The organism is Mesorhizobium sp. M0898 (assembly GCF_040319695.1).
Taxonomy (GTDB): Bacteria; Pseudomonadota; Alphaproteobacteria; order Rhizobiales; family Rhizobiaceae; genus Mesorhizobium.
This window is the reverse complement of record NZ_JAMYOE010000005.1, coordinates 1-108,654: the sequence shown is the minus strand read 5'-3', so window position 1 is coordinate 108,654 and position 108,654 is coordinate 1. Positions and strand designations below refer to the sequence as shown.

122 protein-coding genes and 5 pseudogenes (1 of these 127 only partly in view) are annotated in these 108,654 nt (G+C 62.7%); 68 read left to right on the top strand and 59 right to left on the bottom strand.

Annotation, left to right across the window (positions count from 1 at the left end; translation table 11 throughout):
• Window positions 1-2,435 carry the 3' portion of an AfsR/SARP family transcriptional regulator gene (locus NKH90_RS09275; protein ID WP_352819042.1) on the top strand. 814 nt of this gene lie to the left of the window's left edge, so only the last 2,435 of its 3,249 coding nucleotides appear in the window; the start codon falls outside the window, past its left edge; its stop codon occupies window positions 2,433-2,435.
• 52 nt (window positions 2,436-2,487) lie between these two features.
• On the opposite strand, the gene NKH90_RS09270 is transcribed toward NKH90_RS09275, so the two are convergent.
• Entirely contained in the window at window positions 2,488-3,585 is a 1,098-nt protein-coding gene (locus tag NKH90_RS09270; RefSeq protein WP_352819039.1) for a lactonase family protein, read from the bottom strand.
• 190 nt (window positions 3,586-3,775) lie between these two features.
• On the opposite strand from NKH90_RS09270, the gene NKH90_RS09265 reads away from it, so the two are divergent.
• From NKH90_RS09265 to NKH90_RS09230, 8 genes are read left to right on the top strand one after another with little or no spacing between them, the layout of a single operon-like run.
• A complete protein-coding gene (locus tag NKH90_RS09265; protein WP_352768395.1) occupies window positions 3,776-4,327 on the top strand; it encodes a MaoC family dehydratase in 552 nt (183 codons plus the stop codon).
• A gap of 3 nt (window positions 4,328-4,330) precedes the next feature.
• A complete protein-coding gene (locus NKH90_RS09260; protein ID WP_352819034.1) occupies window positions 4,331-5,491 on the top strand; it encodes a CaiB/BaiF CoA transferase family protein in 1,161 nt (386 codons plus the stop codon).
• A 20-nt stretch (window positions 5,492-5,511) separates the two neighbouring features.
• Window positions 5,512-6,654: an extracellular solute-binding protein gene (locus NKH90_RS09255; protein ID WP_352819161.1), complete on the top strand. Its 1,143-nt coding sequence runs from the start codon at window positions 5,512-5,514 to the stop codon at window positions 6,652-6,654.
• 21 nt (window positions 6,655-6,675) lie between these two features.
• Window positions 6,676-7,863 carry an ABC transporter substrate-binding protein gene (locus NKH90_RS09250; RefSeq protein WP_352819031.1) on the top strand — a complete coding sequence of 396 codons (1,188 nt, stop codon included), beginning with the start codon at window positions 6,676-6,678 and terminating at the stop codon, window positions 7,861-7,863.
• A gap of 57 nt (window positions 7,864-7,920) precedes the next feature.
• Complete coding sequence (locus NKH90_RS09245) at window positions 7,921-8,658, top strand: ATP-binding cassette domain-containing protein (protein WP_352786782.1); 738 nt, start codon at window positions 7,921-7,923, stop codon at window positions 8,656-8,658.
• A complete protein-coding gene (locus NKH90_RS09240; RefSeq protein WP_352750168.1) occupies window positions 8,651-9,394 on the top strand; it encodes an ATP-binding cassette domain-containing protein in 744 nt (247 codons plus the stop codon). Before NKH90_RS09245 ends, NKH90_RS09240 begins: the two co-directional genes overlap by 8 nt.
• Window positions 9,391-10,341, top strand: a complete 951-nt coding sequence (locus NKH90_RS09235) for an ABC transporter permease (RefSeq protein WP_352819027.1) — start codon at window positions 9,391-9,393, stop codon at window positions 10,339-10,341. Before NKH90_RS09240 ends, NKH90_RS09235 begins: the two co-directional genes overlap by 4 nt.
• Window positions 10,342-10,346: 5 nt before the next feature.
• Window positions 10,347-11,312 carry an ABC transporter permease gene (locus tag NKH90_RS09230; RefSeq protein WP_352743909.1) on the top strand — a complete coding sequence of 322 codons (966 nt, stop codon included), beginning with the start codon at window positions 10,347-10,349 and terminating at the stop codon, window positions 11,310-11,312.
• 68 nt (window positions 11,313-11,380) lie between these two features.
• On the opposite strand, the gene NKH90_RS09225 is transcribed toward NKH90_RS09230, so the two are convergent.
• Both NKH90_RS09225 and NKH90_RS09220 read right to left on the bottom strand, forming a co-directional pair.
• Window positions 11,381-12,217 carry an amidohydrolase family protein gene (locus NKH90_RS09225; protein ID WP_352819024.1) on the bottom strand — a complete coding sequence of 279 codons (837 nt, stop codon included), beginning with the start codon at window positions 12,215-12,217 and terminating at the stop codon, window positions 11,381-11,383.
• A 65-nt stretch (window positions 12,218-12,282) separates the two neighbouring features.
• Window positions 12,283-13,071 carry an IclR family transcriptional regulator gene (locus NKH90_RS09220; RefSeq protein WP_352488516.1) on the bottom strand — a complete coding sequence of 263 codons (789 nt, stop codon included), beginning with the start codon at window positions 13,069-13,071 and terminating at the stop codon, window positions 12,283-12,285.
• 157 nt (window positions 13,072-13,228) lie between these two features.
• On the opposite strand from NKH90_RS09220, the gene NKH90_RS09215 reads away from it, so the two are divergent.
• The 8 genes from NKH90_RS09215 to NKH90_RS09180 all read left to right on the top strand — a co-directional run bounded on the left by NKH90_RS09215 (window position 13,229) and on the right by NKH90_RS09180 (window position 20,561).
• A complete protein-coding gene (locus tag NKH90_RS09215; protein WP_352819019.1) occupies window positions 13,229-14,548 on the top strand; it encodes an ABC transporter substrate-binding protein in 1,320 nt (439 codons plus the stop codon).
• Between the two features lie 142 nt (window positions 14,549-14,690).
• Complete coding sequence (locus tag NKH90_RS09210) at window positions 14,691-15,587, top strand: carbohydrate ABC transporter permease (protein ID WP_352488513.1); 897 nt, start codon at window positions 14,691-14,693, stop codon at window positions 15,585-15,587.
• 2 nt (window positions 15,588-15,589) lie between these two features.
• A complete protein-coding gene (locus NKH90_RS09205) occupies window positions 15,590-16,456 on the top strand; it encodes a carbohydrate ABC transporter permease (RefSeq protein ID WP_352451567.1) in 867 nt (288 codons plus the stop codon).
• A 1-nt stretch (window position 16,457) separates the two neighbouring features.
• Entirely contained in the window at window positions 16,458-17,555 is a 1,098-nt protein-coding gene (locus tag NKH90_RS09200; RefSeq protein WP_352472909.1) for an ABC transporter ATP-binding protein, read from the top strand.
• Between the two features lie 4 nt (window positions 17,556-17,559).
• Window positions 17,560-18,672 carry a mandelate racemase/muconate lactonizing enzyme family protein gene (locus NKH90_RS09195; protein WP_352819015.1) on the top strand — a complete coding sequence of 371 codons (1,113 nt, stop codon included), beginning with the start codon at window positions 17,560-17,562 and terminating at the stop codon, window positions 18,670-18,672.
• 9 nt (window positions 18,673-18,681) lie between these two features.
• A complete protein-coding gene (locus tag NKH90_RS09190; RefSeq protein ID WP_352502205.1) occupies window positions 18,682-19,011 on the top strand; it encodes an L-rhamnose mutarotase in 330 nt (109 codons plus the stop codon).
• Entirely contained in the window at window positions 19,004-20,080 is a 1,077-nt protein-coding gene (locus NKH90_RS09185) for a Gfo/Idh/MocA family protein (RefSeq protein ID WP_352819012.1), read from the top strand. Before NKH90_RS09190 ends, NKH90_RS09185 begins: the two co-directional genes overlap by 8 nt.
• A gap of 1 nt (window position 20,081) precedes the next feature.
• Window positions 20,082-20,561, top strand: coding sequence for a MaoC/PaaZ C-terminal domain-containing protein (locus tag NKH90_RS09180; protein ID WP_352819009.1), 480 nt, complete (start codon window positions 20,082-20,084; stop codon window positions 20,559-20,561).
• 213 nt (window positions 20,562-20,774) lie between these two features.
• On the opposite strand, the gene NKH90_RS09175 is transcribed toward NKH90_RS09180, so the two are convergent.
• From NKH90_RS09175 to NKH90_RS09135, 9 genes are all read right to left on the bottom strand, one after another.
• Entirely contained in the window at window positions 20,775-21,731 is a 957-nt protein-coding gene (locus NKH90_RS09175; RefSeq protein WP_352819006.1) for a C-terminal binding protein, read from the bottom strand.
• Window positions 21,732-21,743: 12 nt separating this feature from the next.
• The gene (locus tag NKH90_RS09170) at window positions 21,744-22,502 is read right to left on the bottom strand and encodes an HpcH/HpaI aldolase family protein (protein ID WP_352819003.1); all 759 of its coding nucleotides are present in this window, start codon (window positions 22,500-22,502) and stop codon (window positions 21,744-21,746) included.
• Window positions 22,503-22,544: 42 nt separating this feature from the next.
• Window positions 22,545-23,258, bottom strand: a complete 714-nt coding sequence (locus NKH90_RS09165) for a hypothetical protein (RefSeq protein WP_352819000.1) — start codon at window positions 23,256-23,258, stop codon at window positions 22,545-22,547.
• Between the two features lie 26 nt (window positions 23,259-23,284).
• Window positions 23,285-24,595, bottom strand: coding sequence for a TRAP transporter large permease (locus NKH90_RS09160; RefSeq protein WP_352818997.1), 1,311 nt, complete (start codon window positions 24,593-24,595; stop codon window positions 23,285-23,287).
• 3 nt (window positions 24,596-24,598) lie between these two features.
• Window positions 24,599-25,111, bottom strand: a complete 513-nt coding sequence (locus NKH90_RS09155) for a TRAP transporter small permease (protein ID WP_352818994.1) — start codon at window positions 25,109-25,111, stop codon at window positions 24,599-24,601.
• Between the two features lie 58 nt (window positions 25,112-25,169).
• A complete protein-coding gene (dctP, locus tag NKH90_RS09150) occupies window positions 25,170-26,147 on the bottom strand; it encodes a TRAP transporter substrate-binding protein DctP (protein ID WP_352818991.1) in 978 nt (325 codons plus the stop codon).
• Window positions 26,148-26,238: 91 nt separating this feature from the next.
• On the bottom strand, window positions 26,239-26,784 hold the full coding sequence (locus NKH90_RS09145) for a flavin reductase family protein (RefSeq protein WP_352818988.1): 546 nt from the start codon (window positions 26,782-26,784) through the stop codon (window positions 26,239-26,241).
• Entirely contained in the window at window positions 26,784-27,878 is a 1,095-nt protein-coding gene (locus NKH90_RS09140) for an LLM class flavin-dependent oxidoreductase (RefSeq protein ID WP_352455311.1), read from the bottom strand. Before NKH90_RS09140 ends, NKH90_RS09145 begins: the two co-directional genes overlap by 1 nt.
• Entirely contained in the window at window positions 27,878-28,594 is a 717-nt protein-coding gene (locus tag NKH90_RS09135; RefSeq protein WP_352502196.1) for a GntR family transcriptional regulator, read from the bottom strand. Before NKH90_RS09135 ends, NKH90_RS09140 begins: the two co-directional genes overlap by 1 nt.
• A 446-nt stretch (window positions 28,595-29,040) precedes the next feature.
• On the opposite strand from NKH90_RS09135, the gene NKH90_RS09130 reads away from it, so the two are divergent.
• Window positions 29,041-29,301, top strand: a complete 261-nt coding sequence (locus NKH90_RS09130; protein WP_352451554.1) for a hypothetical protein — start codon at window positions 29,041-29,043, stop codon at window positions 29,299-29,301.
• Between the two features lie 43 nt (window positions 29,302-29,344).
• Here NKH90_RS09130 and NKH90_RS09125 read toward each other — a convergent pair whose 3' ends face one another.
• The 5 genes from NKH90_RS09125 to NKH90_RS09105 all read right to left on the bottom strand — a co-directional run bounded on the left by NKH90_RS09125 (window position 29,345) and on the right by NKH90_RS09105 (window position 30,862).
• A complete protein-coding gene (locus NKH90_RS09125) occupies window positions 29,345-29,563 on the bottom strand; it encodes a hypothetical protein (protein ID WP_352575479.1) in 219 nt (72 codons plus the stop codon).
• Between the two features lie 3 nt (window positions 29,564-29,566).
• A complete protein-coding gene (locus NKH90_RS09120; protein ID WP_023676107.1) occupies window positions 29,567-29,746 on the bottom strand; it encodes a hypothetical protein in 180 nt (59 codons plus the stop codon).
• A 127-nt stretch (window positions 29,747-29,873) separates the two neighbouring features.
• Window positions 29,874-30,032 carry a hypothetical protein gene (locus NKH90_RS09115; RefSeq protein WP_023716639.1) on the bottom strand — a complete coding sequence of 53 codons (159 nt, stop codon included), beginning with the start codon at window positions 30,030-30,032 and terminating at the stop codon, window positions 29,874-29,876.
• A 148-nt stretch (window positions 30,033-30,180) separates the two neighbouring features.
• Window positions 30,181-30,618, bottom strand: a complete 438-nt coding sequence (locus NKH90_RS09110) for a GFA family protein (RefSeq protein ID WP_352818982.1) — start codon at window positions 30,616-30,618, stop codon at window positions 30,181-30,183.
• A 25-nt stretch (window positions 30,619-30,643) separates the two neighbouring features.
• Window positions 30,644-30,862, bottom strand: coding sequence for a hypothetical protein (locus tag NKH90_RS09105; RefSeq protein ID WP_352472892.1), 219 nt, complete (start codon window positions 30,860-30,862; stop codon window positions 30,644-30,646).
• Window positions 30,863-30,996: 134 nt separating this feature from the next.
• Between NKH90_RS09105 and NKH90_RS09100 the strand changes: the two genes are divergently transcribed.
• Complete coding sequence (locus NKH90_RS09100; RefSeq protein WP_352818979.1) at window positions 30,997-33,297, top strand: FdhF/YdeP family oxidoreductase; 2,301 nt, start codon at window positions 30,997-30,999, stop codon at window positions 33,295-33,297.
• Window positions 33,298-33,363: 66 nt separating this feature from the next.
• On the opposite strand, the gene NKH90_RS09095 is transcribed toward NKH90_RS09100, so the two are convergent.
• Together NKH90_RS09095 and NKH90_RS09090 are read right to left on the bottom strand one after the other, a co-directional pair.
• Window positions 33,364-33,711, bottom strand: a complete 348-nt coding sequence (locus NKH90_RS09095) for a response regulator (protein WP_352502221.1) — start codon at window positions 33,709-33,711, stop codon at window positions 33,364-33,366.
• 8 nt (window positions 33,712-33,719) lie between these two features.
• Window positions 33,720-36,824, bottom strand: coding sequence for a CheR family methyltransferase (locus NKH90_RS09090; protein ID WP_352818976.1), 3,105 nt, complete (start codon window positions 36,822-36,824; stop codon window positions 33,720-33,722).
• Window positions 36,825-36,990: 166 nt separating this feature from the next.
• On the opposite strand from NKH90_RS09090, the gene NKH90_RS09085 reads away from it, so the two are divergent.
• Window positions 36,991-37,188 (top strand): hypothetical protein, encoded by a 198-nt coding sequence (locus NKH90_RS09085; protein ID WP_352818973.1) that lies wholly within the window; start codon window positions 36,991-36,993, stop codon window positions 37,186-37,188.
• A gap of 1 nt (window position 37,189) precedes the next feature.
• Window positions 37,190-37,786, top strand: coding sequence for a response regulator (locus NKH90_RS09080; protein WP_352818969.1), 597 nt, complete (start codon window positions 37,190-37,192; stop codon window positions 37,784-37,786).
• A gap of 24 nt (window positions 37,787-37,810) precedes the next feature.
• On the opposite strand, the gene NKH90_RS09075 is transcribed toward NKH90_RS09080, so the two are convergent.
• Window positions 37,811-38,080: a hypothetical protein gene (locus NKH90_RS09075; protein WP_352818966.1), complete on the bottom strand. Its 270-nt coding sequence runs from the start codon at window positions 38,078-38,080 to the stop codon at window positions 37,811-37,813.
• A gap of 272 nt (window positions 38,081-38,352) precedes the next feature.
• On the opposite strand from NKH90_RS09075, the gene NKH90_RS09070 reads away from it, so the two are divergent.
• From NKH90_RS09070 to NKH90_RS09030, 9 genes are read left to right on the top strand one after another with little or no spacing between them, the layout of a single operon-like run.
• Window positions 38,353-39,459, top strand: a complete 1,107-nt coding sequence (locus tag NKH90_RS09070) for an NAD-dependent epimerase/dehydratase family protein (RefSeq protein ID WP_352818963.1) — start codon at window positions 38,353-38,355, stop codon at window positions 39,457-39,459.
• Window positions 39,456-40,532: an NAD-dependent epimerase/dehydratase family protein gene (locus NKH90_RS09065; RefSeq protein ID WP_352818960.1), complete on the top strand. Its 1,077-nt coding sequence runs from the start codon at window positions 39,456-39,458 to the stop codon at window positions 40,530-40,532. Before NKH90_RS09070 ends, NKH90_RS09065 begins: the two co-directional genes overlap by 4 nt.
• A complete protein-coding gene (locus NKH90_RS09060) occupies window positions 40,529-41,821 on the top strand; it encodes a TIGR04295 family B12-binding domain-containing radical SAM protein (RefSeq protein ID WP_352612125.1) in 1,293 nt (430 codons plus the stop codon). Before NKH90_RS09065 ends, NKH90_RS09060 begins: the two co-directional genes overlap by 4 nt.
• On the top strand, window positions 41,806-42,906 hold the full coding sequence (locus NKH90_RS09055; protein ID WP_352818956.1) for a glycosyltransferase family 4 protein: 1,101 nt from the start codon (window positions 41,806-41,808) through the stop codon (window positions 42,904-42,906). Before NKH90_RS09060 ends, NKH90_RS09055 begins: the two co-directional genes overlap by 16 nt.
• Window positions 42,907-42,908: 2 nt before the next feature.
• Entirely contained in the window at window positions 42,909-44,039 is a 1,131-nt protein-coding gene (locus NKH90_RS09050; protein WP_352818953.1) for a CgeB family protein, read from the top strand.
• The gene (locus NKH90_RS09045) at window positions 44,036-45,130 is read left to right on the top strand and encodes a CgeB family protein (RefSeq protein ID WP_352818950.1); all 1,095 of its coding nucleotides are present in this window, start codon (window positions 44,036-44,038) and stop codon (window positions 45,128-45,130) included. The genes NKH90_RS09050 and NKH90_RS09045 overlap by 4 nt, the downstream gene beginning before the upstream one ends.
• On the top strand, window positions 45,127-46,236 hold the full coding sequence (locus NKH90_RS09040; protein WP_352818947.1) for a CgeB family protein: 1,110 nt from the start codon (window positions 45,127-45,129) through the stop codon (window positions 46,234-46,236). The genes NKH90_RS09045 and NKH90_RS09040 overlap by 4 nt, the downstream gene beginning before the upstream one ends.
• Window positions 46,237-46,259: 23 nt before the next feature.
• On the top strand, window positions 46,260-47,306 hold the full coding sequence (locus NKH90_RS09035) for a UDP-glucuronic acid decarboxylase family protein (protein ID WP_352472879.1): 1,047 nt from the start codon (window positions 46,260-46,262) through the stop codon (window positions 47,304-47,306).
• 23 nt (window positions 47,307-47,329) lie between these two features.
• Window positions 47,330-47,614, top strand: a complete 285-nt coding sequence (locus tag NKH90_RS09030) for a hypothetical protein (protein ID WP_352818944.1) — start codon at window positions 47,330-47,332, stop codon at window positions 47,612-47,614.
• On the opposite strand, the gene NKH90_RS09025 is transcribed toward NKH90_RS09030, so the two are convergent.
• The gene (locus NKH90_RS09025; protein WP_352818941.1) at window positions 47,551-49,383 is read right to left on the bottom strand and encodes a hypothetical protein; all 1,833 of its coding nucleotides are present in this window, start codon (window positions 49,381-49,383) and stop codon (window positions 47,551-47,553) included. The genes NKH90_RS09030 and NKH90_RS09025 overlap by 64 nt on opposite strands.
• Before the next feature lie 152 nt (window positions 49,384-49,535).
• Here NKH90_RS09025 and NKH90_RS09020 point away from each other — a divergent pair, with 152 nt between their 5' ends.
• From NKH90_RS09020 to NKH90_RS08975, 10 genes and pseudogenes are all read left to right on the top strand, one after another.
• A complete protein-coding gene (locus NKH90_RS09020; RefSeq protein WP_352818938.1) occupies window positions 49,536-50,639 on the top strand; it encodes an inositol-3-phosphate synthase in 1,104 nt (367 codons plus the stop codon).
• On the top strand, window positions 50,636-51,232 hold the full coding sequence (locus NKH90_RS09015; protein WP_352488476.1) for a histidine phosphatase family protein: 597 nt from the start codon (window positions 50,636-50,638) through the stop codon (window positions 51,230-51,232). Before NKH90_RS09020 ends, NKH90_RS09015 begins: the two co-directional genes overlap by 4 nt.
• A gap of 14 nt (window positions 51,233-51,246) precedes the next feature.
• Window positions 51,247-52,350 (top strand): CgeB family protein, encoded by a 1,104-nt coding sequence (locus NKH90_RS09010; RefSeq protein ID WP_352818934.1) that lies wholly within the window; start codon window positions 51,247-51,249, stop codon window positions 52,348-52,350.
• The gene (locus NKH90_RS09005) at window positions 52,350-53,150 is read left to right on the top strand and encodes a nucleotidyltransferase family protein (protein ID WP_352768297.1); all 801 of its coding nucleotides are present in this window, start codon (window positions 52,350-52,352) and stop codon (window positions 53,148-53,150) included. Before NKH90_RS09010 ends, NKH90_RS09005 begins: the two co-directional genes overlap by 1 nt.
• Window positions 53,151-53,152: 2 nt before the next feature.
• The gene (locus NKH90_RS09000; RefSeq protein WP_352768295.1) at window positions 53,153-53,914 is read left to right on the top strand and encodes a TIGR04290 family methyltransferase; all 762 of its coding nucleotides are present in this window, start codon (window positions 53,153-53,155) and stop codon (window positions 53,912-53,914) included.
• Window positions 53,907-54,839, top strand: a complete 933-nt coding sequence (locus NKH90_RS08995) for a glycoside hydrolase 5 family protein (RefSeq protein WP_352818931.1) — start codon at window positions 53,907-53,909, stop codon at window positions 54,837-54,839. Before NKH90_RS09000 ends, NKH90_RS08995 begins: the two co-directional genes overlap by 8 nt.
• A 20-nt stretch (window positions 54,840-54,859) precedes the next feature.
• Window positions 54,860-55,924 carry a glycosyltransferase gene (locus tag NKH90_RS08990; protein ID WP_352818928.1) on the top strand — a complete coding sequence of 355 codons (1,065 nt, stop codon included), beginning with the start codon at window positions 54,860-54,862 and terminating at the stop codon, window positions 55,922-55,924.
• Between the two features lie 7 nt (window positions 55,925-55,931).
• Window positions 55,932-56,921 (top strand): GNAT family N-acetyltransferase, encoded by a 990-nt coding sequence (locus NKH90_RS08985; protein ID WP_352818925.1) that lies wholly within the window; start codon window positions 55,932-55,934, stop codon window positions 56,919-56,921.
• Window positions 56,918-57,682 (top strand): annotated as a pseudogene (locus NKH90_RS08980) (class I SAM-dependent methyltransferase); the annotation flags it as partial. The gene NKH90_RS08985 and the pseudogene NKH90_RS08980, both read left to right, overlap by 4 nt.
• Window positions 57,683-57,907: 225 nt before the next feature.
• Window positions 57,908-58,126 (top strand): hypothetical protein, encoded by a 219-nt coding sequence (locus NKH90_RS08975; protein ID WP_352819160.1) that lies wholly within the window; start codon window positions 57,908-57,910, stop codon window positions 58,124-58,126.
• A gap of 188 nt (window positions 58,127-58,314) precedes the next feature.
• Here the strand turns inward: NKH90_RS08975 and NKH90_RS08970 are convergent, their stop codons facing one another.
• Both NKH90_RS08970 and NKH90_RS08965 read right to left on the bottom strand, forming a co-directional pair.
• Entirely contained in the window at window positions 58,315-58,443 is a 129-nt protein-coding gene (locus NKH90_RS08970; protein WP_352502174.1) for a hypothetical protein, read from the bottom strand.
• 50 nt (window positions 58,444-58,493) lie between these two features.
• Window positions 58,494-59,057, bottom strand: coding sequence for a sigma-70 family RNA polymerase sigma factor (locus NKH90_RS08965; protein WP_352488584.1), 564 nt, complete (start codon window positions 59,055-59,057; stop codon window positions 58,494-58,496).
• 317 nt (window positions 59,058-59,374) lie between these two features.
• Here NKH90_RS08965 and NKH90_RS08960 point away from each other — a divergent pair, with 317 nt between their 5' ends.
• The 3 genes from NKH90_RS08960 to NKH90_RS08950 all read left to right on the top strand — a co-directional run bounded on the left by NKH90_RS08960 (window position 59,375) and on the right by NKH90_RS08950 (window position 60,425).
• Window positions 59,375-59,578 (top strand): hypothetical protein, encoded by a 204-nt coding sequence (locus NKH90_RS08960; protein WP_292657608.1) that lies wholly within the window; start codon window positions 59,375-59,377, stop codon window positions 59,576-59,578.
• A gap of 118 nt (window positions 59,579-59,696) precedes the next feature.
• Window positions 59,697-60,044, top strand: a complete 348-nt coding sequence (locus tag NKH90_RS08955; protein WP_352818920.1) for a DUF982 domain-containing protein — start codon at window positions 59,697-59,699, stop codon at window positions 60,042-60,044.
• A 33-nt stretch (window positions 60,045-60,077) separates the two neighbouring features.
• Complete coding sequence (locus tag NKH90_RS08950) at window positions 60,078-60,425, top strand: DUF982 domain-containing protein (RefSeq protein WP_352818916.1); 348 nt, start codon at window positions 60,078-60,080, stop codon at window positions 60,423-60,425.
• Here the strand turns inward: NKH90_RS08950 and NKH90_RS08945 are convergent.
• From NKH90_RS08945 to NKH90_RS08930, 4 genes are all read right to left on the bottom strand, one after another.
• Entirely contained in the window at window positions 60,413-60,910 is a 498-nt protein-coding gene (locus NKH90_RS08945; RefSeq protein WP_352818913.1) for a hypothetical protein, read from the bottom strand. The genes NKH90_RS08950 and NKH90_RS08945 overlap by 13 nt on opposite strands.
• An 81-nt stretch (window positions 60,911-60,991) precedes the next feature.
• Window positions 60,992-61,609 carry a LysE family translocator gene (locus tag NKH90_RS08940; RefSeq protein ID WP_352818910.1) on the bottom strand — a complete coding sequence of 206 codons (618 nt, stop codon included), beginning with the start codon at window positions 61,607-61,609 and terminating at the stop codon, window positions 60,992-60,994.
• Window positions 61,610-61,631: 22 nt separating this feature from the next.
• Window positions 61,632-61,817, bottom strand: a complete 186-nt coding sequence (locus NKH90_RS08935; RefSeq protein ID WP_352818907.1) for a hypothetical protein — start codon at window positions 61,815-61,817, stop codon at window positions 61,632-61,634.
• A gap of 84 nt (window positions 61,818-61,901) precedes the next feature.
• Entirely contained in the window at window positions 61,902-62,732 is an 831-nt protein-coding gene (locus NKH90_RS08930) for an SIR2 family NAD-dependent protein deacylase (RefSeq protein ID WP_502898808.1), read from the bottom strand.
• Between the two features lie 329 nt (window positions 62,733-63,061).
• Between NKH90_RS08930 and NKH90_RS08925 the strand changes: the two genes are divergently transcribed.
• From NKH90_RS08925 to NKH90_RS08885, 9 genes are read left to right on the top strand one after another with little or no spacing between them, the layout of a single operon-like run.
• On the top strand, window positions 63,062-64,855 hold the full coding sequence (locus NKH90_RS08925) for a methanol/ethanol family PQQ-dependent dehydrogenase (protein ID WP_352819158.1): 1,794 nt from the start codon (window positions 63,062-63,064) through the stop codon (window positions 64,853-64,855).
• A complete protein-coding gene (locus tag NKH90_RS08920; protein ID WP_352818902.1) occupies window positions 64,836-65,699 on the top strand; it encodes a substrate-binding domain-containing protein in 864 nt (287 codons plus the stop codon). Before NKH90_RS08925 ends, NKH90_RS08920 begins: the two co-directional genes overlap by 20 nt.
• A 1-nt stretch (window position 65,700) precedes the next feature.
• On the top strand, window positions 65,701-66,234 hold the full coding sequence (locus tag NKH90_RS08915) for a c-type cytochrome (protein WP_352818897.1): 534 nt from the start codon (window positions 65,701-65,703) through the stop codon (window positions 66,232-66,234).
• Complete coding sequence (gene coxB, locus NKH90_RS08910) at window positions 66,231-67,247, top strand: cytochrome c oxidase subunit II (protein WP_352818894.1); 1,017 nt, start codon at window positions 66,231-66,233, stop codon at window positions 67,245-67,247. Before NKH90_RS08915 ends, coxB begins: the two co-directional genes overlap by 4 nt.
• Entirely contained in the window at window positions 67,244-69,220 is a 1,977-nt protein-coding gene (ctaD, locus tag NKH90_RS08905; protein WP_352818891.1) for a cytochrome c oxidase subunit I, read from the top strand. Before coxB ends, ctaD begins: the two co-directional genes overlap by 4 nt.
• Window positions 69,217-69,822 carry a cytochrome c oxidase subunit 3 gene (locus NKH90_RS08900; protein WP_352818888.1) on the top strand — a complete coding sequence of 202 codons (606 nt, stop codon included), beginning with the start codon at window positions 69,217-69,219 and terminating at the stop codon, window positions 69,820-69,822. The genes ctaD and NKH90_RS08900 overlap by 4 nt, the downstream gene beginning before the upstream one ends.
• Window position 69,823: 1 nt before the next feature.
• Entirely contained in the window at window positions 69,824-70,165 is a 342-nt protein-coding gene (locus NKH90_RS08895) for a hypothetical protein (RefSeq protein WP_352457440.1), read from the top strand.
• On the top strand, window positions 70,162-71,046 hold the full coding sequence (locus tag NKH90_RS08890) for a cytochrome c oxidase assembly protein (RefSeq protein ID WP_352818885.1): 885 nt from the start codon (window positions 70,162-70,164) through the stop codon (window positions 71,044-71,046). The genes NKH90_RS08895 and NKH90_RS08890 overlap by 4 nt, the downstream gene beginning before the upstream one ends.
• A complete protein-coding gene (locus NKH90_RS08885) occupies window positions 71,027-71,596 on the top strand; it encodes a c-type cytochrome (RefSeq protein ID WP_352818882.1) in 570 nt (189 codons plus the stop codon). The genes NKH90_RS08890 and NKH90_RS08885 overlap by 20 nt, the downstream gene beginning before the upstream one ends.
• A 39-nt stretch (window positions 71,597-71,635) precedes the next feature.
• Here the strand turns inward: NKH90_RS08885 and NKH90_RS08880 are convergent, their stop codons facing one another.
• The 6 genes from NKH90_RS08880 to NKH90_RS08855 are packed head-to-tail and all read right to left on the bottom strand — an operon-like array spanning window position 71,636 to window position 75,745.
• Window positions 71,636-72,109 (bottom strand): DUF2269 family protein, encoded by a 474-nt coding sequence (locus NKH90_RS08880; RefSeq protein WP_352818879.1) that lies wholly within the window; start codon window positions 72,107-72,109, stop codon window positions 71,636-71,638.
• Window positions 72,109-73,395, bottom strand: a complete 1,287-nt coding sequence (locus tag NKH90_RS08875) for an SDR family oxidoreductase (RefSeq protein ID WP_352818876.1) — start codon at window positions 73,393-73,395, stop codon at window positions 72,109-72,111. The genes NKH90_RS08880 and NKH90_RS08875 overlap by 1 nt, the downstream gene beginning before the upstream one ends.
• A 34-nt stretch (window positions 73,396-73,429) precedes the next feature.
• The gene (locus NKH90_RS08870; protein ID WP_352612076.1) at window positions 73,430-73,768 is read right to left on the bottom strand and encodes a hypothetical protein; all 339 of its coding nucleotides are present in this window, start codon (window positions 73,766-73,768) and stop codon (window positions 73,430-73,432) included.
• The gene (locus NKH90_RS08865) at window positions 73,768-74,130 is read right to left on the bottom strand and encodes a hypothetical protein (RefSeq protein ID WP_352612074.1); all 363 of its coding nucleotides are present in this window, start codon (window positions 74,128-74,130) and stop codon (window positions 73,768-73,770) included. Before NKH90_RS08865 ends, NKH90_RS08870 begins: the two co-directional genes overlap by 1 nt.
• Window positions 74,130-75,350, bottom strand: coding sequence for an NRAMP family divalent metal transporter (locus NKH90_RS08860; protein ID WP_352818871.1), 1,221 nt, complete (start codon window positions 75,348-75,350; stop codon window positions 74,130-74,132). The genes NKH90_RS08865 and NKH90_RS08860 overlap by 1 nt, the downstream gene beginning before the upstream one ends.
• Window positions 75,347-75,745 (bottom strand): hypothetical protein, encoded by a 399-nt coding sequence (locus NKH90_RS08855; RefSeq protein ID WP_352612070.1) that lies wholly within the window; start codon window positions 75,743-75,745, stop codon window positions 75,347-75,349. The genes NKH90_RS08860 and NKH90_RS08855 overlap by 4 nt, the downstream gene beginning before the upstream one ends.
• Window positions 75,746-75,963: 218 nt before the next feature.
• Here NKH90_RS08855 and NKH90_RS08850 point away from each other — a divergent pair, with 218 nt between their 5' ends.
• Genes NKH90_RS08850 through NKH90_RS08840 form a run of 3 tightly spaced genes read left to right on the top strand, consistent with a single transcriptional unit; the run spans window position 75,964 to window position 76,510 of the window.
• Window positions 75,964-76,179: a DUF2934 domain-containing protein gene (locus NKH90_RS08850; RefSeq protein WP_023676165.1), complete on the top strand. Its 216-nt coding sequence runs from the start codon at window positions 75,964-75,966 to the stop codon at window positions 76,177-76,179.
• Window positions 76,180-76,184: 5 nt separating this feature from the next.
• Window positions 76,185-76,313: a hypothetical protein gene (locus tag NKH90_RS08845; RefSeq protein ID WP_280952094.1), complete on the top strand. Its 129-nt coding sequence runs from the start codon at window positions 76,185-76,187 to the stop codon at window positions 76,311-76,313.
• Window positions 76,314-76,321: 8 nt separating this feature from the next.
• Window positions 76,322-76,510, top strand: a complete 189-nt coding sequence (locus tag NKH90_RS08840; protein WP_352768241.1) for a hypothetical protein — start codon at window positions 76,322-76,324, stop codon at window positions 76,508-76,510.
• On the opposite strand, the gene NKH90_RS08835 is transcribed toward NKH90_RS08840, so the two are convergent.
• The 6 genes from NKH90_RS08835 to NKH90_RS08810 all read right to left on the bottom strand — a co-directional run bounded on the left by NKH90_RS08835 (window position 76,496) and on the right by NKH90_RS08810 (window position 82,242).
• Window positions 76,496-77,257, bottom strand: a complete 762-nt coding sequence (locus NKH90_RS08835) for a GntR family transcriptional regulator (protein ID WP_352818866.1) — start codon at window positions 77,255-77,257, stop codon at window positions 76,496-76,498. The genes NKH90_RS08840 and NKH90_RS08835 overlap by 15 nt on opposite strands.
• A 70-nt stretch (window positions 77,258-77,327) precedes the next feature.
• Entirely contained in the window at window positions 77,328-78,110 is a 783-nt protein-coding gene (locus tag NKH90_RS08830; RefSeq protein ID WP_352818863.1) for an SDR family NAD(P)-dependent oxidoreductase, read from the bottom strand.
• Window positions 78,111-78,208: 98 nt separating this feature from the next.
• Window positions 78,209-79,123: a PfkB family carbohydrate kinase gene (locus NKH90_RS08825; RefSeq protein ID WP_352818860.1), complete on the bottom strand. Its 915-nt coding sequence runs from the start codon at window positions 79,121-79,123 to the stop codon at window positions 78,209-78,211.
• Window positions 79,120-80,319: a mannonate dehydratase gene (uxuA, locus tag NKH90_RS08820; protein ID WP_352818857.1), complete on the bottom strand. Its 1,200-nt coding sequence runs from the start codon at window positions 80,317-80,319 to the stop codon at window positions 79,120-79,122. Before uxuA ends, NKH90_RS08825 begins: the two co-directional genes overlap by 4 nt.
• A 154-nt stretch (window positions 80,320-80,473) precedes the next feature.
• The gene (locus NKH90_RS08815) at window positions 80,474-81,133 is read right to left on the bottom strand and encodes a ThuA domain-containing protein (protein ID WP_352612058.1); all 660 of its coding nucleotides are present in this window, start codon (window positions 81,131-81,133) and stop codon (window positions 80,474-80,476) included.
• Window positions 81,134-81,144: 11 nt separating this feature from the next.
• Window positions 81,145-82,242, bottom strand: a complete 1,098-nt coding sequence (locus NKH90_RS08810) for a Gfo/Idh/MocA family protein (RefSeq protein ID WP_352768230.1) — start codon at window positions 82,240-82,242, stop codon at window positions 81,145-81,147.
• 265 nt (window positions 82,243-82,507) lie between these two features.
• Here NKH90_RS08810 and NKH90_RS08805 point away from each other — a divergent pair, with 265 nt between their 5' ends.
• Entirely contained in the window at window positions 82,508-83,416 is a 909-nt protein-coding gene (locus NKH90_RS08805) for a dihydrodipicolinate synthase family protein (protein WP_352818854.1), read from the top strand.
• Here the strand turns inward: NKH90_RS08805 and NKH90_RS08800 are convergent, their stop codons facing one another.
• The 6 genes from NKH90_RS08800 to NKH90_RS08775 form a co-directional block, all read right to left on the bottom strand.
• Entirely contained in the window at window positions 83,417-83,797 is a 381-nt protein-coding gene (locus NKH90_RS08800; protein ID WP_352612052.1) for a DUF1801 domain-containing protein, read from the bottom strand.
• A gap of 109 nt (window positions 83,798-83,906) precedes the next feature.
• Window positions 83,907-84,377 (bottom strand): DUF1801 domain-containing protein, encoded by a 471-nt coding sequence (locus NKH90_RS08795; RefSeq protein WP_352818849.1) that lies wholly within the window; start codon window positions 84,375-84,377, stop codon window positions 83,907-83,909.
• Window positions 84,378-84,381: 4 nt separating this feature from the next.
• Window positions 84,382-84,612 carry a hypothetical protein gene (locus tag NKH90_RS08790; protein WP_352612050.1) on the bottom strand — a complete coding sequence of 77 codons (231 nt, stop codon included), beginning with the start codon at window positions 84,610-84,612 and terminating at the stop codon, window positions 84,382-84,384.
• Between the two features lie 87 nt (window positions 84,613-84,699).
• Window positions 84,700-85,092, bottom strand: a complete 393-nt coding sequence (locus NKH90_RS08785) for a VOC family protein (RefSeq protein ID WP_352818845.1) — start codon at window positions 85,090-85,092, stop codon at window positions 84,700-84,702.
• A 71-nt stretch (window positions 85,093-85,163) separates the two neighbouring features.
• Window positions 85,164-85,574, bottom strand: a complete 411-nt coding sequence (locus tag NKH90_RS08780) for an SRPBCC family protein (RefSeq protein ID WP_352818842.1) — start codon at window positions 85,572-85,574, stop codon at window positions 85,164-85,166.
• Window positions 85,571-85,894: an ArsR/SmtB family transcription factor gene (locus NKH90_RS08775; protein WP_023716560.1), complete on the bottom strand. Its 324-nt coding sequence runs from the start codon at window positions 85,892-85,894 to the stop codon at window positions 85,571-85,573. Before NKH90_RS08775 ends, NKH90_RS08780 begins: the two co-directional genes overlap by 4 nt.
• Before the next feature lie 194 nt (window positions 85,895-86,088).
• Here NKH90_RS08775 and NKH90_RS08770 point away from each other — a divergent pair, with 194 nt between their 5' ends.
• Window positions 86,089-86,331: a type II toxin-antitoxin system Phd/YefM family antitoxin gene (locus tag NKH90_RS08770; RefSeq protein ID WP_352680916.1), complete on the top strand. Its 243-nt coding sequence runs from the start codon at window positions 86,089-86,091 to the stop codon at window positions 86,329-86,331.
• A complete protein-coding gene (locus NKH90_RS08765; protein WP_352680914.1) occupies window positions 86,328-86,756 on the top strand; it encodes a type II toxin-antitoxin system VapC family toxin in 429 nt (142 codons plus the stop codon). The genes NKH90_RS08770 and NKH90_RS08765 overlap by 4 nt, the downstream gene beginning before the upstream one ends.
• A 120-nt stretch (window positions 86,757-86,876) precedes the next feature.
• Here NKH90_RS08765 and NKH90_RS34805 read toward each other — a convergent pair whose 3' ends face one another.
• From NKH90_RS34805 to NKH90_RS08715, 10 genes are all read right to left on the bottom strand, one after another.
• Window positions 86,877-87,041, bottom strand: a complete 165-nt coding sequence (locus NKH90_RS34805) for a hypothetical protein (RefSeq protein ID WP_502898807.1) — start codon at window positions 87,039-87,041, stop codon at window positions 86,877-86,879.
• On the bottom strand, window positions 87,038-88,294 hold the full coding sequence (locus tag NKH90_RS08755) for an RNA polymerase sigma factor (RefSeq protein ID WP_352818839.1): 1,257 nt from the start codon (window positions 88,292-88,294) through the stop codon (window positions 87,038-87,040). Before NKH90_RS08755 ends, NKH90_RS34805 begins: the two co-directional genes overlap by 4 nt.
• 86 nt (window positions 88,295-88,380) lie before the next feature.
• Window positions 88,381-88,782, bottom strand: a complete 402-nt coding sequence (locus tag NKH90_RS08750) for a YciI family protein (protein WP_352451006.1) — start codon at window positions 88,780-88,782, stop codon at window positions 88,381-88,383.
• Between the two features lie 204 nt (window positions 88,783-88,986).
• Entirely contained in the window at window positions 88,987-89,769 is a 783-nt protein-coding gene (locus NKH90_RS08745) for an ABC transporter ATP-binding protein (protein WP_352451005.1), read from the bottom strand.
• Window positions 89,770-89,779: 10 nt separating this feature from the next.
• Window positions 89,780-90,577, bottom strand: a complete 798-nt coding sequence (locus NKH90_RS08740; RefSeq protein ID WP_352819157.1) for an ABC transporter permease — start codon at window positions 90,575-90,577, stop codon at window positions 89,780-89,782.
• Window positions 90,578-90,674: 97 nt separating this feature from the next.
• Entirely contained in the window at window positions 90,675-91,676 is a 1,002-nt protein-coding gene (locus tag NKH90_RS08735) for an ABC transporter substrate-binding protein (protein WP_502893732.1), read from the bottom strand.
• Window positions 91,677-91,901: 225 nt separating this feature from the next.
• Complete coding sequence (hutC, locus tag NKH90_RS08730; protein WP_352502138.1) at window positions 91,902-92,633, bottom strand: histidine utilization transcriptional repressor HutC; 732 nt, start codon at window positions 92,631-92,633, stop codon at window positions 91,902-91,904.
• A gap of 31 nt (window positions 92,634-92,664) precedes the next feature.
• The gene (locus tag NKH90_RS08725) at window positions 92,665-93,687 is read right to left on the bottom strand and encodes a zinc-dependent alcohol dehydrogenase (RefSeq protein WP_352819155.1); all 1,023 of its coding nucleotides are present in this window, start codon (window positions 93,685-93,687) and stop codon (window positions 92,665-92,667) included.
• A gap of 15 nt (window positions 93,688-93,702) precedes the next feature.
• Window positions 93,703-95,025, bottom strand: a complete 1,323-nt coding sequence (hisD, locus tag NKH90_RS08720) for a histidinol dehydrogenase (protein WP_352502137.1) — start codon at window positions 95,023-95,025, stop codon at window positions 93,703-93,705.
• 80 nt (window positions 95,026-95,105) lie between these two features.
• Window positions 95,106-95,879: an SDR family NAD(P)-dependent oxidoreductase gene (locus NKH90_RS08715; protein ID WP_352473450.1), complete on the bottom strand. Its 774-nt coding sequence runs from the start codon at window positions 95,877-95,879 to the stop codon at window positions 95,106-95,108.
• 221 nt (window positions 95,880-96,100) lie between these two features.
• Here NKH90_RS08715 and NKH90_RS08710 point away from each other — a divergent pair, with 221 nt between their 5' ends.
• Entirely contained in the window at window positions 96,101-98,140 is a 2,040-nt protein-coding gene (locus tag NKH90_RS08710; protein ID WP_352818835.1) for a N,N-dimethylformamidase beta subunit family domain-containing protein, read from the top strand.
• Window positions 98,023-98,391, top strand: a pseudogene (locus tag NKH90_RS08705) (hypothetical protein); the annotation flags it as partial. The gene NKH90_RS08710 and the pseudogene NKH90_RS08705, both read left to right, overlap by 118 nt.
• A gap of 1,190 nt (window positions 98,392-99,581) precedes the next feature.
• On the opposite strand, the pseudogene NKH90_RS08700 reads toward NKH90_RS08705, so the two are convergent.
• Window positions 99,582-100,475: pseudogene (locus NKH90_RS08700) on the bottom strand (NAD(P)/FAD-dependent oxidoreductase).
• Between NKH90_RS08700 and NKH90_RS08695 the strand changes: the two are divergent.
• Together NKH90_RS08695 and NKH90_RS08690 are read left to right on the top strand one after the other, a co-directional pair.
• A complete protein-coding gene (locus tag NKH90_RS08695; RefSeq protein WP_352818832.1) occupies window positions 100,474-100,662 on the top strand; it encodes a hypothetical protein in 189 nt (62 codons plus the stop codon). The pseudogene NKH90_RS08700 and the gene NKH90_RS08695 sit on opposite strands and share 2 nt — an antisense overlap.
• Window positions 100,663-100,763: 101 nt before the next feature.
• On the top strand, window positions 100,764-101,414 hold the full coding sequence (locus NKH90_RS08690; RefSeq protein ID WP_352818829.1) for a TetR/AcrR family transcriptional regulator: 651 nt from the start codon (window positions 100,764-100,766) through the stop codon (window positions 101,412-101,414).
• 649 nt (window positions 101,415-102,063) lie between these two features.
• Here NKH90_RS08690 and NKH90_RS34800 read toward each other — a convergent pair.
• From NKH90_RS34800 to NKH90_RS08670, 3 genes and pseudogenes are all read right to left on the bottom strand, one after another.
• Window positions 102,064-102,228, bottom strand: a pseudogene (locus NKH90_RS34800) (GMP synthase (glutamine-hydrolyzing)); the annotation flags it as partial.
• 260 nt (window positions 102,229-102,488) lie between these two features.
• Window positions 102,489-102,911 carry an NAD(P)H-dependent oxidoreductase gene (locus NKH90_RS08675; RefSeq protein ID WP_352819153.1) on the bottom strand — a complete coding sequence of 141 codons (423 nt, stop codon included), beginning with the start codon at window positions 102,909-102,911 and terminating at the stop codon, window positions 102,489-102,491.
• 507 nt (window positions 102,912-103,418) lie between these two features.
• The gene (locus NKH90_RS08670) at window positions 103,419-104,315 is read right to left on the bottom strand and encodes a LysR family transcriptional regulator (protein ID WP_352502130.1); all 897 of its coding nucleotides are present in this window, start codon (window positions 104,313-104,315) and stop codon (window positions 103,419-103,421) included.
• A gap of 276 nt (window positions 104,316-104,591) precedes the next feature.
• Between NKH90_RS08670 and NKH90_RS08665 the strand changes: the two genes are divergently transcribed.
• The 6 genes and pseudogenes from NKH90_RS08665 to NKH90_RS08640 form a co-directional block, all read left to right on the top strand.
• The gene (locus tag NKH90_RS08665) at window positions 104,592-105,326 is read left to right on the top strand and encodes an SDR family NAD(P)-dependent oxidoreductase (RefSeq protein ID WP_352473458.1); all 735 of its coding nucleotides are present in this window, start codon (window positions 104,592-104,594) and stop codon (window positions 105,324-105,326) included.
• Window positions 105,327-105,388: 62 nt separating this feature from the next.
• On the top strand, window positions 105,389-105,988 hold the full coding sequence (locus tag NKH90_RS08660; RefSeq protein ID WP_352818826.1) for an NADPH-dependent F420 reductase: 600 nt from the start codon (window positions 105,389-105,391) through the stop codon (window positions 105,986-105,988).
• Between the two features lie 3 nt (window positions 105,989-105,991).
• A complete protein-coding gene (locus NKH90_RS08655) occupies window positions 105,992-106,498 on the top strand; it encodes an SRPBCC domain-containing protein (protein WP_352450990.1) in 507 nt (168 codons plus the stop codon).
• A 34-nt stretch (window positions 106,499-106,532) separates the two neighbouring features.
• Window positions 106,533-107,345 (top strand): SDR family NAD(P)-dependent oxidoreductase, encoded by an 813-nt coding sequence (locus NKH90_RS08650; protein WP_352818823.1) that lies wholly within the window; start codon window positions 106,533-106,535, stop codon window positions 107,343-107,345.
• Window positions 107,346-107,348: 3 nt separating this feature from the next.
• Window positions 107,349-107,461 (top strand): annotated as a pseudogene (locus tag NKH90_RS08645) (alpha/beta fold hydrolase); the annotation flags it as partial.
• Between the two features lie 693 nt (window positions 107,462-108,154).
• Window positions 108,155-108,654 (top strand): transposase (locus NKH90_RS08640; RefSeq protein WP_352818820.1); only part of this gene is annotated, 500 nt, incomplete at its 3' end.

The following is a 108,654-nucleotide window of genomic DNA, read 5'->3' as shown; positions in this document are numbered from 1 at the left end:
TCGACCAGGACATGCTGCTGAAACTCAATCTGCTGCCCGAAATCAGCGCCGGGTTGGCTGACGAGATGATCGGGTCGGGCGAAGCAGGAAAGCTGCTCGACAGGCTTTACAGGCGACAGTTTCTGGTCACGCGCTCGGAAAACAACCGCGATATCTTTCACCTTCATGACCTCTTGCGCGACTTCCTCGAGCGTCGTTTCGCACAGCAAATTGCCAGGGAAGAGCAGCAATCGCTCCGGCGAAAGGCGGCGAAGGTCCTTGCGGGGGCGGGCCGTCATGACGAAGCCATACGCCTCGCCTTACAGGCCGACGACTGGGACCAAGCGAGCGACCTGCTGCTGAGCCGCGCAGAGGACTTGCTGGCGCAAGGGAGCCGCGCGACCTTCATCGAGTGGTGCGGCCGATTGCCGGAAACCATCATGAATGGCTGGCATTTCTATTGGCTGGGCGTGGCCCACATGCCCGACGACGCTGCGGCGGAGCGTTGGCTGTCCAAGGCGTGGCAAGCCTTTGGCGAGGCCGACGATCTGCGCGGCCTGTGCCTCACTGTGTCGCGGGCGGTGTTGGTCAAGACTGCCAGCTGGCGCACGTACGAAGGTCTGTCCATGTGGACGCGACGGGCGTTCGAGCTGATCGAACGCGGGCTTCCAGAACTACCTTCCGAGGAAGCGATGCTGGTACGCATTGGCATGATGCGGGCGCTGAACTTCGGCGACGACTGCTATCGCAGCAGCCCCGCCGGACAAGCACTCGAAACCGAACTCCTGGAGCGGTTGACCCGGAATCCCGAGCACGATCCGAGCGGATTGCGGCTGCTTGCCAGCGAAACGCTGATCGATCTTTCGGTATCGACCATGCGCGCCGATCTGTTCGCCAAGGCCGTCGACAGCGTCGTTGACGATTTGAGTGACAAGAGCGTGCTGCCTTGGATTCTCGGCATGTGGCTGGTCGCCTTTGGTGCGGAAAGTGGACGTTATTTTCCCTATAAGAGAAGGGATTTTCCCTATCCGTCGGCCGAAGCGGCGTTGCGGGCGGCGATCGCGATTGGCGAGCGCGAATCGCTGAGGGGCGTGGAGTTCGGGGGGCTCTATCATTTGCAAATGCAGATGAAGGTCCGCAACGATTTTGCCGAGTTCCACCAAGTGGTCGAGCGTTTGGCCGAGATCGCCGACAGCCGTTTCACCACGCAGGTCGCCGTCGTCGCCGATTGCCACGCCGCGCTCCATGCCAGGCAAGGCGATTTCACGGCCGCTTACCAGGATTGCGAGCGCTTCATGACTGCCATCGAGGCGGCCAACGAGCCGATGATCGAGCGCTGGCCGCACTACATCACGCAGTTCCAGGTGCTGCTGGCGGACAGGAAGCCGCGCGAAGCCGCCGTGCTTCTCAGCGATCTGCTGCCGCGGTTGGACGGCGGCGCCCACAAGCGAACCGAGATATGCATTCTGGCAGCGGCCGCATTGGAGAACCTGTGGAGCGACGATCCGCACTATGGCGACCGGCTGCAGGCCTTCCTGGAAGCGCTGCGCGACATCAGCTGGCCAATGGTGCTGCTCAACGTTCCGGAGTTGCTCGCCGAACTGCTTGGCGATGCGCTTGAGCGCGGCATCGAGCCCGAGTTCTGCCGGTCGTTGATCCGCGAACGCCGGCTCGAGCCGCCGCCCCGGCGGCCCGCCGCCTGGCCCTGGCCGCTCAGGGTCCACGTCCTCGGAGGCTTTCGGCTCGAACTCGATGCAAACCCTCTCGCGCTCGGCGCGAAGCCGCCGACGAAGGCCCTCGACATCCTGCGAGTGCTGGGGATCTCAAAGGAAAATACCTGCTCGCTGGAGACCATTCAGGACTGGCTGTGGCCCAACCTCGACGGCGACCAGGCGCGGGCGGCGTGCGACCAGGCGCTTCATCGGCTGCGCAAGCTGTTGGGACGGACCGACCTCATCGTCCAGCGCGAAGGCAAGCTTCGCCTTGCATCGGACAAGGTCTGGGTCGACCTCGCCGACTGGGAAGCACGGCTCAAGACTGTCGCAAAGGTCAATGCGGAGGGATTGCGGCCAGACGCGGAGGCGCTCTTCCATGCATTCCCGGGCCCGTTGTTGTTGCACGAGCGAACCGCTTCCTGGTCGCTCCCGGCTTTCGAGCGCGTGCGTCGCGAACTGATCGATCTTGGGCTGCGGCTCGGCCAGCGGCTGGCGGGGACCGACCAAGCCGACAAAGCACGGGCGATATATCTAGCGGTATTGGACTTCTATCCGGATGCCGGACCGATCTGCAAAGCGCTGATAAAGGAGCAACTGTGCCGCAATGATTTCGAAGGCGCAGTTGACGAATATGGGCGCTACGAGCGCGCATTGCGTGCTGCCGGTGACGTAGCGGCCGCAGACATACGCGCGCTGGTGGCTCCCTATCTCGCGCGACGGGCGTCCCGACACTCGTATTGAAACGACACGTTCTTATGGCCATGGTACTGGCGGAATTTTCACCCGCCAGCGCTCAACGCACGATCCTCACGCACATCGGCGTGCCAATATCGATGGATCGGCCGGTGTCGGTCAGCCGGCCGGTTGCGGCATCACGGGCGAAAATCGAGATGCGGTCGGCATTCTGGTTGGCCGAGAACAGATGGCCGCCCGGGGGCGTCAGTGCCAGATTGCGCGGCGTGGCACCGCCGCAAGGCGTATAGTCGACAAGGGCAATCCTGCCGGTTTGCTGGTCGACCGAAAACACGACGATGCTGTCATGACCGCGGTTGGAGCCATAGAGGAAGCGGCCGTCAGGCGAGATCTGGATGTCGGCGCAGTGATTGCCGTCGCGCGCCTCTGGCGGCACGGCCGGCTTGCTGTCGATCACCGTAAGCTTGCCTGATGCTTCGTCCAGCGCCAGCGAGACAACCGTCGAATCCAGCTCGTTCATGACGAACACGAAGCGACCGCCCGGATGCAGTGCGAGATGGCGCGGACCTGCGCCTGGCGCAAGCGCCGACTCGGCGAGCTTCGTCAGGTTGCCGTCTGAGCCGATGCGATAGGACACCAGCCGGTCGATGCCGAGGTCAGCGACGATCGCCATGCCGCCGGCAACCGTCTCGGTTACGCTATGGGCATGCGGCCGCTCCTGGCGGGCAGGATCTGGTCCGGTCCCGCTATGGACAACGCTCGACAACGGCGCTGTCAGGCCGCCATTCTCACCCAACCCATAGACCACGACCGAGCGATCGGGGCCGCCCTCGCCCATGCCGTAATTGGCGACCAGCAGCTTGGTCCGGTCGCGCGTGATGGTGTTGTGCGCCGTGATGCTGCCCAGCGTCGGCTGCTTGTTGATGTAGGACAGCGTGGCGGTCTGCCTGTCGAAACGGTAGGCCGAGACCACCCCTTCGCGCCAGGTGAACACTTCTGAGTTGGCATAGATGTGGGAGCCGTCCGGCGTCACCGACAGGAAGGTGGGATTGTCGATGTCTCCCGTCTCGGCCAGTTTCTTCGTCTGCAGCGTCCCTTCGTCGAAACTGTAGACACCCAGCCCGATGCCGCGCGCGCCCTGAAAATACGGGGCGTCGCGATTGAGGCTGCCGACGAAAATCAGACAGGCATTCTGCATCACTTCCTCCCTTGTTCCGCCGGCATTGGCCCCAACGGAGCAGGCAAAATTTCGCCTGTTCACGCTTGCAACACAACCCCATATGTGAAAATACTATTCACAAAAGAAGATTGACGGGAGGATCGATCATGCATTTCGCTGGTCTGCGGCGCGCCCTGATGGACGATTCCCGCTCCCAGAGGAAGTCGTCATGAGCGGTTTCGCGCCAACCGTGGGCGTGGCATCGACACACCCCGCCAACATGCCTAGGGATCACGCCGACCTTCCCGTCTGGAACGCGGAGAACTGGTTCTACGAAGACTGGCCGGTCGGCCAGAAGATCCGCTCGCTGCGCCGGACCATTGCCGAGGGCGACAGCCATCTGTTCAACACGCTGGTGCTCGACATCCATCCATACGTGCAGGACCAGATGTTCGCCGAGACGCAAGGCATTTTCGGCAAGCGGCTGGTGGCAGGGGCCTTCGTGTTCTCGGCCGGGCTCGGTCTCGTCGCCACCAATTGCGTCAACGCCTTTTCGTATGGCTACGACAAATTGCGCTTCATCAAGCCGGTGTTCATAGGCGACACGATCTATTCAATCCGCTCCAACCTCGACAAGAAGCCAAAATACAAGGAAATGGGGCTGATCCGCGCCAGCTATGAAGTCTTCAAGGGTGAAGGCGAGCTCGTGCTTTATTGCGAGCACCTGCAGACGGTGAAGTACCGCAATCCGGCCGATTTCGCCGGCAAGACGGAGAAATAGGCAATGGCTGCCATTGCCGAACTGCCGCTGACCGGGCTCGTCGTTGTCGATATGAGCCAGTTCTTGTCCGGGCCTTACTGCTCGCTGCGGCTGCTCGACCTCGGCGCTCGGGTCATCAAGATCGAACGGCCTGACGGCGGCGACCTGTCGCGCCGGCTCTATCTCAGCGACACCGAGATCGGCGGCGATTCCACCATTTTCCATGCCATCAACCGCGCCAAGGAAAGCTTTGCCATCGACTTGAAGGACGAGGCCGACCTTGCGGCGCTGCGCGGCCTGCTGGCCAGGGCCGACGTGCTGATCCAGAATTTCAGGCCCGGCGTCATCGAACGCCTGGGCTTCGATTACGAGGCGGTGCGCAAGATCAATCCGCGCCTGGTCTATGCCTCGATCAGCGGCTATGGCGAGGAAGGCCCGTGGGTCAAGCGGCCGGGGCAGGATCTGCTGGCGCAGGCCCGCTCCGGCGTGATGTGGCTGAACGGCGACGAGGACCAGGGGCCGGTGCCCTTCGGCCTGGCGATCGCCGACATGCTGGCGGGTTCCGCCGCCGCGCAAGGCATCCTCGCCGCACTGGTGCGGCGCGGCGTGACCGGCAAGGGCAGCCATGTCGAGACCAGCCTGCTCGAAGCGCTGGTCGACTTCCAGTTCGAGGTGCTGACCACGCATCTCAATGACGGGCGCCGGCTGCCGCGGCGGTCGAGCTTCCGCAGCGCGCACGCCTATCTCTCGGCGCCCTACGGCGTCTATCCGGCCAAGGACGGCTATCTGGCGATCGCCATGACGCCGATCTCGAAACTCGCCGATCTCCTCGGGCTCGAGGAGCTTGCGCCCTATCGCGACCAGCCGTCGACCTGGTTCACCGCCCGCGACGAGATCAAGGCGATCATCGCGCAAAAGATCGCAACGAAGACGGTCGACGAATGGCTTGCCGTTCTCGAGCCTGCCGACATCTGGTGCGCCAAGGTTTTGACCTGGCCGGAAATGATGGCCAGCGAAGGCTTCCAGGTCCTCGACATGCTGCAGACGGTGACGCGCGAGGATGACGTTTCGATCCTCACCACGCGCTCGCCGCTCAGGGTAGACGGCATCCGCGCGAAGGTCGAGCGGGCCGCGCCGCGCATCGGCGAGCACAGCGCAAAAATCCGCGCGGAGTTCGGGCTGTGAGCGACGTCACGCTCAAAGGCATGACCTGGAGCCATCCGCGCGGCTATGACCCGATGGTCGCCTGTTCGAGACTGTGGAAGCAACAAACAGGCATCGCCGTTGAATGGGACAAGCGCTCGCTGCAGGATTTCGAATCCTTCCCGGTCGAGGAACTGGCCCGTGCCTACGACCTGATCGTCGTCGACCATCCGCATGTCGGCCAGATCACCGCCGAGAATTGCCTGGCGCCGCTCGATGTCGCCGGCCGGGAAGCCGAACGCGCGGCACTTGCGGCGGGCAGTGTCGGCCGATCCTTTCCGAGCTACAACTGGCAAGGCCGGCAGTGGGCGTTTCCGATCGACGCGGCCAGCCAGGTGCAGGCATGGCGGCCCGACATGCTTTCGGCTGCGCCGGCGAGCTGGGCCGATGCCCTCGATCTGGCGCGGCAAGGCCACGTGCTGTTGCCGCTGAGGCCGCCGCATTCGCTGATGGTGTTCTACACGCTTGCCGGCAATCTCGGCCGGCCCGCCGGTGAAGGCCCTGGCGACCACGTGGATCCGGCAGCGGGCAAGCAGGTCTTCGAGATGATGCGCGAGATCGCAGCCCTCGTCGACCCGGCCTGTCTTGGCATGGATCCGATCGCCGTTCTGGAGCAAATGGCCGGATCCGGCTCGCGGATCGCCTGCGCGCCGCTGATCTATGGCTATGTCTCCTATGCCATCGCCGGGTTTCGACCCAACCGCCTGGCTTTCGCGGATATCCCGGCCGCTGGCAATGCCGGCCCCAAAGGCTCGGCGCTCGGCGGGACCGGCATCGCCGTGTCGGCCTTCTCGAAGGCCGGACAGGAAGCAATCGACTTCGCCTACTGGATCGCTAGCGGTGACGTGCAGCGCGGCCCTTACGCCTCGGCCGGCGGCCAGCCCGGCCATGCGGCAGCTTGGGCGGATGCCGCCGTCAACGCCGCCGCCGGCAATTTCTACAAGGACACGCGGGCTACGCTCGAAGGTGCCTGGGTGAGGCCGCGGCACGACGGCTATATGGCGTTCCAGCAGGCGGCGTCCGATCGCATCAATCTCGGCCTGAGCGAAAGGCACAATGCCGCTCACGTCGTTGCCGATCTCAATCGCCTGTTTCGGGAGAGCCTTTCGACGCAGGTGTCCGGCGTTGCCGGCGGAGGAGCCTGAAACAACCGAACGGAGGAGAACATGAACAGCCTGATCCGCGGCCTTATGGCCGCAACCGCACTTGCATCGGTCACGACCATAGCCTGCGCTCAAGACGTTTCGGGCGTGATTGCTGGATTGCCGACCGAACTGAAGGCACAATATGACGGCGCGCCGCAAAAGGTGCTGCCGTCGGCCTGGGATAATTTCACGCCGCCGTCAAAGCCGTGGAAATGGTGCCACTCCGAGTCCTACCAGGGCAATCCGTGGCGCGTCACCGTGACCAAGGAGTTGAAGCGGCTGGTCGACGGCCTGATCGCCGACGGCACCGTGGCGAGCTTCGAGGTGTCGGATTCCAACAACGACGCCAGTCAGCAGATCAACCAGATCCGCGCCTTCATCGACAAGAAATGCTCGATCATCACCTCGATCCCCGGCTCGGCGACGGCGCTGGACGATGCCATCGATGCCGCAGCCAAAGCCGGCATCCCCTTCATCACGGCAGCTGGGTCGGTGACCAGCCCGAATTCGATCAATGTCGATTCCAACTATGCGCGCTGGGGCTACGACATGATGACCGCGATCGGCAAAGCAATGCCGGACGGCGGCAGCGTGCTTCTGGTCGAAGGCATTGCCGGTCACCCGATCGTCGTGCAGGAGCGCCAGGGCGGCGACAAGGCGCTGGCCGAAAATTCAAAGCTCAAGGTCTCGCGCAGCGTCAACGGCAACTGGACGGCCAACGTCACCAAGACAGCGGTGCTGCAGGCAATCGCCACCAATCCGGCGCCGATCGATGCAGTGTGGACGACGGGCAGCGAAAGCCGCGTCGTCGCCGAGGCCTTTGCCGAGGCCGGCCGCCCTGCCCCGCTGATCACCGGCTCGATCACCGGCGATGCGCTCGGCTACTGGAAGGCCAATCCCGACAAATACCGGTTCGAAGGCCATGCGGTTCTGCCGCACTGGACGGCCGAGACGCTGTTTCGTGTCGGGGCGCGCATGCTGGATGGGCGGAAGCCGAAGCTCAACACGCTGCTGATCCCGATTCCGCCGGTGCACAATGCCGACCTCGGCGCCTGGTACAAGGACTGCATGACGCCGGACGCCGTCTCGATCTTCCCGGTCCCGCCGAAGGATCCGATGCCGGAGGAATGGCTCGATGCCTACTTCGCCAATCCGGCACCGACCAAGGGCTGGGATTATTCGAAGGTGCCGGACGCCTGCGCCAAGTAGCATTTATGAGGGCCGGCTCCGCACCAGCGGTGCCGGCTTTCTCGATCAGGATTGCTCATGCTGGAAGTCCAGGCCATCTCGAAACGCTACGGCGAAACGATTGCGCTGGCCAATGCCTCCATCGCATTCCGCGCCGGCACGATCCACACCATCCTGGGCGAGAACGGTTCGGGCAAGAGCACCCTGGTCAAGCTGCTGTCGGGGATCGTCCAGCCGGACAGCGGCGCGATCCTGCTCGACGGAGCGCCCTTTACCGGCCTCTCGCCGGCGGCGTTCCAGACCGCCGGGTTGGCCACCGTGTTCCAGGAAGTGCTGATCGCGCCTGACCGTTCGGTGACCGACAACATCCTGCTCGGCCTCGACGGCTTGCTGACGCGCACCGTGCCGCGCGCCGAGCGGCGGCAGCGCGCACAAGCGGTGCTGAAGCGCTTCGCGGTGACCGAGATCCCGCTCGACCAGTTGGCGGGGCAATTGCCGCTTGCGGTTCAGCAATTGGTAGTGCTCGCCCGCGCCGTGGTGCGCAACCCGCGCATTCTCATCCTTGACGAGGTTACAGCGGCGCTCGACTTTGCCGATCGCGAGGCGGTCTTTGCCATGATGCGCAAGCTTGCCTCCGAAGGCTGCCTGATCCTGTTCATCACCCATCGCATGGACGAGGTGATGTCGCTTTCGGACCGGATTTCCGTGCTGCGCGGCGGCAGCGTGGTGACGACTGAGGAACGCGGCACGTCCACCGCATCCGAACTTCTCAGAGCGATGGCGCCACGCACGGCGGCGGAGCTGGCGCATGGCTGATCGCGCCAGCCTTTCGGTGCGTGGCCTGGTGATCGCGCCGGGCGCAAGCCCCATGACGCAAACCATTGCGCCGGGCGAGATCGTCGGCCTTGCCGGCCTCGACGGCCACGGACAGGAGCGGTTCCTGAAAGTGCTGGCCGGCCTGGAACGCCCGGCCGGCGGCGAGGTGACCGTCGAGGCGCCAACCGGAGCGCGCGCGATCACCAATTTCCGCAAGGCGGTCGCCGGCGGCATCGCCTATTTGCCGCGCGACCGGCGCACCACCGGCATTTTTCCGACCCAATCGGTGCTCGACAATTTTGCCGTCTCGACGCTGTCGCGCGATATGCGTTTCGGCCTGCTCAGCTTCGCCGCGCGGCGGCAGCGCTATGAGAGCTACCGGGACAGACTGTCGATCATCGCGCCACGGCCGGACGCCCCGATCACCACGCTTTCCGGCGGCAATCAGCAGAAGGTGCTGCTGGCCCGCGCATTGGCGCTGGAACCGGCGATCCTGCTCCTCAACGACCCTACCCGCGGCGTCGACGTGGCAACGCGCCACGTCCTTTATGACGTGTTCCGCAGGCTTGCGGCGGACGGCATGGCGCTGGTCATCCTATCGAGCGAGATCGAGGAGATCCTGCTGCTTTGCCATCGCGTGCTGGTGTTCCGCGAACAGCAGGTGGCGGCTGAAATCACCGGAGACGAGATGAAAAGCGATACGGTGATCGCCGCCATGTTCGGGCGCGCGGCATGAGCGGGTTGCGGCGCATGGCGGCGCGATGGCGCGGCGCCGGCTTTGCGGCAGTGCTGTTAGTGATCCTGATCGCGGTCAATCTGCTGCTCAATCCGGCGCGCTTCCATCCTGCCGCCTGGGGCGCGCTGATCGGGCTCGCCGCGCCGCTGATCGGCGCAGCGCTCGCCTCGGCTCCAGTGATCCTCGCCGGGCGCGGTGGCATCGACATTTCCGTCGGGCCATTGATGGGCTTCGTCAATGCGATGGTGATCCAGCTGCTGTTTCTCAGGCTTGGCATGTCTTCGCCGATGTTCATCGTGCCGGCGGCGCTGTTGATCGGCGCGATCGTCGGCGCCGCCAACGGCTTTCTGGCGACCATCGTCCGCATCCAGCCGATCGTTGCGACGCTCGGCACCTATCTGATCCTCACCGGCATGACGCTGACCGTCCTGCCGGCGCCGGTCGGGCCGGCGCCGGGCTGGCTGAAGGCAATGGCCGGACCCTGGTCGGCGCTGCCGCTGGCGCTGATCTTGCTGTTCTGGTGGCTGGTGCGACAGACGCCTTATTACGACCAGCTGATGGCGGTGGGCAGCGACGACCGCGCCGCCTACACGGCCGGCATTCCGGTGACGAAAGTGCGTTTCATCGCCTATGTCATGACCGGCATACTTGCCGCCTGTGCCGGCCTGATGCTGACCGCGCTGATCGGTTCGGCCGACCCTAATATCGGGCCAACCTACACGCTGATCGCGATTGCCGCGGTGGCGCTCGGCGGCGTCAGCCTTGCCGGCGGGCGCGGCGGGCTCGCCGGCGCCGCCATCGGCGCTGTCGACATCTTCCTGCTGCAGAGCGTGCTGACCGCCTTCAACGTCTCCACCTATGTGCTGCAGATCGCCTATGGCGCGATCCTGGTTGTGGCCGTCATCATGACGGCGCTGCAGGAGCGGCTCTCGGGAGGGAAAGGCTGAGAAGCATGCGCCAGACCTGGTTCCAATCCACCAATGCGCGTGTCGCCGGTGCCTTTGCCGTCGCTGTCGCCTTGCATCTCCTTGGCACCTTGCTCATCCCGGGCTACTCCCAGCCGTTCGCCATCCGGGCGCTGCTGGTGATCGCCTCGCTGCTGGCGGTGGCATCGATCGGCCAGACCCTCGTCGTAATCCTGGGCGGTATCGATCTGTCGATCCCCTTCATCATCGGCTTTGCCAATGTCGTTGCCGCACAGCTCTACGGCGTCGGCTGGAATTTTGCCCTTGTCTGCGCAGTCGTCGTCGCGCTCGCCATACTGATCGGGGCGCTGAACGGCCTGATCTCACGTGGGCTCGATATCCACCCGCTGATCGTCACGCTCGGCACTGGCATGATCGTGCAAGGTGCCGTCCTGTTGTGGACCGGTGGCTTTCCATCCGGATCGGCGCCTGCCGCGGTTTCCGCCTTCGTTTCGATCGGCGGTTCGGTCGGACCGCTGCCGGTGCCGGGGCTGGTGCCATGCGTCGCGGTGCTGACCTTGCTGGTGGCGCTGGTGCTGGCGCGCACGCCATACGGCCGCCGTCTCTACGCCCTAGGCAGCAATCCAGGTGCTGCGCCGCTGGCGCTGATCGATCCGGTCCGCATGTGGACCGTGACCTATGCCGCGAGCGCCTTCTTCGCCGCCGCGGCCGGCGTGCTGCTGCTCGGCTTCACCGGCTCTGCCTATGGCGATGTCGGCCAGCCCTATCTGTTCCAGACGATCGCGGCAGTGGTGGTCGGCGGCGCCGCCCTTGTCGGCGGCCGCGGCAGCTATTTCGGCACCATTGCCGGCGTGCTGGTGCTGACGGAGATCAACACACTGCTGATCGGCCTCGGCTTCCGGCCCTCGACCGTGCAGGCGGCACTTGGCCTGGTCATCGTGCTCCTGGTTTCGCTCTACGGTCGCGAGCGGCACGTGTCGGCGACGATCTGAGGCCACCTATTCGTTTTAGCCGCATTTGTGCGACGCCAAGTGATTCCATCACTTGGCTGCAAAATGCTCTACAAACTCCACAGCCGCTTGGCGTTGCCGGACAGCAGTTGTTGCCTTTCATCGGCGCTGGTGCCGGCAAGCAGCGCGTGCGTCGCCGCCACCCAGGTGGCAAGCCCGCCGCCGAGCGTGCAGACCGGCCAGTCGCTGCCCCAGACAACGCGATCCCAGCCGAAGCATTCGATGGTGTGCTCGACATAGGGAAGCAGCGTTTCGACAGTCCAGGATCCGGCATCCGCATAGGCGACCACACCGGAAATTTTGCCGACGACGTTCGGGCGCCGCGCGATCTCCGCCATGTGCTCGCGCCAGGGGTGCTCGGCACCGCCCTTGATGTCGGGCACGCCGCAATGGTCGAGCACGAACTGCACATCCGGCGCGAGGTCGGCGAGTGCCGTCGCCTTGGGGATCTGGTGCGGCAGAACGACAAGGTCGAAGGTCAGGCCGCTGCCGGCAAGCCGCTTGATGTTTTCACGAAACAGCGCGCCCTCCGAAAGCTCGTCCGGCATGACGTGCAGCACGCGGCGAAAGCCTTTGACGAAAGGATCGGCGCGCTGGCGCTCGAGATAGGCGGCAAAGCCGGGCTCTTCCGGACGGCAGGAGGCGATTGCCCCGCGTAGCAAGCTGTTCTTCTGCTGCGACAGCGCTTTGACACGGCTGGTTTCAGCCTCGATATCGGCTGGATCGACATCGACCTCCATATGCAATGCGCCCTCGATGCCGGCACGGCGGGCCTGGACTGCATATTCGACGTAGGAGAAATCGCGGTTGAGCGCCGGCACGCCGGCCAGCCAGGGATAGCGCAGCGCGGACTGGTCGATCAGGTGCAGATGGGTGTCGAAGATCATGGCGGCGCTCCTCCCTGGCGACTTCGAGATCATCTCACGGAGAAATTCTTCATTCAAATAAGAATTCATCGCGATTGCTTGACGGTCGATCCCGCCAGTTGCGACAGCTTTTCGGTCGCTGCCAGCAGCAGCTCTATCGTCCTGGTGATGTCGGGCGCCTTGGGTGCGTTGACCAGGGTTATGTAGGGGATCGACAGTGCGGCGATGGCCTTGCCATCCGAGCCGAGAACGGGCGTCGACAGATTGAACACGCCGGCCGTCTGCATCGACGCCATCATCTCGTAGCCGCGTTCCCTGATCTGGTCGAGGCGGGCGAAGAATTCCGGCGACTGCGGCGGCTTGTCGGTACTGCGCAGATGTTCTGAGATCATCATCTGCCGCTCTTCCGGCGGGCGGAACGCCAGCAATACATGGCCGGACCCGGTGTCGAACAGGCTGATATGCGAGCCGACGCGGATGGAGATGCCCCAGTAATCCGGCGCCTCCTGCTGTGCGATCACCACCGCGGAACCGCGGTCGAAGACGACCAGCTGATTTGCCTGCTGTGTGGTTTCGGCCAGTTCGCGCATCAGCGGCGTCGCGTAGGAAGCCAGCCGGCGCACCGGCGCGTGCAGCTGCGCCAGGCCAAACAGCTTGAGCGTCAGCGAGTAACGGTCGCCATCCGGCCGCGTGACATAGCCGCGCCGCACCAGCCGATCCAGCATGCGATAGAACTCGTTCGGGCTGCGGTCGAGTTTCTTGGCGATTTCCGCCTGCGTCAGGCCGCCGTCGACGCCGGCCAGCAGCTCGAGAATGTCGAGCCCCTTGTCCAACGCCGGGGCTCGATAGCGCTCGTCTTCCTCGTCCTCTGCCATTGGGCTTCTCCAGTGAATTTCATATTTCATATACGCATAACGGTTGCTTCCGGAAGAACTTTCGGCTTGACGATCTTATAAATATTTTGTTTGTATATGAATGAACCTGCCGATCGACCTCACTACGCGATCGACGCAGACTCTTGGGAGGATACCAATGACGAAACTGTTTTGCGGCCTGTCGGCCGGCGTAACGCTGCTCGCACTTGGTGCGAGTGCTGCCCTTGCTGCCGACCTGCCCGGTAAATTCGACGGCGTCACCATCGACGCCAAGCTGATCGGCGGCCAGCAATATGAAGGGCTGTACGCGCGCATCGGCGAATGGGAAAAACTGACCGGCGCCAAGGTCAACGTGATCTCGAAGAAAAACCACTTCGAGCTCGACAAGGAGATCAAGTCGGACATCGCCTCCGGCAGCATCAACTGGTGCGTCGGGTCGAACCACTCGTCCTTCGCGCCGCAATATCCTGATATCTACACCGATCTCAACAAGCTGCTGCCGAAGGAGGAGATCGACGCCTTCGTGCCGTCGACGATCAAGGCCTCCACGCTCGAGGGCAAGCTGGTCATGCTGCCGCGCGCGCAGTTCGACGTCTCGGCGCTCTATTACCAGAAGAGCCTCTACCAGGACGAAGCCAAGAAGGCCGCCTACAAGGCCAAATACGGCAAGGATCTGACACCGCCCGACACCTGGGACGAGGTCGCCCAGCAGGCGGAATTCTTCGCCAGCCCGCCCGATTTCTATGGTACCCAGTTCGCCGGCAAGGAAGAGGCGATCAACGGCCGCTTTTACGAGATGCTCATCGCCGACGGCGGCGAATACCTCGACAAGGATGGCAAGCCGGCCTTCAACTCGGAAGCCGGCGTGCACGCGCTCGACTGGTTCGCCAATCTCTACAAGGCCAAGGCGGTGCCGGCCGGCACCACCAACTATCTGTGGGACGATCTCGGCCAAGGCTTTGCCTCGGGCACCGTCGCAATCAACCTCGACTGGCCGGGCTGGGCAGGCTTCTTCAACGATCCGAAGTCGTCGAAGGTCGCCGGCAATGTCGGCGTGAAGGTGGCGCCGAAGGGATCGGCCGGCATTCGCACCGGCTGGTCGGGGCACCACGGATTTTCGGTCACCGAAAACTGCGCCAGCAAGGAAGCCGCGGCATCGCTGGTCTGGTTCCTGACCAATGAGGACAGCCAGAAGCTCGAGGCGGCAAGCGGCCCACTGCCGACCCGCACGGCGGTGTGGGACTGGGACATCCAGCAGGCGGCCAATGATCCTTACAAGAAGGAAGTGTTGGCGGCTTTCCAGGAAGAGGCAAAGCACGCTTTTGCCGTGCCGCAGACACCTGAATGGATCGAAATCTCCAACGCCGTCTATCCCGAATTGCAGGCCGCCATCCTTGGCGACAAGACCTCCAAGCAGGCGCTGGACGACGCTGCCGCCAAGGCCACGCAAATCCTCGAGGACGCCGGCAAGCTTTGACCATTCTCCCAAGGGGGCGCCGCGCTCATCGAAGAGCGGCGTCCCCGAACTTTTTGCGAACCATGCGCAACACGCTTTGTCTTGATCCCAGCTCGCCGATGGCGGCCTTCGGTGTCCGGGCACCAACCAGAACCGGATCGCCATGAAAGGCTGGAGACCTTCGCCGCCATTGCTGCTCCTGCTGCCGGCGGTGATCGTTCTGGCGGCGGTGGTGGTGGTGCCGCTGCTGCTTTCGCTCTATTCCAGCTTCACGCCGTTCCGGCTGACCAGGCCGGAGACGTTCTGGGTCTTCATCGGCGCGCGCAACTACGTCGCCATCCTGACCAGCCGCGCTTTCTGGGTCGCCTTTGCCCGCACCGTGGTGCTGCTGACCGTGGCGCTCAACCTGGAAATGCTGATCGGGCTCGGGCTGGCGCTGCTGGTGGAGAAGGCATCGCGCGGCCAACGGATCCTGCGCACCATCATGATGTTTCCGATGATGTTTTCGCCGATCCTCGTCGGCTTCCAGTTCAAATTCATGTTCAACGACAATATCGGCCTGGTGAACAATGCCCTGCAGGGGCTCGGCCTGACCGACCGCGCCATCCCGTGGCTGATCGACGGCAATCTCGCCTTCATCGCCATCCTGATCGCCGAGATCTGGTCGTCGACCTCGGTGTTCGCGATCCTGATCCTGGCCGGGCTGCTGGCGATGCCGCGCGAACCGGTCGAGGCGGCCCGCGTCGACGGCTGCACGCCGTGGCAGACATTCCGCTATGTCACCTGGCCGTTCATCATGCCGTTTGCCTTTATCGCCATGACCATCCGCTCACTCGACGTCGCGCGCGCCTATGACATTGTAAAGATCATGACCGACGGCGGTCCCGCCGGCCGCACCGAACTGGTCTGGACGCTGGTCGCCCGCACCGCCTACAGCGACGCCAGGATGGGAATGGCCAATGCCATGGCCTATTTCTCGATCCTGCTGTCGATCCTGTTCACCGTCTATTTCTACCGCAAGCTCGCCGCGGCGCGCACGCAGATCGCGGCGGAGTGGTGAGGATGGACCAGAACAGCCTGCATCGCGTCGGCAACAAAGCGCTCGGAATCGTTCACGGCATCGGACTGTTCCTGGCCATGCTGGTCATCTGCCTGCCCGGCATCTGGATCGTGCTGTCGTCGCTGCGGCCGACCGTCGAAATCATGGCCAAGCCGCCGGTGTGGATCCCGCAGCAACTCTCGCTCGACGCCTACATCGCCATGTTCAGCGGCGTCGGCCAGGGCGGCATTCCGGTGCTCGACTACTTCCGCAATTCGCTGATCATCTCGGTGACCTCGACGGTGATCGCCATCGTCATCGGCATGGCCGGCGGCTACGCCTTTGCGCGCTACCGCTTTCGCGCCAAATCGGCGATGTTCCTCGGCCTGATGCTGACGCGCACGGTGCCCGGCATCGCACTGTCGCTGCCGCTGTTCTTCGTCTTTGCGCGGCTCGGCATCATCGACACGCATTTCGGGCTGATCCTGGTCTATGTCGCGCTTAACGTGCCGTTCACCGTCTGGCTGATCGACGGCTTTTTCCGCCAGGTGCCGAAAGATCTCGCCGAAGCCGCGCAGATCGACGGCTGCACGCGCTGGCAGGCCTTCTGGCAGGTCGAGTTTCCACTCGCCGGGCCCGGCATCGCCTCGGCCGGCATCTTTGCCTTCCTCACTTCATGGAACGAGTTCGCGCTCGCCTCGCAGCTGACGCGCTCGATCAACTCCAAGACCCTGCCGGTCGGCCTGCTCGACTATACAGCCGAATTCACCATCGACTGGCGCGGCATGTGCGCGCTCGCCGTGGTCATGGTCATACCGGCGCTCACGCTTACCTTCATCGTCCAGAAACACCTCGTCGGCGGCCTCACTTCCGGCGCGGTGAAAGGCTGACATGGCAACTGTATCGCTCAAGAACCTCACCAAAAGCTACGGCCCGGTGGCGGTGGTGCACGGCATCGATCTCGAGGTCGCCGACCGCGAGTTCATCGCGCTGGTCGGGCCGTCCGGCTGCGGCAAGTCGACAACCCTGCGCATGATCGCCGGCCTCGAGGCGATCAGCGACGGGATCATCGAGATCGGCGGCCGCATGGTCAACGACCTGCCGCCGCGCTCGCGCAACATCTCGATGGTGTTCCAGTCATACGCGCTCTATCCGCATATGACGGTGCGCGAAAACCTCGGCTTCTCGCTCAAGATAGCGGGCGCCGCGAAAGAAGAAATGGACCGTCGCGTCGCCGAAGCGTCCGGCATTCTCGGCCTCGACCAATTGCTCGACCGCCGGCCGTCGCAGCTGTCCGGCGGACAGCGCCAGCGCGTCGCCATGGGCCGCGCCATCGTGCGCGATCCCGACGTCTTCCTGTTCGACGAGCCGCTTTCCAATCTCGACGCCAAGCTTCGGACGCAGATGCGCACCGAGATCAAGAAACTGCATGCCAAGGTCAAGTCGACGGTGATCTACGTCACCCATGACCAGGTCGAAGCGATGACATTGGCGGACCGTATCGTCATCATGCGTGACGGTTTCATCGAGCAGGTCGGCACACCCGACGAGGTCTTCCGCCGGCCCCAGACACGCTTCGTCGCGGGCTTCATCGGCTCGCCGCCGATGAATCTGCATGAGGCGGTTGTCGACGACGGACAGTTGCTGTTCGCCAGCGGCGAGAGGCTGCCTTTGCCCAGCCAGTTCAAGGCCAATATCGAGGCCGGCGACAAAGTCGTGTTCGGCCTCAGGCCCGACGACATTTATCCGACCGGGCATGGCATCAGCTCCGGCGAAGACGTCGACGTCCACCAGCTGGAGTTGCCGGTGACCGTCACCGAGCCGCTCGGCAACGAGACGCTGGTGTTCGCCGAATTCAACGGCAGCGACTGGGTATCGCGGATGCTCAATCCAAAGCCGCTGAAAGCCGGCGACCGGGTCAAGATGAGCCTGGACCTGTCGCAGGCCCATCTGTTTTCTGCTGAAACGGGCAAGACATTGCGAGGTTAAAACCATGGCAAAGATCGAGAAAATCGAACTGCGGATGGTCGACCTGGTGCCGAAGGTCAAGCGCACCGATGCCATCCAGAGTTTTGTCAGCCAGGAAACACCGATCGTCACCATCACCGACGCCGACGGCGCGGTCGGCACCGGCTACAGCTACACGATCGGCACCGGCGGCTCCTCGGTGATGCGGCTGCTGGCCGACCACCTTGCGCCGCGGCTGATCGGCCGCGACGCCGACATGATCGAGGCGATCTGGCACGAGCTGGAGTTCGCCACCCATGCCACGACGATCGGCGCGATCACGGCAATCGCGCTGGCGGCCATCGACACTGCGCTTTGGGACCTGCGGGCCAAGAAACAGAGGCTGCCGCTGTGGAAGCTGGCCGGCGGCGCCAAGGACCGCTGCCCGCTCTACACGACCGAAGGCGGCTGGCTGCATATCGAAACCGAGGCGCTGGTCGTGGATGCGCTGGCCGCCAAGGGCAAGGGGTTTCGCGGCTCGAAGGTCAAGATCGGCAAGCCGCACGGCTCCGAGGATCTTGTCCGGCTGACGGCGGTGCGCCGGGCGGTTGGAGACTCCTACGAAATCATGACCGACTGCAACCAGGGCTTCTCGGTCGACGAGGCAGTCCGCCGGGCCGAGCGCTTGCGTGAACTCGATCTCGCCTGGATAGAGGAACCGTTGCCGGCCGACGACATAGACGGCCATATCCGCCTGTCGAATGCGACGTCGACGCCGATCGCCGTCGGCGAGTCGCTCTACTCGATCCGGCATTTCCGCGAATATATGCAGAAGGGCGCATGCTCGATCGTGCAGGTCGATGTCGGTCGCATCGGCGGCATCACGCCGTGGCTGAAGGTGGCGCATGCAGCCGAGGCGTTCGACATCCCGGTCTGCCCGCATTTCCTGATGGAACTGCATGTCAGCCTGACGTGCGCCGTTCAGAACGGCAGATATGTCGAGTATATTCCGCAGCTCGACGAGCTGACTGGGAAGAAGATGCGCATCGAGGACGGGCACGCATTGGCGCCGGACGAACCCGGCATTGGTATCGACTGGGACTGGGATGCGATCAAGGCGAAGAGCATCGCGGAATTCACCACGACGATAGAAAAATAGGAGGCGGACATGCAGCGAATGGGAATGGTGCTCGGCCTCAAGCCGGAGAAAGTCGCCGAGTATGTGCGGCTTCACGCTGCCGTGTGGCCGGACGTCCTCAAGATGATTTCCGCCTGCAACATCAAGAATTATTCGATTTATCTGAGGGAGCCGGAGCACCTTTTGTTCAGCACCTTCGAGTACCACGGCACCGACTATGCCGCCGACATGGCGAAGATGGCCGCCGATCCCACGACGCAGGAATGGTGGGCGCTCTGCATGCCATGCCAGGAGCCGCTGCCGACCCGCAAGGACGGCGAGTGGTGGGCGTCGATGGACGAAGTCTTCCATTATGACTGATGACATTTTCGATCCTGCCTCGCTTTCCCAGGCCTGGGCACAGCCGTCAAAGCCCAGGCCGATCGTGATTTTCGGCGCCGGCTCGATCGTCGGCGATGCGCATTTCCCGGCCTATGGGAAAGCCGGCTTCCCGGTTGCCGGGCTGTTCGACCCCGACCTGGCCAAGGCGGAAAAACTGGCGCAGAGATGGGGCGTCACCGCTTACCGGTCGGTCGAGGAAGCTGCGTCAATCAAGGACGCCGTCTTCGATCTGGCGACGCCCCCGGCTCACCACGCCGGCGTGCTCAGGGCGTTGCCCGACAATGCCGTGGCCTTGATCCAGAAGCCGATGGGCAGCAATCTCGCCGAGGCGACCGAGATCCTAGAAATCTGCCGCTCCAAAGACCTGAAGGCGGCGGTGAATTTCCAGCTTCGCTTCGCGCCGATGATGCTGGCACTCAAGGATGCGATCACCAAGGGCTGGCTGGGCGAAGTGGTCGATTTCGATGCATGGCTGGCGCTGGCGACACCCTGGCAGCTCTGGGAATTCCTGTTGCAGGCGCCGCGCGTCGAGATCGCCATGCATTCGATCCATTATCTCGACCTGATCCGACAATTGCTCGGCGACCCCAAGGGGGTTCACGCCAAGACGCTCGGCCATCCCGGCCACAAGGTTGCGCAAACGCGCACCAGCGCGATTCTCGACTATGGCGACACGGTGCGCTGTGCACTGTCGATCAACCACGATCACAAATTCGGTCGAAAACACCAGGCCTGCGAATTCCGCATCTGCGGCACCGAAGGCGCCGCTTACCTCAAACTGGGCGTCAACCTCGACTATCCGCGCGGCGAGCCGGACATTCTCGAAATCTACCCCAAAGGCGGCACGGACTGGATTGCGGTTCCACTCGTCGGCGCATGGTTTCCGGACGCCTTTGCCGGCCGCATGGCCAATGTCCAGCGCTACGCGTCGGGCGAGGACGCCGAGCTTGTCAGTTCCGTCGAGGACGGCTGGAACACCATGGCGCTGGTCGAAGCCGCCTACCGATCGAGCGCGGCGCCGGCAACACCGATAGCGGCGAGGCCCTGACATGGAGCAGACAGTCTATTTCGAGGACTACCGGATCGGGTCGTCGCGCATGACCAGCGGGCGCACCATCACCGAGACCGACTTCGTCGTCCATGCCGGCCATACCGGTGATTTCTTTCCCCACCACATGGACGCCGAGTTCATGAAGGCGACGCCGTTCGGGCAGCGCATCGCCCACGGCACGCTGGTGTTTTCGGTCGGCGTCGGGCTGACGGCCAGCGTCGTCAACCCGGTTGCCTTCTCCTATGGCTACGACCGGCTGCGCTTCATCAAGCCGGTGTTCATCGGCGATACGATCAGGACCCGCACCACCATCTCGGCTAAGGAAGACGACCCGAAGCGACCCGATTCAGGCCGGGTCGTCGAGCGCTGCGAGGTGATCAACCAGCATGGCGACGTGGTGCTGGTCGCCGATCACATCTACATCGTCGAGCGTCGCGACAAGCCGAGCAGAGCCTCGACAGATGACGCTGAAACCTAAAGACAAAAAAACCGCCTTGCGGCGGGTCCTCGGTGAATCATCACCATACGCAAATTAGTAGCATAGCTGCCGGCACAAAGCAAGAACAAAATGTGGCAAACCGGATAAATCGCGACAGGTTGCGCTGCCCCTTATCGCCCTGCGAACCCCGACTTGCAGGACTTGGGTTCCGCGGAGCAGGCGGATAGAGGTGGTGCCGACATCGGGAATTGGTCATATCCGGTTGACCGGATATACAGGCTTGCCGCCGCGCAGGACTGATGCGACATCGGCAAACACCTTGTTGCGAACCTCCGCGTAAGACTGGGTCGAGTAGTGCGCCGCGTGTGGACTGACCAGGACGGTGTCCAGCGCCAGCAGCGGATTGTCGGGCGAAGGCGGCTCCCGCTCGAACGTGTCGATGCCGGCGCCTGCCAGATGGCCGCGCCGGATCGCGTCCGCCAATGCAACCTCGTCGACCAGGCCGCCGCGGGCCACGTTGATGAGTATCGCCCCTTTCTTCATCCGCGACAGGGCTTGCGCCGACATGATGTTTCTGGTCTCCGGTGTCGCTGGAACGTGCAGCGAGACGATGTCGGCCCTGGCCAGCAGCTCGTCCAAGCCGACCGGTTCGGCACCACCGGCCGCGATGTGCTCGGCCGGCATATGCGGGTCGTAGGCGATGATGTGGTAGCCGAAGACCCGCGCCCGCTCGGCAGTCAGTCGCCCGATCTGGCCGAAGCCGATCAGGCCGAGGATCTGCCTGTCGGGCCGTGTGATGCCGGCGCCATCGGTCATTGCAGCCCAGCGGCCGGCGCGCACCGCGCTGTCGAACTGCTTCAGCCTGCGCGTCAAGGCCAGGATCAGGGCCATGGCGTGGGTGCTGACTTCAACCAGATTGGCGTCCGGCACGTAGGTTACCTGAACACCGGCACGGCTGGCAGCCTCGACGTCGATCGAATCGAGCCCTACGCCGAACCGCCCGATGACCTTGAGCCTCTTCAGTTCCGCCAAAACGCGAGCCGTGATCGGCTCCCGCAATACCATCAATGCGTCGGCGTCGCGGCAGTGTTCGATCAGGGCATCTTCCGTGAGCAGCGTCTTCTCGACAAATTCGACGTTCAAGCCGTCGAGGTAGCGCAGCTGCTCCTCCTCGACTGACAGCACACCGTCGGTCTTGATGATCTTCATGGCAAACTCTTGCTATGAGGCGCTGCGCGCCGAGGCGACGCCGGCGGCAAGGCCGGCCCCGAGAAACATCGTGTCGCTGGCCAGCATGTAGAAGCTGATGCCGTGCCGCGACCATTTGCCGACATCATCCGCCGAAGGGCGAAAGATGCCGACGGCCTTGCGGGCCGTGCGCGCCGCGGCCGCGATCCTCATAATCGCTGCATTGAGCTTGTCCTGGCCGGCCGGCCCCATGGCGTCGATCGAAACCGACAGGTCGCCGGGACCGATGAAGATCACGTCGACGCCGTCGACCTGGACGATGTCGTCGATGTTGGCGAGCCCTTCGGCCGTCTCGACCTGGATGGCGACCGTCAGGACATCGTTGGCCGAGTTGAGGTAGTCCGGAATCCTGTAGCCATAACCGGCGGCGCGGCCCGGGCCGACACCGCGGGCGCCGACCGGCGGGTACCGGCAGGCCATGACCGCCACGCGCGCTTGCTCGGCCGTGGAGACGCGGGGTACCAGGACACCCGACGCGCCGGCGTCGAGCGCGGCGGCCATCCACTCCGGCGTGTGGCCGGGAACGCGCACCATCGCGGGAACCTTGTGGACATCGGCGGCGCGGATCAGATCCTCGAGCCGTTCGCGGCCGATCTGCGAATGCTCCCAGTCGATGCACAGGAAATCGACCCCGCTGGCGGCGGCCACTTCGACCGCCACAGGGTGCGGGATGGCGCAGAAGGTGCCGATGAGGCGATCGAGAGAGATACATTTCTTGCGAAAGTCGTACATGAAATCTCCAGAAATTTTCGGCGTCGGCAAAAACCTGTTTGCCTATGTGGCCCTTGACGAAGGATGCACGGCTTCCGTCGACATCGGAAAATGCCGGCTGCCGCCTGAAAACGGCGGGAAGGTCTTGTAGTCGGCGCGCATCTCCAGCCGCGCCGGCGATTGCAGCGCGTGCGTCAATGCAGCGGGACTGTCGAACATGACGCGATTGCGCTGCATATGGTCGATCCGCGGCCAGGGCAGCGAACCGCACCAATCCAGTCGCGACAGAACCTCGATGTGGCGAATGCCGGGGAAGCCCCGCATCAATTGCGGATGATGCGTCACATAGTGGTAGAGCCAGGCATTCATGTCTTCGGCCGGCCCGGGATAGTGGACAAGATAGCTGCAGGGCAGCCCGGACGTCTTGACGCCAGCGTCGTCGACGGGAAACGGACGCACGCACATTGCCTGTTGCGTCGGCCTCGAACCGGCGATGCTCGACAGCATACCAGGTGCGGCAAGCGCCTGCAGATGGCCGGACGGCGCCAGCGCCGCCTCCATGCCCGCCAGTTCGTCGAAATAGAGCTGGAAGCCAAAGACCGGCGGTGGACCATCGTTGTTGAACATGTCCGTCGCCACTTCGGGCAGATAGATGTTTGCAAGCGCAAGGCCCGGCGTCGATGCAATCACACGCCGCACGGCGTCAACGTCTTCACCGGCGATGGCCAAATTTGCCTCGCGGTCATCATGGAAGAAAGCAAGATAGGCAAAGCGCATGTGGACACCTGCTGGATCGAGTTCGACTAGATCAAATTCGGAAGAAAGAGAGCGATCTGCGGAAAGAGGACAATCAGCAGGATCAGCAGAAGCGTCAGCGCGATGTAAGGCGCCGCAGCCATGGCAACCGTCTTGAGCGATGTGCCTTTCGGCGCAACGCCGATCATGATGAACAGCAGCAGACCAAACGGCGGCGTGGTGAAGCCGACCTCGTAGGCGAGCAGCAGGATCAGCCCGAACCATACCGGCTCGTAGCCGAATTGCTGGGCGATCGGCAGGAAGATCGGCAGCGTGATCAGCATCATCGAGACCTGATCCATGAACATGCCGAGCAGCAGGATGACGAGCACCATCATGAGCAGCATGGGATACGGTCCAAGATCGTAGCCGACGATGAACTGGATAAAGCCGTTGGAGGCGCCGGAGAAGGCGAATATCTGCGAGAACGTCGTCGAAGCCGAGATGATCAGGAAGGTCATGCCGGTGACCTTCATCGCATCGTCCAGCGACTTCCAGACAACCGACCAGCTGAACCGTCGGTAGACAACCAACAAGGCGAAGACGGCGGCACAGCCGAGGCCTGCCGACTCGGTCGGGGTCGCTATTCCAAGGATGATCGTGCCGACCACCATGAACACGATGACGCTCATCGGAATGATGTTGACGGCGACCGCCCTCACCTTCTCGGCCGCGGGAACGGCGGGTACCGGATAGTGCGGAGCGGCGTCCGGATCGATCTTTGTCTGCGCGAAGATCAGCGCCGCATACATGACAACGAGCAGCAGTCCAGGCAGAGCCCCCGCGATGAGCAGCGCGCCGACGTCGATCTGGGCCAGCGAGCCGAGCAAGACGGCCAGCGAGGATGGCGGGATGATGACGGCAAGGCTTCCGGCGCCAAGCACCGGGCCGTAGGCCATATGCGGCTTGTAGCCTCGCTTCAGCATCTCGGGCACCATCAGCGAGCCCATCATGCCGGTATTGGCGAGGCTCGAGCCCGACAGCGCGGAAAAGATCGTGCCGGCGGCCAGCACGACATAGGCGAGGCGTCCGCGCAGATTGCCGATGCACAGGTCGAGCGCGTAGATGACCTTCTCGCCGAGGCCGGAGCGGAAGAACAGGCTGCCCATGACGAGAAACATCGGCAGCGGGGCAAGCGCGTAGGTCGAGACAGCGTCGGAGAAGTTGGCGACCATCTGCGTCACGCCGATCGAGCCGCCGAAGAACAGATACAGCCCGATCACATTGGTGACGAAGAACGCGAAGGCGACCGGCAGCCCAAGGCCCATCAACACCAGGATGGTGCCAACGAGCACGGCGAATGGAAACAGCCAGGCCACCGGTCAGAGCCCTTCCATTTCCAGCGGATCGAGCGTGTACAGCGTGTCACGGCCGAGCAGATATCTGAGCCATTCCAGCGCCGAGAGATAGAAGGCGAGCATGATGGGCAGAAAGACCAGCCATTTCGGCATATCGAAGCTGCGCGTTTCATATTCGCCGCCCGCAACGGCACTTGTCAGCGAAGACAGAGCGACGCTGCCGAGGTAGAGGCTGACGCCGATGCAGGCGAGATAGACCAGCTTTTCAAGCACCGCCCGTGCCCGCACCGGCAGCGCCTGGCGCAGGAACTCGACGAAGACATGGCCCTTGCTGTGGACCAGCCATGGCATCGGCAGAAATGCCGCGTAAAGCAGGCCGTATTCCGTCGCCGACACCGCCCAGGCAAGCGGCCTCAGGCCCAGATTGCGGACGCACACATCAGCAACCACCGCGACGATGATGAGGCCAAGCACCACTTTTGCCGCCGCCGCCAACGCAAGGCTCAGCTTCCCAATCGTTGCAAACAATCTGTCCATGCGCGACGACCCTCATGTCCACCTTGATGAAGGGGCGCACCAGCGCCCTCGGCTCGGGCTACTGGAAGAATTTCTTCAACTGATCGATGTTGGTGGGATCGCGTTTGGCCATTCTCGCCCAGCTCGCCTGCGTGGCAGCCGCCAGGAATTTGTCGCGGCCGGCGCCGGTCAAGCTGACAATCTTCTGCCCGCCGGCGATCATCGCCTGTGCCTGTTTTTCGGACTCGGCAAGGTTGGCGTCATAGCTCGCGCGCTCGTATTCGACGGCCGTGTCGGCCAGCAGCTTCTGCGCCTCGGGTGACAGCGTGTCCCATTTCGCCTTGTTGATCGAGATCAGCACATCGGTTTTGAAGAATTGCGGGTCGACACGGTATTTGGTGAATTTGTCCCAGCCGAACGACGCATAACCAAATACCGTGTAGGCGTTGGCATTGACGACGCCGCGCTCGAGCGAGGTGTAGACATCCCCCGGCGCCTGCACGATCACCGTCGCGCCTAGCGATTCGAGGAAATCGCGGTAGAGCGGCGAGGAACGGATTTTCAGGCCGCCCCAGTCGATGCTGCCTTCGCTATTGAGCTTGGGTTCGTCGACGGTGAAGACGTTGAAGCTCGAGCCCGCGTCGACATGCGCCAGCAGATGGGCATTGGCCTTCTTCTCGAAAATCCCGCTGATGAAGTCCCAGCCGCCATTGTCGCGGACCTCCCACGGCGTCTTCGTCGATGCGGAGAAAACCTCGCCTTCGGGCACGAGCTCCAGGAACTGCCCTGCCGGTGTGTCGATCACGTCGATCAGGCCGCTCCTGAGCGCCGCGCCCTGCTGGATCGGCGGAATGACCTCCGGCCCGCCACGCACGTTGATCTGGACCACGCCCTTGCCCTTTTCGTTCACTTTCTGAACGAACTTCAGGAAGCTCTGGGCGTAGCCGTTCTGCGTCGGTGTAAAATGCACGGCGTTGAGGACGACCTCTTCGGCCGCGGCGCTACCCGCCACACCCGACATGAGTGCAGCCAGAACAAGGGATTTCCAAATGCGCATTGCCATACTCCCTTTGATAGTTCGTCCATGATCCGGCCCATGATCGGGTCGATCTAAAATTGCAATCGCCGCGCCGCCGCGTGAACGGCGGTTAGTTGGCATCATCTCCTAATGTCAGGAACCGCCCATGCGCGTAGAAGACCGGCGATCGATGAGCGCGGTCCAGCGCAACGCCCGAGACGATGCCGATGACGATCATGTGCGATGCCCGCACGATGATTTCGGCCACCCGGCATTCGAATATTGCCCGTGCGCCGACGAGCAAGGGCGCGCCGGTTTCGCCACGCACCCATGATCCGGACGAGAACCGCGCGGCGCCCTTGGCTTTGGTCATGCCGCCAAAGGCACGTACAACGTTCTCCTGGTCGCCGGCGGGAAGATTGACCGAAAACGGCGAGCCTTCGCGAATGGCCGAGGCAAAGGTGCTGCCGCGGTTGACGCAGGCCAGCAGGGAAGGCGGCTCGGCGCTGAACGAACAGAGGGCCGTCGCCGTGATACCGCAAAAACCGATCTCGTCATGTTCCGACGCGAGGATGGCGACCGAGCCCGCCACGGCCCGCATAGCCTGCTTGAAGGCGCGCGGATTGATGGCGTCGTGCCCATCCACCCACGGCGTCGGAATGGCGGCCGCCGGCATCAATTTACTCGAAGCCCGGCCTGGCGCATCAGCGGCAGCACGCGGTCGCAGAAGAATGGCAATTCGTAGGTGTAGTTGACGAATGTGAGGGCGGCGCCGGAATAACCCTGGTCCATGATCTCGGTGAGGTCGTCGACGATCTTTTCCGGCGTGCCGATGAGTGGGAAGGTTCCGGCACCGCCGGCGAACCTTTGCCGATATTCGGTGAAAGCCTTCGCATCGTGCGAGTTCGCGAATTCCTTCTTCTTGCGCATGTGCTCGTCGACCGCACCCTCGTCCGCGCATTCCAGCGCGTAGTGCCGGTAGTAATCCTCGGCTTCCTGCTGGGTCTCCCGGCAGACGACGTGACAAACCGTATAGACGCCGACTTCGCGCCCGACTTCGGCCGCGCGGTTGGTGATGTCGACCACATGCGCACGGCCGTCGGCAATTTCGGAAAAGGTCGAAAACAGATAATCGCAGTGGCGCGCTGCGTAGTTGCGCCCCGGCGCGCCGAAGGCGGCGTTCATGGTCACCGGTCGCGGCGCCTGCAGGCTTGGCGGCCGGCTGACGACGCCCTTCAGATCATAGAACTCGCCGCTGAAGTCGAACGGCTCCCTCGATTGATAGGCACGCACGATGATGTTGATCCATTCCTCGGCCTGATCGTAGGTCCGCTCGCCGACCGTCTGCCCGAACATGGCGAACTCATCCGGGTTCCAGCCGCAGACGATGTTCAAGCCGGCACGCCCGTTGGAGATGTGGTCGACCGTCGCCAGCGCTTTTGCAGCCTGCAGCGGATGAACCAGCGGCACATGCACCGTCATGAACAGGCCGATGTTTTCCGTGGCGACAGCAAGGCCCGCCGCCCAGGTGAACGTCTCGAACGACCATTCCCGCACATGCGTCAAACCGCCGAAGCCGCGCCAGCGGGCGATCGGCAGCAGAAACTCGAGGCCGGCGCGATCGGCGATGCAGGCGGAGTTTAGGTTGTCTTCCCAGCGGGCACGCCAGCGCTCGGGAACGGTGGTCATTGCCAGGCCGCCATCGGCATTCATTGAAAAGACGCCGAGCTTGAACCTGTTCGGCCCTTTCAGCGGGTGCTGCTTCCTGATCATGCTTTCCCCTGCCGCGACATGCCCTCACCTTCACCGTTGGAGTTTTGAAACGGTGGGCTAAGCTTCGTGAAACGCTCCTCGGCGTTCTGAATGAAGTGGGTCATGCGGTCGTAAGCGGCGACGGCGTCGCGCTTGACGAATGCCTCATAGATTGCGCGCATGCCGGCAACGATGACGGCCTGCGTCGGCTGGTGCGACAGCGTCCTTAAGCGGACGACGAGCACATGGTCGGCGAACCTTGCAATCGTTTGGGAAAGGCGCTCGTTCTCGACGGCGCCGAGCCAACAATTCCTGAATGCCGAATTGGCCTGGAAAAAGCGGTCGGCATCGCCGGCGGCGGCCGCAGCCTCGGCCTCCCGAAGCGCGGCTGCCAGCGTCTTGAGGCCAGCGGCGTCAAGTGTCCGTGCGGCGTGCGCGGCGGCCCGTGGCTCAAGCAGGCGGCGGACCTCGAAGATGTCGGCGACATCCGTCGCGGTAAGCGTGGGCAGGGTGAAGCCGCGTGTCGTGCCGACGAGATAGCCCTCATGCACCAACTGCATCAAGGCGTCGCGGACAGGCATTCTGGAAATGCCGAGCTGGGCGGCTATATCGACATCGACGAGCTTCTGGCCAGGCGCCAATTCGCCATGCTGTATCGTCAGCCGGATTTGTTGATAGACCTGGGCACGCAGATTGCCATCGCCAACCCGTTTGAGCTCTATCGTTTCCGTCATCCACGCCTTCCCATGCGAAGATTTCGTATATTGTTTGAGGCTGTGTTCTCGCAGTCGTGCCGTTTGAAATGCAGCCGCGTGTCGGCAGAAATCCACCTATCAGCCATGTTCCCGGCTCAAGTGGAGCATAGGCTGGATCACCTGGCAAGATGTTTTAAGTTTATAATGTATACTGTTTGAGTTCGCCGTCCGGAGGGCAAAGGGTCACGCCATCCGTGCGGTCGCGCCGCGCGACGGCGGGGAGAGCCAGCGATCCGCGCGGTTCGGTAAAAAGCGTACAGACGTTTTTCCGTGACACATCGAAGTTGACGGATTTAACTAAAATTACTTGCGATCTGCGCGCGCCGGCACGCCCACCCCGATCCCTCGCCGGTACGCATTACTGGATCGCCCGCCGTATCGAAAGGTGCGGCGGGCTTTTCGTTTCGTTTGGCGGGGAGGCGCTTATGCGAGACTTGCCCAGGAATATCGACGCCGACGTCGTGATCGAAATCAGCAAGCTGCTCGACGACCGGGCGAAGTCCGTGCCGGTGCCGGTGCACAAGCTGGCGGCGATGATCCGGCTGGGCGTCGAGACCCGTCTGACCGATCACTCCATCGAGGAGCTGATCGTGGAAATGGCCGCGACGCGGGGGCTTCCGATGCTGTTCGACTTGCCGGTGGTCGACAACGTCGTGCCGTTTGCCTTGGCGCGCCGTCCCCGCTGACACTTCGCTCGAACCTCACCGATCCTCGCGTCGCCGCCCGACTTCACTTGTCCTGATGCGCGGGCCGAGTGTCGCCTTTCTTTTCGGGGTCGTGGGTATGGTGGCTGTCGCGTTCGCCGCCGCCGCCGGAGACCTTGCTGTGGCTGCGACGGTCGGAGTCGGCCGGCGGCTTTTCGATGCTCAGCGGCTTCTTGGCGTTTTCGTGCGCGGCGCCGGGACCGCCCTGGCGGATGCTGGCAGGAGTCTTCTTCGACGTGGACATGACCTAGCGATCCTGGACGTTGCCTTGATGGGTGGTGTTGACCTTCGTATTGCCTTGCTGGCCCTGCTTGTCGGGATCCGGAACGGCTGATTGCGGTCCCTGTTCGGCTGCTACCGATTTTTTGTCACCGGCGCCCTTTGGGCTCAGATTCTTCGGCGGCACAGGGGGAGGTTTTGTGCTCATGGCGTTTCTCCTTCCGTCACCCAAACAAGCGGCTCGGGAGAAAGGTTCCCGAGGGTCCGACACTAACGGTGATTGCCGCAACGAGCCGGGTCCACAGGCCGTGGCTTGGGGCCGGCGGGATCCAGGATTATTTCTTGATGATGTTTCCGTTGTTCAGATCGAAGGCCTGGGCACCGAACGCCTGCCTGAAGAAATCCTCCTGCAGATCGCCCCATTCGCCAAGATAGGCGCCGCAATTGCTGCAATAGATCGGCGTCGAATCCTTCGGGTTGTCGGGAATTTCCATCAGGATCGTCCCGCACGCCTTGCAATCGAGCTTGTCATCCAAACGGCGGCCCATTGGCCTATAATTGCGCGTTTTCGGCCGCGCGCCAATTGTCGTATTCGTACGAAACTGCGAACGGTACGTTTTCCACCTGCAAGCGGGCAGCAGGCTAGCGGTCCGCCGGATTTCCGAAAGCGGGATCGCGCCGCCTCGAATACCTTCCCACCCGCGGCAGCTCGTCTGGAAAGTCGACCCAGGGAAGCCTCATGTCCCAATATGCGTGGGCCTGCGGCGGAAACCGTTCGGGGTGGTCGAGAAAGCCGATCGACAGATAGAGTTCGTCGGGCAGGCCCTGGTCGACATAGCCGATCGATGTTCCGCAATCCGCACAGAAGGACCGGAGCACGCCGGGCGTTTTCGAAAAGGTCTTCGGCGTGCCGGTGAGCAATGTGAATTCGGAAGGCCGATAGCCGACCCACACCGTTAGCGGGCTTCCTATCGCCTTGCGGCAATCGTCATCGTGATCGGAGCAAACCCAGAACGGCTCGCCGCGCATCTCCGCCGTTATGGCGCCGCAAAAACAGGACCCCGTTTCAGTTCGTGGCATTGCCTGCCTTCATTGCTGACCTCACTCATTGCTGGCCTGGCATTTCGGTATTTTCCTTGGGGTTCTTCTTGATGCCGGCGGCAGGCGAGGTATCGGCCGGAGCATTGCCACCCTGGTTCTGCTCAGGGGCTCTTTTGAGCGGCGAAGTTCGCCAGCCCATATCGCCGTACAAAAAGCCGATGAGAAAGCCGACGATGATGATGGCCGAAATCACCATCGCAATTAACGCGTTACGTCGCTCCATTTCGCGCGGCTCCTTTCTTCGGGCCGAACAAACGATGGCGGAAATGGTTCCGGCGAGACGGTACGGACCCGGCCCGGAACATTCAGCCTTACGGCGGGTTCTTATGCATGCTCTTCTTACAGGGAGTGGCTCGCATGAAACCCGCCGTAACCGATCGCATCGAAACCAAGAAATACGACCACCCGACAGGCGGCTGGGGATCGCTCAAATCCCTGGTCCGCAAGGCGCGCGGCGAAGGCCTGCTGTTGTCCGGGATATGGAGCACGCTGCTCAAGCAGAACAAGGTCGACGGCTATATGTGCGTGTCTTGCTCATGGGCAAAGCCAGCCCAGCCGAGGCCTTTCGAATTCTGTGAAAACGGCGCCAAGGCGACGATGTGGGACCAGACCAAGCTGCGCTGCGAACCGGCTTTCTTCGCCGAGCATTCGGTGACGGAACTGCTCGATTGGCCGGACCACGATCTTGAGAAGCAGGGCAGGCTTACCGAGCCCATGCGCTACAATGCCGCCACCGACCGTTACGAGCCGGTTTCCTGGGACGATGCATTCCGCGACATCGCTGCCGAACTGCGGCGGCTCGATCCCAAATCGGTGGTGTTCTACACGTCCGGCCGGGCCTCGCTCGAGGCCTCGTTCGTGTACCAGCTTTTTGCGCGGATCTATGGCTCTTCGAACCTGCCCGATTCGTCCAACATGTGTCACGAATCGACCTCGGTCGGCTTGCCGGAATCGATCGGTTCGCCGGTCGGGACCGTGCAGCTCGAAGACTTTGCGAAATGCGACATGATGTTCTTCTTCGGGCACAACACCGGGGTGACGGCGCCGCGCCTGCTGCATCCGCTGCAGGAGGCACGTCAACGCAACGTGCCCGTCTTCACTTTCAATCCCTTGCCCGAGCGGGGACTGAAGCGCTTCAAGAATCCGCAAAACCCCCTCGACATGCTGTCGCCCGGACCGGGTACCAAAATGTCCAGCGACTACTTCCAGGTTCGTTCGGGCGGCGATATCGCCGCGATGACGGGTATCGCCAAGGCGTTGCTGGCGCTCGACGACGACGCCCGCGAAAGCGGCAGGACGCGTGTCCTCGACACGGCTTTCATCGCCGAACACACGCATGGCTTCGCCGAATTCGAAGCCTTCCTGCGCAAAACCCAGTGGAGCGATATCGTCGCGCGATCCGGCATTGCGCAGACCGACCTGGAGCATGTCGCCGAGGTCTACAGCCATGCCAACGCGGTGATCGGCAATTACGGCATGGGCTTGACCCAGCATCGGCACGGCACCGAGAACGTCCAGATGCTGTGCAACCTTTTGATGCTGCGCGGCAATATCGGAAAACCCGGCGCCGGCATTTCGCCGCTGCGCGGCCATTCCAATGTCCAGGGGCAGCGCACCGTCGGCATATCGGAAAAACCCGAGCTCGTCCCGCTCGACAAGTTCGCCGAATTCTACGCCTTTGAACCGCCGCGCGAAAAAGGTCTCGATACGGTCGAAACCTGCGAAGGCGTCATCGACGGATCGGTCAAGGGCTTCGTCGGGCTCGGCGGCAATTTCGTGCGGGCCGTGCCGGAAACCGGCCTGGTCGAGAAAGCCTGGCGTGGGCTCGACCTGCATGTCGAGATCGCGACCAAGCTCAACCGCAGTCACCTGATCGCCGGCCGGGCAACCTATTTGCTGCCTTGCCTGTCACGGCTGGAAAGAGACCATCAGGCAAGCGGCGACCAAAGGGTGTCGGTAGAGGATTCCACCGCCTGTATCCACGGCTCGTTCGGATCGCGACCTCCGGCTTCGCCGCATCTGCTTTCAGAGCCCAGGATCGTCGCCGAACTCGCCAAGGCCACGGTGCCGGGCAGGAGTTCGATCCCATGGGATGAGTGGGTTGGGGATTATTCCCGCATCCGCGACGAAATCGAGCGCTGCTACCCCCAACATTTCCGCGACTTCAACGAGCGTTTCCTGACGCCCGGCGGCTTCCATCGCGACATCAAGGCGAGCAAGCGGGTGTGGGAGACGCCGAACAAGAAGGCCAATTTCAAGCTGCCAAGTGGCCTTGAAACCGATCCCGACATCGATGTCGCCGGCGATGATGTGCTGACACTGATCACGGTGCGCTCCAACGACCAGTTCAACACCACCGTCTACGGCTACAACGACCGGCTGCGCGGCATCAGCGGCACACGTATGGTGCTGTTGATGAATGAAAAGGATATCCAGCGCCTCGGTTTGAGCGCGGGACAGGAGGTCGATCTCGAAGCCAACGCGCGGGACGGTGTGGAGCGCCGCGTGCACGGACTGCGCATCACGCCTTACTCGGTGCCGGAGGGAAATTGCGCCGGTTACTACCCCGAGCTCAACCCGCTGGTTCCTTTGTGGCACAGAGCCGAGAGGGCTCATGTTCCGGCGGTCAAATCGGTACCGGTGCGGATATTGCCATAGGCGTTCGTCGTTCGCGGCAGGCACGCACCACGCCGATGTGACCTGGCGCCACTTTCAATCGCGACCTCAGCCGGCTCGCGCGAGTTCATCCACGGCATTCAGGATCGCACTCTGGCTCGCCGGCTTCTGCACCATCCTGCAAGCGCGGAACCCGGCTGGAATTTCGCGTTCGCCAAAGCCTGAGAGGAAGGCGAACGGAACACCGCGCGTCCGTAACGCTTCCGCGATCGGATAGCTGGTCTCGTCGTTCAACTGGATATCCAGCAACGCGGCGTCGATCCCGCCTTCGCCAACGAGCCGGAGTGCCGCCGTTACCGACGAAACAGGTCCAACCACCTGATGGCCGGCTTTGCGCAGGTAAGCCGCCGCGTCGTCGGCGATCAGCCATTCGTCCTCGACGATCAGCACACGCATCTTTCCGGTCACGACGAGCCCTCACGGGTCAGAGGGAATGCGATTTCCGCCTCCAAACCATTTGAGTGGAAAGTTGTTTCAACCTTTCCGCCCAGCCGGTAGCCGATTTCTCCGCGCAGAAGGGTAAGGCCGAAGCCGCTGTCGGTTGGCTCCTTGATGCGGGGGCCGCCCTTCTCGCGCCAAGTGAGCCTGAAGGTTCCGTCCGCCACCGACCATTTCACGACTATCCGCCCGGCAGGTTTCGAAAGTGCGCCATATTTCGCGGCATTCGTCGCAAGTTCATGGATTGCCATGCCGAAGGAAAGCCCTTGTACCGGCTTGAGGCTCACCCGTTTGCCATGGAGTTCGAACCGTTCGGCCCCGAAGGGATCGAGTTCCTGGCGCAGCAGTTCCTCGACGGAAGCTTCGGTCCAGCTTTCTCGCGAGAGCAGACTATATGCTCGTGACATCGCCTGCAGGCGGCCGATCAAGGCGTCGGCGAACTCGTCTTTCGACGCCGAGTTTTCACGGGTCCGGTTGGTGATGCTGGCGACGACCGCCAGCATGTTCTTGACGCGATGGTTCAGCTCCGAGATGAGCACCTGCTGACGCTCTTCCGCCTGCGCCAGCGTCGTCACGTCGATCATGGTCACGACCACGCCTTGGACGCCGCCGCTCTTGTCCCGATAAGGGTTGATGCGAACCAGGTGAAACCGGCCGTTGTCATCGCGCGCAAGGTGATGGTTCAGGGTCTCTCCCGTCTCGAACACCGCCTGGATGTGCCGCTTCAACTCGGGGTAATCGAGTAGGCTCGAAAGATCGGTCAGCGGGCGGCCGACATCGGACGGACGCAAGTTGAAGAACGATGACGCGGCGGGAGTGAAGGTCCGCACCACAAGGTTGCGGTCGAGGAAGATGGTGGCGATTTCCGTGCTTTCGAACAAGTTTCTGAGATCGCTGTTGGCGCGATCGAGTTCCTCTATCTTGCCGGTCAGCTCCGCGTTGATGGTGTTTAGCTCTTCATTGAGCGACTGCATCTCCTCCTTCGAGGCCTCAAGCTCCTCATTGGTCGACTGCGCCTCTTCATTGACGGAGACGAGTTCCTCGTTCGAAGATTTTACTTCCTCCAGCGCGGTTTCGTATTCCTCGATAGTCGATTGCAGCCGCTCGCGTGTGTCGCGCAACTCCCGCTCGAGATCGGCCGCGTCGTCGGTGCCGCGGCTTTCGTGTGCCGGCTCGGAGCGGATCTGGGACTGTCCCACCGGATTGAACAGGACGAGGTAGAGGGGCTCGCCATTACCGCGTTCCGTGTATGGCTCGACCGTCAATGTAATGAACTGAAGCTGTCCGTCGTCTTCCTCGACCGCTATGTTCTCCCGCACGACCGTGCGGCGCGTCGTGGCTGCTTCCCGCAATGCGGCGCGCAGTTCCAGTCTCAGCCCGTGGCGGGCCTGGGTCAGCAACTGCCGGCTCGGGGCGCCTTGCGGCGCTTCCAGATATTTGCCCGTCCGCGCCGAATAGTAGACGATGTCGCCATCGCCATTGACCAGAACGTGAGGCGGGGCGAACCGCTCCAGCACCTGAGCCTCGATCGCCTGGCGCAGTGAATGGCTGGCCGCATCCTTCTTCGAGCCGCCGCGTCCGACCGGAAGGGCACCCGTGCGGCCATTGCCGATCAGGACCGGCGGCCGCGGCGTGGCATGTTCCCGCGCCTGGAATATCCGCTGCTTCTTGTCGACCGTGGCGAACAGGTCACCGTGCTGACCGATGGTTTCCGAGGTCCCGAGGAACAGATAGCCGCCCGGGCGCAGCGCGTAGTGGAAGATCGGGATGACCCGGTTCTGGATCTGCGGGCCGAAATAGATCAGCAGGTTGCGACACGAAATCATGTCGATGCGCGAGAAGGGAGGGTCGCGGATAATGCTGTGCGGCGAAAAGATGCACAGTTCGCGCACCTCCTTGCCGAGCACATAGCTCTCGCCGTCACTGTGGAAAAAGCGTTGCCTGCGCTCGGGCGAAAGCCCGTGCAGCAGCGCTTCTGGATAACGTGCCGCACGCGCCACCGCGAGCGCCGGCTCATCGATGTCGGTCGCGAATATCTGGACGCGCGGCGGCGCCGAAAGCTTCTCCATGCGCTCGCGCATCAGCATGCCGATCGAGAACACCTCCTCGCCGGTGGCGCAGCCGGGCACCCACACACGCACCGCATCGGAGGCGTTCTTGCCTTCGAAAATCTGCGGTATGATCTTGTCCTCCAGCAATTTGAACGCGTCGGCGTCGCGAAAAAAGCTGGTGACGTTGATGAGGAGGTCGCGAAACAGCTTCGCCACCTCGTCCGGATCCCTTTTCAGCCGTTCTGTGTAGGTGGTGATCGACTGCAGCTGCGTTATCTGCATGCGCCGCTTTACGCGACGCAGGAACGTCTTGGCCTTGTAGCCGGAAAAGTCGTGACCGGAATGGCTGCGCAAAATGGCGTAGATTTCATCGCGGGCTCGATCCATCTCGGCCTTGTGTTCGTCGTCTGCTTCGGTCAGGCCGTTCAGCACGTCGAAACCGCGGACAAACGCCTGAAGCTTTGCACCGATCTGCTCGGCGGGCGCCGCTATGTCGATCAGGCCGCTCGAAATCGCGCTCTGCGGCATGGCTGGATTGCGCGGGCCGGAACCGTTGGAGGCCTGGGCAATGGTCAGCCCGCCATGCTCCTTGATTGCCCTGGCGCCGAGCGTGCCGTCCGAATCGCCACCCGACAAGATAATGCCGACGGCATACTCGCCCTGGTCCTCGGCCAATGCGCTGAAGAAGATGTCGATCGGCTTGCGCTCGCGGCTGAACGTGTTCGGCCGGCGCAGCGAAAGCGCGCCCTTACGGATGGTGAGGACGACGTTTTGCGGCATCACATAGACCTGGTCGGGTTGGACCGCTGCCCCCTCCTCGGCCACCAAGACCGGCATTTCGGTATAACGTCGGATGACCTCGTGCAGCAGGCTTTCCCGCTCCGGGCTGAGGTGCGTGACGACGACGAACGCCATGCCGGTGCCGCCGGTCATTCCCTTGAACAGGCCCTCCATCGCCGGAATGCCGCCGGCCGATGCACCGACGCCGACTATGGGAAACCTTCCATTCTGGGATGCCACGCCAAGCCCCTGGTAACAGCCGCGAACACAAAGCCGTCAAATCGGGCCTCAGACCCTAATCACGCCTCAGACTAAGACCGGGCCGAGCCTGAGGCCAGTAAATAGTCCAGTAACGGAACAAAGCACCGCGGCTGGGCATTAACATTTGACTTCGGAGGCGGTTCCAATGGCAAGACGACCACCTGAAATAAAGCCGGCCAAGCGAATCCTGTTGCCCTCGCCGGATCTGACCAAGTTCCCGGTATCTGAAAACATCCCGCCTCGCCTGCTCGCGCTCGCGGAACGATTGCAAGAGGTCCTGGCCCGCCATTTTGCGGAAGTCCGCGCCGACAGCCCTAAATCCCGCAGGAAGAAGGAACAATGAGGTGCGCGACCTGCAAGGCTTGCATATCCTGATCGTCGAGGACGAATGGATGCTGGCGGGCGATCTTGCACGTTACTTCAGCAAGATGGGCGCCGTGGTGCTTGGCCCGGTGGCGACGGTCGAACAGGCATCAAAACATACGGACGAGGCGGAGGCCGCGATCCTGGACGTCAATCTCAACGGACGACGGGTATTCCCGATCGCCGACGAGTTGATGCGCCGTGGCGTGCCGTTCGTGTTTTTCAGCGGCGACGAAGACATCGTTATTCCTGAGCGCCTTCGCTATGCCAGCAGCCTCCGAAAATCCTCGAACGGCCAGGCTGTCTTCGATGCTCTCTTCCCAGCCGAGACGTCGGCATCGAAAGGAGGCCGATTGTCGGAGCCCTCGGACGACGTATTTTCGCTGCTGCCCAAGCTCAGGCTCGCGGCGCGCCTGCTGCTGGGAGATGTGGAGGCCTCCGACCGGCTGGTCGAGCGAACGCTCGAACAGGCCATCGGCGAAATCGACAAGAGACGATCCGGCTCCTCCACGGAGGACTGGCTCAACGGCATCATGCGAAACATCGTCAGGGCACGCGGGCCAAACCTGCTGCACTGACCGTGGCCGCTGTTTGCCGCGATCCTACTTCCGGCTGCGTTCGACGAATTTGTTGAAGCGGCTGGTCTTTCCGCCGCTGGTCTCATCCTGGTAGAGGAAGGCCAGTTCGTTCTCATCGAAGATCCTGAAGAACTCGTCCCATTCGACAGGCTCGAACGTCTCTTCAGGCTCGCCGAAGTCGATGCGCAGTATGCCTCCCTCGCCCTTGGTGCGCACCACCGCCGGTCGCCCGTCGCGGTTCTCGGCCCAACGGCGGATTTCGTCGTGATCGGTGGTCGTCTTGGATTCAGACATCGCAATCTCCCTTCGATTCCACCGCAGGCCGCGAGATCTCACGCGTTGCTCCGGTCTGCCCTCACACAACCAGCAGATGCATTGCTGCCCGGCATGTGCGCGCGGTTGGTTGATTATGGCTCCTAACACCAAGCGCGCTTCGATGTTCCCGTGCCCAGCCCAAGGCGGGGTCGCTTTCGGAGCGCAGCGTTCCGGGAACTTTGTTGAAGCAAGGGAACAAACCTTTCGCCCGGAAGTTTGGGGCGGCAAAGCCATTCGTATGAGGAGTTGTCGTGAAACGTATACTGGTCACGGGAGGCTGCGGTTTTATCGGCCGCCACGTCGCCCAGGAACTCGTTGAACATGGCTATGGGGTTTCAATTCTCGATGCGCTGCTGGACCAGGTGCATGGTGGCGAGGCAATCAGCCTGCCGCCAGGCGCCAAGCTGATCAAAGGCGACGTTCGCGATCGCGACGCCATCTCAGAGGCGGTCGACGATGTCGACGCGATCATTCACCTGGCGGCTGAAGTGGGCGTCGGCCAGTCCATGTACGAGATCGCCCGCTATGTCGGCGCCAACGACCTCGGCACCGCCACGTTGCTGGAAGCGCTGATCAAACGCCCGATCGAACGGATCGTCGTTGCTTCGTCGATGAGCGTCTATGGCGAGGGTCTCTATGCGACGCCGGACGGCCGGCGCATCGACAATGCAAGACGGCAGCCGGACGATATCCGCAGCGGCCAATGGAATCCCCTGTCCCCGGAAGGTGAAGTCCTGTCGCCGCTGCCGACCGACGAACAGAAACCGGTCGATCTCGCCTCAATTTACGCGCTGACGAAATACGCCCAGGAACGCGCCGTACTGATCTTCGGCGAAGCCTATGGGGTCGATGCGGTGGCGCTGCGCCTGTTCAATGTCTTCGGCGCCGGACAGGCGCTCTCGAACCCGTATACCGGCGTCCTGGCGAACTTCGCCGCGCGCATCGCCAACGGCCAGCGGCCGCTGATCTTCGAGGACGGCGAACAGCAGCGCGATTTCGTGCATGTACGCGACGTCGCCCGCGCCTTCCGGCTGGCGCTGGAACAGCCGCAGGCACGCAGCCACGTCATCAACATCGGCAGCGGGCGAGCCTACGCGGTCAGCGACGTCGCCCGGCTGCTCGCCGAAGCGATGGGCGTGCCTGGCCGCCAGCCGGAAATCCTCGGCAAGGCACGCTCCGGCGATATCCGCAATTGCTTTGCCGACATCTCCAAGGCGCGCGAACTGCTCGGCTTCCAGCCGCAGTACCGGCTGGAGCATTCGCTCGGCGATTTCGTCGCCTGGGTGCGCAACACGGTCGCCATCGATCGCAGCGCCGAGATGAAGCGGGAACTCGAAGCGCGAGGGCTGGTATCATGAGACCGGAGTCACCCGATTTTCGCGAAATGCCCATCGCCATTATCGGCGGCAGCGGCTTCATCGGCTCCAACCTCGCCGACAGCCTGTTGTCGGATGGCGAGCCGGTGCTGGTCATCGACAACCTGAGCCGTCCCGGCGTCGAGCAGAACCTGGAATGGCTGACGCAAAAGCACGGCAGCCGCCTGACCATCGAAATCGCCGATATCCGCGACGCCGAGGCGCTCGCGCCGCTGGTGGCGCGTTCAAAGGCGGTTTTCCACTTTGCAGCGCAGACCGCCGTCACCACGAGCCTGGTTCGACCGGACGAGGATTTCGACGTCAACCTGCGCGGGACGTTCAACGTCCTGGAAGCCGCTCGCCGCAGCGGCAAGCGCACCCCCGTCGTTTTCGCCAGCACCAACAAGGTCTATGGCCGCCTCGCCGATCTCGCCATGCGCGAAGAGGACGGCAGATACGCGCCTCGCGACGCGGCCATCCATGCGCACGGCATCGACGAGACGCGCGGCCTCGATTTCTGCACGCCCTATGGCTGCTCCAAGGGCGCGGCGGACCAGTATGTCCTCGACTACGCCAAGTCATACGACCTGCCGACGGCGGTGCTGCGCATGAGCTGCATCTATGGACCGCGCCAGTTCGGGACGGAGGATCAGGGCTGGGTCGCCCACTTCCTGCTTAGCGCCTTCTCCGACCGGCCGATCACCATCTATGGCGACGGCAAGCAGGTGCGCGACATCCTACACGTTGCCGATGCGGTCGCGGCCTATCGCGCCGTGCTCGACCGGATCAAGGAAGTCAGCGGCCAGGCATTCAATCTCGGCGGCGGACCACAAAACGCCGTCAGCCTGCGCATGCTGCTGAAGGAGATTCGCGACATAACGAAACGGGACGTTTCGATACGTTACGACCGCGAACGCACCGGCGACCAACCGTTCTTCGTCGCCGACACACGCGCGATCGAGGCGCTGGGATGGAAAGCGCACGTCCCGTGGCAAAATGGCATCCGCGACCTCGCCGACTGGCTGCAGCGTCATCGCCTCGACCCGCATCCCGAACCGGCGAGGTACGTGGCATGAAGGTCGCCCTGGTCAATCCGTCCTGGACGTACCAGGACAGCATCTATTTCGGCTGCCGCCAGCCGCATCTGCCGCTCGAACTCGGCTATTCGAAAGCGCTGCTCGAAGCCACCGGCCACGAGGTGCTGATACTGGACGGGCAGATCCAGAAGCTCGACAACGCCGCGCTCGCCGATCGCGTCGCCGCATTCGAGCCTGGCATGACCGTCGTCAGCACCGCGCCGACCTACCTGTTCTGGCGCTGCGCACCGCCCGAGTTGCGCGTGCCGGCCGATTTCCTCAATCATCTTGCCGGGCGCGGCGGTCGCACCGTCGCCGTCGGGCCGCATGGCTCGGCGACGCCGACGCCGACTTTGCGCAAGCTTGGCGTCGACATCGTCGTGCGCGGCGAATGCGAGGAAGTGGTCGCGGAACTTGCCCGGCGCGACGACTGGACTGCGGTGCCGTCCACCGCCCATTTCGAGGATGGAGAACTGGTCTCGAACGGCGGCGTGCATGCGAGCTCGTTCATCGATCACCCGCCGCTCGAATGGCCATCGGACTGGATTGCCGCGCATTCGCACCACCATCACCGCTTCGACGACAACCAGGTCGGCTTTGGCGCGGAGGTCGAGGCGTCACGCGGCTGCCCGTATAATTGCAGCTTCTGCGCCAAGATCGATTTCCGCGATGCCTATCGCCGCCGGAACCACGAAGCAGTGATCGCCGAGATCGACCGGCTGATCGCACAGGGTGTCGGCTACATCTACTTCATCGACGAGATCTTCCTGCCGCAAAAGGCATTGCTGGAGGCGCTGGTCGATCGCGATGTGAAGTTCGGCGTGCAGACCCGTATCGACCTCTGGAAGCCGGAATTGCTGAAGCTGCTCGGTGCCGCCGGCTGCGTCTCGATCGAGGCGGGCCTGGAAAGCCTGACTGTGGAAGGCCGCGCCATGCTGGCAAAACGCTGCCGTTTGGGCACCGAGGAGCTGGCCGCGTTGCTGGTCGACGCAAGGCGCCACGTGCCGTTCGTCCAAGCCAATCTGATCGGCGTGGTCGAGGACGATCCCGCGCTCGTCGATTATTGGCGAAAGCACCTGATCGACAACGGCGTTTGGGCCAACGAACCGGTGCCGCTCTACCCTTATCCGAGTTCGCCCAGCTATCGCGAACTTTGGGGCGAGCCGGACGATCTCGCCTGGGAGCGCGCGCATGAACATTACCTCGCATCCTTCCGAACGTTCAGCGACATCCAGGAGAAGCGTCCGCGTCCGCTGGCTGAATTGGAGGCCACATGTTGCGGACACTGAGCCCGCCGCGTCGCATACTGATGACCGTCGATGCCGTCGGTGGCGTCTGGCGCTATGCGCTCGATCTGGCCAGGCAACTGGTCGCCGGCGGCGACAGCGTCGTGCTTGCCGGGCTTGGTCCGGAACCGTCCAGGCAGCAGGCGGAGGAGGCCCGGTCATTCGCGGCGCTGACATGGCTCAACACGCCGCCCGACTGGATGACCCGCAACGAGCACGACCTCGACACATTACAGCAGGAGCTGCACCCGCTCATACGTGACTACGCCGTCGAAATCGTCCATCTCAACGCGCCGACGCAGGCCGCGGGGCTCGATGTGCCCTGCCCGGTCGTGACGGTGTCGCATTCCTGCGTGGTGACATGGTTCCACGCCGTCAAAGGACAGGCGGCGGATGGCGAATGGGCCTGGCAGAAGGACCGCAACCGGCGCGGTTTCGACAAAGCAGGCATTGTTGTTGCACCCAGCCGCAGCCATGCCGACATGCTCGAAACCTGCTACGGGCCGATCGCGCGCCTGAGCGTCGTCGGCAACGGGGCGCGGCCCGGCGCGAAGAGCGAAAGACGGGAATCGGTGGTTTTCGCCGCCGCGCGCTGGTGGGACGAAGGAAAGAATGCGGCGGTGCTGGACCAGGCCGCCTCCCTGACGCAATGGCCGGTCTTCGTCGCCGGCTCCTTGCAAGGCCCGGACGGCCAGCATGTTGGCTTCAGTCACGCCGTTCCCGTCGGACCGGTGCCACATGAGGAAGTGCGCTCGCTGATGGCGCGGGCAGGCATTTTCGTATCGCCGTCGCTCTACGAACCGTTCGGCCTGGCCACGCTGGAAGCCGCGATGTCGAAGACGCCTTTGGTGCTCGCGGATATCTCGACCTATCGCGAATTGTGGGACGGGGCGGCCATGTTCTTCGACGCGCGCGATCCGGGCGATCTCGCCAGATGCGTCAACAGCCTTTGCAGCGACGCGCAGCGCCGGCGAGAGCTCGGTGAAGCAGCGGCTCGCCGAAGCCGCAGATTTTCATTGGCAAGACAGGCGACCGCCATGCGCGGCGTCTACGACAAGGCGGCCCTGGCCACCATGGCGGATAATTGATTATGCGATTTTTATTCTACACCCATTCGATCGTGTCCGACTGGAACCACGGCAACGCACATTTCCTGCGCGGCATCATGCGTGAGCTGGTCGCGCGCGGGCACCAGGCTATCGCGCTGGAGCCCGCCGACGGCTGGAGCCGGTCGAACCTGCTGGCCGAGAAAGGGTCCTTCGCAATCGAGCGATTCCGGAAGGACTTTCCCGAGTTGATGCCGGTGACCTACGATGCCGCTTTCGACCACGAAGCCTGGATCTCCGACGCCGATGTGGTGATCGTGCATGAGTGGACCGAGCCGGACCTTGTTGCGCGGCTGGGCAGGGCGAAAGCAACTGGCGGGCGTTTCACGCTGCTGTTCCACGACACGCACCATCGCGCTATCTCGGCTACGCAAGCGATTTCCGCCTTGCGGCTTGAACATTACGACGGCGTGCTCGCCTTCGGCGAGGCGCTGCGGGAAAGCTATCTTCGCGCCGGATGGGGCAAGCGGGTCTTCACCTGGCATGAAGCAGCCGATGACCACCTGTTCCAGCCGCATCCTGAAATCGAGCGTAGTTCCGACCTTATCTGGATCGGCAATTGGGGCGACGACGAGCGCAGTGGCGAAATCAGGGAGTTCCTGGTCGGCCCGGTGCGTGAACTCGGCCTGAGCGGAACCGTCCACGGCGTTCGCTATCCGCGGGAGGCGCTCGCCGACCTTGCGGCCGCCGGCCTGCGCTGCGAAGGCTGGATCGCCAATGCCGACGTGCCGAAGGCGTTCGCGGCGAACCGCATCACGGTTCACATCCCGCGGCGTCCATACCGCGAAAGCCTGCCCGGCATCCCGACCATCCGCATGTTCGAGGCGCTCGCCTGCGGCATCCCGCTGGTTTCGGCGCCGTGGTCCGATGTCGAACGCCTGTTCAGGCCAGGCGTAGATTTTCTGTTTGCAAACAACGGTTCCGAGATGCGGCGTCATCTTCGCGCCGTGCTGCACGACGCGGATCTCGCCGCCTCTCTGGCGACGTCGGGCCTCGAGACCATCGGCTTGCGGCACACATGCCGGCACCGGGCGGATGAGCTGTTCGGCGTGCTCGCCGAATGCGGGCACCGCCAAGCCGCCGACACGATCCTTGCAAAGGAGGCCGCCGAATGAAGATCGCATTTTACGGGTCGAGCCTGCTGTCGTCCTATTGGAACGGCGCGGCCACCTATTACCGCGGACTGCTCAAGGCCCTGGCAAGGCTCGGCTACGACATCACCTTCTACGAGCCGGACGTCTACGATCGCCAGAAGAACCGCGATATCGAGGCGCCGGACTGGTGTGCCGTCGTCGTCTACGAGGCCACTCCGCATGCCATGATGCAGGTGGCGGCGCGAGCGGCGGAGGCAGATATCGTCGTCAAGGCGAGCGGCGTCGGTTTCGCCGACGACGCGCTGTTGCGGGCGGTGCTCGGTCACGCCCGTGCCGATGCGCTCACCGTATTCTGGGATGTCGATGCGCCGGCGACGCTTGGCCAGTTGCGCGACGAGCCCGACCATCCGCTGCATCGCGCGCTGCAGGAAATCGACCTCGTGCTGACCTATGGCGGCGGCGACCCGGTGGTCTGGGCCTATCGGGCAATGGGGGCGGCCGAATGCGTGCCGATCTACAACGCGCTCGATCCGGAAACGCATCATCCGGTCGGCAAGGATATGCGCTTTGCCTGCGATCTCGCCTTTCTCGGCAACCGGCTGCCGGACCGCGAGGCGCGCGTCGAGGCCTTCTTCCTCGACCCGGCCGGCCGCTCCGCCGATCAGCACTTCCTGCTCGGCGGATCGGGCTGGGGCGACAAGCAGATGCCCGCCAATGTCCGATGGCTCGGCCATGTCGGCACGCGTGACCACAATGCATTGAACGTCACGGCCAAGGCGGTGCTGAACATCAGCCGCGACAGCATGGCGGCCAATGGCTTTTCACCTGCGACGCGCGTTTTCGAGGCGGCGGGCGCCGGCGCATGCCTCATCACCGACGCCTGGCTCGGCGTGGACCTGTTCCTGAAACCCGGAGAGGAAATCCTGGTCGCGCGCGATGGCGAGGACGTCGCCGAGATCATGCAAAGCCTTAGTGCCGGACGGGCCAAGGCGATCGGGACATCGGCGCTTCGGCGCGTGCTTGGCGACCATACCTATACGACACGTGCCGTTTTGGCCGACGCCATCTTCAGGCGCCATTTCGAGCGTCCGACCGTGGAGGCGGCCGAATGACAAAGCCGCTCGACATCGTCTTTCTTGGCCTGTCGCTCTCCTCATCCTGGGGAAACGGCCACGCCACCACTTTTCGGGGGCTGCTTAAAGGTCTCCACGAACTCGGCCACCGCGTCACTTTTCTCGAACGCGACGTGCCGTGGTACGCAAATCACCGGGATCTGCGCGATCCCGATTTCTGCGCCTTGCGCTATTATGAAACGATCGATGATCTTCGCCGCAATTTTGCGCGCTGCCTGCGCGATGCCGATATCGTGGTCGTCGGCTCCTTCGTTCCCGAAGGCCCTGAAATCATCGACGTCGTGGCATCGCTGTGCACGGGTCAGTTCTGTTTCTACGACATCGACACGCCGATCACGCTGGCAAAGCTTTCGACCGATGATTGCGAGTACATTGCCAGGCGGCAGGTCCCGTATTTCGACGTCTATTTCTCCTTCACCGGCGGGCCGACGCTTGCCCGTCTGACGGCGGAATTCGGCGCGAGGCGGGCCGAGCCGCTCTACTGCTCCGTCGACCCTGAACGGCATCACGGAACCGGTGATCCAATCCGCTGGGATCTCGGCTATCTCGGCACCTACAGCCCCGACCGCCAGGCGACGCTGGAGACGCTGCTGTTCGAACCGGCGCGTCGCATGCCGGAGCGCCGCTTCGTCGTGGCAGGCTCGCAATATCCGCGCGAAATCGCCTGGCCGGACAATGTGGATCGCATCGAACACCTGCCGCCGGCAGATCACGCCGCCTTTTACAGCCGCCAACGCTACACGTTGAACGTCACGCGCAGTTCCATGATCGCGGCCGGATGGTCGCCCAGCGTGCGCCTCTTCGAGGCAGCCGCCTGCGGTACGGCGATCATCAGCGATAGCTGGGCCGGACTGGACAGCCTGTTTCCAGAGCGGACGATCCACACGGCTCGCAGGACCGAGGACGTAGTCGGTATCCTGTCCGGGGAATCCAACGGCGCCCGGCTTGCCATGGCCAGGCAGGCGCGCGTGCTCATCCTCGCAGCTCACACAAGCATCGCAAGAGCCCGCGAATTCGTTTCGCTGCTGGCGCAGGCCAAATCGCCACGTTCTGTTCTCGATCTGGACGTCGAGAGCGCAGCATGATCCGCAGACGGGAGAAGATAGAGATGCAGCTATCAAGAAAGGCGCAACGGACCAAAACCGTGCTTGTCGCCGGCGGCGCAGGTTTCCTCGGTTCGCATCTTTGCGAGACAATGTTCCAGGCCGGCTGGCGCGTGATCTGCGTCGACAATTTCCTTACCGGCCGCATGGAGAACATAGCATCGATCGCCGATCGTCCGGATTTTCGGCTGATCAAGCAAGACATTTGCCGACCGTTAGAGCTTGGCGAACCGGTTGACCGCATCTTCAACATGGCGTGCGCGGCCTCGCCGCCGCGTTACCAGGCCGACCCCGTCCATACGACGCGGACTTGCGTCATCGGAACGCTCAATCTGCTGGAGCTCGCTGCCCGCAATGGCGCCCGGTTCCTGCAGGCGTCCACCAGCGAAATTTACGGCGATCCCGAACAGCATCCGCAGAAGGAAGACTATGTCGGCCACGTGAACTGCATCGGGCCCCGCGCCTGCTATGACGAAGGCAAGCGCACCGCCGAAACCTTATGCTTCGATTATTTGAGAATGGGAAAGGCCGATATCCGTGTCGCGCGCATCTTCAACACCTATGGTCCCAGGATGGACCCTGCGGACGGACGGATCGTTTCCAATCTGATCATGCAGGCACTCGAGAGACGGCCGCTGACGATATTCGGCGACGGGCTGCAGACCAGGTCGTTCTGCTACGTTTCCGATCTGGTCGACGGCTTGATCCGGCTGATGGAGGTCGATCCCAATCCACGCCAGCCGGTTAATCTGGGCAATCCGGGGGAGTTCACCATCCTGCAACTGGCGAGCCTGGTGAGAGGCATGACCGCAACCAAATCGGGCCTGAAATTCCTGCCGCTGCCGCAAGACGATCCTCGTCGTCGGCAACCCGACATTTCCCGCGCAAGAAAGCTTCTCGGCTGGTCGCCAAAAGTGCCGCTCAGGCAGGGTTTGATGCACACGATCGGCTATTTTGCCGAGCTTGAGACGGCGCAGATGATCGACAGAAGACGTCGAATTGCCGCCACCGTGCGTTCTGCATCAGGCCGGCTGCAAAACCTGCCGGCCTGAGGCGAGGAGCGTCTGGCCGCTGTATGATCGCGCGGTCGTTTCGGATTTGGTCACTTTTTTCTCGTCGCGGGAACAACCCGTCCAGCTTCTGGTTCTGCCAAGGTACCGGCATGGAGACGACTGTGCATCCGAAGCGATCCGCCAAAGACATCGAACAAATGGCCGCAAAGGAGACGGCTGCCTTCCTGCGGCGCGCCTCTATCACCTATCTGGAATGTTGTGTGAGCCTGATGATGACGCATCTTCAGCGCGAGGAGGTAGCCGCCATCCTCGAAAAGGAAGCGGATATGCTGCGCCGGCTGGATTGATCGGGCTCGAAGGGCGGCAGGTCGCCTTGGCTTTCCAGGAAACGAAGCAGCGCGGCAGCGTAACGTCTTGCCGCGGCCGCCAGCCGGATCTGTTCCCGATCATCGCCCGATCGCTCAGCCATGCTCCACAAGCCAAGCTGGAAGGCGAGATAGCAGGGCTCGTAGTAGTGGACCAGTTTGGCATCGACGGGACGAGACGTAGTCGCCTCGACAGCTTTGTACAGTGCCGCAGTCGCCGCGTCGGAGAGGCTGTACTCGACACGGGCGCCGGCAATGTCCCAGGCGATGTCCTGGCAGCCGATCAGATCGTGCGATCGGCAATGGTCGAGGGCGTCCGTCTTGATCAGCGTTCCGCCGCGCGAAAGGATGAACTCCCACGGATGAAGCCGCCCGTCGATTTCGACCCGCTGCATGGTCTTTGGTGGAGCCTGTTTCGAGAACCAGTTCCGCAGCTCCGCCGCGCGGCTTTCGCCCAAAGCCTCGCTTGTATTCCGCACGGCCATGTCGGCAAGCGCCTTCAGCGAGGCGCCCGGTTCGGAGGCGGGCAGATTGGCTGCGCGCCAGGACAGATAGCGCGCGAGATGAGCGACCATTTTTTGTTTCGAATGCCTTGCCCGCTCCAGCGTTGCACCGTCGCTCCAGCGTTCGACGAGAAAGCCATGGCACAGCCCGGCAATTTCCGGGCCAAAGCCTGCGTCATGCAGCCTCCTGGCAGTCTCGGCCTTGTGCATTCCGATTTCACCGAGGCCGACGAATTTGACCGACCATTTTTCCCGGCCCGCAGAAGCAAGAAACTTTCGCCGCTCGAAGCGGCGGTGGACGGGTGGCCAATGATCCTGCGAGCCATAATGCAAGCGACGCCACTCTCCGGCGGATATTTCCATCAGGCTGACCGCTGTGCGGCCGATCGTCCTGGCCACCCAATCCCGCAGCGCCGGCAGAGCGGATCCCGCGGGGAAAGTCCGTTCGAAATCCGCTGTGTGTTGTTGGCAAACCGTCCATGCCTCACGGATGTCCGCCGATGCCTCGGCCCCCGGCCCACCCGAATGGCTGGGGAACAGATGGATGCGCCCGGCATCGATATCCAGCGCTTGCAGCCATGCGACGACGGCGTGAAACGAGCTGCCGGACAGGCCCGGGCCCTCATCGACGATGGCAAAGCGGGCCGACGGCTTCGCCATCCAGCTACCGATCAACTCCGGATCGGCGGCAAGGCGCCTGCGAAACGGATGACCGGTCGGACGGACGCTGACGGGTGCCGGTGCGCCGATGGCTGCAGCCACCATCGCTGCAAGCCCCAGGCCGATGCTGCGGATGCCGATTACGCATGTGTTCGCATCGAGACCCGACTGCCGCGCGGCGACCAAATAGCTTTCCGGATAGAGCGCGTAATGCGCGTAGCCCTCGGCCGTGCCGATGAGGATTTCGCCGTCGCAATCGAGTTCGGCCAGCATTCGCGGCACGTCGGCATCGATCGGGCCGTCGACGGCGAATCCGGCCCTCCACGATCTGCCCACGTCCCGGGCCAAGCCGACCAGGAGATTTGCGCCCACGATCCGCTGTCGAGAATACCTGTCGATGCCGTTGGCCTCGAATTCAGCATCGGCAAGGCCCTGGACCAATTCCGAGGTCTTGATGAACAGGCCGACCAGGGCTGCGTGGCGTTCGATCCCGCTGGGCATGTCCGCAATGTGCCCGGCCGCTTCGCAGGCCGAGCTGCGAACATGTCGCGCGCTCTCAATTCGCTTGTGGTCGCCATAGACGATCATTGTCCCGTCCCGGTTGGCCTCACTGCACAACTCGGCGAGCGCTACTTTGATCCACCATCGGTTGCACGATTTTTGCAGCCGGCAAGGAACAATCAGCGAGGCAGGCGGTTTGGCACGAAGAACTTACCTTCAACAGCATAGGCAGCGGTTTCGTGGGATCGAAGAAAGTTCGGATCGGAATAGTCGGCGTCGGCAACTGCGCCTCCTCCCTTGTTCAGGGCATCACCTATTACCGCGACGCAAGAAGCAATGAGCCCATACCCGGGCTGATGCATGCCGATCTTGGCGGCTATCATGTCAAGGACATCGAGGTGGTCTGCGCTTTCGACGTCGCCAAGGGCAAGGTCGGACGCGATGTGGCCGACGCGATCTACAGCGCGCCGAACAATACTTTCCGCTTTGCCAATGTAGCGCCTACCGGCGCCCGCGTCGAACGCGGACCGACGCTGGATGGCATCGGCAAATATCTGCGTGACGAGATCGTGGAGGCCGACGAACCCGTCGCCAACATCAGCAAGATCCTCGCCGAAAGCGGCGCCGAAGTCCTGGTGTCATATCTGCCTGTCGGTTCGGAGGAGGCAACGCGCTTTTATGCCGAGTGCGCGCTCGAGGCGGGCTGTGCCTTCGTCAACTGCATACCCGTCTTCATCGCCTCGCGGCCGGAGTGGCGCCGGCGCTTCGAGCAGCACGGCCTGCCGCTGATCGGCGACGACATCAAGAGCCAGGTCGGTGCGACGATCGTCCACCGGCTGCTCGCCAACCTGTTCCGCGAGCGCGGCGTGCGCATCGATCGCACCTACCAGCTCAATTTCGGCGGCAACACCGACTTCCTCAACATGCTTGAGCGCGAGCGGCTGGAATCGAAGAAGATCTCAAAGACGCAATCCGTCACCAGCCAGATCGACGTTCCCCTGGAGCCCGGCAACATTCACGTCGGGCCGAGCGACCATGTCCCGTGGCTGACCGACCGCAAGTGGGCCTATATCCGGGTCGAAGGCACGACCTTTGGCGGCGTACCGCTCAATGCCGAGCTCAAGCTGGAAGTGTGGGATTCGCCCAATTCGGCCGGCGTCGTCATCGATGCGGTGCGTTGCGCCAAGCTGGCGCTCGACCGCGGTATCGCGGGCGCGCTGACCGGTCCCTGCAGCTATTTCATGAAATCGCCGCCCGAGCAGTTCACCGACGCGGAAGCGCGCCAGCGCACGCTCTCTTTTATCGCTGGCAAGGACGAGCCGATGCTCGATGCCGCGGAATGACGACGACGTTTTTTCTGGTGCGCCACGCCGCGCACGACAATGTCGGCTGTTATCTTGCCGGAAGGATGGCCGGCGTTTGCCTCGGCGAAGCCGGCAAGGCACAGGCCTCGCATCTGGCAGACCGCATGGCACGTGAGGCGATAGCGGCAATCTTCTGCAGCCCGCGCGAACGCACGCAGGAAACGGCCAATCCGATCGCGCTCGCCTGCAATGCCGGTGAAATCGCGATCCGCGAGGAGATCGATGAGATCGACTTCGGCACCTGGTCGGGAAAGACCTTCGAGGAGCTGAACCAGGATGCCAACTGGCGGGTGTGGAACGACCAGCGTCAGCAGGCGAGAACACCGAGCGGCGACACCATGCTGGACGTGCAGCAACGCGTCGTCTCATTGATCGAGCAGGTCCGCGGCACCTACCAGAACCAGGGCGTCGCGCTGGTCAGCCATGCCGACGTCATCAAGGCCGCCGTGTGCAAGGTGCTCGGCCTGTCGCTGGGAAACTGCTTTCGCTTCGATATCGACCCAGCCTCGATCACCACGGTTGTTTGGGGGGACTGGGGGTCGAAGCTGATCAGACTCAACGAAGCTGCCTGACGAGGAATTGCCGGATGCGCATGGCTATTTTCGGTCTTACCGTGACATCGTCGTGGGGCAATGGGCACGCCACGCTGTGGCGCGGATTGATCCGGGCGATGGCCGGGCTGGGCTGGTCCATCACCTTCTTCGAACGCAACACTCCCTATTATGCCGGGACACGCGACCTCGATCAGTTGGATGGCGGCAGCATTGTCCTTTATCCGGACTGGCAGGACATCCAGAGCGTTGCCGAGCAGGCGATGAGTGAGGCCGATGTCGTCATCGTCACCTCCTATTGCCCCGATGCCGTGAGCGCGTCGCGCCTTGCCCACCAGGCCTGCCGCGGACTGAAGGTGTTCTACGATCTGGACACGCCGGTGACGCTGGCGCGGATCGAACAAGGTGAGCCTCCGGCCTATTTCGGGCCGGAAGGGCTTCGCGATTTCGATCTCGTGCTGAGCTACACGGGAGGAACCGCGATCGACGCATTGAGGTCGATGCTGGGTGCGCGCCGCGTCATGCCGCTCTACGGCCATGTCGATCCAGAGCGACACCGGCCCGCCCCGCCCAGGCCGGAGTTTGCCGGCGACCTTTCCTATCTCGGGACCTATGCGGCAGACCGCCAGGCCGGGGTCGAGAGGCTGCTGGTCAGTCCGGCTGCGCGCCTGCCGGAGCGCCGTTTCATCATTGGCGGCGCACAATATCCGCAGGAATTCCCGTGGAGCGACAATATTTTCTTCGTCCGTCACCTGCCGCCCGCCGACCACCCCGCCTTCTTTTCATCATCACGGCTGACTCTGAATGTGACCCGCGAGGCGATGGCAGAAAGGGGCTGGTGCCCATCCGGCCGGCTGTTCGAAGCCGCCGCTTGCGGTGCCGCGATGGTGAGCGACACATGGCCGGGACTGGAGGCCTTTTTCCGGCCCGGCGAAGAGATCGTCGTGGCGAACAGCACCGACGACGTGGTCGCCGCGCTCGACCTGTCCGACGCCGAGCTTGACGCCATCCGCCGCCGAGCGCGCGAGCGGGTGCTGGAGGAACACACCTCGGCACGGCGCGCGAAGGAATTCGACCGCATCCTGTCCGATGCACTGCACGGCTCCACGCATGGCGAGCCGTTGAAGGAGGCAGTTTGATGTTGGGCATCGTGCCCGCAGCCGGACGGGGAAGCCGCATCCAGCCGCTCGGCTTTTCGAAGGAGCTTCTGCCGGTCGGCAGCCGCATCGACGGCAACACCGAGCGGCCTTGCGCGGTCAGCGAATACCTGGTGCGCCGCATGGTGCGCGCGGGGGCCGACAAGATCTGCTTCGTCATCGGCTCGGGTAAGTCGGATATCCTCGAATATTATTCTGCCGGCTATGCCGACGCGACTGCGCTGTTTGTGGTGCAGCCCTCTCCGGTCGGCCTTTGCGACGCCATCTTCCGTGCCGCACCGCTCGTCACAGCCGATGAGACCGTTCTGGTCGGGTTGCCCGATACGATCTGGTTTCCCGAAGACGGCTTCCTGGCCCTCCCGGACGACGGCCTGTCCTTCCTGCTGTTTCCGGTGGACCAGCCGGAGTTCTTCGACGCCGTCGTTGTCGACCAGGACAGCCGGGTGAAGCAAATCCAGGTCAAACAGCAGAATGCCGCGTCGAACTGGATCTGGGGTGCGTTCAAGATGCCCGGCCGCACCCTTCACCAGCTCGCCGCGCTGTGGCGGGAACGGGACCGGTGCGACGAATATATCGGCACGCTGGTCAATGCCTATCTCGCCGCCGGAGGCGATGCCTGCGGCATCAAGGCTGGCACCGCCTATGTCGACGTCGGCACCTTCAACGGCTACCGCACCGCACTTCGCCTGCTTGAAAGCGCCGCCGGTACCAGGGACGATCAAGTCGACATTACGCTGGCCAGCCACCAGCACGTCCCTGTCCTCGCAGGCGAAAGAGGCTAGCCATGCTGCATTCCGATGCCGAAATCCGCCGCCGTATCGATGCGCTCGGCCCATGGTTCCACAATATGGAACTGGCCGGCATCGAAACCGCTCCCGACCATTTCCTTGGCAACTACCCGCTGATCAAATGGCGCAAATTCGCCGACGCGATTCCCGCCGATCTTTCCGGCAAGGCGGTGCTCGACATAGGCTGCAATGCGGGTTTCTATTCGATCGAGATGAAACGCCGCGGCGCCGGCCGCGTGCTTGGCATCGATTTCGATGAGGCTTACCTGGCGCAGGCGCGCTTTGCCGCCGAGGTAGCAGACTGCGACATCGAATTCCGGCAGCTCTCGGTCTACGACGTTGGCGCCCTGCATGAGCGGTTCGACATCGTACTGTTCATGGGCGTGCTCTACCATTTGCGCCATCCCTTGCTCGCACTCGATCTGATCCGGGAGCACGTCGCCCGGGACCTGATGATCTTCCAGTCGATGCAGCGCGGCAGCACCAACGTGCCGGCGCTCGAGCAGAATTATCATTTCTGGACCCACGACCTATTCGACCGGCCGGAGTTCCCAAAGCTGCATTTCATCGAGCATCGCTATGCCGACGACCCGACCAACTGGTGGATTCCCAATCGCGCCTGCACCGAAGCCATGCTGCGCAGCGCCGGCTTCGAGATCGTGCTGCAACCGGAGCAGGAGGTCTATTTCTGCCGCACCGGCGACGTGCCGGCCGGCGGCGCCGCCGTCTACCCGTCGAAAGGACAGATAAATGATTGAAGCCGCCATGATCTGGAACGAGCCCAACAACAAATCCCACTGGGATCCCGAGCTCGACCCCGACTGGAGTCGCTTCGCCGCTACGGCAATCCTGGCCGCCGACGCGATCGCGTTGGAGAATCCGGCCTTGACCAAGGTCCTTGGCGGCATCTCGCCGATCGATGCCGGCTTCATGACACGGATGAAGGAATTCGGCGTGCTCAATCATGTCGACGCGGTCGCCGTGCACGGCTTTCCGCTCGACTGGAACCTCTGGCAGATCCACGAATGGCCGCAAAAGATCGGCGAGATTTCGGCTGTCACCGATCTTCCGGTATGGGTCAGCGAGGTCGGCGTGTCGACCTTCGGCGCCGAGGAGGTACAGGTCTGGGGCCTGCGCCGGACCGCGGAATTGCTGATCGGCAAGGCACCGCGCATCCAATGGTACAGCCTCTACGACCTGCCGCGCGAGTGGGAAGCGACGACGCGCCATCGCGAGGCGGAAGGCTCGTCTTACTACCGCCATTTCTACATGGGCTTGCTCCGCCAGGACGGCACGCCAAAGCCCGCGCTCGAGGAGTTCCTGCACCACACGCCGGCAATGGGACTGGTGCAGTGGTTCCATTTCGAAGATCACCGGCTGGACGATGCCGTTGCCTGGATGAAACGCCTCGGCGTCACCAATCTGCGCACCGGGCTTTCCTGGGCCGACAGCTTCAGGCCGAACGCACTTGACTGGTTCGACCGGCAGATGGAAGCTTTGGCCGACTTCGACGTGACGGTTACTTTCTGCTTCACGCCGGAACACCGCGGAATGATGCCGCACCACAGCAGTCCGCCGCTGGTGCCGGAGGAATTCGCCGACTTCTGCGCGGCAATGACGCGCCGATATGCCGGCAGCATCGCTGCCCCTTCGGTCGGCAGGCTGCGCGCCTCCGCAGCGTGAGGAGCTTCGGCTCTCCAGCCATGACGCTCACCGTCCTCAACGTCGCCTATCCCCTCGCCCCGGTCGGGCCGGATGCGGTCGGTGGTGCCGAGCAGGTGCTGTCGATGCTCGACCAGGCGCTCGTACAGGCCGGACACCGCTCGATCGTGATCGGCTGCCAGGGCTCGAGCGCTGCGGGTGTCCTCATCGAGACGCCGGCCGAACCGGGCGTGCTCGATGAAGCGGCCAAGCGCCGGGCGCAGCGTGCTCATTGCGCCGCAATTGCTACCGCACGGGCTCGCTGGCGAATCGACGTGGTCCATTTGCACGGTATCGATTTCGATGCCTATCTGCCGGGCGACGGGCCGACATTGGTGACCCTGCATTTGCCGCTCGACTGGTATCCGGCCGACGCCCTCAATCCGGCGCGGGAGGATCTGTGGCTGCATGCGGTATCGGCGGCTCAGCAAAGAACCGCACCGCCGGGAGCCAGGCTGATTGGGCCGATTCCCAACGGAGTGGACGTCGACGCGCTGAGCGAGCCGCAGGCCAAACACGACTTTGCGCTCGTGCTCAGCCGCGTCTGCCCGGAAAAGGGCATCCATCTGGCGCTCGAGGCAGCCAAGAAGGCCAGCGTGCCGCTGGTCATCGGTGGCAAGGTCTACCCCTATGAAACTCACACAACGTATTTTCGCGACGAGGTCGAACGCCGGCTGGACGACCGGCGCCGCTTCCTTGGTCCGCTCGGCTTTGTCGCCAAGCGGCGCCTGCTGAATACAGCCCGCTGCCTAGTCATCCCGAGCCTTGCCGCGGAGACCAGTTCGCTCGTCGCAATGGAGGCGCTCGCCTGCGGCACCCCCGTGGTGGCCTTCCCGAATGGCGCACTGCCGGATGTGGTCGAGCACGGCAAGACCGGGTATCTGGTCGGGGATGTCGACGAGATGGCCGAAGCCATCGCTGCCGCACCCAGCCTGGACCCCGAGACCTGCCGAGCCGAGGCGCGGCGGCGCTTTTCACTCGACCGCATGGTTTCCTCCTACATGGACGCCTATCGGGCGCTGGCACGGCTCGGCACAGACAGCGGGCAGCTCGCGACGGCGAGGTGAGCAGGACATGCTCCGCAGTGAGATCATCGACGATCCGGCGGACCTCGAAGCCCTCGAGCCGCACTGGTGGGAACTTTGGTCGCGCAGTCCCTCGGCGACGCCGTTCCAGTCTCCCGCATGGTTGCTGCCATGGTGGCGGACATTTGCTCCCGGCGAGCTAGCGACGGTCGCCGTCTGGCGTGGCGACGATCTGGTCGGCCTGGCGCCACTCTATCTGGAACGCCACGACGCCGGCGCGCGATTGCTTCCGCTCGGCATTTCGTTGAGCGACTATCTGGATGTCCTTTGTCTTCCCGAGATGGCCGAACCGGTCGGCGCAGTCATCGGTGGCGCCGTTCTTTCCGTCGGCTGGTCACAGTGGATCTTGCAGGATCTGCCTCGCGGCGGCGCCGGCCTTGCCATCAGGCATGCCGCGCTCGAATCGTGCCAACCCGTCGGTCACGCCGCTTGCCCGGTGCTCGCCCTCGCCGGCGACCAGACGCTTCAAGGCTGCGTTCCGGCACGGCGGAGGCGACAATTGCGGCGCGCCCACAGGGCCGCGTCGAGACGCGGCAGTGTCTCCATCGAACCCGCTCTGTCCGATCCGCAGACATTCTTGGACCACCTGATCCGCCTTCACCGCGCGCGCTGGGCCGGACACGGCGACGGGGTTCTGTCCGATTCCCGCGTTGAAGCATTCCACCGTCAGGCGCTGCCGCAGCTGGTCGCACAGGTGCTTGCCCGATGCTGGCTTATCACGATCGGTAACGCGATCGTGGGCGCCTATTACGGGTTCCATCATCGTGGCCGCGCTTGCGCTTATCTCGGTGGCTTCGATCCGGCCTATGCCGAGGAAAGTCCCGGCGCGCTGCTCATCGGCCAGGCGATAAGGCAGGCGATCTGCGAAGGCGCGGAAGAGTTCGATTTTCTGCGCGGACAAGAGGCCTACAAGTACAGCTGGGGCGCCGTAGACCGGTGGACGATGCGCAAGATCTGGACGCGGAGCAAAGGGCGATGAGCGCGACGCAGCCGGAATCTCGGCGGTCGATATCAGCAAGGCGGGTGCTGGAGGATTGCATGGCAGACGGTACCGGCGTCGAAGCCGTCATCGCCAGGCTGGCTCTCCGTCTCGAGACAGGAATCGATGCTGCAGAATTGGCGAAGATTGCGCAAAACACGCACTCGGCTGACCCGCGAAACACGGCAAAACTGCAACGGATTGCCGACCTGCTTCGGCGCAGGCCCGAGATCTTCGCCACGCTGCGCAAAACAGGTGGTGCCGTTCGGCACGAGCGTGGCGAGGACGAGACCGACGATGCGGTCGTCAAGCGGCTGGCGGCCGGGTTTGACGCGGCGGCGGCGATCTCCCCGGCGGCGAGCGTCCAGCTGTCATCGCTGGGCAATGAGGAAAAGCTCTCTGCCGCTACGGCTGAGATCGTTGCATGGCTGGAGAGGCGAGGCTTTACCGGTACCGACTACGACATACTGGATATCGGCTGTGGTATCGGTCGCTTCGAAAGCGCGCTCTCCGCTCTATCGCACCGGCTCGTCGGCAGCGATATATCCCCAGCGATGATCTCGATCGCCCGCCGGCGATGCGCCGGGCTCGGCAATGTAGAATTCCGCCCTGCGCGCGGTTTCGATCTTGCCGATTTTTGCGATGCCAGCTTCGACCGCGTGCTGGCCGTCGACAGCTTTCCCTATCTGGTGCTGGCCGGCCTTGCGGAGCGACATTTCGTGGAAATCGCGCGCGTGCTGAAGAGGCCGGGGATGGCCGCGCTTTTGAATTATTCATATCGCGGCTCGCCGGCGCTGGATCGCGCCGATGTCCATAACTTCGCCAACGCAAATGGCATGCAAGTCCTCGTCGACGGCGAAAAGCCGTTCCGGCACTGGGACGGCGATGCCTTCCTGCTTACCATTTCCGGCGGAACATTGCGGCCCAACGATGGTTCGGATGCCGAACGGGAAAAGCCGCTATTCGACGGTATGAAGGAGGACAAGATGGCGTCCGGAAGCAAGAAGCACATCGGTCGCGGCAGTCACGGCAAAGGCACTGGCGCTGGCGCGATGACCGATCTTCCCAAGGACAAGATCGGAGAGAACGCCGTTCTGTCCAACAGAGACAAGAAGCAGCACACCAAGGAGCGTGGGCTCGACGGCAATCGGGTCAAGTCCGAGCAGTACCAGGATCATTCGGCGGATCGGCGGCCTGAAGACTGATCGTTGCGGCGGCATATGGCTTGCAGCCGGCGAGCAATTGAAACGCAGCGAGAGGCCAACCGCTGACGAAGCTGTGCAAGGACCGAAGCCGGTCGCATGGATGGCCTGCAAATTCTTGCAAACTCGCACTGTTGCCACCAGAGTGAGGTGAAGGGACCAACATTTGCCAAGAGAACGCGATGTCTCGCTCAAGGGAAGATTCTGTCAGCACGCGTGCCGATCTGACGATAGACCGGGAAATCGCTTCCTTGCTTGCGGCCATCGAACAGGAAAGGGTTCCTGACCGGCTGACCAAACTTGCGATCGAGTTGCAGCATGCGCTTGTCGAAAGGCGCTTGCGCGAGACCAGCAACTAACGTGACGTGTATTAGCGGCGCCTCTCGGCTTCGAAGTCCAGTTGTCCTTCGGACAGATAGCTGCGCCTTTCCATCAGGGTTTGCGAGGAACTTTCGCCAAGGTATTCCAGCACGCCGGCGCGTGCCCTGTTGAGCCGGCTCTTCACGGTTCCCACCGCGCAACCGCATATTTCGGCCGTTTCCTCATAGCTGACGCCCAGAACGCCTATCAACATCAGAACCTCGCGCTGGTGCTCAGGAAGGCTCTGGATGGCCTGGTGGACCTCCTTGCCCTGTACGGACCATTCCTGCGTCGCTTCCGAGATCGGCCGCAGCGAAGCGCAGTCGAGCAGGCCGGGCGCTTCCCTCACCGCGGCCCTGACACGCGTGTAGTAGGTGTTGCGCATGATCGTGAAGAGCCATGACTTCATGCGCGTTCCAGCTTCGAACTTGTCAATGTTGGCCAAGCCCTTGGTCAGCGTCTCCTGGACCAGGTCGTCGGCATCATCGGGGGTGCGGCAGAAGGTGCGGGCGAAAGCCCTCAAAGCGGGTATGAGGTCGACGATGGAAACTTCTTCGGTTTCGCGAGTCGCCAAGGCGTAGGCTGCAGGTGGCAATGGTCCAGCTCCCGTCCAGAATGAGTTCGTGAGCGCAGACCAGTTAAATGCATTGGGCGAAAGATCGTTCCGGTTGGCGAAAGCACCCGGCTCCAGAAACCGGAGAGGACTTGGCTGAGCAATCCCGGCCGACGGCGATATTTTTGACGGAACAACCATCGGGATCGCGGAGTTCAAAATCAAGGTCGTCCGACAAATTCGGGCGCCGACATTTGGCGCGTCGAAATGCGATCTCGCAGCGAGCCTTGGCTGCGACCTCAAGGGCGGCCCGCCACCTCAAGAAACAGGAGGAGTCCATGACAGGAAACAAGCACGCCAAAGGCAAAACGCCGGCCGATAGCGATCTTGCCAACGATCCCGGCATCGGCAGTTCCAGGGGCACGATCAAGGAGGGCGACCGGCTCGATCAGGGCAACAATACGTTCGAAGGCGATGTCGAGAACGACACCACGCCGCAAGGCGGTATCAATCCCCGGCAGAAGATGCGGACCAACAAGTGACCGGCTGCGCACGATCGAACAAACCTGCTGCAACCCGTGCAGCAATCCCGCGTTAAAGAGCATGAGCCTCGTGTCCGCCCCGGACGTTGATGCGACAGGCTCTTTCGCGGAGACACAGATGACAAAAAAATCGTTTGGCCGCCCCGTTCCAATTCTCGTCGGCCTTGGTTTCCCTCGCCATGTCGAGAATATCTGGCAGGCCTATGACGTCTTAAACGAATGGCCGAGCCGCGGTCCGGCGCACAAGGCGGCGTTCGACGCCTGTCGCGCCGGGCTGGCTGACGAGGTCGACGTCGAGGCGGTGCGCGCGGCGTTCGATACATTCGCCCGCAAGGCGGGCATTCTGGCCTACGATATCGCAGCCGAAACACCAGCACGCCCCACAACAGCTGCGAAGGCCCACGACGCTTGGCTGAAACGCCCATCGGACGGCCGTGTAGACCCTGAAGACGCCCAGCTTGCTTGAAGCGACCACCTTGGTTGAACCGGGAGGAATACGGTGCTGAGAACAGAGTTCGATACCCCTGTTTGCATCTATTTCGGCAAGCCTGGGCGATCGCGATTGGTCAGTTCCGTTTTCGAAGCAGTACATTGCCTGAAAAGCGAGAAATGGCCGGCGCGCAATGCTCCGCTGGCGCAGGCGGCCGCTGATGTATTGAATCGCGCCCGGACCGGTGAAATTACGGCCGCCAAAGCGCGGCAAGCATTTGTCGACGCCGCTTGGGAGGCGAACATTCTTGCCGAAGGCGAGCCGCATGACGCGCGTGGCCTGACAGCCTTCATGTCGGACAGCGGGTGCACGCTGCTTCCCGGCAGTTCCGTCCAAAGCTTGGTTTATCGCGAATGATTGGCGTTCTCGGCCTTTTTCTCCCGCTGCTGCCTGAGGACCTCGTCGGTTCCGACCAGCTTCTTCGATCCGCCGGGAATCGCGGTGGACACAACAGCCGGTGGGTCGCTTGCCGGGAAAGAATCCTCCAGACCCGCCTGCAACTGGTCTTCCAGCGTTTGCGGCTCTTCCGAGCGGCCAGGGGTCCTTCGGGTGTCTACATTCTCCAGCGGCTGTGTCATGTCCGGTGAAGACCTGACTTCTCGAATCCAGCCATAGAGCTGTTCGATGGCAAATTCCTTCATTGTGTCGAAATCGGCCTTTTCGTCACGCGATGCCTCGATTTGGTCAACCATGGTCTTCTCGAACCGTTCGAGGCTCTCGCTTCCACACGCTCGGCAGAGACGCACCAGCGCCTCGCGCAGTATGAGGGGCGCAAAGTGCGCTGTCGCCTCGAGCCTGAGCTGCTGCAAACGCTCCGGGGTAGCGGCTTGGAACTTCGACATGCTCGACCTCTCGCCTTGTGGAGCATGTCAACGAAAATTGTCGGCGGATGTTCCATCGGCGGCCGCTGCATCGCTCGATCCTCAGCGGTGCGCGCCACCACCGACTGCCATGCGGATACCGAGACAGACGACGAAGCAGCCTGCCACGCGCTGCTGCCAGAGCCTTACCTTCGGTCGTCTCATGATCCAGGCCCCGAGCGTACCGGAAGCGAGCGCATATGTGCCCAGCACGAGCACACCGGTTATTTTTTGGCTGCCGCCGAGCAGCAGCAATTGCAGTGTGACCGATCCGCGCGCGGGATCGACGAACTGTGGAAGGAATGCCACCATGAAGGTTATCGGCCAGGGATTTATCAGATTGGCGATCATTCCTTCGCGTGCGGCCACAAGCGGCCCGACACTGCGGGGCTCCTCGACGGCGACGCCGGCCGACGGCAGCAGCACCAGACGCGATCCAAGCCAAACGAGATAGGCTGCGCCCATCCATCGAAGCATGGCAAAGGCAAGGGGCGATGCCTGGAGCAGCGACGATATGCCGAGGGCAAGGAGCGGCAGCTGGACCATACCGGCGCCGAGGGTCATTCCCAGGACGGTGAACAGGGCAACATCACGGCCCTGCCCGATGCCGCGCGAAATCACCAGCAGACTGTCGGGCCCCGGCGGCATCGGCATCAGGATGACCGTTCCGAGAAAAGCCAACCACGAAGCGGGATCCACGCCGCTACTTCGCCCCGGTTTCGTAAGATGCCTTCGCGCTGTCCTTCAACCGGCCGGCATCTCGCATCATCTTGAGTGCTTCGCCCCTCGTCAGGCCGCACCTGCGGGCAAAAAAATCGATCTCATAGGCCAACTCGGCCGACAGGCCCTCTTTGGCATGCACTCTGCGCTTGTGTTTGCCTCCGCTCATACAGGCTTGATCCCGTGAGACTTAGCCTCCCCAACTCACATTGGGCCAACCGGTTCCCCACTGCTTCGTCGCTGCGCAGGCTTTTCAGGCGCCGTCGGGCCGGCCCACCCTATCCTTGAGTTCGTTCAGGAACGCGAGCAGCGCGTCCTCAGGATCGTCGGCCTCTTCGGTCAGCATATCGATGCCCCAGCGGCCGAGGACAGCCTCCTGGACGATGCTCGGCTGCGACATGAAGATGAAGGATTTCGGGCGATTCTTGTCATAGCCGGAGCGGCGCCAGGTCTGCCAAAGCCGGTGCAGCAGCAGACGGATGTTCATGTCGGACATGCTGTAGCCGATGAACAGGATGGTGCGCCCCAGCGCGTCGGCCCGAAATTTCACGTCGAGCGGCGAATCGAACGAAAGCCGGTCGAAATAGTCGGTCTCCGCCAGGACCAAAGATTTGTCGTCGTCGAAATCGCCGTGGAATTTGATGATCTGCGTCACCTCGCCAGTGGCCTTGGGCAAATCCTTCGCATTGGCCACTTTCACAAAGGGCCGGCTATGGATCTCGAAGGCAACTTCGAGGTTGCGATCATAATTGGTGGTGTAGATGATCGGAAAATCGAGCGATACGATGAGCTTGTGGATTGCCGACCGCTGCACTTCTTCCCGCGAGACGCTCCACTCACGATCCATCCAACTGCGCAAAGGGCCGAGGCTCCCCTGCTTGAGCCGGTAGTATTCGGCAAGCGCCTGATAGCTGGCCTCCGGCGCACCGATCGTATCCTCGTCCAGACCGAGCTCTTTTTGCATGTGTTCGATGAGCTTTTGCCAGGACGGCAAGCCGACGCTCATCGACACCCCGGCTCCAACGAACAAGATCGCTCGCCGCTCTTTTACCGATTGAGCCAGTTGCTCGACTGCAGACAGCATTCGACACAACTGCGAAAAGCGCCGCTCCGTTCCAGCCGAACCCGGACCACCGGGAATAGATTTACTTCCGACTTGAGCGCTAACATTCGGATCGGCTGTCCCAAGCGCCCGGCCGCCGACTTTGGCCAACCGAATCCGACATTTATTTCGTTGCATTTGGCACTTCTGCGCCGCTCACGCGTTGGAGAGTGTTCAACAAACACGGCGCAGCGGCAGCTAATGGAGCTCTGCGCCAATGTCGGCAAACTCGACAGCCAATGAGGCAAGCGCGACTGGTGGCGGCGAAAAATAGGGTGCTTGGCAAAAGGGGAAAGAGGCCATTGGCTGCGATGCTGGGATGGACGCTGCTGGCAGGCTTCGCGCTGACTACCGCGGCGGTTGCTCAGTCAACGTCAAGCTTTGCGATAAATCCGCCGGCCGCAGCTGCTCCGCCCGACGACGGCCAATGGGCGATGCCGGCAAAGAACTACGCCTCGACCCGCTACAGCGAACTTGCGGAGATCACCGAGGACAATGTCAAGAACCTGCAGGTGGCCTTCACCTTCTCGACCGGCGTCAACAAGGGCCAGGAGGCCGCGCCCCTGGTGGTCGGCAACACGATGTACATCGTGACACCGTTTCCCAACATCCTCTACGCGCTTGACCTTACCAAGCCCGGCGCGCCGATGAAGTGGAAGTTCGAGCCCAATCCCGAGCCCGCCGCGCAGGGCGTTGCCTGTTGCGACGTGGTCAACCGCGGTGCAGCCTTCTTCGAAGGGCGCATCTATTTCAACACGCTCGATGGCCACACGATCGCCGTCGATGCGGCCACCGGCAAACCGGTCTGGAACACCCACATCGGCAACGTCAATATCGGCGAGACCATCACCATGGCGCCGCTGGTGGTGAAGGGGAAGGTACTGGTCGGCAATTCCGGCGGCGAAATGGGCGTACGCGGCTGGATCAAGGCGCTCGACGCCGGCGACGGGCACGTCGTCTGGACGGCCTACAATACCGGCCCGGACGCCGAGGTGCTGATCGGCCCGGATTTCAAGCCGCATTACGACATGGACAAGGGCAAGGATCTCGGCGTGACGTCGTGGCCGCCCGACGCCTGGAAGATCGGCGGCGGCAATGTGTGGGGCTGGATCTCCTATGACCCGGACCTAAACCTGATATTCCATGGCACCGGAAATCCCGGTCCGTGGAATCCGGATCTGCGGCCCGGCGACAACAAATGGACCGCCGGAATCTTTGCACGCGATCCCGACACCGGCGCAGCCAAATGGTTCTATCAATGGACCCCGCACGATCTGCACGACTACGACGGCATCAACGAACAGGTGCTGCTCGACATGACCTGGCAGGGCAAGCCCCGCAAGGTGCTGGTCCGACCGGAACGCAACGGCTACGTCTATCTGTTGGATCGCACCACAGGCGAGGTCCTGTCGGCAGTCCCCTTCGGGGCCGTCAATTCCAGCACGGGCGTCGACCTCAAGACCGGCCGGCTGATTGTAAATCCGGACAAGAAGACCGGCACCGGCAAGGTTGTGCGCGACATCTGCCCGACCGCATCGGGCCTCAAGGACTGGCAGCCTTCGGCATTCTCGCCCAAGACCGGTCTGCTCTACATCCCGCACAACAATCTCTGCATGGACGAAGAAGGCGTCGAGGTGAATTACATCGCCGGCACGCCCTATGTCGGCATGAACGTGCGCATGATCCCCGGGCCGGGCGGCAATCGCGGTGCTTTCACCGCCTGGGATGTCGCCGCCGCCAAGCCGGCGTGGAGCCTGAAGGAGAACTTTCCGGTGTGGAGCGGCGCCGTCGCCACCGCCGGCAACGTCGTGTTCTATGGCACTATGGAAGGCTGGTTCAAGGCGGTCAGCGCCAGGACCGGCGAACTGCTGTGGCAGTTCAAGACGTCGTCCGGCATCATCGGCCAGCCGATCACCTATCGCGGCCCGGACGGGCACCAATATGTTGCGGTTCTTTCGGGCGTCGGCGGCTGGGCCGGTGCGATCGTATCCGGCGATCTCGATCCGCGCGACGCCACCGCCGCGCTCGGCTTTGTCAACGTCATGAAGGATCTGAAGGATGTAACCACGCCCGGAGGTACGCTGTATGTGTTCCGGCTCCCTTGAGACGACCGGCCGAGTTGCGCGCGCACGGAGAAAATCTTCCCGGCGGTTTGGCGCCGCGGTCGGCGCACTGGCGCTCTCGCTCGTCGCCGCCGTTGCCGATGCGCGCGAATTGAGGATCTGCGCCGATCCCAACAACATGCCGTTCTCCAATGCCGCCAGGCAGGGCTTTGAAAACAAGATCGCCGAACTCGTCGCGACGGAGCTTGGCGCGACTGTTTCCTACACGTGGTGGGCACAGCGGCGCGGCTTCGTCCGCAACACGCTGAAAGCCGGCTTGTGCGATCTGGTGCCCGGCACGCCCGCCAATCTCGAGATGCTGCGCACCACCGCGCCCTACTACCGGTCTTCCTATGTGTTCGTGACACGCAAGGATGCGCCGGAAATCACGTCCTTCAACGATCCTCGCCTGCGCGATCTGCACATCGGCGTCCAGCTGATCGGCGACGATGGCGCCAACTCGCCCCCCGTCCAGGCGCTTGGCCGTCGTGGCATCGTCGGCCATCTCATCGGTTTCCCCGTCTATGGGGACTATTCGGCGCCGAACCCGCCAGCGCGCATCATTGAGGCGGTCGCGAATGGCGACATCGATATGGCCGTCGTCTGGGGGCCGTTGGCCGGCTACTTTGCATCCAGGCAGAAGGTGGCGCTGCGGATCACGCCGGTTTCGCCGCGCGTGGACGGCCCGCAACTGCCGATGATCTACGACATCTCGATGGGCGTGCGCCGTGGCGACGATACGCTGCGCAACGAGGTGAACGCCGCCCTGACCAGACACCGCGCCGAGATCGACGCGATCCTGGCGACCTACCAGGTGCCCCGCCTCGATCCTGTCGGAGCGCCTTGAAATGAAGCGCGGTCTTCCCTTGCTGGTGTTCGCGATCCTCGCGGTTTCCGGGTGCCAGCGTGAGGAACGCGACACGCGTCCACAGTCGGCGTTCGGCTCGGGCGATCAACCGGCAGCCGTGACTGCCCTCGAGCCGGGCGGCCAACGGCCGACCTCGTCCGACAGCAAGGCCGGCGTGTTCGAGGCCAACGCCTTCCACCTCAGCGAGGGCAAGCGTCTGTTCAACTGGTTCAACTGTTCCGGCTGCCATGCCAATGGCGGCGGCGGCATGGGCCCGGCGCTCATGGACCAGAAGTGGCTCTATGGCAGCTCGATCGAAAGCATCCACGCCACGATCAGGGACGGCCGGCCCAACGGCATGCCGAGCTTCCGCGACACGATCCCGGATGACCAGATCTGGGAGCTTGCTGCCTTCGTCCGGGCACTGAGCGGCAACGCACCGTCCTCCGCCGCGCCTGGCCGCGACGACGACATGATGCCCCATCCATCCGAGAATCGCCTGCCGGACGCCACGACGCTGGGGAAGTCGCCGTGAGCCGCGGTGTCTGGACGGTGTGCGGGTGCACGGCCTGCATCCTGCTCCTTGCAGGGTGCAGCGGCTGGCAATCCGCGCTCGACCCAAAGGGCCCGGCCGCGAACGAGCTCGCATGGCTGATCTGGTTCTTCACAGCGCTCTGCACGGTGGTCTGGCTTCTGGTGATGGCCGTGCTGATCGTGCCATTGGCCCGGCGCCCGCTGCCGGTCGGCGATCCGCTTGTCCTCGACGCTGCCGCCGAGCGCAGCAAGATGCGAATTGTCGTCGCCGCACTCGCCGCTACCGCCCTGATCCTGGTCGGCCTGACGCTGCTGAGCTACTTCGCTAACCGGACGCTCGCCGCCATTGGCTCGGATGCGGCGCTGACGATCCGGGTGACCGGGCATCAATGGTGGTGGGAGGTGCGCTACGAAAACGATCAGCCAAAGCGCATCCTGACGACCGCCAATGAAATCCACATTCCAGCGGGCGAGCCGGTGCGGCTTGTAGTGACCTCGACCGACGTCATCCATTCCTTCTGGGTGCCGAACCTCTCGGGCAAGCTGGACCTCATTCCAGGCCACGAGAACGTTCTCGATCTGAAGGCTGACAAGCCCGGCGTCTATCGCGGCCAGTGCGCCGAGTTCTGCGGCGCGCAGCATGCCAATATGAGCACCTTCATCATCGCCGAACCTCGGCCCGTCTTCGATGCCTGGCTGAACGATCAGCTGCGGCCGGCGGCCGCCCCCGTGTCGGCCGAGGCCAAAACCGGCCACGACCTGTTCCTCAAACGGCCCTGCGTGATGTGCCACAAGATCGGCGGCACCATCGCCGGCGGCACGGTCGCCCCAAACCTCACGCATATCGCAAGCCGGCAAACGCTCGCTGCCGGCACGCTGACAATGAGCCGCGGCAATCTCGCAGCCTGGATAGCCAATCCGCAGGGGATCAAGCCAGGCGCCCACATGCCGGTGGTGCGACTGGACGGGGACGAACTGAATGCGATCGTCGCCTATCTCGAGGGCCTGAAATGAGCAGCGCCGACGTGGCCCGTGAGCGTCGGCTCGCCGGCGAGCGAGCAGCGGCCGGCAAAGGAGACCTGGCCCCCGAGCGCGACGGTCCTCGCGACACCGGCCTCGACGACTCCAGCCTTGACCGCTGGCTGGCGCGGACATGGCAGACGGCGCCGGGCATCATCGGTGCGCTCTCGAGCGTCGACCACAAGATTGTCGCGCGGCGCTACCTGATTACCGCTTTCGCCTTCCTGTGCTTCGGTGGCCTCAGCGCCGTTGCCATGCGCATCCAACTGTCGGGGCCGGAGCGCGGGCTGATCGGGCCGGACCGCTACAACCAGCTGTTCACCATGCATGGCGTGTCGATGATGTTCCTGTTTGCGGTGCCGATCGTCCAGGCGACCGGCATCTACCTCGTGCCGCTGATGGTCGGCACCCGCAACATCGCCTTTCCGCGCCTCAATGCATTCAGCTTCTGGATTTATCTCTCCGGTGGCCTCTTCGCCTGGGTGTCGTTTGCACTCGACATGGCGCCCGACGTCGGCTGGTTCTCCTACGTGCCGCTGTCCGGTCCTGAATTCGGGCCAGGCAAGCGTTCCGACGTGTGGGCGCAGATGATCACCTATACCGAGGTGTCATCATTGGCGGTCGCGGTTGCCACCATCGTCACCGTGCTGAAGCAACGCGCGCCGGGCATGTCGCTGGACAAGATTCCGCTCTATGTCTGGGCGATGCTGGTCACCTCCTTCGTCATCGTGTTCGCCATGCCGGCGGTCATGATCACGTCGACGTTCCTGATCCTCGACCGGCTGGTCGGCACCCATATCTTCAATCCCGCCGAGGGCGGCGACGTATTGCTGTTCCAGCACCTGTTCTGGTTCTTCGGCCACCCCGAAGTCTACATCATATTCCTGCCGGCTACCGGCATGGTGTCCTCGATCATCGCCGCTTTCGCCCGGCGTCCGGTATTCGGCTATCTGGGCATGGCACTGGCCTTGATCGCAGTCGGCTTTCTGTCGTTCGGCCTGTGGGTTCACCACATGTTCGCAACCGGTCTGCCCAAGCTCGGCGCGAGCTTCTTCACCGCCTCGAGCATGCTGATCGCCATCCCGAACGGGCTGCAGATCTTCTGCTGGCTGGCGACATTGTGGGACGGACGCCCGATAATCAGAACGCCGCTGCTGTTCATGTTCGGCTTCTTCTTCACGTTCGTCGCGGGCGGCCTGACCGGGGTGATGCTGGCGTCGGTGCCATTGGACCTGCAAGTGCACGACACCTATTTCGTGGTCGCGCATTTCCATTACGTGCTGATCGGCGGGTCGGTGTTCCCGCTGCTCGGCGCGACCTATTTCTGGTTCCCCAAGATCACCGGCCGGATGATGAGCGAACGTCTCGGACGCTGGCACTTCTGGCTTGCCTTCCTAGGCTTCAATGCGGCGTTCTTTCCGATGCACATTGTCGGCCTGTGGGGTATGCCGCGGCGGGTCTATACCTATCCGGTGGAACTCGGCTGGGGCAACATCAACCTGTTCATCACAGCCGGCGCGGTCATCCTGTTCCTAAGCTTCGTTCTGTTCACTATAAACCTAGTGTACAGCGCCTCGAGGGGCGCCCCGGCCGGGGACAATCCCTGGAATGCCGGCACGCTGGAATGGGCGACGAGCTCTCCACCGCCGAGCTATAATTTCGCTCGGATCCCGGTGGTTACCCACGCCGAGCCGCTCTGGGCCGAACGTGACACGCTGCCTGTCGCGACCGGGCTTCGCGTCGACGCGCGCGAACTTGTCATTTCGACCGTGGCAGAGGCGCATCCAGATGTGCGCGAGAAGTCGGCGACGCCGTCGATCTGGCCATTGTTCGCCGCGCTCGCCGTCGGCGCCACCTTTCTCTATTCGATCTTCAGCCCGTGGGCGGTGGTCTGGGGAGCCGGGCCGATCGCCATCACTTTGATCGGTTGGTTCTGGCCGAAAGGCGATCCGGAGGATGAGGAATGAAACAGCATCCTGTCGCCGATCTTTCCAAACTCCCGACCTTCGGGATCGGACCGCGCAGCCCGACCTGGTGGGGCACTCTCGCCTTCATGGCACTGGAGGGCACCGGCTTCGCGCTCGCCGCAGGCACCTATCTTTACCTCGCCTATCTGTCGCCCAAATGGCCATTGGGCGTGCCGCCGCCCAACCATTGGCCGGGCACCATCGTCACGCTGTTGCTGCTCGCCAGCGTGGTGCCCAATCACATACTGAACCGCTACGCCGAAGCCTGTGCCATGGTGCCCGTGCGCATCGGCCTGATCGTCATGTCGCTGCTCGGTATCGCACCGCTTGTCGTGCGTTGGTTCGAATTTCCGGCCCTCAACATTTATTGGGATACCAATGCGTACGGCTCGATGCTGTGGGTCCTGCTCGGCCTTCACACAACGCACCTGATTACCGACGTCGGCGACACGCTGGTGCTGACGGTCCTGATGTTCACGCGCCATGGCTATAGCGGCCGGCGTTTCGGGGACGTTGGCGACAACGTCTTCTACTGGGATTTCGTGGTCGCGACCTGGATCCCGATCTATCTGTTGATCTACTGGATGCCGAGGCTTGACTGAGATGCGTGCGCTTCGCTTGGGCACATCATGGGGCGGGCTGTTGTCCGGGCCTTTGGCCTGGGCGGTGTCGACGCAGCTGAATTATGCATTCGTGGAGTGGCAGTGCGCCCACGGTATTCCCGTCATTCCGGTCATTGCGCTGGTGCTGACAGTGCTGGCCTTGCTCGGCGGCGTGCTTTCGTGGCGGGCGCGACAGCAAGGTGGCGCCGCCTTTAAACCGGATCGTACGCGCGGCACCGAGCATTTCGTCGCCAATATCGGCATTCTCAGCGCGGTGCTGTTTGCGCTGGTAATCGTGATGCAAGGCGCCGCGTCGCTCATTGTTGACGGCTGCCTACGATGAGCTTCGACGCGCTCTTCTCGACCTCGATCTGCTACGGTGCCGGCGCCCCGCGGGCCGGCTGGACGCTGGCGTTGCCGATCACGCTGCCGCTAACCATGGTCGCACTGCTTTATGCGGCAGGCGCCTTTCGGCTGTGGCGGCGGAGTGCCCGCAGCCGCCCGTTGCGGTTGCGGCAAGCCCTGCTGTTTGCGACTGGCTGGGCCATTTTGGCGGCAGCACTGGTCAGCCCGCTCCACGCATTGGGTGAGCGCGTTTTCACCGCCCACATGATCGAGCACGAGCTGTTGATGGCGGTGGGGGCACCCCTGCTGGTCGCCTCCCGTCCAGCGGCGGCGATGATGTGGGCATTGCCGATCAAGCTGCGGCTGGCATTTGGCGCAGCCGGGCAGGCGAAGGTGCTTCGAGCCGTTTGGGCCGCTGTCAGCCGTCCTCTAGCCGCGACCTTCCTGCACGGCGTCGCGATATGGGCGTGGCACGTTCCGGCGCTGTTCGAGGCGGCGCTTGCACAGGGTGTCCTGCATTATGCGCAACATGCCAGCTTCTTCGGTACGGGGCTGCTGTTCTGGTGGGTGCTGCTGCCGCGTTCAGGCGGCGAACAAGCCTACGGCAGCGCAGTCATGCACCTCTTTTTCACCTCGCTGCACACCGGCCTGCTCGGGGTGCTGCTGCTGGTCTCGCCAAGGCTGTGGTACCCGGTAAACGCAGCCGGCGCGGAATTGTGGGGCCTTAGCCCGCTCGAGGACCAGCAGCTCGCCGGCTTGGTGATGTGGGTTCCGGCCGGCCTGATTTATGGCGGAGCCGCGTTGCTGCTGGCCGGTCTGTGGATTCGCTCAAGTGGACAGAGAAGATGGGAGGCGTTGCATGCGCTCCAGGCTGTCTAAGCTGGTCATTGGTGCCGGGACGGCAATTGCCGTGCTGGCCGCAGCTTGGGCGGCGCTGACGTTGTGGCCGGAGCGCCTCACCAGGGTCGCGCATAAGACGGACAATGCCCCTGGCAGCATCGGCGTGCGCGCAACATCGCGCTTCACTCCGTCCGGACCCATCCTCGGCGCCGCGGCAATTGTCGTGCTTGTTGCAGCCCTGGCCGGGATCGCGTTGTACTTCGAGCAAAGCCGTCGAGTGGAGCAGAAGGCCGACAATGCAACCGGCGGTGTTGGCGCCCGCGCCATACCAATCATCATGGCCAATGGCTGTGCCGGATGCCACACGATCACCGGCGTTCCCAGCGCACAAGGGTTGGTTGGTCCACGCCTCGACGCCAGCGTGGCCACCCGGATCTATATCGGCGGCGTATTGTCCAACAACCCGCGAAATATGGTCCGTTGGATACGCGCCGCAAGGGAGGTCAATCCGCACACGGCAATGCCTTCGACCAGAATTTCCGAGCAGGAGGCGCGGGATATCGCGGCCTATCTCTATTCGCTGAAATGAATGTCATCGCTCATCCCGGCAGCTGCACGCGGCCTGTCTTCACCAGTCGATCGCAGGCCGAGAGATCATTAGCCAGAAAATCCCGAGTACCGCAGCGAAGGCGGGGAAGCCGAAGGCGAACCACAGCCGGAAGAGCCGATGATAGCGCGGCGGCAACGGCGCGCCTGCAGCGGCGGCTTGCGATGCCAGCTTGCGCATCTCCATTTGCATCCAGACGACCGGGAGCCAGAACGTTCCGGTGAAGATATAGAGCGCGATCGAAAGTACGATCCAGCCCTCCGACAGCGAGTAGCCTGCCTGCCAGGCGAGCGCGGCTCCGGTCAAAGGCTGCGCGACCACGGCCGTCGCGGTGAAAAGGAAGTCGGCGACGACGACGATACGCGCCACCGCCGCAACCGTCGCGGCATTGCCGGTCCTGTGGGCGAGCAACATGAAGAAAGCGATACCGGCGCCGGTACCAAGCAGCACGGATGCGCCGATGACATGCAGAAATTTCAGCAGGAAATAGAGCATCAACGCTCCTCCAGCACTGCCAAGGCCACAAAGTGCAGCACCAGGATCGGCAACACCTTGAGGAACGGCCCAAGCGGGTCGTTCCACAGCTCGGGGCTCAGGAAGCTTCCGACGACCAGGTAGAAGAGCGAGAGCGCGATGCCGCCATAGAGGCCTTTTCGCGCCGCCGGCCGCCAGGCTAGGAACGCGCCGACGGCGATGTCGGCAAGAGCACCGGCTATCACGGTCGGCACCGACAATATGCCACCCCCCGTGCTTTGCATCAGCTCGACGCCACCGTTATAGCCGGTGGTCAGCGACACAATACCCGTCACGATCCAGAAGAAGGGCAGGACGACGAAGATCGCAGGCTTGATGAAATACAGCCGGGCAAACCATTTTTCCTGCACCGTTGCCGGATTGAGCGCGAGGAAGCCCGCCAGGGTTTGCGGGCGTATGCCGGTCGTGGCGGTCCAGTCCGAGGGATCTCCAACCGCTCCTCGGGCAATCTCTCTGGCCGCGTTGGTGCGCATCGGTGGACGCCAGCCGAACATCGCGGCAAGGTCGCCGAGGCGGTAGAGAAGCCTTGCAACAGCCGCCGGCAAGACAAACCTGGCTGCAGGAGCCCAGCCGAGCCATCGGCGATAGCTGCCGACGACCTCGTCCATGCTCAGCTGTTCGGGACCGACAAGTTCCAGCACGATGCGAGACGGACTGGCGGGATCGAGAAGGAAGACGACGGTTGAGACCACGTCGTCGAGCTGCACCACTTGGAGCCGGCCGGTGCCGGGCATGGACGGCAGCACCGGCAGCGAGGCGAGACCCCTAAACAATGCGCTGGCCCCAAACACCGGCCGGCCGAGCACCACGGACGGGCGCAGGATCACCCAATCCAGATCAAGCGCCATAAGCGCTTGGTCGCCAGCCAGCTTCGTCGCCGAGAATGCCGAAGGCTGCGCCCGATCGACGCCGATTGCCGAGAAGTGGATCACCCGGGTAACCCCTGCCCGCGCACAGGCGAGGAAGAGTGCTGCCGCCGCCTCGCGATGGACTTCGCGCGTCTTTTCACGAGGGCTATCCTGCAGAACGCCGGCACAATTGACGACGGCGTCTATGCCCCTGAGATGCGGTAGCCAGTCTTCGGGCTGCAGCGCCACCGCCATGTCCAGCATCAGCAATTGATAATTGCCGGTCCGGTTTGCGCCGGGGCTGCGGACCAATCCGATCACCTCATGTCCTTCGGAAAGAAGGCGTGCCACAACGGAGGCACCGATTAGGCCGGTGGCGCCGGTAACCAGGACTTTCACTGGACCCCATTCTCCGACGGCGGGAAAATATCGTTCATTCCGGTTTATCGCGCTCGATACTCCCCTTCATACCGGAAAGTTCTTCCGTCGTGCATAACAACCGCGGCCGCGCCGGATCGGAGATGTCGAGCTTGTCCCAAGGGATGCGGTACATGCTGTCGCGACTGCGCAGTCGAAAGACATTGAGGACCGCAATGCCGATGGCCGAAGCGGACAGACGCTCGAAGGCCGCGTAGATGCCGACATAGTACTCAGCAATCACCAGGTCGTCGCCATCCGATTCTGCGCGTATCTCCTCGATATGACCGATGCTTTTGCCGCGCTGCGAAAGCACATTCCTGCCAGCCAATTGCTCGAGATTGATAGTAGCCATCATCCAGCTCCCGGGATACGCCCAATGACATGATCGCGCAGCCAGTCCTGCCAGTCGAAAATCGCCGTTTCGCGGACGTCGATATCGAACTCGATGTCGACGCCGATGTCGCGCACCTTGTTCCAGGCGATGCGGTGCGGCTCGGCATGGCGCTTGCCGCCGAGCCTTGCCGCAAGCCGCGCCATCCAGCGCCCCGGCCGCTGGCCAAGCCGGCGCGCCAGCGTGATCGAGCCGAGCTCGACCGCAATGATTTTTGGCGGCTTGCCTGGCCTGAGTTCGGCCACCAGCCCGTCAACCTTGCCGATCTTGACCTGCTTGCGGTCGACCACTTGCTTGTCCAGGATGTCGCGCAGCAAATCCATCACGTGCCTCCGAATATCTGCAAAGGAATGGTCACGATCGCGAGCACGAAACCGAGCGCGATGATGAAGATGACCGCGGCATTCGCGATGATGCCATTGCGGTGCTCGCCGACATAACGCTCGTCGTTCAGCAGGAAGAGGAACGGCACCACGGTCAGCGGCAGGCTGGCGGCCGTCAGCGCCATGGAAAAGATGGTGAGCTTCAGCGGATCGAGACCCAGTGCGATCGGAATGGCGGCGAGAAACAGCGAGACCGTATACACGGTGCTGAAACCCGGGTCGTCGCGCGGTTTCAGGTTCTCGCCCCAGGTCCAGCCGAAACCCTGCGCCACAAGGTAGGCTTGCTGCAGGCCGATTTCGAGCGCGGCGCCGAAGCAGGCAATGCCTAGTGACGCAACGAACAGGACGAACCCCCAGAAACCGAAGATCTGGATCAGCATCAGCGGCAGTTGGTGGTAGTCCTCGACCTGCACTATGCCGTGTGCTGCCAGAACGAGCGCCGCCACAATCAGCACACCCATAGCGATTGTGCCGCCAAAACTCATGCCCAGGCCGGCAATCGCCCGATTGGCTCCGAGATAGCTCTTGTCCCACTCGTCCTCGATCGCTCCCGACGAATAGAACATGAACAGATAGGGCGAGATCGACGCACCAAGAATGCTGACCGCCATGAACCAGTAGTTGGCCGCGTCGTGATCCGGCAGTGTTGGCACGGCCCCGGCCGCGACCTGCCCCCAATCGGGCTTCAGCATGACGGCGCCAACCACGAAGCACAGCGTGACCAGCCCGAGGATCGCGACGCCTTTTTCGATGAGTCCGAACGTGCCTTTCCAAAGGAACAGCCATGCCAGAAAAGCGACCGGCAGCGCCCACCACTGAAAGCCGATGCCGGTGGCGAGCTCGAGCGCAATGGCAACACCGCCGATTTCGGCTGCCATGACCAAGAAGTTAACCAGCAAAGTGGCGAGCAACGGCCACAGAAAGGCGTTGAAGCCAAACCGTTCCCGGATCCCGTCGGCGATGGTGTGATGACTAACTGCGGCGAAGCGTCCGGCCATTTCGACCAGGAAGATGATGCAGATCGTGCCCAGGACGACGGCCCATATCAGCTGAAACCTGAAGGCGGCGCCGGCCTGAGCGGCGGTCGCCATTGATCCGACCTCAAGAAAGCCGCCAACGCTGGTGACGACGCCGAGCGATATTTCGAGCAGCTTCTTCATGATTTCGGCGCGAAATATTTCGCGTAGGACGTGCTCAGGTCGGCGGCGGCGGCCCGCAGATCCTGCTGCGCGTGTTCCACTTCCGAGCGGTTGCCGTACTGCACGGCCGTCGCCGCGCGAATTGCCGCTGCCGAAAGCCGTCCAACTGCCATCGTCAGACCGGCTTGCCCGCCGGGCTCAGGCGACTTGGCGGACTGGATTTGCGCACCGGCATCGGCGAGCGCCTTGCCGGCCGATTGCAAAGTGCGCGACGTGTATTCCGACGGGGCTCCCCCAGCGATCCAGCTCTCCAGGACCAGCGATGCGGTCTGTGTGGCGGAAGCCGCGGTTTTCGACTGCTGCTCGACCTGGCCGGAAGGCGAGCATGCCGTCACTACAAATATTATCAGCAGCAAGCACAGGCGGTCTGGTCGAGGACCGACGGCTGTAACGGCATTTACAATAGGTGCTTGTAGTGTTGCTGCCACACGATTGTTCTCCCCGCACCAAGCGACTTCGGCGCGAAGTTTGATCTAGAGCGCTGGGTGATCAGGTCAACTGAACCGCGATGAACGGCGCTGGCACCGCGGAACAAACCAGCGATCGCCGGATTAGGGGATGAGGAGGCAAAGCCATGGACAGGGAAGAGCGTATCAGGCAGCGAGCCCACGAGATCTGGGAGCGCGAAGGCCGTCCGCAAGGACGCGAGCGCGAGCACTGGGATCAGGCCGTGCAGGAGATCGAAGCTGAGGGTTCCGAGGCCGAACGCGGCCCGGTCGTGCCCGATCCAACGGTCGAGGCCGGCTCCGATCCGGAGGCACGCGGCAGCAAGCGGCGGCGAGGGACATGAGGCCGATGCCTCGTTTCGTCGCCTGGATCGTGGTCGTACTGGTCGTGCTGTTCGCCGCCTGGCTGATGATCGGGCGCGACAGAACCGGCGGCGGAGGTCAGCCCACGCCGCACGCAATTGATCAAAATGGATAGGAGCCGACATGACGGGAACCGATACTCATCCTGAACAAGACCCGGCGGAAGGATCGCGATCGATAGTGGAAAAGCAGCTCCGCAACGAGCAAGGCGGCGAGGGTCAAGATCGCAAAGCCGAGCCAGCTCCCGACAAATCCGGCAGCAAGACCAAGACACCTTCGGAAGCGCGCAAGAAAGGCTCAGGCTTGGATTGAGCCGGCCGAAAGCGGGCTCACACTGCCGTTTGCCTCGAAATAATAGGGATAGCGCTCCTGGACGATTTCGAGCACCTCGAAGATGCGGCGAAGATGCGTTCGCATCGCCTCTTCCGCCGCAAACGCGTCGGCCTGCTCAAGCGCATCGACAATCCGCCGATGCTGGCCGAGGACCACCGACATGCTGTCGAGGCGCGGAAAAGACAGGAAGCGGAAGCGGTCCATGTGCAGCTTCGCCGCGCTGATGTCGGCCCAGATTCCGGGAAACCCGGCATGACTGGCGATATGCTGGTGAAACAGCTCGTCCGACTTGAAGAAGCGCCTGTCGTCCGCGATGGAGGCGAACGTCTCCTGGACGGCCAGTTCGCCTTTGAGCACGGCAAGCAGGTCGGCACGGCGCGGGCTCTCGACCGCGCGCTTGATCAGGCCGACTTCGAGCGCTTCGCGCAGAAACTGCGATTTCTCGAGATCGGCAATCCGGAGCGGCGCCACCATGCTGCCGCGCTGCGGATAAATGTCGATCAAGCCAAGACCGGCCAGCCGGGCGAGCGCCTCCCTGACCGGCGTGCGGCTCACGCCAAGGGCTTCCGACATCGCCTTTTCCGAGATCACTTCATGCGGCTTCAGACGGAAGGTCAGGATCTGGTCGAGCAGAACCTCGAACGTCCTCGCCGCGACCGATACGCCGGGGCCGGTTTCGCCCAACCGCACCTCGGTGATGGTCCGCGTTCCCAAAAGCCGTGCCATCGGCGACCCCTTATAGGCTCTGCAGCTTCAAGCCGTTCATGAAATGCCTGCGCAAGCAGCAGCGCCGACGTTATTCCTTGCGCGGAGAACCGCCGATGCGCGCCAGCAGGCCGCCATCGACGCGTACGACCTCGCCGGTGACGAAGGAGGCATCGTCGGACAGCAGGAAGGCGACGACTGCGGCAATCTCTTGCGGCTGGGCGGTACGGCCGAGCGGATGCATGTTGTCGAGGATGCGCAGGATCTCGTCGGGCTTATCGTTGAGCTTGACCGCATCCCGCAGCATCGGCGTGTCGACCGCGCCCGGAGCGACGGCATTGACGCGCACACCGAGCGGCGCATAATCGACGGCCATCGATTTGACCAGCCCGATCAGGCCGTGCTTGGCCGTGCTGTAGGCCAGAACCGCTTCCTGGCTGGCCAGACCCTGCACCGAGCTCATATGGACGATGGCGCCGCGGCTTTGCCGCAGCAGCGGCATCGCCGCGCGGGAGAGCAGGTAGGCAGCCTTGAGGTTGACGTTCATCACCTCGTCCCAAAGCGCCTCGTCCGTGGTCTCCACCGTTCCGTAACGCTGGATGCCGGCATTGTGGGAGAGCATGTCGAGCCCGCCGAACGCGGACCGGGCAAGCTCGACGGCGCGGCCACAGGCTTCAGTGTCGGCGGTCGAGCCAAGCACGGTGTGCACGGTCGCGCCGCGCGCCGAAAGCTGCGCCGCGACCTCATCCAGCTGATCGCCCGCCCGGTCGAACAGAATCAGGTCGACGCCTTGCCCGGCCAGTCTTTCGGCGACAGCACGGCCGATGCCCATGGCCGCTCCCGTGACCAGTGCGCGTTTTTTGAACTCAACCATTTATTCTCCCTCGAACAGTTGCGCAGTGACTACCATGGTAGTCGATCGGCGCCACTTGACGTGCCTTCTTTGCCGAACCGGCCCAAGCGTGTTCGGCGTCATGTCGATCCTTGCATGAAAGCCAGCGTTTCCGCGCGCGTCGGTGCGCCGAGCCGTCCGCCAAAGCGCAGGCACTTTAGCGCGGCGGCGGCGCTGGCCACTGCTATCGCCCGCTCTTCGTCCCAACCTTCGGCCAGGCCGAGAGCGAAGGTGCCGTGAAACACGTCGCCCGCCGCCAGGGTGTCGACGGCTTCGACCCGCGGCGACGGCAGATGACGGACATCATTGCCGCCCGGGTGCTGGAACACGGTGCCGTTCGCGCCATCGGTGACCGCCACGAAGGCGCCGGTCCGTTCGCCGAGAATGGCGACGGCGGAACCGGCGGATATCTCCGGACCGCAAAGGATGCGTGCCGCCGGCAGCGAAGCAACGACATGCGAGGCGAGCGGCAGCAGCCGGTCGAGCACCGGTCGCGACGCGACATCGGCGTCAAGGATCGCCGGGATGCCGCACTCGCGAGCCTTCGCCAGCGCCAGGGCCGCGGCTCCAGGCCAGCGGACATCAACCAGCACGGCGTCGAAGCGGGAAAAATCCGCGGGCGGAAGACGGTCAGGATCGGCTTGCGTGACGGCATCGTAGAAGGGCACGATCATGCGTTCGCCGGCGGCATCGACCAGGATCGTGGCAATGGCCGAGCGGCCACCTTCAACCCTGCGCACCAGCGAACAGTCGACCCGCTCCGCCGCCATCTGGCCGATGACATCGCGGCCGACAGCATCGTCGCCGACGCTTGCCCATAGCCAGACCTGCCCGCCCTGGCGGCTGGCTGACGCGGCGGCGCTTGCCGCCATCCCGGCCGCGATCTGTATAGCCTCGCTCGGCAGGAACTTGCCGGCGCCGGAGGGCAGGACATCGAGGCGCAAGATCGTGTCGTAGGTGAGCGCGCCGACGCAGAGCAGGCGGGGCGCCGTCATTGCAGCCGGTAGCCGCGCTGATGGGCAATCGCCGTCATTACGCCTCTCAGTTCGGCGAGGCCGCGAAGACGGCCGACCACGGGGTAGCCGGGATGGGTGTGCCGCGCGGCGTCATCAATCAGCTCGTGGCCATGATCCGGGCGAAACGATAGCAGCGCCGACGGTTCGCCGGCGTCGCGGCGGCGTTGCTGCTCGTCGAGCAAGATCGAGACCACCGAGACCATGTCGACATCGCCGCTCAGATGCTCGGATTCCATGAACGAGCCGTCCGGGTCCTTGCTGACGTTGCGCAGATGCACGAAGTTTATCTTGTGCGCAAAGCGCCTGGCGATTGCGGGCACGTCATTGGCCGGGTTGGCGCCCAGCGACCCGGTGCACAAGGTGAGGCCGCTATGGGCCGATGGCACGGCGTCCAGGATAAGGGCGATGTCGTCGGCGTTCTTGACGATCCGGCACAGGCCGACGAGATCGCGCGGCGGATCGTCCGGGTGGATCGCCAACGTGACGCCCGCCTCTTCGGCCGCCGGCAGCACGTTTTCGAGAAAACGGACGAGGTTCTCGCGCAGCCGGTCGTGCGACAGGCCCGACTGCTCGGCCACCACTTCGCGCAATTCTGCTATGTCGTAGCGCTTGAAGGCGCCCGGCAGGCCGGCCATGATGTTGGCGAGCAGACGCTCTTTTGACGTATCCGGCGTCGTCTCGAACCATTCGCTCGCCCGCTGGAGAACATCGGACGCATAGTCGCGCTCCGATCCCTTGCGCTGCAGCATGTAGCAATCGAACGCGGCAAGCTCGTGCATGTTCATGCGGAGCGCCCGTCCGCCGCCCGGCAGCGGCGCAGCCAGGTCGGTCCGGGTCCAGTCGAGGATCAGCATGAAGTTGTAGCAGACCGTGCGCACACCGCAGGCGCCGAGATTGCGTAAGGTCTGCCTGAAATTGTCGTAGAGCCGGTCGAGATCGCCGCGGCCGAGCTTGATGTCCTCGTGCACGGGCACACTCTCGACGACGCTCCATTTCAGGCCCATCGCCGGATCCGCTTCGATAAGCGCCTGGCGCTGCCTGATGGCGTCGATCGGCCAGACTTCGCCGTAAGGGATGTCGTGCAGTGCCGTCACGATGCCGGTCGCGCCGGCCTGCCTGGCATGGGCAAGCGTTGCTGCGTCGCTCGGGCCAAACCATCGCCACGTCTGCTCCATTCGACCTCCAGCTGCGGAATTTCTCGATGAGAACCGCTGGTGTATTGGATACTACCATGGCAGTCAATTGCTTGCCGCAGCCCGGTCCTGTGTACGCGTTCGGGCGGCCGCCCTATGAGAGATTACAACGGTACGTGGCGTTCAGATTGAACGGCTATGCAAGGTCCGAGTTTCGGCTGGCCCAAATCGCGCCGCGTTCGAACATCGTGCGCATTTGCGGCACGGCGAACTCGTCGGCGGTGTGGCCGAGCGCGCTGTAGAAGACGCGGCCCTTGCCGTAGCGGCGCTTCCAGACGACCGGCATGACGACGCCGGCGATGAAATCGAGATGCTCGCCGGTGAAAGTAGTCGTCGCCAGCACCTCGTTGGTCGGATCGACATGCATGTAATACTGCTCTGAACGGTAGGCGAAGCCGTCGATGCCCTGCATGACCGGATCGTCTGGCCTGGTGATATCGACGTGATAGTCGATGATGTTGCCGGGATGGGCGACCCACTGGCCGCCGGTCATGAACTGGTATTCCGGCTCGTTGCGGAAGCTGTCGCACATCGTGCCGTGAAAGCCCGCAAGGCCGGTGCCGGCCCCGACGGCGCTGGTCAGGTTTTGCAGTTCCGGCTTTTCGATCGTCGACATGGTGATCACCGGGACGATGAGATCGAGCTTGCTCAGTTGCGGATCGGCAAGCGCCGAAGTCCCCTGCTCCAGCTGCACGTCGAAGCCGTTGCCGGCCAGCATCTCCTTGACGATTTCGGCGCTTCGAGCCGGGGTGTGACCTTCCCAGCCGCCCCAGAAAATCAGTGCCGTCTTGCTCATCGCATTGTTCCCTATTCCAGAATTCCGAAAGGCAGATCGGCGCGCATCGGCGCCGGCCGGGCGCAGCCATATCTGAGATCGATACGCTGCCCTACGTCTGCTGAAGAGATGATCGATTCCATGATTTCCAGGACATGGAGGGAAAGGTCGAGACTGGCGCGGTGTTGCCTGCCCGAGACGATCGCCTGCGCCATGTCGGCAAGGCCGAGGCCCCGGTAATTGCCGTCGCCATAGGAATGGATCTGATCGGCCACCGTCCAGTCGCCCTTGCGCTGGCTGGTCCTGATGTCGCCCTGGAACTGGTTGGGATCGGAGACGATCATCGAGCCCGTGGTTCCGTAAAGTTCGATGTGATTGTGTTCATGCTTCCAGACGTCGAAGCTGGTGGTGATCGAGACCGCGGCGCCATTCTCGAATGCGAGCAGGCCGGAAATATGGGTCGGCACCTCGACCCGGATGGTCTCGCCCTGGCGCGGTCCAGAACCGATGGTGCGGGTGGCGTAGGATGACTTCGCCTGCCCGGTCACGGATTTTACCGGACCCAGGAGATTGACCAGGCAGGTCAGGTAGTACGGTCCCATGTCGAGCATCGGCCCGCCGCCGGGCTGATAGTAGAAATCCGGATTGGGATGCCAGAGCTCGTGGCCGGGCACCTGCATGAAGGCAGAGCCGGCGACAATGGTCCCGACCGTATCCTTATCGACCAGCCGCCGCGCCGTTTGGTGGGAGCCGCCAAGAAAGGTGTCGGGTGCACAGCCGACGCGCACGCCCTTTTCGCGCGCGGCCGCGACCAGCCGCTCGGCGTCGCTGAGCGTCGTTGCCAGCGGCTTCTCGGAATAGACGTGCTTGCGTTGCCCGACAGCCTGCAGGCCGACCGGCACATGATGCTGCGGCGTCGTCAGGTTGAGCACGATCTCGACGCGCGGATCGGCCAACAGCGCGTCGACCGGCATGGCAGCCAGGCCGTAGGTCGCTGCCTTGGCCTCGGCCGCCGTCCGGTTGACGTCGGCGACGCCGACAATGTCGAGCACCGGGAATTGTGGCGATGCCTTCAGATAGGCATCCGAAATGTTGCCGCAGCCGATAATGCCGACGCCGATGCTGCGCATGGGCTTCTCCTCAAAAGGCGGCATTGATGAAACAGCAGAACTCGTTTGTCACCCCCCTTTCGGCCGGACGAGGTTGTCCCGTGACAAGGATATACCTCGAGAGCCTCAGAACCGCCGCCCGATCACAATCGCGCGCCTATGCGCGAGCGGCTTGATTTCGAGGTCGAACGGCCGGTACTCAGCAACACTGCTTCATGTAGCTTGCTCGACATTTCTGATGCCGGCTTTGAGCACAGCACAGATTTTCACCCGTAGAAGGACGCACATGATCCGCCCACAAGGAACCATCGCACCGATCCTGACGCCGTTCGAAAACGACGGCCGCATTGCCCGCGACCTCTGGATATCACACGCCAAGTGGGTGCTGGATCAGGGAGCGCATTTCCTGTCGCCGTTCGGCACCACGGGCGAGGCGTTGTCCGTCTCGTTGCGCGAGCGCATGCAAGCGCTGGAGTGGCTGGTCGAGGCCGAAATTTCGCCAAGCCATCTGATGCCCGGCACCGGTGTCACAGCACTTGCCGAGACCGTCGAGCTGACGGCGCATGCCGTCGGGCTCGGCTGTGCCGGGGTGATGGTGCTGCCGTCGTTCTTCTATACGGCCGCCGGCGACAACGGACAGGCCCGCTACTATGGCGAGCTGATCGAACGGGTGGCGAACCCGGCGATGAGGATGATCCTCTACCACATCCCGCAGAATTCCGGCGTACCGGTGAGCCCGGCGCTGACCGCCCGCTTGAGCCAAGCGTTTCCGGATGTCGTGGTGGCTTACAAGGACAGTGCCGGCGATTGGAACAACACCGTGGCGGTCATTGCGGCAGCTCCAGGGGTCGCGGTGTTCCCGAGTTCGGAAGCACAGCTGACGAAAGGCCTCGCCAACGGTGCTGCGGGCTGCATCTCGGCGACGGTCAATCTGAATGCCGCAGCGATCCGGGCCCTCTACGACGCAGCGCTGGCGGGAGAGGACATTACTGACGCGGATGCCGCCATCAAGGCGTTCCGCAAAATCATCCAGGACGCCGGCCTCATCTCCGCGATGAAGGCAGTGCTGGCGGTACGGTCCGGCGACAGACGCTGGCTGAACCTGCGCGCGCCGCATGAGAACGCGACGCAAGCCACCGGCGAAGCTTTGCTCGCCGCTCTCGGCCCGCTAGCCGAGCATATCGGCCGGAGCTGACTATCGGGCCGTGTTCAGGGCGGCAGCAGCGCGTATCAGCGCCTTGAACGCATTCTCATCTATGTCTTCGCCCTCACGGATATCGATGGCGCGCCTGGTGTTGCCTTCGAGGCTGGAGTTGAACAGGCCTGAAGGATCCTGCAGGGCGGCGCCCTTTGCGAAGGTCACCTTCACGACGTTCTTGTAGGTCTCGCCGGTGCAGATTATTCCGGCGTGCGACCACACCGGAACGCCTCGCCACTTCCACTCCTCGACCACTTCCGGGTCAGCCTGCTTGACGAGAGCGCGGACATGGGAAAGCGTCTTGCCTCGCCAATCGCCCAGCTCACTGATCCTCGCATCTATCAGCTGCGAGGGGGAGCTCTCTGCATTTCCTTCCATAGAGCCACTCTTCATCACCATTGTCGCTTTCCCTAGGGTTGTTGCCGCTCGCCCGTCACATGAATACCGCTAGTCGGCACCGGGTTTGCGGGAATGACTGGCATTCCACTCACATTCGCTCGCCAGGCAACTGGCTGGCTTGCTTTACCCAGTCGGTGAGTTGAGCTTCGTCGAGCTGGTCGTCCTCGCGGATGTCGAGGTAGCGCACGTCCTTGTGCTTGGACTCGCCTGGAGGGAAAGGATGCAGCGACGTGCCGCGGAAGAAAGCCAGCTTGATGTACTTTGTGAAGCAATGGAAGTTGAGGAACCAGCCTCGACCCTCTACGCCATAGAAGGGCGAGTTCCATTTGACGGCCTTGCGCAGGTTGGGAACGTTGCGCTCGATGAGTGCGTCGAGGCGGCGGCCGACGTCGCGTTTCCAGCCCGGCATGGCCGCGATGTAGGCCTGCACAGGAGCGTCACCATCACCCTTCGGGATCTGCGGGTTGCCGCCTGCGAGGAGGACCGGCTTGGCGGCTGCAGGCTTGGCGGCGGGCTTCTTCGCGACCGCCGCTGACTTGATGGACGTCTTGTTGGCCATGCGGTCACTCCAATGCGCCGGTGCCCCCTGCGTTGCGCCACTTGGGAGCGTAAGGCAGCACGAACATGTACAGTCCGGTAAGCAGGAGCAAGCAGAGTGGAAACAGCGGCAAGAGGTATACCCAGTAGGCGGGTTCCTTGCCTACTCCCAGGCTGATGAAGATGGCGGCGACGACCGCCGCAAAGATGATCGACAGCCAGCGGTGGATCTGCCGAACCCATTTGTTCCAATCCATTGAGACCTCCTCTGAAGACGAACCGAAGCGGATCGGGCAGCCCGTTTGGCGACTCCCGCCGGGCAGCCACGCCACTGAACGCATGCTTTACCAGCGCGCCAGTTGGGTGATTTGAACGAGATTGCCGCAGTTGTCGTTCAGCTGGGCGATGGTCGAGCCGGTTACTTCGGTCGGCGGCATCGTGAACTTGGCGCCGCGCGCTTTGATGCGCTCGTAGTCGCCCTTGACGTTATCGGTGAAGAACATGACCGCGGGCTGGCCCTGCTGGAAAATGGCTTGCTGGTAGGTCTTTGCAGCGGGGTTGTCATTGAGCGCGAGTTGCAGCTCGGCACTGTCCGGCTCGTCGGGTGATGCGACGGTCAGCCAGCGAAACGGCCCATTGCTGAAATCGGCCTTCTTGGTAAAGCCGAGCGTTTCGGTGTAAAAGCCCAGTGCCTTTTCCTGGTCGTCCACGTATACTTTGGCCAACTTGATCTTCATTGGCTTGCCTCCATTATCGCCTCGTGATGTCGCTCTGTAACAGAGCCCTTGCCTGGATAGCCCAGCGGATCTCAGTCCGTCCGCGCCAGAACCTGCTCCAGATCGTCAAAGAACCTCGGCCAGCCGACTTTGGCACCCCGGAAGTAAGGCTGCTGATCCGGCCGGAAGCCCGACTGTTCCATGCGCAAGCGGGCTCCGGTGCTCGTGGGGGTGAGGGTCCAGGAGACGACACTCCTGAGATCCTTGGTATCCCACGTGTAAGTCAGTGTTCTGTTCGGCTCGACCGTCTGCACCTGACATTCGACAGCGCCCCAGTCTGCGTGAAGATTGAAACGGTGGTCCGCGACAGGTTTGAAGTCATTTTTCATGAGCCACTCCTCGATCAAGTGTGGTTGCGTGAGCGCGCGCCAGATCTTCTCGGGCGGATAAGCGATTTCCCGTTCGACAACGACGGAGAGCGTTTCGGTCGCCATTTCGTTCACTGGTCCATCCTTTTGAGCAGGTCTTCGAGGTCGTCGAACCGGCTCTGCCAGAACCCGGTCATCTGGCTTGTCCAGTCAATCAGGGGGGCAAGCGCAGCAAGCTGCGCGCTATAATGGGTCTGTCGCCCTGCATGGCGGTCGCGCACGAGCCCGGCCTGCCTCAAAACGCCGAGATGTTTTGACACGGCCGGTTGCGAAATTCCGGCCTGAGCCGTCAGAGCCCCGACCGTCTGCTCTCCTTCGCGACACAGCCGCTCAAAAATAGCGCGCCGAGTCGGATCGGCAAGCGTTCTGAAGAGTACATCGTGAGCGTTTGGCATTGGGATCGATAACTCTTCGGCTATTGATCGATGTATAACCGCCGGGATATGTGTGAGTCAAGCGGGAAGCGGCATAATTCTCGTTGCAGGTCACCTGCTTCGCTCACGCAGCCAGTTGCTTATTCGCCGTGCTCTGCACTGGAATTGTCACGCGTTATGCGCTACATGACCAACTACATGGTCAGGAGCGTGACATGGATGCAGTCAATCTGGCGGACGCCAAGGCACATCTGAGTGAGCTCGTCGACCGGGTTGAAGCTGGAGACTCGATCGACATAACCCGGCGTGGCAAGCCGGTCGCCAGGCTCACGGCCGTGGCCCGCCCTCGCAAACGGATCGACGCCGTCCTGCTCCAATCCCTGACCGCAACCATGTCTCTGCAGGCTCAGGCTGCCGCCGATCTGGTGCGATCGATGCGAGATGGCGATCGCTATTGACGTCCTATCTCGATACTTCGCTGATCATCGCGGCGCTATCCAACGAAGCCGTGACCGCGCGCGTTCAGGGCTGGCTGGCGGAGCAGGACCCAGCGCAACTTGTGATCAGCGGCTGGACCATCACCGAGATGTCCTCCGCCATGGCGATCAAGCTTCGGACCGGACAGATCGACCTGGAGCAACGCGCGGCAGCGCTCGCGATGTTCAATAGGCTTGTCGCTGAGAGCTTCACCGTGCTGCCGGTGACGGGCGGGCATTTTCGGGTCGCCGCGAAATTCGCCGATCAGCATATGCTCGGGCTTCGTGCTGGCGACGCCCTGCACCTCGCGACGGCATCGGAGCATGGCGCCACGGTGTGGACCCTCGACCAGCGGCTCGCCGAGGCAGGACCGATTCTCGGCGTGCCGACGCAGTTGCTGGCATGATCGAGGCCCTCTCCTCCAAAATGAATAAACCGATTGAGGCTCGCCGAGCGGTACGGCCTTTCCACCTATGACGCGATGATCGTCTCCGCGGCGGTTCACGCTGGCTGCGATACACTCTGGTCAGAGGACATGCAGCACGGAATGGCGCTCGACGAAGGCTTGCGCATCGTTAATCCCTTCGCGTTGCGAGCTGATCACGCTCATTGAAGGGAGCTGGCCGGGAGCGAACTGGCGGCTTTCGATGTTGCCGAGCGGCGCGTCGGGCACGGAGAGCGATGCTGTCAACCACAAGCGTCTGCGCGGGCGAGGAGAAAGGCCGCCTCGCGCACGTTGCGGGTGAGCTTGGCCGCAGCCTCGAATTCGGCGCGGGCCTCGGCCAGCCGGCCGGCCCGAAACAGAAAATCGCCCCTCGCCGCCGGCAATGGCGCATAATTGCGCAAGGCGGCGGCGTCGGCAATCTCGTCTACCAGCCGCAGGCCCGCTTCGGGCCCGAAGGCCATGCTGTGGGCGACCGCTCGATTGAGATCGACCACCGGCGAGGGCATCACTGCACGCAGCCGGTCGTAGAGCGCTGCGATGCGGGGCCAGTCGGTGTCGGCCGGACTGCGCGCCCGCGCGTGACAGGCTGCAAGCGCGGCCTGCAACACATAGGGGCCATCGCCCCCGAGGGCTTCGGCATGGGCCAGCGCGTCAAGGCCTCGGCGGATCAGCAGCTGGTCCCAGCGCGCGCGGTTTTGCTCGGTCAGGGTCAAGAGGGCGCCGTCCGGCCCGATGCGTGCCGGCAGGCGCGATGCCTGGATTTCCATCAGAGCCAGCAGGCCGAACACCTCGGCATCCTCGGCCATCAACCCCGCCAGCATGCGGCCGAGCCGTTGTGCCTCCAGGCACAGGCTCGGCCGGACAAGGTCGTCGCCTGCCGTGGCGGCATAGCCTTCATTGAAGATGAGATAGATGACCTCCAGCACCGAGGACAGACGCGCCGCACGCTCGGCGCCGCGCGGCACTTCGAAGCTGAGCCCGGCCTTTCCGATCGTCCTCTTTGCGCGGACGATGCGCTGGGCGATCGTCACCTCGCTCGACAGGAAAGCACGGGCGATCTCGTCCGTCGTCAGGCCGCCGATGACACGCAGCGTGAGGGCCGCGCGGGCGTCGGCCGAAAGTATGGGGTGGCAGGCTGTGAAGATGAGACCCAGCAGCTCGTCGCCAAGATCGTCGTTCATGGCCATTTCGTTTCCCTCGGCCGTACCGTCGCACTCGCCGTCCAGCTCCCGCGCGATCTCCTCATGCTTGCGCTCGCGCATCTTGTCGCGACGGATCGCATCGATGGCGCGGTGTTTGGCGACTGTCATCAGCCAAGCGCCAGGATTGGCCGGAACGCCGGTCCTGGACCATTCGGATAGGGCTATGACGAGGGCGTCCTGCACCAGTTCCTCTGCAAGATCGACATTGCGCACGAGGCGGGCCAGGCCCGCGATGAGCCGGGCCCGTTCAATGCGAAAAATCGCCTCGATCGCCTGCTGCGTCTCGCCTGCCGTCATGCTGCCTTATCGGCCAAAGCCATAACGAAGGCAAAGCAGGTTGCGGCCGACAGGTTCAGTTGCCGCTAAGCTTCTCACGCGCCCGGTCATGGATTTCCGCGACCTCCGGCATCAGATTCCCATTGCCAATCAGCCATCTCGTACAGCGGCCGGATTTCAATCTCGCTCGGTCCCGGCATGGGATTGGGGCAGCGCTTCACCCAGGCGACCGCCTCGTCCATGTCCTTGACTTCCCAGAGCCAAAAGCCGGCGACCAGTTCGCGGGTCTCGGCGAAAGGCCCGTCGATGACCGTCCGGCGGGGACCATCGAACGCAACGCGCTTGCCCTGTGAGGAGGGCTTGAGGCCATCGGCGTCGAGCAAGATGCCGGCATTGCGCAGCTCGTCGTTAAACCTGCCCATCGCCTCCATCGCCTCCTTCGCCTCGGGCGTGGGGACAAAGCCCTTTTCGCTGTCCTCGGTTGCCTTCACGAGCACCATCACACGCATCGTCTGTCTCCTTGTTGAGCCGGACTCACCGGCCGGCATCGAAACGACGAACGGAGTTTAGGAAATCGACATTGTCCTGCAAATTTTTTTCGAGGTTGAGGAGAAAGCCGCCGATCGCGGCTCGTCTGGTCAGGAATCGCGATGGCGCGATATCGAGATTGGGCGCAACGCTGGTCGCCGATTGTAAGTAATTGAGTGGCTCGCCTAAACCATTTCGGGACGTTTTGAAGCCTCGCGGATCGCCTTGTGTACGCTGCGCTGCAAATCCATAAAGGCCGGGGTTTCCATGACCTCTTCCCGGCGCGGGCGCTCGATATCGACATTGAAGGTCTGCATGATGCGTCCCGGGCCGATCCCCATCACGACGATGCGGTCCGACAGGTAGACGGCTTCTTCCACATCATGGGTGACGAAGAGCACGGTGAGCCTGTGCTCCTCCCAGATCTGCGTCAGGAGTTCCTGCATCTGATGCCTGGTCAAGGCATCGAGCGCGCCAAAGGGCTCGTCCATCAGAAGCATTTTGGGTCGATAGGAAAGAGCACGCGCTATGGCCACCCGTTGCTTCATGCCGCCCGAAAGCTCAGACGGATAACGATTGGCGCTGTGAGGGAGCTTGACCAGATCGAGATGCTCGCGTGCTATCCTGCGGCAGGTCGCGCGATCATGACCCGCGGCCTTGAGGGCGAACTCGATGTTCTGCTGCGCCGTCAGCCAGGGAAGCAGGGTGTAGGACTGGAAGACGACGCCGCGGTCGAGGCCCGGCTGCAGGATTGGCGCGCCATCGATGGCAAGATCTCCCGCGTCGAAATCCTGCAGTCCGGCAACGATCGACAGCAGCGTGCTCTTGCCGCAACCCGACGTGCCCACCAGCGAGACGAACTCGTTGTCGGCAAGATCGAGATTGATATCGCGCAGCACTTCCGTGCGCCGCGCGCCCGTGCCGAAGCTCTTGTGGAGACCCTCGATCCGCAGTTTGGGCAAACTCATCGGCCCGGCCTCATTGCACGTGGCCCTCCTGCCGGAACAGCACTTTTCCCAGTGCCTTCATGACCTGGTCGGTAATGAGGCCAAGCACGCCCAGCATCAGGATGTAGCCGATGATGGTGTTTGTCTGGAAATAACGCTGGGACACGGTGATGCGGTAGCCGAGCCCTGATGTCGCCGCGACAAGTTCCGCCAACACCAGCCACGTCCATGCCCAGCCGAGACTGATGCGCAACGTGTCCCAGATGCCTGGCAAGGCGCTGGGAACCACGATGCGCGTCAGGATCCTGCGATCCGGCAGGCCGAGCGTCCTGCCAAGGCCGATGAAATCAGCGGGAACCCGCTTCACATTGTCCATGATCATCAGCACCTGCTGGAAGAAGGTGCCGATGAAGATGATCAGGAACTTCTGGGCATCGCCGGTCCCCGACCACAGGATGGAGAGGGGCACGAAAGCGACCACCGGCATGTAGCGGATGAAATCCACAAGCGGCTCGATCGCCGCTTCCCAAGTCCTGAAGCTGCCGATCAGCACGCCAATCGGAATCGCCAATGCCGAGGCGATGAGGAAGCCAACAGAAATACGGTATATCGAGGTCCTGAGATCCAGCCACAGCGTGCCGTCACCCGAGAGCTTGCCGAGCTGGGTCACCACGCTCCCCGGCGAGGGCAGGAAAATCGGCTTTACCAGCCCCAACCCCGTTGCCGCCCACCAGGCGAGGCCGAGGCCGGCAAAAACCGCCACTGCTATCATCAGGAAGCGCGAGCGTGCGATGGGCGCGCCGATCCCGGAGGATCGGCGACGGCGCATCGGCTGTTTGATCACGTGCCCCGGCGCTGCGTGAGACGGGCTTGGCTTGGTCGCACGCTGCTCGGACATTTGCGTCACCACCGCGAGCCGGCCCTCGTCATTTCGCGGCCTTGACGAATGACGGGTCGATCATCTGCTCCGGCGTCACGTCCGCCTGAAGCAGCCCGGCGTTCTTGGCCGCTGCCTCGACATCGGCGAATGTCTTGGTGGAAAATTCGCCCGTCAGCGCATCCTTGTTTTCGGCGAGAGTATAGTAACGCACGCCATCAAAGGCGGTGTTGAGGTCTTCGACGCTCGAACCAACCGCCTTGGAGATGATCGCCCGGCCGTCGGGCGTGTCGGCATTGTAAGCCTTCAGGGCCGCATCCCAGGTTTTGATCATGGCAAGCACCTGGCCGGGACGCGACTTGATCACCTCATCGCGCACCACCAACACGTCACTGATCAGGCCGGGATCTTCGCCTGCGGTGAAGAGCAGCTTGACGTCCTTGTTCTGTGCCCTGGCCGCGGTGAGATAGGGCTCATAGGTAACCGCGACCGGGACCTGGCCGGCGATCAACGCACTGCCGGCATCCGCCGCCGGCATTGGAACCGGCTGGACATCGGCGATGGACATGCCGTTCTTGGCGAGCGCGTATTTGAGCAGGATGTCGCTCGTCGTGCCTTCCTCGAAAGCCACCTGTTTGCCCTTGAGGTCGGCGACGGAGGCGATGTCCTTGCCGGCGATCATGGCGTCCGCCGTCATGCTGACGTCGAGCAGAAGCACGATCTTCACCGGCAGGCCGGCCGCAACCATGCCCATAGCCGTGTGGGTCGCGATGTTGGCGGCATCGAGCTGGCCGCTCGCCAGGGCGGCGTTGATGTCCTTGTCCTCGGCGAAGTTCACGATCTGCACGTCGGACAGCCCGTTTGCCTTGAACAGACCCTTGGCTTCGGCGACGTGCCACTGGCCGTAGCCAAGCCATGGCTCGATGCCTATCTTGAATGTTCCTGCCTCAGGCGTCGCCGGAATTGTCGTGTCGGCCGCGTAGACCGCCGGGGCAAACCCGACGGCAGCAGCCATAACGAGTGCCCGAAATTGTCCTGCTAGGTTACGCATCATCTTGTTCCCCTTGATGATCAGGCCGCTTTTTTGAACCAAACATCCGGCCTGGTGAGAATGCGGGCTTCTGCTCTTGCGGCACCGTGCCTCGGCATCTTAGCTGTCCGTTCAACGAAAGTGCGACGACACTTCAACGTCAGCAACAGCGGATGTCAAGGCTAAATACATACATGCATATACAAGTTAGCCCGCTCCTTCCGACTCTGATTCGCTTCACTGCGATCAGGTTTTTTTGGATGGAGAATATCGACTGCCAAGCGAGTAGCGGCTGCCAACGTAAGTCAGCTTGCTGATCGTGGCAACGACGGCGCCCGTCCATGTCCGGCGATGCAGAAACAGGCAGCAGCTGCCGACGTCGATGCCCAGATACCGCGCCGTCTCGGCATCGGCAGGGGTCGCCGAGATGATGTGCTCGACCTCCGTCACGGGGGTTTTCTGCATGAGGTAGTCGTAGGTCGCTGTCTTGGAAAAATCCTGCTTGTCATAGTCGGGTATCAGGCCCGGGTTGACGAAGCGCTCTTCCAGTTGCACAGGCAGGTCGTTCTCGAAGTTGACGACGATGGAATGATAGACCGACACGCGCTTTGCAAACTCAAACGAAAGCGCGAGCTCCTTTGTCGGCGTGATCTTTTCGAGGACGATAACCTCGGAGCGATGCCTGTTTCCCCGCGCGACAATTTCCGCCGCGATGTTGTTGATCTCGATCAGTGCGGATTGCGGTCGAGGCGGCGCGATGAATGTGCCGACGCCCTGGAGCCGGATCAGAAAACCCGCAGAGGTCAACTCCCGCAAGGCACGATGGACCGTCATCCGAGACACGCCGAGTGTCGCCACGAATTCATTTTCGGACGGCAGCTTGCGGTCCTTGCTCCATCGCCCCGTTCCGATATTCGTCAGGATGTAGTCCTTGACCTTCTCGTAAAGAGGGCTGGCGGTGTCGGGCAAAGTGATCATTACAAAAATCCTTTCCGGCAAGGTTCGGAAATCACACGCGCCCGGCAGACCGCATCCGGATGATTGTTTTCAAGCCATCGCCCTGTCCCGCCAACAACCGCTTATAGGCTGCGGGAACATCATCCAGGCCGATCTCCCGGTCGATCAGTTCGACCATGGGCTCGGTCAATTCGCCGAGCATCCGGATGGCGTCGGGAAGCTCATCGGCAAAGGCGTGGCATCCCAGCAATGCGATTTCGCGTTCAACCAGGCTGTTGGGATCGATATCGAGGCGGCCGTGGAATATGCCGACCATCGCAACGGTGCCGCCGGCGTCGAGAACGCCGAGCAACTGGCCGAGTGCTGCGATGCTGCCGGTCGCTTCGACGGCAGCGAGCAAGGGGGCATCCGCGGTGGCGGCGGCGATGGCGTTCCGGTTCAAATCGACGATGCTGGCGCCGGTGACCCGCGCCACGCGGGCGCAGCGGCCCTGATTGCGGTCGGCGACGAGCACGGTACCTGCGAATGTCCGGGAAAGCAGCAGTGCGGCAAGCCCGCCAATGGTCCCGCAGCCGACGACAAGAACGGAACCGGCCGTTTTCGGCAGACGCCGCACTGCGTGCAACGCTACAGCCAGCGGCTCGGCCATCGCCGCGACCCGTTCGTCAAGCACGGCATCGACGATGTGCAGGAGGCGTGCGGGCAGGACCGCCTGTTCGGCAAATCCGCCGTCGCATATCTCGCCGACAAAGCCCAGCGACGTGCAAAGATGCCGCTTGCCTGCATGGCATTGCGCGCATTCTCCGCACCAGAAACGGGAATCGGCGACCACTCGGTCGCCAACACCGACGGTATCCACGCCCTCGCCGATGGCAATCACCGTGCCTGTCAGCTCATGGCCGGCCGTGGACGGCGATCGGCTTATCCATTGGCCCGTGCGGAAGTTGTGGAGATCGGAACCGCAAATGCCTGCGGCATCGACCCTCAGCTTCACCCAGCCTGGCTCGGGAGCGCCTGGCGCGGCGATATCCTCGACGCGCAGGTCGCCGGGTCCATGGAGCCGCGCCGCCCTCATCGTCATCGTTTCCGCTCAGCCGGCGAGATAGCGATCGCGGATCTCCGAAACCGCGTTCTCATGCGAGCTGAATCCTTCGTAGCGGGCGAGCCTGCGGGCATGCAGGGCGAGTTCCGGATAGGCCGCCGAGGTCACATAGCCGACCGACGATCTCTTGACGAAATCCGTCACGGAAAGCGGTCCAAAGGTTCGCGCCCACCGGCTGGTCGGCAGCACCGCATTGGGTCCCAGGACGAAGTTGGCGAGGGTCACCGGCGTATGCGGACCCATGAGGATCTCGGCAGCTTCCGTGATACGTCCGAGATGCGCAAATGGCTCCGCTGACAGAATCTCGAGGTGCTCCGGCGCATAGTCGTTGATGAACCGGTAGCTGTCCTCCAGCGACTCGGTCAGCACGATGCCGCCGCGCTTCCCAGTCAGCACCGCGCGTGAGAACTCCACACGCTGTTCGCTCATCCTGGACCAGTGTTCCGGTATCGCAATCAACGCGGCTTCGGCGACCTTGCGGCTGTGCGTCACTAGGTAGGCCGAGGAATCCGGCCCGTGCTCGGCCTCGATCAACAGGTCAAGAGCGGCCAAGCCGCCGTCGACGCTGTGATCGGCAAAAATGATCGCTTCGGAAGGACCGGCGGGGAGACCTGTGTTGATGATCGGGGACAACACGCTCTTTGCCGCCACCACCCAGGGGCTCCCCGGCCCGACGATCTTGACGGCAGGCTTCACGGTCTCGGTCCCATAGGCGACGGCGGCGACCGCATGGGCGCCGCCGCACTTGTACACGGTCTCCACGCCGGCGATGCGGGCAGCAACCAGCGTCGCGGCGTCGACGGAACCATCCGAAGTCGCAGGCGTCACAATCGCGATCTGGGGAACCCCGGCAATCACCGCCGGAACCGAGGTCATCATCGTCACCGAGGGAAAGGCGCCTTTGCCGCGCGGCACATAAAGCGCAACGGAAGCAATCGGTGTGTATCGGTCACCCGCATAGGCGCCCGGCCGAACTTCCTTGAGCCACATCGTTTCCGGGCGCTGCTCCTCGTGGAAATGCCGGATGTTCTCAATGCCGAACCGGATACTCTCCACGACATCCTTTTCGACCTTGTCGAATGCCGCGTCGAACTCCGCTTCCGAAACTTTCAGTCCACCGTCGGCAACATCGGCTTTGTCGAGTTCGCGTGCAAACCGGAGCAGTGCCGCGTCACCTTCATCCTTGACGGCCTGAATGATTGGACGGACCTTTTCGATGAAGGAAGACAGATCTCCTTCGGCGCGTTTCAGTAAACTGGCCCGCTGATCGACGCTGAGGGATGACAGGCGGTGGAAGCTGACGTCAGACATGGCGGCTCCTTTTGTTAGAACGCAATTACGATTAGCGCTTGTCGATCACTTCTGGGACACGTCTCCGGCCCCTGAAGCCTTCAAATCGATGCGAGAAAGCCTCCATCCACGGGAATGGACTGGCCGGTTATGTAGGCTGCCGCATCCGAAGCGAGGAACACCGCGATTCCGTGCAGGTCCGAGAGATCACCAAAACGGCGCTGCGGAATCTTGGCGAGCATCGATTGCTGCCATGCCTCGTTGCTGTAGAACACGTCTGTCATCGCTGTTCTGAAATAGCCAGGCGCAATGGCGTTGACCCGGATTCCGAGATCGGCCCACTCTGCAGCAAGCGCCCGCGTCATGCCGAGGAGGCCTGATTTCGACGAGCCGTACGGCACCGCCGTGGGAACCCCAACCTCGGAGGTCAGCGAGCAGAGATTGATAATGACGCCGGGCCGTCCGGCGTCTCTCATCTGCCGCGCGGCGGCTTGGGCGCAGAAGAAGGCGCCTTTGAGATTCGTATCGACAATCCGGTCCCACAAGGCCTCGTCGACATCGAGTGAAGGCCGGACCTCTTCCACCCCCGCATTGTTGACGAGAATATCGAGACCTCCGAGCAGGCTGCCGGCCTCGGCTGTCGCCGCCCGGCAGCGGTCGACATCGGTGACATCCAGGGCGACGGCGTGCGCGACCCCGCCGGCGGTGCGGATGGCGGCCATCGTCTTCTCGAGCGAGGCCACGCTGCGCGCCGCGACCGCGACGTCGGCGCCGGCCGCGCTGAGCGCCTCGGCGATGCTGCGCCCGATGCCACGGCTTGCGCCGGTTACAAGCGCCTTCCTGCCTGACAGATCGAAGAGAGATGCGTTGCGCATGTCATCCTCCTTGGTAATGTCGCGCTTGGACCGATCGCGTCGAGACTATCCGAATGCAGCTTATCTATACAAGCATGTACATCATGGCTGTAGTGCGCCATGCGGAACTTTGCTTGTCAGAGCGGCAGCGCATTGACCGACATCGGACCGGTCTACGCGGTTCGCCCCATCTGGAGTTCATCGGGAGGGGATAGATGAAGCGCGCAGTAGACCACGACGCGATGAGCGTGGTCGGCTATACCACCCCCTGGAGTGCCAAAGCAGGCCAGCGGATCAACCTCAGCCTGTCATGCGATCGGCCGATAAAGGCCACACGAATTTGCCGGCTCGACAAGCCGGCTCCGGAATTTCTCGCCTGGCCCATCGAAACGATAGGTGAAGCACGGCATCGGCATTTCGACCAGGGGTCGTTCCTGTTCGTGCGAGCCGGCGAACTGGCCAAAGTACAAGCCGTCCACGTCATACGTTTTGAGCTGTTCCTCACGCGCAACGAAGGTGCGCGCACGATCCTGGAGGCAGGCGCCCTCGGGCTGCGCCTCCGCGACGGCGCATTTGTCGTGAAAATCGGTGACGAAACCTTTGTCGAGAAGAAGGCGCCAACTGGTGTGTGGCTCACCGTCGAGTTGGACCTGCGGCAGGAACAATCGCGTCTGCGCATCAAATCCCATGACCGTCTCGCGCCTTACGAACTCCATGAAGGTTTTGGCGGCCCGGCGCGGAACCTCCAGGCGCACGGCATCCATTTCGGCGCAAGTGCCACCAACCACGAACCTACCCTCAACGCGAAATTTGCTGCGATCCGGCTCGACACCCCACACGGGACCATTGCCTGGGATTTCCCGACGCTGTTACCAACGCAGCCGATCCTGTCGTCGGGCGGAGCAGATCCGTTGCTCCTCGACGTGATCAATCAGCCAGCCTTCTGCGTGACTTCGGCACGCTGGGACGGATCGAGCTTCGAGCCTCGCTTGGTGCCGTCGCACTACGACGCTATCCATTGCCACGACGACGATATCGGCCCGCTTGAGTGGCCGGCATCGCACCGCGCGACGATCCCTGAAAACGCACACCCAGGCGTCTACGCGTTCCAGGTCGAATGGGAGGGTGGCTACGAACGCGTGGTGTTCTTCGTCACCTCTTCACAGGTTTCGTCGCCGCTGTTGTATCTCGTGCCGACGGCCACCTATCTCGCTTATGCGGACGAATATCTCCCGGATCATCTTTATGAATGGAAAGGCGACGACCGGGGACATCGCTTCGCGATCGCCAACAATCTGAAATCCCTTTACGACTACCATTCCGACCTTAGCGGTGTTTCCATCTGCTCCTACAAAAAGCCGAAAGTGACGCTCAGGGACGATTACGATTATCCGCTCTGCGGCTGCCCACACAATTTGCCGGTCGATCTGCACTTCCTCCGATTCTGCCACGACAATGGAATCGTGTTTGACGTCATGACCGATCACGATTTGCACGAATGCGGCATAGACGGTTTGCGTCGACATCAAGCCGTCGTCACCGGCAGTCATCCCGAATATATGTCGATCGAGATGGAGCAGGCGCTGCGGCAGTTTGTGGCCGAAGGCGGCAGCATCGCCTATCTCGGCGGAAACGGCTTTGCTGCCACTGTGGCTTTCAAGGACGACCTGATGGAGTTGCGGCGCTCGCCGCTGGAGGCCGGCCGCACCTGGGACGGCCCTGTCGCCGAACAGGCGCTGTCGATCACCAACGAACCAGGCGGCTATCTCCGCTGCCGCGGCCGAGGCGAATTCTCGCTGATCGGCGGTGCAATCTCATTGATGGGTTTCGATGGCGCACGCCCCTTCACGCGCACTGAGGAAAGCCATGAAGCAGGATGCGCATGGCTGTTCGAAGGCGTTGAAAATGCGACCTTCGGCACCGACGGCATGGTGCTGGGCGGTGCCGCGGGCTACGAAGTGGATGCGACGTATCCAGCCCTCGGCACTTCCGCTGACACCGTCGTGATCGCGCGGGCGACGGGATTTCCCGACAGCTTCTTCCAGGATCCGACGCGCTGGTATGAGGGCGGGGATAAGCAACGCATCGCCCGCCGCTGCGCCGAAATGACCCTGCGAAAGCTCGCAGCAGGCGGCTTGATCTTTTCCGCAAGCTCGGTTGCCTGGTGCGGCGCGCTGCCAGCCGCAGGCGCCATGAACGATGTCGGCAGGATCACGCTCAATCTGCTTACCCGCCTCGGTGCGACGAAAGGAGAACCAGGCCGAGAAAAATCGATAAGCTGATTGGCGCCGTTACGGAAAGACCCGTATCCGGTCTTGGGAAATCAAATCAGTCGGCGTGCACCGGCTTCGTCTCACATGCCTCTCGCCACCTGGCGGACGGCAGTTGCCTCAGCCGCAACCAGCCGGCGAAATTGCAGCCCGGTGGTGAAAGTTGGGCGGAGGCCTATGTGGCGAGCGGTGACTTGGCGGAGGAAGTCGCGAAGTTGAAAGCCCAAGAGGGCAAGCCGATCATCGCCCACGGCGGAGTGAGCTTCGCCCGCAGTCTCGTCGCCCAAGGACTGGTCGACCAGCTCGCCCTGATGGTGGCCCCGTGGCGCTGGGCAAAGGCCTGCCGCTGTTCTCCGAACTCGCCGCGCCGATGTCTCTCAAGCTGGTGAGCTCGAAAGCCTTTCCGGGGGCCGCGGTGGCGCAGATTTACCGGCCAACGTGAACAGGTCAGAGAATGTGTGCAGCCAACGAACCGACGAAGTAAGGGCGAGGTATAAATGAATGCGATCCCTTCGGATCGTCGTCGATCGATAGGAGCCTGTGCATGGCGAAGCTTGTGTTCGGAATGATGCAGTCGCTCGACGGCTATGTCGCTGGCGCCAAGGGCGGGCCCGGGCTGCCGATGCCGGGCGAGGCGCTCCATCGCCACTTCAACGCTGCGTCTCGTGGCCAGCGACCGGGTTGGCGAGGACGCGATCAGAGTGACGTACGTTCCCCGCCTGATCACAACCCACCCGACACCCTAACGTCCGTCGGACCGAATTTGAGCTCATTCCCACTCGATTGTTCTAAATCTAGTTAGGCCATTGATATAGCTAGGTTTTTTATTCGTTGCCGCGCAAGAAGCCGACCCATGGGCCGTCAAAACGTTACAGTCTTGATTTCAAATGGAAAAATAGCACGAAAATTTTTTGTGCGGTTTTGGCATCTATCGAAGTCGATCGCCTTTCCCGACCCACTTTGGGCAACTCAGGTGGGTTTCACAGCGAACCAAGAAAGTACCGTCACTAACTTTCATAGCACAGCGCGCCACAACGCGACCCGCCGCGGCAGCGTCATCCAAGCGCCATCCCTCTCCGTTTGTAGGTGAACTGGATACCGCTGGCAGTGCAAACTGGACACTCCCGGCAGCATAAACTGGACACCTCAAGACCCACCCGCTCCGAGGACGCGACAGCACGGTTCAAGGTGCAATGTCGCGCCCTCCACTTGCTGAACTTCTTCCCGGAGGGGGCCGGGGGAGGTTGAATAACCTGTGGAAAGCCTGTGGGTCTTTTTGGGACCGTTTGCGGACCGGCCTGAGCCTAGGAATCGTTTTGCTCAACTGCCCCTTCGAGACGGCTGACCGGCCAAAGACGTCCCTCAGGGGAGAGGGGCCCCGCGTTCCGTGGCACCGGCCCGCAACCTTCAGAATATGATAGCCCGCGGCAACCGGAGAAGGGAATCTGTGCTCTCAAACCAGCATCGACTGCTGGGCGGAGATACCCGCCGTCGCGCCATGCGATGTTGCCAGGGTGACCGAGGCCATGAGGGGGTTGGCGAGGTCGCCGGCGGCGTAGATGCCGGGAATGCTAGTTTCGCGGCGCTCGTCGACCTTGAGGGCGATGCCGAGGGGCGTATCGACCGTGGCGAGGCCCAGTGATTCATGCAGGCTTGCGGACGGCTTGTTGCGCGGATGGGCGAACAGGATGTCGACCGCGACATTGCGGCCGGTATCGAGATTGACGGTGGCGATATGGCCCCCGTGATGGGCGATCTCGGTGATCCGGCCATCGACGACAGGTATGTTGCGGCGCGCCAGATCGGCCCGGATATCGGGTGGAATGTCGTGACCATCGGCGAAGAGCGTCAACGTGTCGGTCCAATCGTGGTACAGCCTGACATAATTGTGCGACTGCGGGCCGGACCAGACGAGGCCCCAATGCTGGCCGGCGGCTTCAAAGCCGTCGCAATAGGGGCAGGGTACGATGGACGTGCCCCAGCTTTCGGCAAAGCCCGGAACATCAGGCATCTGGTCGGCGACGCCATAGCTCAGGATCAGGCGCCGCGCCCCAAGGCTTTCGCCATCGCCAGTGAGGACGGAGAAATCGTCGATGGCGCCGGAGACGCTGTCGGCCCGGGCACTGACCAGCCTGATCGTGGGTTAACGCGCCAGCTGCTGCCGCGCCTCGGCCAGGATGTCCAGCGGTGGCCTGTGATCGTGACCGAGCAGGCCATGCGAGTGGCCGGCGAAGCGATTGCGCGGCAGGCCGGTATCGAGAACTGTGACCTTGCGGCGGGCACGGCCGAGCTGCAGGGCGCCGGCGAGACCGGCAAAGCTGCCGCCGATGATGATGACGTCATCCATGGTGATGGGCTCCGTGTTGTTGATGGAGGGGAGTGGGCTGGGCCTGGCGCGAAATATCGTCCAGCGATACGCGCTCGAGACGGGCAGCGAGCAGGGCTTCGGCATCGGCGAGAAAGACGCCCATCACTGTGTTGGCCGGCCGGACAATGCCGCATTCGATATCGCCGGGCGGCCCGGGGAAACTTGATTTGGAGGACAGGTTGAAATCCACCCGCTAGCTTGCACATTTCGGAAACTACATGGTATCGTAATTCAAGAATTAGGATACTGTCAAGGACTGGAATTGTCGTGACCGAAAACAGCCAGGGCCGGCGCGGCCGGCCCGCCAACGAGGCGCTTGGCCAAACGATACTCGACGCCGCTTGCGAACTCTTTGTGGAATTGGGTTTTCAAGCGACGACATTGGACAAGGTCGCCCAGCGGGCGAAGATATCCAAGCTCAGCATCTATCGGCACTTCGAGAACAAGGAGGCGCTGTTCAGCGCGGCCATCGCGGCCGGCTGCCATCAGTTGTTTGCACCACAGGCCCTTCTTGAAGACGTCGACGGTTCGGTCGACGATCAGCTCATGGCGGTGGGATCATCACTGCTTCGCACGCTGTTGAGATCAGACGTCCGCAGTGTCGAAGCCATGGTCATGGCCGACAAGACGAATCAAAAGTCGTTAAGCAAGCTCCATTACGAAGCCGGCCCCGCCCATGTCATCGCCCAAATCGAGGCCCTGTTGCGCCAGCTGCACGCGAAGGCGGTTCTGAACGTGCCCGATCCTCTCCGGTCCGCCCGCTTGTTTGCCGCGCTTTTCAAAGGATCCGATCTCCTGATTATCGCACGCTTCGATCAGGCGAGAGCAGAAGACGACAACGAAATCGAATCCTATTGCCGGTCGGCCGTCGCCATGTTCATCGCCGCGCACGGTGGCAACGACCACGCGGGCGGATAAGCATTTGATTGCTCCGGGCAGCTTGGCCGGGACCGTATCCAGGCGCTTCGTCATATTGGGCCGGCGCGCGCGGCCGAGCTTGCACAGATCGCGGCACCTCATCTTTCTCCCAACGATAAAAAGACGCTCGCATCTACCGCGGTCCAAGCTCCCGCCTGGATGCGGTCGACGCTTCTCTCCATCGCAGATCCGGCAGCAGTCGGGACAACATTTGATAGGTGATGCGACGGTGCCATCCGACCATATGCTATCGGGTCCGGAACATCGATCGGTACCGCAGCCAAAGCTGAAACTATGTATGTCGATAACTAAAGTACCGTCAGCGCAGAAATGTCATGCTACGGGCAATTTTCGTTATATTTCAAAGCGTTGACGCACAGAAAAGTACCGTCAAATCCCAAAAACGAATGACGGTACTTTTTAGAATGCTCTGTCGGATACGAAAAGTACCGTCAAAAGTACCGTCAGAGTGATCTGCTACAAGCTGGGAGCCGCGCCAGGCGCTCCGATAAACTTAACGATTTCAAACGACTTGATAGGTTTGTCAATTCCATTGATAAGGTGCCCTGGCTAGCAGTCTGCCCTGCCCGCAAATCATTGTATTTTCTGCGAAATTCTACGCTAGAGCCGCCTATCATCGCCGTTTCCCTCACTCCCACTCGATTGTGCCTGGCGGTTTGCTCGTCACGTCATAGACGACGCGGTTGATGCCGCGCACCTCGTTGATGATGCCGGTGGCGGCTGCGCCCAGGAATGCCATGTCGTGACGGTAGATATCCGCGGTGCTGCCATCTACCGATGGTGATGCGCGTACATACCGATAAGGGCAGCGGTCACGAGCCGCGCTGTCCCCACGGGCATTGCTCTACGTGCGCCCTTCAAGGAAAAGGAGCATTGTGACGGGGCTTAGCTATAGACGCTGTAGCGTTGATCTAATGCGATTTATCGCAGCATCGACGCCTTGCCTAGGCAGACTTTCAACCTTGTAAAATGAAAGGAACGTAAGCGAGGCTTGAGGAGCACAGGTATTCAGAATAGCTGTCTTGAGAACACGCCGCACTGGCCGCCTGAGGATCAGCCAATCGACCCACCAAGGTGAGCCCAAAGTTGTATTGCAACCACCTTCCTTAACTGGCGAAGTCGCGGTTGTATGGCACCAAGATCGGCTGCGTGATCGTATGCAATACCAGGCACCCATACCCTGTCGAACCAGCCCTTCAATATAGCTGGAGGTCCGAACCACCACGTGGGAAAAATCAAGACGATAGTCTCGGCCCAGAGAAGATCCTCAATCTCTTTAGCTACCTCTGTGGTCTCGAATCCGGAATAGTAGCTCGCACGCTCCGCCGGTGTAAGAGCCGGGAAGAAGCCAGATCGATACAGATCAACATGTCGGCACTGGTGCTTCGCATCCACCAGGGTGTCGATAGCTGCGTTCGAAAGCGTTTGGCAAAGGCTTGGATTGAGTGGATGAGCCGTGACAATCAAACATCGCATACTAATATTTTGAATCCTCCCCAATTTGGTTGCGCTGCGCGTCATCATTCGTGCGGCGCGGTTCGGGCGAAGCTTCTCATACCAATCATGGGATTTCGAAATAGCTGTACGCGCCACAGTCTTCAAAGAGCAATTGTTTTTTCAACGCCGAGAATGGCCCTTCTCGTCGCCTTGAGGGACTAGAGGCCACCATGCAAGGACAATCGCCTACATCTGCCGGGGTATTATCGCTTCCGCCACTCTGCTCTCGGCAGCTCGCTAAGACTCCCCCTCATTCCCACTCGATGGTTCATTGCTATGGTAACTCGCTGATTTGGCATCGCAAATCCTTTGCGCATGACAAAGAACCCTCTTGCGATCCGTCAGAAATTTGCGCTCTTGATTTCAAACACCAATTTCGACGGTCCACGATTTGCTCGGTTTCGGCGACTATCGGTATCAATCGGTCGATTTCTTTCTGACGGCCGTCGACCGCTCGAGACAGCGCCATCGGCGACCTGCCAGGCGTCAGTCACGCGATATGGACAGCCCCGCGAGAAGCGGAGCGTACGCGGCGAGCCTGCGGGATACGAACTCCGTGAAGAGCCGCACGCGCTTCGTCTTGCGTGTCTCCCCCTGTGTGAGAAGCCAGAGCGTTCCGTACATGTGCAGGTCGGTGCCCGGCACCCTCGCCAGCAGGGGGTCGGCATCGCCGACGAAGCAGGGCAGTGTCGTGATCCCGAGCCCTTGCCGTACAGCAACGATCTGCGCCTCGGCGTCCGTGGTCCTGAAGGGAACCGCCGTGGTGCGAACCTCACCCTCGCTGGCCCATTCCGGAATTCCATGAATGCTTATGACGATCCACCGGATGGGATCAGGTGCGCCCGCACGCCACGCGGCTAGTCGATCGCAGGACATATAGACGCCGCCGAACAGCTCCGGTCCCTTCAGGCCGTGAAGATTGAGCGGCAGGGTTTTGCGGTCGTAGACGACGCGGATCGCGACGTCGGCCTCTCGGTTGGTCAGATTTGCCAGCTCGCCGGACGACAAGATTTCCATCTCGATGTCCGGATGCAGACGCGCGAAGTCGGCGAAGTCCGGCATGAGCAGGTGTGTCGCGAGGGGCGGTGCCAGCGTCACCCGCAGAAGCCCGCGCACGCTCTGGTCGCGCCCGAAGACGCGCGTCTCCAGCAGGTGCGACGACACTTCCATCTGGTCCGCGAACTCGAGGACCTCCTCGCCCGCAGTCGTCAGGCGGTAGCCCGAAGGCAGCTTTTCGAACATGTGCACCCCGAGGCGTTCCTCGAGCTGGGCGACACGTCGCAGCACGGTCGAGTGGTTCACACCGAGGCGCTCGGCGGCGGCCCGCACCGAGCCTCCGCGCGCGACGGCAAGAAAGTAGCGAACGTCATCCCAGTCGATCATGGTGCAATCCGGCACCGCGCGGTGCGCCTTCCAAAGCCCGTATCTAACACATCGAACAGCAGTACGGGCGGTCATCATAGCCTATGTCGACGCGCGCGGCTCAATTCCGAACGGCGGACGCCGATCGTCGCGGCTGGCGTCAGTCGTCCAGCCGGATCGATTTCGCACCACCGATGTGCGCGCTTCCGCACTCAACAACTGACGCCGGCGGACCCATTTCGAGGTTCTCGGGGGTGTCCCCGCACAACCAAAGGCGAAGGCCTGGAAGGATAAGTCATGGGAAAGCTTGAAGGGAAGGTTGCAGTCATCACCGGCGGCGCTACCGGCATCGGCCGCGCCGCAGCAAAGCGCTTCATCGAGGAGGGCGCCTTCGTTTTCATCTTCGGCCGTCGGCAGGAAGCGCTCGACGCCGCTGTGGCCGACCTCGGGCCCAATGCCCGCGCGGTGAAGGGCTCGGTCTCCGATCTGACCGACCTCGACCGACTTTACGCTGCGGTGAAGGCCGAGCGTGGAACCCTCGACATCGTCTTTGCCAATGCCGGGGCGGGAAGCCAGCTTCGGCTCGGCGAGATCACCGCCGAGCACATTGACGAAACCTTCGACACCAATGTGAAGGGTACGATCTTCACGATCCAGAAGGCGCTGCCGCTGATGAGCGAGGGCGGTTCGATAATCCTGACCGGATCGAGCGCTGGCACCACGGGCGCCCCGGGGATGAGCGCCTACAGCGCGAGCAAGGCGGCAGTGCGCAACCTCGCGCGGACCTGGGCGGAGGACCTAAAGGGCACCGGCATCCGGGTAAACGTGCTGTCGCCCGGGGCCACTGCGACCGAGCTAGCGAAGGAAGCGCTAGGCGAGGAGGGCCAGAAGGTCTTCGCCTCGATGACTCCGCTCCAGCGCATGGCCGATCCGGCGGAGATCGGGGCGGCGGCGGCCTTTCTCGCGTCGTCGGACAGCAGCTTCATGACTGCCAGCGAGGTCGCCGTTGACGGCGGTCTTGCGCAACTCTGACGCGCTAACCCAGCGCCGTTGAAGGCCGGGGAAATCAATACCAACACGGATCGGAGAAGATCATGAGCTACGCAATTGTAGGATTCGGTAAGATAGGCCAGGCCCTCGTCCACGCCTTCGCCCGTAAAAACATCGACGTGGCCGTCGCGAGCCGCCGACCGCCCGAGGCGTTGGCGCCGCAGGCTCGGGCGATTGGACCCACGGTAGTCGCCAAGTCGCTGCGGGATGCACTCGAGGCCGACACAATCATCTTGGCAGTCCCGTTCGGGGAGCATCGCGAGGTTGCGAAGGCTCTGCCGAGCTGGGAAGGCAAGACAGTCATCGACGCGATGAACGCGTTTCCAGTGCCTGAAGAGCTGGACGGTCTCCCATCCTCCGCCGTCGTCGCGAAGGCGTTCACCGGCGCCAAGCTCGTCAAAGGGTTCAATCATTTGGGTGCGGCCACTCTGGCTGCCGATCCGATCGTCCAGGGCGGGCACCGTGTCGTCTTTCTGTCGAGCGACGACGAGGACGCGACCGCTCCCGTGGCGGCCTTGGCCAAACAACTCGGGTTCGCACCCGTCAAGCTGGGAAAGCTCAACGAGGGTGGCGCGCTGGTGCACGCGCGCGGCCGCACTTGGGGCCAGCTCATCTTCCAGGATTTGTTCAAGAAGGAGCAGTAATCGATGTACGACCATGTGACTTGGCCCGAGCGATATGATCCGAAAACGTCGGCCATCTACGCACTCAACGACATTGACGTGAAGGCGCCGCCTGAAGCGGTCTGGAAGCTGCTCGTCGAAGCCGAGAATTGGTCGAGCTACTTTCCCGCCGAGGATCAGGTCAAGATTCTGACGGGGGAGCCGGAACTGGCGCTCGGAACGCGATACAGCCGTGTGACGGTTGGATTTCCGATGAGTCTGGTCGTGACGGAATGCGAGCCCCTTCGCAGGCTCGCATGGGCGACGACAGTTGATGGCGACGAGACCGGCTCAAGCGCATACCATGGCTGGGTCATCACGCCTACGGACCATGGCTGCCATGTGCTGACCGAGGAAACGCAGCAGGGCCCCTTCTTCCTCGATGAACTCGGGCGCAAACATCCCGGCGCACTCTATCGGTATCACCAAGACTGGGTCGAAAGCCTCGCCCACGCAGCGGAGGCGGAAACAGCGAAGACGACAGTGGATTGATTGCGCTTCCTGTTTAATTTTGGAGATGAATGAGATGAATATCGAACTCAAAGGCCGCAAGGCCATTGTTACCGGATCCACCGCCGGTATCGGCCGCGCGACGGCGGAGGGGTTGGCACGTGCCGGTGCATCGGTCGTCGTCAACGGCCGTGGAAACGCTCGGGTCGATGAGGCGGTGCGGCAGATGCGGCAGGCCTTCCCCGGCAGCGACATCTCGGGTATCGCCGCTGATCTTGCGACAGCGGAGGGGGCAAAGGCCTTGATCGCGCATGCGCCTGACGCCGATATCCTTGTGAACAACGTCGGTACAGCACACATCCGGAGCTACAACGGCGTCCAGGATATCGCAAATATCCCCGATGAGGACTGGCTTGACCTCTTCCAGTTGAACGTAATGAGTGGCGTGCGCGCGAGCCGTCATTACCTGCCGCGGATGGTGGCGACAGGCTGGGGCCGCATCGTGTTCATAAGTAGCGAATCCGCAGTCAACATCCCTAAGGAAATGCTCGACTATGGCATGACCAAGACCGCTCAACTCGCAGTCTCACGCGGGCTTGCCGAGGCGGTCGCGGGCACGGGCGTCACCGTCAACGCCGTCCTGCCGGGACCTACCCGCTCTGAGATCCTGGGCAACTTCATGGCGAAACAGGCTGACGCAAATGGAATCACGCAGCACGAAGCCGAGCAGGGCTTCCTGCAGGCGATGCGTCCGACGAGCCTCATCCACCGCTTCGCGACCACCGATGAGGTGGCCAACATGATCATCTACACATGCTCGGAGCAGGCTTCGGCGACCACCGGCGCGGCTTTGCGGGTGGATGGTGGCGTGGTCCGCTTCGTCGCGTAGCAGGACGACCAAATTGTGCCGTTCGCCAACTCGGGTCCGCTGTCGGCCAAGCTGCTGAAGCATGGCACGCTTAAGTCTACAGGGATCTGGCGCACGGCATGCGCACGGTCCACGCATTGCGGGAGCACTCTGAAACTATGCGAGGCACGAGAACGTATTCAGCTACGGCGCCGTCCCCGCTGTGCTCGGCGGCCGTGCGCTCGTCTCGTTGGTCCCGCCCCGGGGCTTAGACCATGATACAAATCCACGGAACATGATGTCTATTGTCCGAGGAATTGGATCGGCGCTCCGATCCCAATCCAAAGCATGTGCTGTGAACGGCGCGGTGGATCGATCCCTTTGAGCATCCCTACACATAATCGAAGGTCTATCGCCGACCTGCAAAACGGCTGCTTGTTCTTGCAGAATCGCCCGCGAACTATCGCCTCCTATCGTTGACCAACAATTTCCGAATATATCCGACAGTACTCCAACCTACTCTACCGCACGCCCCCCTCACTCCCACTCGATTGTTCGACGGACCATAAGCAGCTGATTTCGCTCGAAATTTCTCGGTTTAGATGACAATAAGCCGACATGGGGGCTGTCAAAAATCTACGCTGTTGATTTTAAACAGATTTTTCACTGAATATTTTTCGCATGGTTTCGGCATCTATCGAGGTCGATTGCCTCTGAGAACCGATTTTTGATAGTGTGCTGAAGGTTCTGCAAAAAGTTTTGGAGAGAGAACGGGGCTTGCTTTGAGGGGCGAGCGGCCATGGCACGGTGGTGACGTTGCGATCACCGATTCCCGTGGAAGGGGAAGTGCCATGACCAATCGAGACGTTAGACTGAGCAGAGGCGAGTTGAAAGCGTTGCTGTTGTCGGATGAGGACGGCTTTCGCCAGGCATTGCAGAGTGTCGTGCAGGAGGTTCTTGAAGCCGAGATGACGGAGGCGATCGGGGCCGAGAAAGGCGAGCGGACGGCGGAGCGGACGAGTTACCGGTCCGGCTATTACGAGCGCAAGCTGGTGACGCGGGTCGGGGTGCTGGAGCTTCGCGTTCCGCAGGATCGGGCTGGCCGGTTCTCGACGGAGTTGTTTGAGCGCTACCAGCGTTCGGAGAAGGCATTGGTGTCGGCGCTGGTCGAGATGTACGTGCAGGGCGTTTCGACCCGCAAGGTGAAGGCGGTGACGGAGGAACTGTGCGGCCACTCTTTCTCGGCCTCGACGGTGAGCGAGGCGACGATGCGGCTGGATGAGGCGCTCAAGGCGTTCTTCACGCAGCGGCTCGAGGAAAGCTATCCGTATCTCATCTTGGACGCGCGCTA

Excerpts from the sequence above, each read along its gene's own strand:
- NKH90_RS09270 (WP_352819039.1), bottom strand. The coding sequence starts at position 3,585 with ATGCAGAATGCCTGTCTGATTTTCGTCGGCAGCCTCAATCGCGACGCC.
- NKH90_RS09265 (WP_352768395.1), top strand. The coding sequence starts at position 3,776 with ATGAGCGGTTTCGCGCCAACCGTGGGCGTGGCATCGACACACCCCGCC.
- NKH90_RS09260 (WP_352819034.1), top strand. The coding sequence starts at position 4,331 with ATGGCTGCCATTGCCGAACTGCCGCTGACCGGGCTCGTCGTTGTCGAT.
- NKH90_RS09255 (WP_352819161.1), top strand. The coding sequence starts at position 5,512 with ATGACCTGGAGCCATCCGCGCGGCTATGACCCGATGGTCGCCTGTTCG.
- NKH90_RS09250 (WP_352819031.1), top strand. The coding sequence starts at position 6,676 with ATGAACAGCCTGATCCGCGGCCTTATGGCCGCAACCGCACTTGCATCG.
- NKH90_RS09245 (WP_352786782.1), top strand. The coding sequence starts at position 7,921 with ATGCTGGAAGTCCAGGCCATCTCGAAACGCTACGGCGAAACGATTGCG.
- NKH90_RS09240 (WP_352750168.1), top strand. The coding sequence starts at position 8,651 with ATGGCTGATCGCGCCAGCCTTTCGGTGCGTGGCCTGGTGATCGCGCCG.
- NKH90_RS09235 (WP_352819027.1), top strand. The coding sequence starts at position 9,391 with ATGAGCGGGTTGCGGCGCATGGCGGCGCGATGGCGCGGCGCCGGCTTT.
- NKH90_RS09230 (WP_352743909.1), top strand. The coding sequence starts at position 10,347 with ATGCGCCAGACCTGGTTCCAATCCACCAATGCGCGTGTCGCCGGTGCC.
- NKH90_RS09225 (WP_352819024.1), bottom strand. The coding sequence starts at position 12,217 with ATGATCTTCGACACCCATCTGCACCTGATCGACCAGTCCGCGCTGCGC.
- NKH90_RS09220 (WP_352488516.1), bottom strand. The coding sequence starts at position 13,071 with ATGGCAGAGGACGAGGAAGACGAGCGCTATCGAGCCCCGGCGTTGGAC.
- NKH90_RS09215 (WP_352819019.1), top strand. The coding sequence starts at position 13,229 with ATGACGAAACTGTTTTGCGGCCTGTCGGCCGGCGTAACGCTGCTCGCA.
- NKH90_RS09210 (WP_352488513.1), top strand. The coding sequence starts at position 14,691 with ATGAAAGGCTGGAGACCTTCGCCGCCATTGCTGCTCCTGCTGCCGGCG.
- NKH90_RS09205 (WP_352451567.1), top strand. The coding sequence starts at position 15,590 with ATGGACCAGAACAGCCTGCATCGCGTCGGCAACAAAGCGCTCGGAATC.
- NKH90_RS09200 (WP_352472909.1), top strand. The coding sequence starts at position 16,458 with ATGGCAACTGTATCGCTCAAGAACCTCACCAAAAGCTACGGCCCGGTG.
- NKH90_RS09195 (WP_352819015.1), top strand. The coding sequence starts at position 17,560 with ATGGCAAAGATCGAGAAAATCGAACTGCGGATGGTCGACCTGGTGCCG.
- NKH90_RS09190 (WP_352502205.1), top strand. The coding sequence starts at position 18,682 with ATGCAGCGAATGGGAATGGTGCTCGGCCTCAAGCCGGAGAAAGTCGCC.
- NKH90_RS09185 (WP_352819012.1), top strand. The coding sequence starts at position 19,004 with ATGACTGATGACATTTTCGATCCTGCCTCGCTTTCCCAGGCCTGGGCA.
- NKH90_RS09180 (WP_352819009.1), top strand. The coding sequence starts at position 20,082 with ATGGAGCAGACAGTCTATTTCGAGGACTACCGGATCGGGTCGTCGCGC.
- NKH90_RS09175 (WP_352819006.1), bottom strand. The coding sequence starts at position 21,731 with ATGAAGATCATCAAGACCGACGGTGTGCTGTCAGTCGAGGAGGAGCAG.
- NKH90_RS09170 (WP_352819003.1), bottom strand. The coding sequence starts at position 22,502 with ATGTACGACTTTCGCAAGAAATGTATCTCTCTCGATCGCCTCATCGGC.
- NKH90_RS09165 (WP_352819000.1), bottom strand. The coding sequence starts at position 23,258 with ATGCGCTTTGCCTATCTTGCTTTCTTCCATGATGACCGCGAGGCAAAT.
- NKH90_RS09155 (WP_352818994.1), bottom strand. The coding sequence starts at position 25,111 with ATGGACAGATTGTTTGCAACGATTGGGAAGCTGAGCCTTGCGTTGGCG.
- dctP (WP_352818991.1), bottom strand. The coding sequence starts at position 26,147 with ATGCGCATTTGGAAATCCCTTGTTCTGGCTGCACTCATGTCGGGTGTG.
- NKH90_RS09145 (WP_352818988.1), bottom strand. The coding sequence starts at position 26,784 with ATGCCGGCGGCCGCCATTCCGACGCCGTGGGTGGATGGGCACGACGCC.
- NKH90_RS09135 (WP_352502196.1), bottom strand. The coding sequence starts at position 28,594 with ATGACGGAAACGATAGAGCTCAAACGGGTTGGCGATGGCAATCTGCGT.
- NKH90_RS09130 (WP_352451554.1), top strand. The coding sequence starts at position 29,041 with ATGCGAGACTTGCCCAGGAATATCGACGCCGACGTCGTGATCGAAATC.
- NKH90_RS09125 (WP_352575479.1), bottom strand. The coding sequence starts at position 29,563 with ATGTCCACGTCGAAGAAGACTCCTGCCAGCATCCGCCAGGGCGGTCCC.
- NKH90_RS09120 (WP_023676107.1), bottom strand. The coding sequence starts at position 29,746 with ATGAGCACAAAACCTCCCCCTGTGCCGCCGAAGAATCTGAGCCCAAAG.
- NKH90_RS09115 (WP_023716639.1), bottom strand. The coding sequence starts at position 30,032 with ATGGAAATTCCCGACAACCCGAAGGATTCGACGCCGATCTATTGCAGC.
- NKH90_RS09110 (WP_352818982.1), bottom strand. The coding sequence starts at position 30,618 with ATGCCACGAACTGAAACGGGGTCCTGTTTTTGCGGCGCCATAACGGCG.
- NKH90_RS09105 (WP_352472892.1), bottom strand. The coding sequence starts at position 30,862 with ATGGAGCGACGTAACGCGTTAATTGCGATGGTGATTTCGGCCATCATC.
- NKH90_RS09100 (WP_352818979.1), top strand. The coding sequence starts at position 30,997 with ATGAAACCCGCCGTAACCGATCGCATCGAAACCAAGAAATACGACCAC.
- NKH90_RS09095 (WP_352502221.1), bottom strand. The coding sequence starts at position 33,711 with ATGCGTGTGCTGATCGTCGAGGACGAATGGCTGATCGCCGACGACGCG.
- NKH90_RS09085 (WP_352818973.1), top strand. The coding sequence starts at position 36,991 with ATGGCAAGACGACCACCTGAAATAAAGCCGGCCAAGCGAATCCTGTTG.
- NKH90_RS09075 (WP_352818966.1), bottom strand. The coding sequence starts at position 38,080 with ATGTCTGAATCCAAGACGACCACCGATCACGACGAAATCCGCCGTTGG.
- NKH90_RS09065 (WP_352818960.1), top strand. The coding sequence starts at position 39,456 with ATGAGACCGGAGTCACCCGATTTTCGCGAAATGCCCATCGCCATTATC.
- NKH90_RS09060 (WP_352612125.1), top strand. The coding sequence starts at position 40,529 with ATGAAGGTCGCCCTGGTCAATCCGTCCTGGACGTACCAGGACAGCATC.
- NKH90_RS09055 (WP_352818956.1), top strand. The coding sequence starts at position 41,806 with ATGTTGCGGACACTGAGCCCGCCGCGTCGCATACTGATGACCGTCGAT.
- NKH90_RS09050 (WP_352818953.1), top strand. The coding sequence starts at position 42,909 with ATGCGATTTTTATTCTACACCCATTCGATCGTGTCCGACTGGAACCAC.
- NKH90_RS09045 (WP_352818950.1), top strand. The coding sequence starts at position 44,036 with ATGAAGATCGCATTTTACGGGTCGAGCCTGCTGTCGTCCTATTGGAAC.
- NKH90_RS09040 (WP_352818947.1), top strand. The coding sequence starts at position 45,127 with ATGACAAAGCCGCTCGACATCGTCTTTCTTGGCCTGTCGCTCTCCTCA.
- NKH90_RS09035 (WP_352472879.1), top strand. The coding sequence starts at position 46,260 with ATGCAGCTATCAAGAAAGGCGCAACGGACCAAAACCGTGCTTGTCGCC.
- NKH90_RS09030 (WP_352818944.1), top strand. The coding sequence starts at position 47,330 with ATGATCGCGCGGTCGTTTCGGATTTGGTCACTTTTTTCTCGTCGCGGG.
- NKH90_RS09025 (WP_352818941.1), bottom strand. The coding sequence starts at position 49,383 with ATGATCGTCTATGGCGACCACAAGCGAATTGAGAGCGCGCGACATGTT.
- NKH90_RS09015 (WP_352488476.1), top strand. The coding sequence starts at position 50,636 with ATGACGACGACGTTTTTTCTGGTGCGCCACGCCGCGCACGACAATGTC.
- NKH90_RS09010 (WP_352818934.1), top strand. The coding sequence starts at position 51,247 with ATGCGCATGGCTATTTTCGGTCTTACCGTGACATCGTCGTGGGGCAAT.
- NKH90_RS09005 (WP_352768297.1), top strand. The coding sequence starts at position 52,350 with ATGTTGGGCATCGTGCCCGCAGCCGGACGGGGAAGCCGCATCCAGCCG.
- NKH90_RS09000 (WP_352768295.1), top strand. The coding sequence starts at position 53,153 with ATGCTGCATTCCGATGCCGAAATCCGCCGCCGTATCGATGCGCTCGGC.
- NKH90_RS08995 (WP_352818931.1), top strand. The coding sequence starts at position 53,907 with ATGATTGAAGCCGCCATGATCTGGAACGAGCCCAACAACAAATCCCAC.
- NKH90_RS08990 (WP_352818928.1), top strand. The coding sequence starts at position 54,860 with ATGACGCTCACCGTCCTCAACGTCGCCTATCCCCTCGCCCCGGTCGGG.
- NKH90_RS08985 (WP_352818925.1), top strand. The coding sequence starts at position 55,932 with ATGCTCCGCAGTGAGATCATCGACGATCCGGCGGACCTCGAAGCCCTC.
- NKH90_RS08975 (WP_352819160.1), top strand. The coding sequence starts at position 57,908 with ATGGCGTCCGGAAGCAAGAAGCACATCGGTCGCGGCAGTCACGGCAAA.
- NKH90_RS08970 (WP_352502174.1), bottom strand. The coding sequence starts at position 58,443 with ATGCTGCAACTCGATCGCAAGTTTGGTCAGCCGGTCAGGAACCCTTTC.
- NKH90_RS08960 (WP_292657608.1), top strand. The coding sequence starts at position 59,375 with ATGACAGGAAACAAGCACGCCAAAGGCAAAACGCCGGCCGATAGCGAT.
- NKH90_RS08955 (WP_352818920.1), top strand. The coding sequence starts at position 59,697 with ATGACAAAAAAATCGTTTGGCCGCCCCGTTCCAATTCTCGTCGGCCTT.
- NKH90_RS08945 (WP_352818913.1), bottom strand. The coding sequence starts at position 60,910 with ATGTCGAAGTTCCAAGCCGCTACCCCGGAGCGTTTGCAGCAGCTCAGG.
- NKH90_RS08935 (WP_352818907.1), bottom strand. The coding sequence starts at position 61,817 with ATGAGCGGAGGCAAACACAAGCGCAGAGTGCATGCCAAAGAGGGCCTG.
- NKH90_RS08930 (WP_502898808.1), bottom strand. The coding sequence starts at position 62,732 with ATGCTGTCTGCAGTCGAGCAACTGGCTCAATCGGTAAAAGAGCGGCGA.
- NKH90_RS08925 (WP_352819158.1), top strand. The coding sequence starts at position 63,062 with ATGCTGGGATGGACGCTGCTGGCAGGCTTCGCGCTGACTACCGCGGCG.
- NKH90_RS08920 (WP_352818902.1), top strand. The coding sequence starts at position 64,836 with ATGTGTTCCGGCTCCCTTGAGACGACCGGCCGAGTTGCGCGCGCACGG.
- NKH90_RS08915 (WP_352818897.1), top strand. The coding sequence starts at position 65,701 with ATGAAGCGCGGTCTTCCCTTGCTGGTGTTCGCGATCCTCGCGGTTTCC.
- ctaD (WP_352818891.1), top strand. The coding sequence starts at position 67,244 with ATGAGCAGCGCCGACGTGGCCCGTGAGCGTCGGCTCGCCGGCGAGCGA.
- NKH90_RS08900 (WP_352818888.1), top strand. The coding sequence starts at position 69,217 with ATGAAACAGCATCCTGTCGCCGATCTTTCCAAACTCCCGACCTTCGGG.
- NKH90_RS08895 (WP_352457440.1), top strand. The coding sequence starts at position 69,824 with ATGCGTGCGCTTCGCTTGGGCACATCATGGGGCGGGCTGTTGTCCGGG.
- NKH90_RS08890 (WP_352818885.1), top strand. The coding sequence starts at position 70,162 with ATGAGCTTCGACGCGCTCTTCTCGACCTCGATCTGCTACGGTGCCGGC.
- NKH90_RS08885 (WP_352818882.1), top strand. The coding sequence starts at position 71,027 with ATGCGCTCCAGGCTGTCTAAGCTGGTCATTGGTGCCGGGACGGCAATT.
- NKH90_RS08880 (WP_352818879.1), bottom strand. The coding sequence starts at position 72,109 with ATGCTCTATTTCCTGCTGAAATTTCTGCATGTCATCGGCGCATCCGTG.
- NKH90_RS08870 (WP_352612076.1), bottom strand. The coding sequence starts at position 73,768 with ATGGCTACTATCAATCTCGAGCAATTGGCTGGCAGGAATGTGCTTTCG.
- NKH90_RS08865 (WP_352612074.1), bottom strand. The coding sequence starts at position 74,130 with ATGGATTTGCTGCGCGACATCCTGGACAAGCAAGTGGTCGACCGCAAG.
- NKH90_RS08860 (WP_352818871.1), bottom strand. The coding sequence starts at position 75,350 with ATGAAGAAGCTGCTCGAAATATCGCTCGGCGTCGTCACCAGCGTTGGC.
- NKH90_RS08850 (WP_023676165.1), top strand. The coding sequence starts at position 75,964 with ATGGACAGGGAAGAGCGTATCAGGCAGCGAGCCCACGAGATCTGGGAG.
- NKH90_RS08845 (WP_280952094.1), top strand. The coding sequence starts at position 76,185 with ATGCCTCGTTTCGTCGCCTGGATCGTGGTCGTACTGGTCGTGCTGTTC.
- NKH90_RS08840 (WP_352768241.1), top strand. The coding sequence starts at position 76,322 with ATGACGGGAACCGATACTCATCCTGAACAAGACCCGGCGGAAGGATCG.
- NKH90_RS08835 (WP_352818866.1), bottom strand. The coding sequence starts at position 77,257 with ATGGCACGGCTTTTGGGAACGCGGACCATCACCGAGGTGCGGTTGGGC.
- NKH90_RS08830 (WP_352818863.1), bottom strand. The coding sequence starts at position 78,110 with ATGGTTGAGTTCAAAAAACGCGCACTGGTCACGGGAGCGGCCATGGGC.
- NKH90_RS08825 (WP_352818860.1), bottom strand. The coding sequence starts at position 79,123 with ATGACGGCGCCCCGCCTGCTCTGCGTCGGCGCGCTCACCTACGACACG.
- uxuA (WP_352818857.1), bottom strand. The coding sequence starts at position 80,319 with ATGGAGCAGACGTGGCGATGGTTTGGCCCGAGCGACGCAGCAACGCTT.
- NKH90_RS08815 (WP_352612058.1), bottom strand. The coding sequence starts at position 81,133 with ATGAGCAAGACGGCACTGATTTTCTGGGGCGGCTGGGAAGGTCACACC.
- NKH90_RS08810 (WP_352768230.1), bottom strand. The coding sequence starts at position 82,242 with ATGCGCAGCATCGGCGTCGGCATTATCGGCTGCGGCAACATTTCGGAT.
- NKH90_RS08805 (WP_352818854.1), top strand. The coding sequence starts at position 82,508 with ATGATCCGCCCACAAGGAACCATCGCACCGATCCTGACGCCGTTCGAA.
- NKH90_RS08800 (WP_352612052.1), bottom strand. The coding sequence starts at position 83,797 with ATGGAAGGAAATGCAGAGAGCTCCCCCTCGCAGCTGATAGATGCGAGG.
- NKH90_RS08795 (WP_352818849.1), bottom strand. The coding sequence starts at position 84,377 with ATGGCCAACAAGACGTCCATCAAGTCAGCGGCGGTCGCGAAGAAGCCC.
- NKH90_RS08790 (WP_352612050.1), bottom strand. The coding sequence starts at position 84,612 with ATGGATTGGAACAAATGGGTTCGGCAGATCCACCGCTGGCTGTCGATC.
- NKH90_RS08785 (WP_352818845.1), bottom strand. The coding sequence starts at position 85,092 with ATGAAGATCAAGTTGGCCAAAGTATACGTGGACGACCAGGAAAAGGCA.
- NKH90_RS08775 (WP_023716560.1), bottom strand. The coding sequence starts at position 85,894 with ATGCCAAACGCTCACGATGTACTCTTCAGAACGCTTGCCGATCCGACT.
- NKH90_RS08770 (WP_352680916.1), top strand. The coding sequence starts at position 86,089 with ATGGATGCAGTCAATCTGGCGGACGCCAAGGCACATCTGAGTGAGCTC.
- NKH90_RS08755 (WP_352818839.1), bottom strand. The coding sequence starts at position 88,294 with ATGACGGCAGGCGAGACGCAGCAGGCGATCGAGGCGATTTTTCGCATT.
- NKH90_RS08750 (WP_352451006.1), bottom strand. The coding sequence starts at position 88,782 with ATGCGTGTGATGGTGCTCGTGAAGGCAACCGAGGACAGCGAAAAGGGC.
- NKH90_RS08745 (WP_352451005.1), bottom strand. The coding sequence starts at position 89,769 with ATGAGTTTGCCCAAACTGCGGATCGAGGGTCTCCACAAGAGCTTCGGC.
- NKH90_RS08740 (WP_352819157.1), bottom strand. The coding sequence starts at position 90,577 with ATGCGCCGTCGCCGATCCTCCGGGATCGGCGCGCCCATCGCACGCTCG.
- NKH90_RS08735 (WP_502893732.1), bottom strand. The coding sequence starts at position 91,676 with ATGCGTAACCTAGCAGGACAATTTCGGGCACTCGTTATGGCTGCTGCC.
- hutC (WP_352502138.1), bottom strand. The coding sequence starts at position 92,633 with ATGATCACTTTGCCCGACACCGCCAGCCCTCTTTACGAGAAGGTCAAG.
- NKH90_RS08725 (WP_352819155.1), bottom strand. The coding sequence starts at position 93,687 with ATGAGGGCGGCGCGGCTCCATGGACCCGGCGACCTGCGCGTCGAGGAT.
- hisD (WP_352502137.1), bottom strand. The coding sequence starts at position 95,025 with ATGTCTGACGTCAGCTTCCACCGCCTGTCATCCCTCAGCGTCGATCAG.
- NKH90_RS08715 (WP_352473450.1), bottom strand. The coding sequence starts at position 95,879 with ATGCGCAACGCATCTCTCTTCGATCTGTCAGGCAGGAAGGCGCTTGTA.
- NKH90_RS08710 (WP_352818835.1), top strand. The coding sequence starts at position 96,101 with ATGAGCGTGGTCGGCTATACCACCCCCTGGAGTGCCAAAGCAGGCCAG.
- NKH90_RS08695 (WP_352818832.1), top strand. The coding sequence starts at position 100,474 with ATGGTGATGGGCTCCGTGTTGTTGATGGAGGGGAGTGGGCTGGGCCTG.
- NKH90_RS08675 (WP_352819153.1), bottom strand. The coding sequence starts at position 102,911 with ATGCGATGTTTGATTGTCACGGCTCATCCACTCAATCCAAGCCTTTGC.
- NKH90_RS08670 (WP_352502130.1), bottom strand. The coding sequence starts at position 104,315 with ATGATCGACTGGGATGACGTTCGCTACTTTCTTGCCGTCGCGCGCGGA.
- NKH90_RS08665 (WP_352473458.1), top strand. The coding sequence starts at position 104,592 with ATGGGAAAGCTTGAAGGGAAGGTTGCAGTCATCACCGGCGGCGCTACC.
- NKH90_RS08660 (WP_352818826.1), top strand. The coding sequence starts at position 105,389 with ATGAGCTACGCAATTGTAGGATTCGGTAAGATAGGCCAGGCCCTCGTC.
- NKH90_RS08655 (WP_352450990.1), top strand. The coding sequence starts at position 105,992 with ATGTACGACCATGTGACTTGGCCCGAGCGATATGATCCGAAAACGTCG.
- NKH90_RS08650 (WP_352818823.1), top strand. The coding sequence starts at position 106,533 with ATGAATATCGAACTCAAAGGCCGCAAGGCCATTGTTACCGGATCCACC.